97 protein-coding genes and 3 pseudogenes (2 of these 100 running past the window's edge) are annotated in these 115,343 nt (G+C 37.3%); 17 read left to right on the forward strand and 83 right to left on the reverse strand.

Features of this window, described 5'->3' with window-relative positions; genetic code table 11:
* Window positions 1-94: the 5' end (the start) of a DUF1538 domain-containing protein gene (locus BR50_RS01645; protein WP_034545542.1), read on the reverse strand. Its footprint begins 1,397 nt before the window's first position; 94 of the gene's 1,491 nt are visible here — the first part of the coding sequence; its start codon is at window positions 92-94; its stop codon lies beyond the left edge, outside the window.
* Window positions 95-1,287: 1,193 nt separating this feature from the next.
* Window positions 1,288-2,553, reverse strand: a complete 1,266-nt coding sequence (locus BR50_RS01650) for a mechanosensitive ion channel (protein WP_034545544.1) — start codon at window positions 2,551-2,553, stop codon at window positions 1,288-1,290.
* A 263-nt stretch (window positions 2,554-2,816) separates the two neighbouring features.
* Between BR50_RS01650 and BR50_RS01655 the strand changes: the two genes are divergently transcribed.
* A complete protein-coding gene (locus BR50_RS01655) occupies window positions 2,817-4,130 on the forward strand; it encodes an MATE family efflux transporter (protein WP_281247052.1) in 1,314 nt (437 codons plus the stop codon).
* Window positions 4,131-4,374: 244 nt separating this feature from the next.
* Here BR50_RS01655 and BR50_RS01660 read toward each other — a convergent pair whose 3' ends face one another.
* From BR50_RS01660 to BR50_RS01675, 4 genes are all read right to left on the reverse strand, one after another.
* Window positions 4,375-5,244 (reverse strand): DegV family protein, encoded by an 870-nt coding sequence (locus BR50_RS01660; protein WP_034545549.1) that lies wholly within the window; start codon window positions 5,242-5,244, stop codon window positions 4,375-4,377.
* 56 nt (window positions 5,245-5,300) lie between these two features.
* Window positions 5,301-5,735 carry a DUF1801 domain-containing protein gene (locus BR50_RS01665; protein WP_034545552.1) on the reverse strand — a complete coding sequence of 145 codons (435 nt, stop codon included), beginning with the start codon at window positions 5,733-5,735 and terminating at the stop codon, window positions 5,301-5,303.
* A gap of 38 nt (window positions 5,736-5,773) precedes the next feature.
* A complete protein-coding gene (locus BR50_RS01670) occupies window positions 5,774-6,322 on the reverse strand; it encodes a hypothetical protein (RefSeq protein WP_034545555.1) in 549 nt (182 codons plus the stop codon).
* Between the two features lie 122 nt (window positions 6,323-6,444).
* The gene (locus BR50_RS01675; protein ID WP_034545557.1) at window positions 6,445-6,867 is read right to left on the reverse strand and encodes a VOC family protein; all 423 of its coding nucleotides are present in this window, start codon (window positions 6,865-6,867) and stop codon (window positions 6,445-6,447) included.
* 236 nt (window positions 6,868-7,103) lie between these two features.
* On the opposite strand from BR50_RS01675, the gene BR50_RS01680 reads away from it, so the two are divergent.
* Window positions 7,104-7,943, forward strand: coding sequence for a glycosyltransferase family 8 protein (locus BR50_RS01680; RefSeq protein ID WP_034545559.1), 840 nt, complete (start codon window positions 7,104-7,106; stop codon window positions 7,941-7,943).
* Between the two features lie 53 nt (window positions 7,944-7,996).
* Here BR50_RS01680 and BR50_RS01685 read toward each other — a convergent pair whose 3' ends face one another.
* From BR50_RS01685 to BR50_RS01715, 7 genes are all read right to left on the reverse strand, one after another.
* Entirely contained in the window at window positions 7,997-8,278 is a 282-nt protein-coding gene (locus BR50_RS01685; protein WP_034545561.1) for a DUF503 domain-containing protein, read from the reverse strand.
* A 318-nt stretch (window positions 8,279-8,596) separates the two neighbouring features.
* Window positions 8,597-9,316, reverse strand: coding sequence for a pseudouridine synthase (locus BR50_RS01690; RefSeq protein WP_034545563.1), 720 nt, complete (start codon window positions 9,314-9,316; stop codon window positions 8,597-8,599).
* A gap of 43 nt (window positions 9,317-9,359) precedes the next feature.
* Complete coding sequence (locus tag BR50_RS01695; protein ID WP_034545565.1) at window positions 9,360-10,439, reverse strand: S66 family peptidase; 1,080 nt, start codon at window positions 10,437-10,439, stop codon at window positions 9,360-9,362.
* 89 nt (window positions 10,440-10,528) lie between these two features.
* Window positions 10,529-10,819 (reverse strand): hypothetical protein, encoded by a 291-nt coding sequence (locus BR50_RS01700; protein ID WP_034545567.1) that lies wholly within the window; start codon window positions 10,817-10,819, stop codon window positions 10,529-10,531.
* A 259-nt stretch (window positions 10,820-11,078) separates the two neighbouring features.
* A complete protein-coding gene (locus BR50_RS01705; protein ID WP_034545569.1) occupies window positions 11,079-11,699 on the reverse strand; it encodes a YdhK family protein in 621 nt (206 codons plus the stop codon).
* 183 nt (window positions 11,700-11,882) lie between these two features.
* Complete coding sequence (locus BR50_RS01710; RefSeq protein WP_074200272.1) at window positions 11,883-13,142, reverse strand: PQQ-dependent sugar dehydrogenase; 1,260 nt, start codon at window positions 13,140-13,142, stop codon at window positions 11,883-11,885.
* Window positions 13,143-13,732: 590 nt separating this feature from the next.
* Window positions 13,733-14,992 carry an APC family permease gene (locus BR50_RS01715; RefSeq protein ID WP_034545571.1) on the reverse strand — a complete coding sequence of 420 codons (1,260 nt, stop codon included), beginning with the start codon at window positions 14,990-14,992 and terminating at the stop codon, window positions 13,733-13,735.
* A 360-nt stretch (window positions 14,993-15,352) separates the two neighbouring features.
* On the opposite strand from BR50_RS01715, the pseudogene BR50_RS12525 reads away from it, so the two are divergent.
* Window positions 15,353-15,749, forward strand: a pseudogene (locus tag BR50_RS12525) (IS30 family transposase); the annotation flags it as partial.
* A gap of 4 nt (window positions 15,750-15,753) precedes the next feature.
* On the opposite strand, the gene BR50_RS01720 reads toward BR50_RS12525, so the two are convergent.
* The gene (locus BR50_RS01720; protein WP_034545575.1) at window positions 15,754-15,978 is read right to left on the reverse strand and encodes a MerR family transcriptional regulator; all 225 of its coding nucleotides are present in this window, start codon (window positions 15,976-15,978) and stop codon (window positions 15,754-15,756) included.
* A 314-nt stretch (window positions 15,979-16,292) separates the two neighbouring features.
* Here BR50_RS01720 and BR50_RS01725 point away from each other — a divergent pair, with 314 nt between their 5' ends.
* Window positions 16,293-17,612, forward strand: coding sequence for an ISL3 family transposase (locus BR50_RS01725; protein ID WP_034545577.1), 1,320 nt, complete (start codon window positions 16,293-16,295; stop codon window positions 17,610-17,612).
* A 108-nt stretch (window positions 17,613-17,720) separates the two neighbouring features.
* Here BR50_RS01725 and rlmD read toward each other — a convergent pair whose 3' ends face one another.
* The 5 genes from rlmD to gatC all read right to left on the reverse strand — a co-directional run bounded on the left by rlmD (window position 17,721) and on the right by gatC (window position 23,814).
* Window positions 17,721-19,097, reverse strand: a complete 1,377-nt coding sequence (gene rlmD, locus BR50_RS01730; RefSeq protein WP_034545579.1) for a 23S rRNA (uracil(1939)-C(5))-methyltransferase RlmD — start codon at window positions 19,095-19,097, stop codon at window positions 17,721-17,723.
* Window positions 19,098-19,521: 424 nt separating this feature from the next.
* Window positions 19,522-20,577, reverse strand: a complete 1,056-nt coding sequence (locus BR50_RS01735; RefSeq protein ID WP_034545583.1) for a diacylglycerol kinase — start codon at window positions 20,575-20,577, stop codon at window positions 19,522-19,524.
* Between the two features lie 29 nt (window positions 20,578-20,606).
* Window positions 20,607-22,037: an Asp-tRNA(Asn)/Glu-tRNA(Gln) amidotransferase subunit GatB gene (gene gatB / locus BR50_RS01740; protein WP_034545586.1), complete on the reverse strand. Its 1,431-nt coding sequence runs from the start codon at window positions 22,035-22,037 to the stop codon at window positions 20,607-20,609.
* A 15-nt stretch (window positions 22,038-22,052) separates the two neighbouring features.
* Complete coding sequence (gatA, locus tag BR50_RS01745) at window positions 22,053-23,507, reverse strand: Asp-tRNA(Asn)/Glu-tRNA(Gln) amidotransferase subunit GatA (RefSeq protein ID WP_034545589.1); 1,455 nt, start codon at window positions 23,505-23,507, stop codon at window positions 22,053-22,055.
* A 1-nt stretch (window position 23,508) separates the two neighbouring features.
* Entirely contained in the window at window positions 23,509-23,814 is a 306-nt protein-coding gene (gatC, locus tag BR50_RS01750) for an Asp-tRNA(Asn)/Glu-tRNA(Gln) amidotransferase subunit GatC (RefSeq protein WP_034545592.1), read from the reverse strand.
* A 298-nt stretch (window positions 23,815-24,112) separates the two neighbouring features.
* On the opposite strand from gatC, the gene BR50_RS01755 reads away from it, so the two are divergent.
* Complete coding sequence (locus tag BR50_RS01755) at window positions 24,113-24,766, forward strand: alpha/beta fold hydrolase (protein ID WP_425429670.1); 654 nt, start codon at window positions 24,113-24,115, stop codon at window positions 24,764-24,766.
* Window positions 24,767-25,176: 410 nt separating this feature from the next.
* Here BR50_RS01755 and BR50_RS01760 read toward each other — a convergent pair whose 3' ends face one another.
* From BR50_RS01760 to BR50_RS01845, 17 genes are all read right to left on the reverse strand, one after another.
* Window positions 25,177-25,602, reverse strand: coding sequence for a PaaI family thioesterase (locus BR50_RS01760; protein ID WP_034545598.1), 426 nt, complete (start codon window positions 25,600-25,602; stop codon window positions 25,177-25,179).
* Between the two features lie 15 nt (window positions 25,603-25,617).
* On the reverse strand, window positions 25,618-26,748 hold the full coding sequence (locus BR50_RS01765) for an acyl-CoA dehydrogenase family protein (RefSeq protein ID WP_245792806.1): 1,131 nt from the start codon (window positions 26,746-26,748) through the stop codon (window positions 25,618-25,620).
* 7 nt (window positions 26,749-26,755) lie between these two features.
* The gene (locus BR50_RS01770) at window positions 26,756-27,667 is read right to left on the reverse strand and encodes a LysR family transcriptional regulator (RefSeq protein WP_034545601.1); all 912 of its coding nucleotides are present in this window, start codon (window positions 27,665-27,667) and stop codon (window positions 26,756-26,758) included.
* Window positions 27,668-27,811: 144 nt separating this feature from the next.
* Window positions 27,812-28,999: a thiolase family protein gene (locus tag BR50_RS01775; RefSeq protein ID WP_034545603.1), complete on the reverse strand. Its 1,188-nt coding sequence runs from the start codon at window positions 28,997-28,999 to the stop codon at window positions 27,812-27,814.
* A gap of 64 nt (window positions 29,000-29,063) precedes the next feature.
* On the reverse strand, window positions 29,064-31,322 hold the full coding sequence (gene fadB, locus BR50_RS01780) for a 3-hydroxyacyl-CoA dehydrogenase/crotonase FadB (RefSeq protein ID WP_034545605.1): 2,259 nt from the start codon (window positions 31,320-31,322) through the stop codon (window positions 29,064-29,066).
* 38 nt (window positions 31,323-31,360) lie between these two features.
* Entirely contained in the window at window positions 31,361-32,656 is a 1,296-nt protein-coding gene (locus BR50_RS01785; RefSeq protein ID WP_034545607.1) for an acetyl-CoA hydrolase/transferase family protein, read from the reverse strand.
* A 36-nt stretch (window positions 32,657-32,692) separates the two neighbouring features.
* Window positions 32,693-33,898, reverse strand: coding sequence for an acyl-CoA dehydrogenase FadE (gene fadE / locus BR50_RS01790; RefSeq protein ID WP_143298390.1), 1,206 nt, complete (start codon window positions 33,896-33,898; stop codon window positions 32,693-32,695).
* Between the two features lie 338 nt (window positions 33,899-34,236).
* Window positions 34,237-35,748, reverse strand: coding sequence for a long-chain-fatty-acid--CoA ligase FadD (gene fadD / locus BR50_RS01795; RefSeq protein WP_034545610.1), 1,512 nt, complete (start codon window positions 35,746-35,748; stop codon window positions 34,237-34,239).
* 988 nt (window positions 35,749-36,736) lie between these two features.
* Window positions 36,737-37,846 carry a CamS family sex pheromone protein gene (locus BR50_RS01805; RefSeq protein ID WP_034545614.1) on the reverse strand — a complete coding sequence of 370 codons (1,110 nt, stop codon included), beginning with the start codon at window positions 37,844-37,846 and terminating at the stop codon, window positions 36,737-36,739.
* Between the two features lie 5 nt (window positions 37,847-37,851).
* Window positions 37,852-39,873, reverse strand: a complete 2,022-nt coding sequence (gene ligA, locus BR50_RS01810; protein ID WP_034545616.1) for an NAD-dependent DNA ligase LigA — start codon at window positions 39,871-39,873, stop codon at window positions 37,852-37,854.
* 222 nt (window positions 39,874-40,095) lie between these two features.
* Complete coding sequence (pcrA, locus tag BR50_RS01815) at window positions 40,096-42,312, reverse strand: DNA helicase PcrA (protein WP_425429677.1); 2,217 nt, start codon at window positions 42,310-42,312, stop codon at window positions 40,096-40,098.
* Window positions 42,313-42,579: 267 nt separating this feature from the next.
* Window positions 42,580-43,230 (reverse strand): GntR family transcriptional regulator, encoded by a 651-nt coding sequence (locus tag BR50_RS01820; RefSeq protein ID WP_034545622.1) that lies wholly within the window; start codon window positions 43,228-43,230, stop codon window positions 42,580-42,582.
* Between the two features lie 263 nt (window positions 43,231-43,493).
* Window positions 43,494-44,393, reverse strand: a complete 900-nt coding sequence (locus BR50_RS01825; RefSeq protein ID WP_034545625.1) for a DMT family transporter — start codon at window positions 44,391-44,393, stop codon at window positions 43,494-43,496.
* Window positions 44,394-44,606: 213 nt separating this feature from the next.
* Complete coding sequence (gene purB, locus BR50_RS01830; protein WP_034545627.1) at window positions 44,607-45,905, reverse strand: adenylosuccinate lyase; 1,299 nt, start codon at window positions 45,903-45,905, stop codon at window positions 44,607-44,609.
* 15 nt (window positions 45,906-45,920) lie between these two features.
* The gene (purK, locus tag BR50_RS01835) at window positions 45,921-47,051 is read right to left on the reverse strand and encodes a 5-(carboxyamino)imidazole ribonucleotide synthase (RefSeq protein ID WP_178377452.1); all 1,131 of its coding nucleotides are present in this window, start codon (window positions 47,049-47,051) and stop codon (window positions 45,921-45,923) included.
* A 123-nt stretch (window positions 47,052-47,174) separates the two neighbouring features.
* Window positions 47,175-47,732, reverse strand: a complete 558-nt coding sequence (locus BR50_RS01840) for a DUF2179 domain-containing protein (RefSeq protein WP_034545631.1) — start codon at window positions 47,730-47,732, stop codon at window positions 47,175-47,177.
* Between the two features lie 160 nt (window positions 47,733-47,892).
* The gene (locus BR50_RS01845) at window positions 47,893-48,477 is read right to left on the reverse strand and encodes a xanthine phosphoribosyltransferase (protein WP_034545633.1); all 585 of its coding nucleotides are present in this window, start codon (window positions 48,475-48,477) and stop codon (window positions 47,893-47,895) included.
* Between the two features lie 383 nt (window positions 48,478-48,860).
* Here BR50_RS01845 and BR50_RS01850 point away from each other — a divergent pair, with 383 nt between their 5' ends.
* Window positions 48,861-49,577: a hypothetical protein gene (locus BR50_RS01850; RefSeq protein ID WP_034545635.1), complete on the forward strand. Its 717-nt coding sequence runs from the start codon at window positions 48,861-48,863 to the stop codon at window positions 49,575-49,577.
* Between the two features lie 379 nt (window positions 49,578-49,956).
* On the opposite strand, the gene BR50_RS01855 is transcribed toward BR50_RS01850, so the two are convergent.
* The 5 genes from BR50_RS01855 to BR50_RS01875 all read right to left on the reverse strand — a co-directional run bounded on the left by BR50_RS01855 (window position 49,957) and on the right by BR50_RS01875 (window position 55,872).
* Window positions 49,957-51,276: a hemolysin family protein gene (locus BR50_RS01855; RefSeq protein WP_034545638.1), complete on the reverse strand. Its 1,320-nt coding sequence runs from the start codon at window positions 51,274-51,276 to the stop codon at window positions 49,957-49,959.
* A gap of 101 nt (window positions 51,277-51,377) precedes the next feature.
* Window positions 51,378-53,429, reverse strand: coding sequence for a penicillin-binding protein PBP4(5) (pbp4, locus tag BR50_RS01860; RefSeq protein WP_034545641.1), 2,052 nt, complete (start codon window positions 53,427-53,429; stop codon window positions 51,378-51,380).
* A 16-nt stretch (window positions 53,430-53,445) separates the two neighbouring features.
* The gene (locus BR50_RS01865; protein ID WP_034545644.1) at window positions 53,446-54,165 is read right to left on the reverse strand and encodes a beta/alpha barrel domain-containing protein; all 720 of its coding nucleotides are present in this window, start codon (window positions 54,163-54,165) and stop codon (window positions 53,446-53,448) included.
* A 208-nt stretch (window positions 54,166-54,373) separates the two neighbouring features.
* Window positions 54,374-55,024, reverse strand: a complete 651-nt coding sequence (locus tag BR50_RS01870) for a glycoside hydrolase family 73 protein (protein WP_034545647.1) — start codon at window positions 55,022-55,024, stop codon at window positions 54,374-54,376.
* Window positions 55,025-55,068: 44 nt separating this feature from the next.
* Window positions 55,069-55,872 carry a M15 family metallopeptidase gene (locus BR50_RS01875; protein WP_034545650.1) on the reverse strand — a complete coding sequence of 268 codons (804 nt, stop codon included), beginning with the start codon at window positions 55,870-55,872 and terminating at the stop codon, window positions 55,069-55,071.
* Between the two features lie 292 nt (window positions 55,873-56,164).
* Here BR50_RS01875 and BR50_RS01880 point away from each other — a divergent pair, with 292 nt between their 5' ends.
* On the forward strand, window positions 56,165-57,178 hold the full coding sequence (locus BR50_RS01880) for a PTS sugar transporter subunit IIC (RefSeq protein ID WP_034545652.1): 1,014 nt from the start codon (window positions 56,165-56,167) through the stop codon (window positions 57,176-57,178).
* A gap of 317 nt (window positions 57,179-57,495) precedes the next feature.
* On the opposite strand, the gene BR50_RS01885 is transcribed toward BR50_RS01880, so the two are convergent.
* Both BR50_RS01885 and BR50_RS01890 read right to left on the reverse strand, forming a co-directional pair.
* Window positions 57,496-58,821, reverse strand: coding sequence for an IS3 family transposase (locus BR50_RS01885; RefSeq protein WP_034545653.1), 1,326 nt, complete (start codon window positions 58,819-58,821; stop codon window positions 57,496-57,498).
* Between the two features lie 146 nt (window positions 58,822-58,967).
* A complete protein-coding gene (locus BR50_RS01890) occupies window positions 58,968-59,504 on the reverse strand; it encodes a hypothetical protein (RefSeq protein ID WP_034545655.1) in 537 nt (178 codons plus the stop codon).
* A 208-nt stretch (window positions 59,505-59,712) separates the two neighbouring features.
* Between BR50_RS01890 and BR50_RS01895 the strand changes: the two genes are divergently transcribed.
* Window positions 59,713-60,201 (forward strand): Gfo/Idh/MocA family protein, encoded by a 489-nt coding sequence (locus BR50_RS01895; RefSeq protein WP_245792808.1) that lies wholly within the window; start codon window positions 59,713-59,715, stop codon window positions 60,199-60,201.
* 150 nt (window positions 60,202-60,351) lie between these two features.
* Here BR50_RS01895 and BR50_RS01900 read toward each other — a convergent pair whose 3' ends face one another.
* A complete protein-coding gene (locus tag BR50_RS01900; protein WP_034545658.1) occupies window positions 60,352-61,431 on the reverse strand; it encodes an IS30 family transposase in 1,080 nt (359 codons plus the stop codon).
* 138 nt (window positions 61,432-61,569) lie between these two features.
* Between BR50_RS01900 and BR50_RS01905 the strand changes: the two are divergent.
* A pseudogene (locus BR50_RS01905) lies at window positions 61,570-62,052 on the forward strand (Gfo/Idh/MocA family protein); the annotation flags it as partial.
* Window positions 62,053-62,391: 339 nt separating this feature from the next.
* On the opposite strand, the gene BR50_RS01910 reads toward BR50_RS01905, so the two are convergent.
* The gene (locus tag BR50_RS01910; protein ID WP_051905708.1) at window positions 62,392-63,405 is read right to left on the reverse strand and encodes a GGDEF domain-containing protein; all 1,014 of its coding nucleotides are present in this window, start codon (window positions 63,403-63,405) and stop codon (window positions 62,392-62,394) included.
* 736 nt (window positions 63,406-64,141) lie between these two features.
* On the opposite strand from BR50_RS01910, the gene BR50_RS01915 reads away from it, so the two are divergent.
* Window positions 64,142-65,461, forward strand: a complete 1,320-nt coding sequence (locus tag BR50_RS01915; RefSeq protein WP_034545665.1) for an ISL3 family transposase — start codon at window positions 64,142-64,144, stop codon at window positions 65,459-65,461.
* A 113-nt stretch (window positions 65,462-65,574) separates the two neighbouring features.
* Here the strand turns inward: BR50_RS01915 and BR50_RS01920 are convergent, their stop codons facing one another.
* From BR50_RS01920 to BR50_RS12955, 14 genes and pseudogenes are all read right to left on the reverse strand, one after another.
* Entirely contained in the window at window positions 65,575-66,552 is a 978-nt protein-coding gene (locus BR50_RS01920; RefSeq protein WP_034545667.1) for a DUF1002 domain-containing protein, read from the reverse strand.
* A 562-nt stretch (window positions 66,553-67,114) separates the two neighbouring features.
* Window positions 67,115-68,524: a glycosyltransferase family 2 protein gene (locus BR50_RS01925; RefSeq protein ID WP_051905710.1), complete on the reverse strand. Its 1,410-nt coding sequence runs from the start codon at window positions 68,522-68,524 to the stop codon at window positions 67,115-67,117.
* Window positions 68,521-69,561, reverse strand: coding sequence for a HEAT repeat domain-containing protein (locus BR50_RS01930; protein WP_034545670.1), 1,041 nt, complete (start codon window positions 69,559-69,561; stop codon window positions 68,521-68,523). The genes BR50_RS01925 and BR50_RS01930 overlap by 4 nt, the downstream gene beginning before the upstream one ends.
* A gap of 46 nt (window positions 69,562-69,607) precedes the next feature.
* Window positions 69,608-71,428 (reverse strand): bifunctional diguanylate cyclase/phosphohydrolase, encoded by a 1,821-nt coding sequence (locus tag BR50_RS01935; protein WP_170206175.1) that lies wholly within the window; start codon window positions 71,426-71,428, stop codon window positions 69,608-69,610.
* A gap of 70 nt (window positions 71,429-71,498) precedes the next feature.
* On the reverse strand, window positions 71,499-73,646 hold the full coding sequence (locus BR50_RS01940; protein WP_034545676.1) for a family 2 glycosyl transferase: 2,148 nt from the start codon (window positions 73,644-73,646) through the stop codon (window positions 71,499-71,501).
* 273 nt (window positions 73,647-73,919) lie between these two features.
* Window positions 73,920-74,573, reverse strand: a complete 654-nt coding sequence (locus BR50_RS01945) for a CBS and ACT domain-containing protein (RefSeq protein ID WP_034545679.1) — start codon at window positions 74,571-74,573, stop codon at window positions 73,920-73,922.
* A 3-nt stretch (window positions 74,574-74,576) separates the two neighbouring features.
* Complete coding sequence (locus tag BR50_RS01950) at window positions 74,577-75,287, reverse strand: ABC transporter ATP-binding protein (RefSeq protein WP_178377464.1); 711 nt, start codon at window positions 75,285-75,287, stop codon at window positions 74,577-74,579.
* Window positions 75,284-76,057, reverse strand: coding sequence for an ABC transporter ATP-binding protein (locus tag BR50_RS01955; protein WP_034545683.1), 774 nt, complete (start codon window positions 76,055-76,057; stop codon window positions 75,284-75,286). Before BR50_RS01955 ends, BR50_RS01950 begins: the two co-directional genes overlap by 4 nt.
* Window positions 76,054-77,028, reverse strand: a complete 975-nt coding sequence (locus BR50_RS01960) for a branched-chain amino acid ABC transporter permease (protein WP_034548882.1) — start codon at window positions 77,026-77,028, stop codon at window positions 76,054-76,056. Before BR50_RS01960 ends, BR50_RS01955 begins: the two co-directional genes overlap by 4 nt.
* Window positions 77,029-77,037: 9 nt before the next feature.
* Window positions 77,038-77,916 carry a branched-chain amino acid ABC transporter permease gene (locus BR50_RS01965; RefSeq protein ID WP_034545685.1) on the reverse strand — a complete coding sequence of 293 codons (879 nt, stop codon included), beginning with the start codon at window positions 77,914-77,916 and terminating at the stop codon, window positions 77,038-77,040.
* Between the two features lie 82 nt (window positions 77,917-77,998).
* Complete coding sequence (locus tag BR50_RS01970) at window positions 77,999-79,144, reverse strand: ABC transporter substrate-binding protein (RefSeq protein WP_034545687.1); 1,146 nt, start codon at window positions 79,142-79,144, stop codon at window positions 77,999-78,001.
* A gap of 212 nt (window positions 79,145-79,356) precedes the next feature.
* Window positions 79,357-80,331 carry an aromatic acid exporter family protein gene (locus BR50_RS01975; RefSeq protein WP_034545690.1) on the reverse strand — a complete coding sequence of 325 codons (975 nt, stop codon included), beginning with the start codon at window positions 80,329-80,331 and terminating at the stop codon, window positions 79,357-79,359.
* 190 nt (window positions 80,332-80,521) lie between these two features.
* Complete coding sequence (locus tag BR50_RS01980; protein ID WP_034545692.1) at window positions 80,522-81,712, reverse strand: RNA-guided endonuclease InsQ/TnpB family protein; 1,191 nt, start codon at window positions 81,710-81,712, stop codon at window positions 80,522-80,524.
* Window positions 81,654-81,875 (reverse strand): annotated as a pseudogene (locus BR50_RS12955) (IS607 family transposase); the annotation flags it as partial. The pseudogene BR50_RS12955 and the gene BR50_RS01980, both read right to left, overlap by 59 nt.
* Window positions 81,876-82,138: 263 nt before the next feature.
* On the opposite strand from BR50_RS12955, the gene BR50_RS01990 reads away from it, so the two are divergent.
* The gene (locus BR50_RS01990) at window positions 82,139-82,642 is read left to right on the forward strand and encodes an FUSC family protein (protein ID WP_034545696.1); all 504 of its coding nucleotides are present in this window, start codon (window positions 82,139-82,141) and stop codon (window positions 82,640-82,642) included.
* A 533-nt stretch (window positions 82,643-83,175) separates the two neighbouring features.
* On the opposite strand, the gene BR50_RS01995 is transcribed toward BR50_RS01990, so the two are convergent.
* The gene (locus BR50_RS01995; protein ID WP_034545698.1) at window positions 83,176-86,487 is read right to left on the reverse strand and encodes an ABC transporter permease; all 3,312 of its coding nucleotides are present in this window, start codon (window positions 86,485-86,487) and stop codon (window positions 83,176-83,178) included.
* 13 nt (window positions 86,488-86,500) lie between these two features.
* Window positions 86,501-87,202, reverse strand: a complete 702-nt coding sequence (locus BR50_RS02000; RefSeq protein ID WP_034545700.1) for an ABC transporter ATP-binding protein — start codon at window positions 87,200-87,202, stop codon at window positions 86,501-86,503.
* Between the two features lie 515 nt (window positions 87,203-87,717).
* Between BR50_RS02000 and BR50_RS02005 the strand changes: the two genes are divergently transcribed.
* On the forward strand, window positions 87,718-87,882 hold the full coding sequence (locus BR50_RS02005) for a hypothetical protein (RefSeq protein WP_156097497.1): 165 nt from the start codon (window positions 87,718-87,720) through the stop codon (window positions 87,880-87,882).
* Between the two features lie 378 nt (window positions 87,883-88,260).
* Here the strand turns inward: BR50_RS02005 and BR50_RS02010 are convergent, their stop codons facing one another.
* On the reverse strand, window positions 88,261-89,640 hold the full coding sequence (locus BR50_RS02010; protein WP_034545704.1) for an amino acid permease: 1,380 nt from the start codon (window positions 89,638-89,640) through the stop codon (window positions 88,261-88,263).
* Window positions 89,641-89,668: 28 nt separating this feature from the next.
* Entirely contained in the window at window positions 89,669-90,526 is an 858-nt protein-coding gene (locus tag BR50_RS02015; protein ID WP_034545706.1) for a GRP family sugar transporter, read from the reverse strand.
* Between the two features lie 193 nt (window positions 90,527-90,719).
* Here BR50_RS02015 and BR50_RS02020 point away from each other — a divergent pair, with 193 nt between their 5' ends.
* A complete protein-coding gene (locus BR50_RS02020) occupies window positions 90,720-91,991 on the forward strand; it encodes a BaiN/RdsA family NAD(P)/FAD-dependent oxidoreductase (protein WP_034545708.1) in 1,272 nt (423 codons plus the stop codon).
* Between the two features lie 28 nt (window positions 91,992-92,019).
* Entirely contained in the window at window positions 92,020-92,559 is a 540-nt protein-coding gene (locus BR50_RS02025; RefSeq protein ID WP_034545710.1) for a 5' nucleotidase, NT5C type, read from the forward strand.
* 147 nt (window positions 92,560-92,706) lie between these two features.
* On the opposite strand, the gene ybaK is transcribed toward BR50_RS02025, so the two are convergent.
* The 3 genes from ybaK to BR50_RS02040 all read right to left on the reverse strand — a co-directional run bounded on the left by ybaK (window position 92,707) and on the right by BR50_RS02040 (window position 95,159).
* Window positions 92,707-93,195, reverse strand: a complete 489-nt coding sequence (gene ybaK, locus BR50_RS02030) for a Cys-tRNA(Pro) deacylase (RefSeq protein WP_034545711.1) — start codon at window positions 93,193-93,195, stop codon at window positions 92,707-92,709.
* A gap of 38 nt (window positions 93,196-93,233) precedes the next feature.
* Window positions 93,234-94,415, reverse strand: a complete 1,182-nt coding sequence (locus BR50_RS02035) for a class I SAM-dependent rRNA methyltransferase (protein WP_034545712.1) — start codon at window positions 94,413-94,415, stop codon at window positions 93,234-93,236.
* Between the two features lie 105 nt (window positions 94,416-94,520).
* On the reverse strand, window positions 94,521-95,159 hold the full coding sequence (locus tag BR50_RS02040; protein WP_034545713.1) for a VanZ family protein: 639 nt from the start codon (window positions 95,157-95,159) through the stop codon (window positions 94,521-94,523).
* Between the two features lie 288 nt (window positions 95,160-95,447).
* On the opposite strand from BR50_RS02040, the gene BR50_RS02045 reads away from it, so the two are divergent.
* From BR50_RS02045 to BR50_RS02055, 3 genes are all read left to right on the forward strand, one after another.
* The gene (locus BR50_RS02045; protein WP_034545715.1) at window positions 95,448-97,601 is read left to right on the forward strand and encodes an LTA synthase family protein; all 2,154 of its coding nucleotides are present in this window, start codon (window positions 95,448-95,450) and stop codon (window positions 97,599-97,601) included.
* Between the two features lie 173 nt (window positions 97,602-97,774).
* Window positions 97,775-98,533, forward strand: coding sequence for a hypothetical protein (locus BR50_RS02050; RefSeq protein WP_034545716.1), 759 nt, complete (start codon window positions 97,775-97,777; stop codon window positions 98,531-98,533).
* Between the two features lie 27 nt (window positions 98,534-98,560).
* Window positions 98,561-99,130 (forward strand): P-loop NTPase family protein, encoded by a 570-nt coding sequence (locus BR50_RS02055; protein ID WP_245792812.1) that lies wholly within the window; start codon window positions 98,561-98,563, stop codon window positions 99,128-99,130.
* Window positions 99,131-99,151: 21 nt separating this feature from the next.
* Here BR50_RS02055 and BR50_RS02060 read toward each other — a convergent pair whose 3' ends face one another.
* From BR50_RS02060 to glyA, 17 genes are all read right to left on the reverse strand, one after another.
* On the reverse strand, window positions 99,152-100,573 hold the full coding sequence (locus BR50_RS02060; RefSeq protein ID WP_178377453.1) for a sensor histidine kinase: 1,422 nt from the start codon (window positions 100,571-100,573) through the stop codon (window positions 99,152-99,154).
* Window positions 100,570-101,286, reverse strand: a complete 717-nt coding sequence (locus BR50_RS02065) for a response regulator transcription factor (RefSeq protein WP_034545720.1) — start codon at window positions 101,284-101,286, stop codon at window positions 100,570-100,572. Before BR50_RS02065 ends, BR50_RS02060 begins: the two co-directional genes overlap by 4 nt.
* 181 nt (window positions 101,287-101,467) lie before the next feature.
* The gene (locus tag BR50_RS02070) at window positions 101,468-101,809 is read right to left on the reverse strand and encodes a single-stranded DNA-binding protein (protein ID WP_034545722.1); all 342 of its coding nucleotides are present in this window, start codon (window positions 101,807-101,809) and stop codon (window positions 101,468-101,470) included.
* A gap of 392 nt (window positions 101,810-102,201) precedes the next feature.
* Window positions 102,202-102,405 (reverse strand): DNA-directed RNA polymerase subunit beta, encoded by a 204-nt coding sequence (locus BR50_RS02075; RefSeq protein WP_034545725.1) that lies wholly within the window; start codon window positions 102,403-102,405, stop codon window positions 102,202-102,204.
* Between the two features lie 29 nt (window positions 102,406-102,434).
* Window positions 102,435-103,427, reverse strand: a complete 993-nt coding sequence (gene mreB / locus BR50_RS02080; protein WP_034545727.1) for a rod shape-determining protein MreB — start codon at window positions 103,425-103,427, stop codon at window positions 102,435-102,437.
* A gap of 260 nt (window positions 103,428-103,687) precedes the next feature.
* Complete coding sequence (murA, locus tag BR50_RS02085; RefSeq protein ID WP_034545730.1) at window positions 103,688-104,998, reverse strand: UDP-N-acetylglucosamine 1-carboxyvinyltransferase; 1,311 nt, start codon at window positions 104,996-104,998, stop codon at window positions 103,688-103,690.
* A 142-nt stretch (window positions 104,999-105,140) separates the two neighbouring features.
* On the reverse strand, window positions 105,141-105,374 hold the full coding sequence (locus tag BR50_RS02090) for a DUF1146 family protein (RefSeq protein ID WP_034545733.1): 234 nt from the start codon (window positions 105,372-105,374) through the stop codon (window positions 105,141-105,143).
* Between the two features lie 172 nt (window positions 105,375-105,546).
* A complete protein-coding gene (locus BR50_RS02095; RefSeq protein ID WP_034545736.1) occupies window positions 105,547-105,969 on the reverse strand; it encodes a F0F1 ATP synthase subunit epsilon in 423 nt (140 codons plus the stop codon).
* Between the two features lie 13 nt (window positions 105,970-105,982).
* Window positions 105,983-107,389 (reverse strand): F0F1 ATP synthase subunit beta, encoded by a 1,407-nt coding sequence (gene atpD, locus BR50_RS02100; protein WP_034545738.1) that lies wholly within the window; start codon window positions 107,387-107,389, stop codon window positions 105,983-105,985.
* 18 nt (window positions 107,390-107,407) lie between these two features.
* Window positions 107,408-108,322, reverse strand: a complete 915-nt coding sequence (locus tag BR50_RS02105) for a F0F1 ATP synthase subunit gamma (protein WP_034545741.1) — start codon at window positions 108,320-108,322, stop codon at window positions 107,408-107,410.
* 15 nt (window positions 108,323-108,337) lie between these two features.
* Complete coding sequence (atpA, locus tag BR50_RS02110) at window positions 108,338-109,885, reverse strand: F0F1 ATP synthase subunit alpha (protein WP_034545743.1); 1,548 nt, start codon at window positions 109,883-109,885, stop codon at window positions 108,338-108,340.
* A gap of 24 nt (window positions 109,886-109,909) precedes the next feature.
* On the reverse strand, window positions 109,910-110,452 hold the full coding sequence (gene atpH / locus BR50_RS02115; RefSeq protein WP_034545745.1) for an ATP synthase F1 subunit delta: 543 nt from the start codon (window positions 110,450-110,452) through the stop codon (window positions 109,910-109,912).
* Complete coding sequence (gene atpF, locus BR50_RS02120) at window positions 110,439-110,954, reverse strand: F0F1 ATP synthase subunit B (RefSeq protein WP_034545747.1); 516 nt, start codon at window positions 110,952-110,954, stop codon at window positions 110,439-110,441. The genes atpH and atpF overlap by 14 nt, the downstream gene beginning before the upstream one ends.
* Before the next feature lie 97 nt (window positions 110,955-111,051).
* Entirely contained in the window at window positions 111,052-111,264 is a 213-nt protein-coding gene (gene atpE, locus BR50_RS02125; protein ID WP_034545749.1) for a F0F1 ATP synthase subunit C, read from the reverse strand.
* 73 nt (window positions 111,265-111,337) lie between these two features.
* Complete coding sequence (gene atpB / locus BR50_RS02130; protein WP_034545752.1) at window positions 111,338-112,081, reverse strand: F0F1 ATP synthase subunit A; 744 nt, start codon at window positions 112,079-112,081, stop codon at window positions 111,338-111,340.
* Window positions 112,082-113,718: 1,637 nt separating this feature from the next.
* Window positions 113,719-114,348, reverse strand: a complete 630-nt coding sequence (upp, locus tag BR50_RS02135) for a uracil phosphoribosyltransferase (protein ID WP_034545755.1) — start codon at window positions 114,346-114,348, stop codon at window positions 113,719-113,721.
* 123 nt (window positions 114,349-114,471) lie between these two features.
* Window positions 114,472-115,343 carry the 3' portion of a serine hydroxymethyltransferase gene (gene glyA / locus BR50_RS02140; protein WP_178377454.1) on the reverse strand. 373 nt of this gene lie beyond the right edge of the window, so the window shows 872 of its 1,245 coding nt (coding positions 374-1,245); the start codon falls outside the window, past its right edge — the gene reads right to left on this strand; it ends in the stop codon at window positions 114,472-114,474.

Here is a 115,343-nt window from a genome sequence, read left to right on the forward strand (position 1 = left end):
GTGGCGCTATGGTAAAATGTAAGATCAAAACGATCACAACGATCGGTAAAACAGAGAGCGAAACTTCTTTTAATTTTTCCGTAAGTATATTCAAATATACGACACATCCCTTATATTTTCAGTAACCTAAGTATTTACTTGATTGAGAATTGCTGAAGAAAACAAAAAGATAATTGCTTTAGAACAAACGACTTTACTGTTTGAGCATTCACTGATCAATCAATTTGACAGGAAATTTTTTTGCTTTCATCAACTATCCATGCAAGTACCCACTTTACTACTCATATTAAGTCTACCATAAAATTGACTAAAGATAAAATCTGTCTTGGTACACGTCTATCTTTATTAGTGTGATAAATTAATTAAATTTCTTATTCAAAATTTCTATTGGAATAGGAATTGCTTGTAGCCCTATCAAGAATTCAAATAAAATGGTCCACTATTTTAAGTTACTCGAACTAACGCTCGTTCAGGCTACTCAATTGCAAATCGGCTTCTCAGTTACTCGAACTAGCGCTCATTTAGGCTACTCAATTGCAAATCGGCTTCTCAGTTACTCGAACTAGCGCTCATTTAGGCTACTCAAATACAAATCAGCTTCTCAGTTACTCGAACTAGCGCTCGTTCAGGCTACTCAAATACAAATCAGCTTCTCAGTTACTCGAACTAACGCTCGTTCAGGCTACTCAATTGCAAATCAGGTTCTCAGTTACTCGAACCAACACTAATTTTGGTGGTAATAGATTAGTTTAGTCACTCGCTCGAAATTTCAGGCGGAATAGGGTTGCTTGTAGCCATGTAAAGAATTCAATGCGAATTATAGAGCTTTAACGCTTTAGCGATTAAGCTCTATTTGAGGCTTGAAAGCCTGGAAGACTTCCTTTTAGGCTTCAGGCGTTTCCATGGCTCTCCACAAGCAAACCGTTATTCCAGAAGAAATTTCTTTTAACACATTATAAGTCGCCATTTTTAGGATTGATAGATCAGTTGGAGCACTCACTCGCAATTTCAGGCGGAATAGGGTTGCTTGTAGCCATGTAAAGAATTCAATGCGAATTATAGAGCTTTAACGCTTTAGCGATTAAGCTCTATTTGAGGCTTGAAAGCCTGAAGACTTCCTTTTAGGCTTCAGACGTTTCCATGGCTCTCCACAAGCAAAACCGTTATTCCAGAGGAAATTTATTTTGGAACACTAACACCCTTTGATATATAGACTTTTTTCTGTTAAAAAAAAAAATAAAGCCGAACTACTTTATTAGAAGTTCAACTTTATGAAAAGTATGTCTGTTATAACGTTGGACCTTGGTCGTTTGGTGATTTGCTTTCTTTGTCCATCTTCTTGTCTAATTCAGCTAACTGACTCTTAGCGAAGTCACGTCCGCCAATACCAAACGCAATTGCGAAGGCAACAGACAATGCACCTAAGATCAAGATAAAGGCCAAATTAACAATACTTGTAGCGAATTTCAATTGATCTAAAGCCATGAAGACAGATAGAACGATCAGAATATATTTCAAACTTTCACCGGCAAATTTATTCCCAGTTGATTTTGTAACAAATCCTCCTAAGACTGATCCGCCTACAACACCGACTCCTAAAATGATCAATGCACTAATAACAAGCGGCAAGTATGCGATCATTGCTGAACCGATCGTATTCAAAACTTCTAAGTTTAAGACGTTCAATGCTTCAACTGTGAAGAAAACACCGATAACAACAGCTACGATTTGCCCAATAATTTTAGCGATATCAAAATTCATATTTCCTGAATTTTTAATCAATTTAGTTAAATTATTGATGCCTGTACTTGATAGTAAATCAGTTAAAAGTTCACCCACAAATTTAGCAATAGCGACACCAACTGCTAATAAAATGACTGCTACGATAACATTTGGAATAGCAGCTAACACTTGATTTAGTACGCCAACGATCGGACGAGAGATCGTTTGGATATTTAATGTTTCTAAAGCAATCGTAACGATTGGGATCAAGATAATAATATATACAATGTTTCCTAATACTTTAGCCATCGTACTCTTTTGACCAGCAGAAGGTGCTGCTTCTACTGCTGATTTAGAAGTTGTAAGTTTAGAGACCCATTTGTCAACATCTAACGTCAATGCCAAGTTGTAAACAAGATTTTTAACAAAACGAGCCACAATTATTCCAATAGCCATGATAACGACAGCTGCGAACATATTAGGGAAGAAGTTCAGAGCTGTATCAAACATATTAGAAATTGGTCTAGCAACCGCATCTAATCCCAACATACCCAAGATACCTGGTAAGAATAATAACCAAACTAAGAAATATAGGACTTGTGATAGAGAATCGATGGTCGTTTCAGCTTGTTCTTGCGAATTCGTTACACTCCACTTTGTTAAAAGTTTGCCAAATCCGGCTACTTTAAGCCCTTTTTGAACAGCTTTTTTAACTACTGTAGCAACGACCCATGCTAGTATTAATAGTAGGATAGCTCCTAATAGTGTCGGCAGAAAATCAACGAATGAATTTAACCCTGAACTAACTGAATTTGTTACAGTATCGGTCATAATCAACATCTCCTTTTCTTTATAATGAGTATCTTTACATTAACTAGTATAGCTGATGTAATTTTTTTAACAAAATAATACGCATTATTAAATAACTGATTTTTATAAAAAATTTTTTCTGGAAATCTTGTTTTAACAGTACTTATAGGGCTCTTATCATTGACTTAAAATACTATCATTGTTATATTTTAACGAGGCTTTAAACATATTATTGAAAAAGAAGGTGCATCATTATCAAGAAAAATCGACTCGAGACCGACTCTATTCCAAAACTATTAGTCGAATTCTCGATACCGGCAATTATCGGGATGCTGGTCAATGCGATCTACAACGTTGTCGACCGGATATTTATTGGGAATGATCCGGTATTAGGTTCTCTAGGCTTAGCAGCCGTGTCCATTACATTCCCTGTAACATTGGTCTTGCTGGCATTTGCCTTAATGGTAGGTATTGGAGGATCTACACGTTTTTCCATTAGTTTAGGTAAGAAGGAAACAGAAAAAGCTAAGTTCTTTTTAGGAAACGGTGTAATGTTAGCTATTATTGCTGGACTGCTTTTTATGATATTAGGAAATATTTTTATCGAACCGATCCTGCAAGCTCTTGGTGCCAGCAGTGATGTTCTTCCATTCGCTACTGATTATCTGAGTGTCATTTTATATGGAGCTGTTTTTCAAAGTGTCGCCATGTCATTGAATAATTTTTCAAGAGCAGACGGAAATCCGCGTAATTCCATGATCAGTATGATGATCGGTGCCGGATTCAATATCATTTTTGATTACATCTTTATTATTCAAATGGGCTTGGGAATGAAAGGTGCTGCTTACGCTACGATTGGCGGTCAATTTCTGTCTATGGTCTGGCAACTTGCCTATTTCTTAGGGCCTAGAGCAAATGTCCAGTTAGCTATTCAAAATATGAAACTACGAGCAGCATACGTAAAAGATATTTTAACGACTGGAATACCAGCATTTTTACTACAAATTGCAAATAGTGTTCTAAATATCGTGATCAATGCAAGTTTAGTTATTTATGGCGGAGACATCGCCATATCAGTTGCGGGTATCATAACGAGTGCGACCACCCTTATTATCATGATGGTTGCTGGATTGATCCAGGGTCTCCAGCCGATCATCAGTTACAATACTGGAGCAGATCGACCCGATCGTGTAAAACAAGCTTTGAAAATAGCCACCGTCATTGGCGGGATCATTAGTACAACTGGTTTCTTGATCTTTCAGTTCTTCCCTGAATTTGTTATAACCTTATTTAACCAAGAACCAGCTGTTGTTTCTTTAGGGGTAGAAGCCATTCGCATATGGACCGCAGCTTTCCCGCTAGTCGGCATCCAAATCGTTTGGGCCAGCTACTTTCAAGCCGTTGGAAAAGTACGCTTGGCCAGTTTTTTAAACTTAGCTCGCCAAATCATCTTTTTGATTCCATTAATTCTGATACTGTCGCCTATTTTTGAACTCACTGGCATCTATGCAGCTGTCCCAATTGCTGAAGCATTAGCCTTTGTCGTGACATTCGTCTTTTTGAAGAGTCAGTTCAAAACTTCGCAACACCCGCTTTAATCACTAATTTATAACATCAAAAAGGAAGAGATCGAGACTTTTGTCTCAACCTCTTCTTTTTTTGTAGTTGAATAGCATGACTATCTAGTCGCCACTCATTCATGAAACGCCATTCTACCGAAGAGCAGCACCAAAAACTGGTCTCACTCTTCGCTTAAGACAAGGTGCACGAATGTGTTGAGCGACTATTTGGCGTTACTCCGTCGTGAAACGCCCTTACACCGAAGAGCGGCATTTTTTCTATCTAGTTTTGATACCATTCTGGGCGTTCGTCAAAGTAAAAGACTCCAACACCGCCAATTCCGATGTGTGTTCCTAGTACTGAACCTAATCTAAACAGTTGCGTTTGGCATTCTGGCAACTCTTCTTTTATCATGGCTTCAATTTTTCTGGCTGTTTCTTCATCATCGCCATGGCTAATGCCGATAGTTTGGTCCTTAAAGTTCTCTGCACCTTTTTTTACATCGTCGATCAATTTTTTATAAAGTTTCTTCTGTCCGCGAACGAGTTTGCTCAATTGGATAAAACCATCTTCGACCGTTAAGTAAGGTTTGATATTCAAAGCTGTCCCTACGTATCCCGTCGTTTTATTCACACGCCCGCCTTTAACAAGCCATTTCAAATCTCTTAAGGTAAATTTATAATAAACATGCTCAATGTTCCACTCCATTTGGTGAACGATCTCCTCAAATGACTTTCCTGCTTCAATCATCTTCAATGCTTGCAAAGCAATAAGTGCTGCGCCGCCAGATCCACCTCTTGAATCGACCAGGGCGATCTTTCGCTCAGGATATTTTTCTTTGTACTCTTCAATAACTTGGTGAGCAAATTGATAAGTTCCAGACATCTCTGATGAAAAAGACATGTAGATCATATCTTCATTTTCTTGGATGGATTTATCCAAGGCTTTTGTCAAAGATCCATAAGAAATTTGAGAAGTCGTTGGCACGACGCCTGAACGCATCGCTTCGTAAACAGCGTCTACTGTAATTTCTTCGCCATCCAAATACGTTTTATTATCCAAAGTTATGCTGAGCGGGATCACCTCGAAATCATACTGCTGCTCCATTTCTAAGTTCCGATCACAAGTTGTATCAATAATTAATTTTGTCAATTTATTCTCACCTTACCTACGTGTATTTACCAAATCAAACCTTCTCAACTTTGCGATCAGCCCTTTTTTGACTCAGTATAAGTTTCTTTCACAAAATTCATGCTGTCTTGCGTTAATTCTTTTAATACAGCTGGATCGATATCAGAAACTTTTTTGATATATAAACAGCCTTTCCCCATTTTATGCTTGCCAAGTCGGCTTAACTTTTCTGCTCTTTTTTCATTGTCCGGTTGAGAAAGATAAATGCTGAATTGCGCTTTTCTTGGAGAAAATCCAATTAGAGCTGCATCTCCCTCATGCCCGCTTGCGTATTTGTAGTGGTAACTCCCGAAACCAATAATATCCGTGCCCCACATCTTAGGTTCATGGCCCGTCGTTTGACTGAATAATTGGATCAATTGATGTGTATCTTGCCGTTTATTCTCGTCTTCGATTTCTTCTACAAACTTTGCGACATTTTCGGTTGTTTCTTGTGTTTTATTTTTAACCATCCCTAGATCCTCCTCTGCCAAATCCGTTCCATTAACGATTAGCGTCTCATTCCAATCAATGCAGTCGCTTCTTCCATGGTCAACGATTGAGGAAAATACTTATTCCATACCGAAACCAATTGTTTTAAATCATATGTACCATAAATTTTTCGAGCATTTTCCAACTGTCTTAAGAAAAGAGCAGGATTTTCTAGTTTTTTATTTTTATTAATAGCAGAGAGAAGTTCATTTGGAATGACAAGTGTCACTTCGTCATTCACTTGAAAAGCGAACAGGTAGCCTGATTCAATACTTGACTGAACAACGGCAAGTGTTTCAGCAGATGTTTCTAACAATACACCACTGGCTAAATCAGAAAGAACTTGTGCTGCCTTTGGATCTAATTGCGCAAAAAAATGCGTTGCCTTTTCGATGATGACTGGTTTTAACTGGTCAACAATTTCAGCTTTTTTAGCACTCTTTCGAATCGGTGTATGCTGGTTTTCAGCAATTTGAAACAACTGATTTTTCTTGTAAGCTAAAAGTCCTTTTTCTAAATCACTGTACGGTGTCCCTTTGATCAGTGGCACATTATGTATTTCTATCATTTATCTAACCTCCTATCTTTTCACTATCATTTTATTTCATTCTACCGTATTTTATCTCATTCGTAAAATCAGTAAAAAAGACATAAAAATAAGCAGCTCTTTTTATGTCTTTGGATCAGCCATTAATTTGCCATTGCACTCATATCCATGTACATGATCTCCCACAGATGTCCGTCTAGATCACTGATTCGGCGGTAATACATCATCGCTTCCTCTTCTTCACTCAATGCCGTCGTCTTGTCTTGGGCACCATGTTCGATGGCTTTATTTACGAGTTCGTCTACTTCCTCTTTTGACTCAACTTGTAAAGCAAGAATTACTTCATTTTCCTTTGAAGTATCTGCTATCTGCTGGTGGGTAAAACTAGCAAAGAATTCTTCCGTTAACAACATGACAAAAATCGACTCATTAATGACCAAACTTGCGCCCTTATTATCCGTGAACTCTTCATTAAATTCGAAACCAAGTGCTTTAAAGAATACGATTGACCGGCTCAAATCCTTTACTGGCAAATTTACATAAATTGAACTTACTTTGACCGTCATTTCCTACACCTCCTTTTCAGGCAATTTTTCTTATTCAAAATCATTATACTCGCAATCCTGCTTTTTAACTAAATAGTTGGCTTGCCTATTTTTTAGCATTTCACGGGGTTCTTTTATGATAAGGTAGGCGTTTTGTTTGATTATTTGATAGTAAAAGATTATGCTTAACTCGCCTATTACACATCAATAAGCACGACAGAATATTCACGTTCGGTGCTTAAAAGGAGATAAATCATATGAATGATTCAGATATTACAATCGTTTTAGCTGCAAATGATGGCTTTGTCCCACATTTAGCTACATTAATTTTATCGATTTTAAAAACAAAAAAAGACGAAACGAAAATAAACTTTTATGTGATCGATGACGACATTTCCTTGCTCTCTAAGGATGCTTTGAATCGAATGGTAAATGAATACAATGCTTCAATCAGTTATTTGCAAATTGATACACTCAAATTTGAAGGCATGGTAGAAAGTGATCGGATCCCTAAAACGGCCTACTTCAGAATTGCGATCCCTAATTACCTTAAGCATACGGATATCAAGCGGGCGATCTACTTAGACTGTGACATTATTGCTAAAGAGGATATTGAAACGATTTGGAACCTCGACTTGGGCGATAAATTGTTGGCAGCCGTTGAAGACGCTGGTTTCCATCAACGTCTGGATGCTATGGAAATTGAAGCTGATTCCGATATTTACTTTAATTCTGGTATGATGGTCATCGATATTGAAAAATGGCGCGCTGAAAGAATATCCGAACAAGTGTTAAAATTCGCTACTGAAAATTCAGATGAGTTGAAATTTCACGATCAAGATGCCCTAAATGCTATCTTGCATGATCGTTGGTTGATGATCCATCCGCGTTGGAATGCACAAGCTTACATCATTACCAAAGAAAAAAAACATCCGACAAAAATTGGGAACTTAGAGTACACTGAGGCTTGCAATGAACCCGCTTTGATCCACTTCAGCGGTCATGTTAAACCGTGGCATAGTGAATCAAATCACCCTTTTCGCGATGACTACTTAACTATCCGAGCAGGAACGCCCTTTCCAATGGAAGAAGCATGAAACTAAATAAGAAGGACCATAGGAAGCTAAACTCCTCTGGGCCTTCTTTTTAGTTACAGTTCTAGTCGTTCAATAGAGTGGATCTCGACTTCTCCATTATCTTCGATTTCTTGGATCACTTGATCTAAAATTTGCTGACTTAATTTGCGATCATTGCTTACTACAGCTATTCCCAGTACACCCTGGTTCAGTGTATCATGTGCTTCAACCTCAGCAATACTGACGTTGAACTTATTTTGTGTTTTTTTAATAATGCTTTTCACCACACTGCGCTTATCTTTCAAAGAATAAGCATTATAAATGAGAAACGATACTTTCATACCTAAAATAATCATATTCAATCTCCTCCAAACGCATTTTCATTCCGATATCAAGTGATACTAGTCAAACGGCAGCAGTTGTTCGAGCTCGTTCGGCTAATAGAATTGGCTGCATTAGTCAAACGGTTACCGCTATGTGAGCTCATTTGACTAATAAACTGGCTGCATTAGTCAATCTACCGCCACTATTCAGGCCCGTTTGACTAATAAACTGTTTGTTCTGATCAAATGAGAGCTAGTTTACGAGCCCATTTGACTAATAAAGCTGCCTAGCACGCTCAAACAGCGGCTAAGGCTAAATTCAAGCTCGTTTATTCGATTCCAGCAAAAAAATCATTTGAAATAAGGTTTCAATGCCGTTAGCTCATCTATATGCAATGCACGGTAGGAGCCAATTGGCAACGTTTCGTCTAGCTGCAATGGTCCCATTGAAAGACGTTTAAGATAAACGACTTTTTTCCCAACTGATAAGAACATCTTTTTCACTTGATGAAATTTACCTTCACTGATTTCCAGTAATACTCTGCTTTCAGTAGCGCTATGGCTAAGAATCGTCAACTTAGCTGGTTTGCATTTGATGCCTCCGTCAAAGACGATACCCGCTGCAAATGCTGCTCGGTCTTCGCTCGTGACTCTTTCATTGACTACAGCTTCATAACACTTCGTCACTTCTTTTTTAGGGATCAACAATTGATAGCCTAGCTGTCCGTTGTTTGTCAGCAAGAGCAGTCCTTCTGTATCTTTGTCCAGACGGCCTACCGGAAATAACCCCGGCACCCGTTGCGATGGATCAATCAAATCGATCACCGTCTGATTCGACGCGTCGGATACAGCACTGACCACGCCGGCTGGTTTATGCAGCATAAAATAGACATGCGGCTGGTAGTGGATCCGCGTACCTGAGACGGTAACTTCCTGCAAATCTGGATCCACATTAAGATTATCCACTGCTATCGTCTGGCCATTCACTTTTATTTGCTTGCTCTTTATCAACCGTTTGACCGTACGACGCGAGCCGAATCCTGTCTCAAACAATAACTTATCTAACCGCATTCGCTTGCTCCTTCATTTAATAATTATTTGTCTATCCCTGTCTTCATGACTTTTCAAAACAAGATTCCTCTAGCACAATTGTTTTTCCATCAAGATTCACTGTTGCCTTTATTCCATATGGTAAAGCACATCTTGGATAAGCATGGCCAAAATTAACATTATACAAAATTGGCACTGTACTATCTTCTATCACTTTTAAATAAATCTCTTTATACTCTTCATAGTAAACCTCATCTTGTGGTTTTCCAATTATTAATCCGTTGATTACTGAAAAAATCCCCATTTTTTTTAGCGCAATCAGTTCTTCTTTTAGTACATCGGGCGTTGGTTTCTCTTCACAGGTTTCTAAAAATAAGATTTTACCTTCCCATTCGCTTAATGAAGGAAAGAGTTGGTATTTTTCACAAATCTCTGTTTGATCTGAATACTGCCCTCCAGTTAATATGTCGTAGAAACTTTCTAAACAACCACCAAGTAACGGACCTGAAACTACTCCAGTTCCTTGCAAAACTTCATAACCATATTTTTCATCATGATACTTTCGATTTTCCCCTAAAGCCCCTTCGGAAAAATCACTGCGTTCTTCATACCATAAAGGACTCGAACGAATTTCTTGTTGCTCGTAACCTTCAAAATAGCCTTGTAGTGTCTCCTTTGTATAAGGCAATAATTCTTCAGCCAGTTCGGAGATATCTGTAATGAAACTGGGTCCATAAAAGGAAACCATGCCTAATTTGTAGAACATCAAATGATTGATCGTCGTATCAGAAAACCCTGTAAACAACTTAGGATTTTCTTTTACATTATGTATGAATTCTTCATCTTCTAGTAAATAAGGCAGTAACAGATAAGTATCGTCACCCCCAATTGCTGTTATTATTCCTTTAATCGTTGTATCTTGAAAAGCCTCTTTTAGATCCTGTGCTCTTGCCTCAGGATGATTTTCCAGATATTCAGTCCCTTTAAGTGTATTTGTCATAAATACGGGTTCTAACCCCAATTCTCTTAATCTCTTTTTGCCCAAATTAAGTTGATGCAGACATGATTCTTCACCTAATATTCCACTTGAAAGACTCACTATAGCTACTTTATCTCCAGTTTTTAATGCCTGTGGTTTTCTCATGATTTCCCTCCTGTTTTGAACAACCTATAAATGATTTTTTTAATAGATCCAATTAACATACCAAGTTATAACTTCAATAATACCGAATATCACCGAACCTTTAAGCCCTCTATATGTATAGAAGAAAAAATAGATTTACCCATCATAGATAAATGCAGCTCGTTCTTCATCAAAGGCAATGCTTTATCAAGATAAATAAAAAGGCCATTGTGTTGAATCAACATATAGTTGTTATTTTGAGGGTTTTTATATGAAATATCTACATCTTCTATACCCACGCAACAGGTGCGAGTTGCTTTAAGTGAAACAGTTATTATCGTCCGACTTTTCTTCTTCATCCATTCCTGTACTGCATCATCCACTTTAATAGATATCGCCATCTTTATATCACTTTCCTTTTTTAGAATAATCGTTATTTTATCTAATTATATCACAACTAATTTGGGCGTTAAAACACATCACTATGAGTAGGAAGAAAGGAATCTTACATTTACCAAATAAAAACACGTCTCTGGATCCGTTAAGGTACTATATTTGTTTTATCTCACAAGTAAAAAGCTCTAGCTAATAAAATATCAGTCAGAGCTTTTGGGACTAGAACAGTCTTAAATAATTGTGCAGATAATCTTTAACTATCCTCTATTCTGGTGATAATTCATCTTCTGTAACCCATTTATGATTTTTGACCATTTCCCCACCATCTGTTGGTTGAAAATCCAGCATATAAACGGTTGTCTCTTCAGCAGAATCTATGGTGGCAGTCACACCTTCCATACCTTCCATGTGGCTTGCCTCTAGAGTCACTTCTGTTCCTTCACTCAAAGGTTCTTCTTGATTGCGCGCCTCTGGTATTTCTTCTTTCAAGACCCATTTATGGTTTTCTACTATGGAATCTCCGTCCGTTGGTTTGTAAGTCACTTCATAAGCAACTGTATCAAATGCACCTACGACTGTTCCGGTAGCACCTTCCATACCTTCCATGTGATTGGTTTGGATAGTCACCTTATCTCCAACTGAATAAGTTGGGTTTTCTGCCTCTTGCAAGCCTTCTGGTATCTCCCCTTCATCATCATGCATCATGTCGTCCATATCATTATACATATCTTCTGATTCACTAATCATTTGAGAATCGGAGCTATTTTCAGATGACAACTGATTTTCACTTTCTTGAGGTGATTCACTTTCTTGAGGTGAGCAAGCCGCTAGCAAAACTAAAGAGGATAAGGTTATTACCCCGCTAATGATTCTCTTCTTATTCATAATCTACCTAACTTCCTTTCTTCTCTTATTCACATCCGTTTACATTTGTAAACTCACATTTATAGTCTAACTTTTTTATACAGAAACATCAAATGATACACCTTTTTAGAAAGGATCTACTCAAACCAATTTTATTTTTTGAAAAAGTATGAATTATTCAGGTCAAAAAGTTTTATCATTTACTTATTCTTGTTCGGTCAGTTTATACAATTTGCCATTAAAGTCTACTATGATCAGTTCGCCTTGTTCATCCACACCAAAAGACGAGATCATCAATTCGGTATCCGCTAATTCGACATTTTCTACTTGCTGGTCTTCGTCGAGCCACAAGCCCCAAATCTTCCCAGTAATAAAGTCGCCATAAAGATAGACGCCGTCTAAACTTGGATTTTCTTCACCATAATAGGTATAGCCACCCGTTATGGACTGGCCTAAAGAATGGTCATATTCCCAAATAGGTGCCTCGAGTTCAGTCATATCGGCTTCATCTGAGGCTCGATGCTCTAGCGTCCCTTCCATGATATTCCACCCGTAGTTGCCGCCTTTTTCGATCAAATTGATTTCTTCCATCGCATTCTGTCCCACATCAGCTGCAATAAGCAAATCACGTTTTTCATCAAAATTAAATTTCCATGGATTCCTGAGACCATAGGCAAAGATTTCTTCGACATATCCCGTTGTGTTGTCGCTATAAGGATTGTCATCAGGAATGCCGTAATTTTTATCTCCATCAGCCGCGTTAATATCGATCCTTAACAATTTACCATAGATTTTAGTCAGGTCTTGTGCATTCCTTTGCGGATCACCGCCTGATCCTCCATCACCGGTCGCGATGTACAAATAACCATCTGGACCAAATGCAAGATGGCCCCCATTATGATTCGCATACGGCTGAGGAAATTCCAGCAAAATCACTTCACTCGTTAGATCTACCTCAGCTACATTCGTCGGATCTGTTGTGAACCGTGAGATTACTGTCGTTTCCTTCGTTGTGTAGTTGACATAAAAGTAGCCGTTTTCTTCAAATTCCGGATCAAAAGCTAATCCCAGTAAGCCTTTTTCTTGCCCGTTAAAATCGATTTTTGTGCTTAGATCAACAACTACCTTGGCTTCAGTTGCTTCCTCTTCATTTTCAAAAACTTTGATTTTACCAGTTCGCTCAACGACAAAAACCTGATTTGTGCCATCATCGGCGGTCGTATAATGCAACGGTTGATCAAAAGTAAGATTCGGGTATGCTTCAACTAGTTCATGATCAAGGGGCTCGAAAGATTTTGTTTCAGTTGTTTGGCTGCTTTGTTTGCTGGAATCGGAGGACTCTTCGGTTGAGGTGGTTTCGGATGAGCTTGTTTCAGATGAAGTAACTTTACTAGTTTCTTCTGCTGGAGCACAAGCACCTAAAAGGACGACGGCACTTAACAAATAAACGCTCAAGTATTTCATACTAAGCAACTCCTTTCAATTTTAAAGCAAGGTGCATAATTTTCTTCAGTTTACCAAGCTTATCCTTCTATCTGCAACTAACAAGTCTTAGGAAAAGCATCCAATTTTCCTTTCACGAATGAGTGGCATCTTTTTTAGGCTTTACTTCTACGTGAAACCACTTTTGACGAATGAGTGACAACTTTTTTCGTCGCCACTCATTCGTCTAAAGCTGCTTCACGAAACAGTGATGCAGCTTTTCTACTCTACTTCGTCGTGTAAGGCACTTTCACGAAGGAGTGGCTCCCCACAATCTAACCCGTCGATTCCAGAAGCAATTTTTTAATCATCTATACCAAAAGTCACATAGCCAAAAAAAAAGCAACCCATTCAATTAATGGGTTGCTTCTATTTTCTCTATGACTAGTCGCGGACTAATAAGGTAACACTTTCCACGTAGGCTATCACATTAGTCTTATGCAATTCAACAAATTGAACGAGGTAATTTTTATTTAGTACCCTTGCTGAAGAACCCTAGTGACATTACTTCAATACTGCTTTTCAATCGGCACCGCTTAAAATATCCCCGTAGATATGATTCAGGATCATGTTTAACCATTTATTTTCTTCATAAGATAAGGTCTGCCAATCAGAACTAGAAGTATTAATGATACCATGACAATCAGTGGTATTGGATTGCTTTTTAACTGTTCATAAGACGAAAGAACTATCGCAATTAAACAAGCAATAGCACCTAAAAAAGATAGTACTCTGTATTTGATTTTTTGTAAAAATCCAATATAATTGACTATGCCGAAAGTGACTAAGAAAATAAGACTAGCAGCACTTACGAGTACATCTAATGATCCAAGAGTCGCTAATATTGCAGCCAGTGCCGCAATAATGAGGATGGCATAAAAAGGTATATTAGCTTGATTTTCTTTTACAAACAATTGTGGTAGATCTTTCTTTTTAGCAACGGTTTCCATTAACCTTCCCGTAGAAAACAATGTCGCATTAATGGCTGAAGCAGTTGAAAATGTAGCAGCAATGGTAACTAGAATCAATCCGGCAATTCCAAAAGCTTGTTTTCCTGCAATTGCTAAGGCAACTTCTTTTTCTTGAATCAATGTTTCAGCACCAACCAACATTGTGGCACCCAATGCAACTAATATATATATCCCAATAACGGCAATAACGGCTGAAATAGTTGCTCTGGGTAATGTCTTTTCAGGCTCTTTAATATCTTCATAATCGTATGACAGAAGTTGAAATCCTTCATATGCCATAAATATGGTTGCTGCTCCAACAATTGCATTACTCGCACTTTTCATTTCGATTCCAGAAGTAAGTTGTTCTGGATTCCAATCTAATATTCCAAATATTGAAAGCCCTAGTAAAATAAATAATTTTCCCCATACTGTTATTATTTCAACTCGTGATAAATCACCGACACCCCTTAAATTTACCAATGCCAGTACAGCGATAATAGAGAATGCAAGTATCCTTGGAAACCAACTGCCCAAATCAAAAATATAACTAACATAATGACCAAACGTAAATGCATAAACAGACATGGTTAAAATATACCCCAAAATGAGTAACCATGATAAACTGCCAGCTATACCTTCATGATCAATTTCATTTAAAAAAGTAAATGCCCCGCCGCTCTTCTTGTACTTAATCGATAATTGGCTATAGCTATGCGCTGATATAAGGGCTGTAAATCCAGCTAATACAAAGCTTAACCAAGCCCATTGACCAGCTATACCTATAATGACACCCAATACTGAAAATATCCCACCACCTACCATACCACCCACAGCCATCGACCAAGTGGCATTAAAACTCATTTTTTTATCTTTAGCCATTTTTATTCATCTCCATCATGTTGAATTTACTAGATTTTTAACATATTAACCATTGACATCAAGACTACCATCTCCATATGTATTGCGAGTTCAAAAGTAATATATTTATATTATTTACACATATAGTATTTTTTAGTGGTTAGATGAATTGTTCCCTCTAAATTGTCATTTAAATATTGCTTTTTACTTTGACTTAATTAAAGCTACTATTAAAATCGCCGATTGTAAATTTAGGCTAGACAAATTAAAAAGCCATTCGTGGTAAACTCAACATGCAATTCCGACAAAAGAATACATAGGAGTGATCATGAATGACCTTCACCCACCTTACCACTGATGAGCTAGTGATGCTAGAATTTTATTACCTTGAAACCCAATGGACGAAAGGCCAGTGACATTGAAATAGCTATGGATCAATCGTTTTAAGTTATTCCAAGAAACTTATTCCACCTCCATCACGTTTGATTGTGGAAAGGAATTTTCTAACTGGAAATCATTAAACAATCGACATGATGTTGCCATCTATTTCGCGGATCCTGGAACACCTTCACCACGCTCTTTGAACGAAAATTCTAATGGTTTGCTTCGAAAAGATGGATTGCCAAAAGAAATAGACTTTAATCAAGTCGACCAATCCTTTGTTTCATCCGTTCCAGACAAGAGAAATCATATTCCAAGAAAACCATTGAAGTATCAGACACAATTGGTAGTATTCTTGGGTTACATGGATGAAGATATTTTGTCTAACTTAATTTGACAAATCAGAGTTGTATAAGATATTTCTTTTGACTCTCATTTAACACAGTACCCTCCATGCACTTATTTTTTCTGTCGATTATCTTCAGTTTTTTTGAATCTTTAGGAATCGCACATACCCCAGCTAAGCGTACAACTCCTTCAATTTTACCTTGACGACATAGAAATTGAATCCTTCTTTTAGTTATGCCCCACTTTTCAGCAGCTTCTTTAGTTGTGATGTAATTCATACACTCACCTTCTTGCTTCAAGTTACGATACTAATTTAACTACAATCGTAGAAACGAATAATATCAATGAAGATCCGGAAATTATTGATGCTGCTTCCAGACATGTGAGAACAACTAACCATTTATTTCGCTTCCCCTTAAAATATACCTAAAATCCAGCAATTTTCTCGCTCTCTAAAATCAAAAAAAGGCTGTATAATTTTTGGTGTGGATGAAGAAATTCATTCGCACCTATTTTTTTATAAAAAAATAGAAACAAATGAATTTTCCAGTTAGAATAAAGTCACGACAACCCACTAGAAAGGAAAATTCATATGTCTCATAATAATTGTATCCGAACTGCACTTGATTTAAAAGATAAAAATATCTTTTTTGATGAAAAATTTTGCGAGGAGAAACGAATCAAAGGGTTCAGATCAAAAGTTTTCTATGCCACTTTAACGTACAAACCCACTCACTGTGAGTGTTGTGGGATGAAGAACCACGCCTACTCTATTGTAAAGAATGGGTATTTAACCTCTAGGGTTAAATGGGTCAGTTCGACTCATTATGCAACGTCTATTCGATTAAAGAAGCAGCGGTTTCTTTGTAGAGCATGCGGTGTTACCTTTGTTGCACGTTCTCCTGAAATTGAAGAAGGTTGCTTCATCGCTAAACGGGTCAAACAGTCTATCGCGGTTGAATTAGCCGACACTATTTCTATAAAAGACCTGTCTAAACGGCATTTTGTTTCTCCTACCACTGTAGACAGAGTCTTGAAACAACTCAATCAGTCTGTTAAAAATACCTTCAAATCCTTGCCGCAACACCTCTCTTTCGATGAATTTCAATCCGTTAAAAACGTCGAAGGAAAAATGAGCTTTATTTATTCGAATGCAGACACACATGAACCAATCGATATCTTGCCAACTCGGCTGCTACTAGCTTTACGCCGTCACTTTCTTCGCTATCCCTATAAGACGAGGATGAACGTAAAAACGATTGTCGTAGACATGAACGCGGCCTACTTTACATTAGTTAAAGATCTCTTTCCTAATGCTAAAGTGATCATTGACCGTTTCCATATCGTTCAGTTGATATCACGCTCGTTGAATCAAACCAGAGTTCAAACAATGAAACAATTCCATACCTCTAATTCAGAAGATTTAAAGAATTACAGAAAATTTAAAAGGTACTGGCAACTCCTGTTAAAGGATTCAGACGACTTAAATTTTAAGGATTACCGCTATCAACGACTCTTTAAAAAACCTTTACCGAATACAGAAATCATCGACTACCTACTTACGCTCGACGAGACTCTTAAAGCGACGTATGATTTGTATCAAAATCTTCTTTATTATTCTAAAAAAAATGACTATAAAGGGTTTAAAGACCTTGTACTTAAGGCTTCTCCTAAAGAGTTATCTCCTTTTATGCAGACTGCCCTTAAAACCCTGCGTAAACACTTGCCTAGGATAAAACATACTTTTATGTATCCCTATTCTAACGGTGCTTTAGAAGGGTCAATCAATAAAATAAAAGTCATCAAACGGGTTGCTTATGGTTATCGGAATTTTCAGAACTTTAGATGTCGTATTTTGATTAGTTTTAAAGCAAAAAAAAGCAGCGTGAGAGAATCTTCTCGCGCTGCTTAAACAAGACGTTATTTCCAACTAAATTTAGCTCATCCACACCATTTGACGTAGAGCCCAAAAAAAACCCTGAAAACACCGCAATCACGGCATTCTCAAGGGTTCATAGATTTAATTTCTAGTCAATAAAGTAACACTTTCCACGTGTGTTGTTTGAGGGAAAAGATCTACTGGTTGAACTTTCTTAACCGTATATCCGCCTTCAGTTAACAATGCTAAGTCACGAGATAACGTAGCTGGGTTACAGCTTACGTAAATCATTTTAGTAGGTTTCATTGCAATAACGGCATCTGTAAATTCTTTTTCAAGTCCTTTACGAGGAGGGTCAACAACTAATAAATCAGCTGTACGGCCTTCTTCAGCCCAGGCAACCATAACTTCTTCAGCAGCGCCTGCTTCAAATGTTACGTTATCAATGTTGTTCAATTCAGCATTTGCTTTAGCGTTTTCGACTGCTGGTTCGATTACTTCGATACCATAAACGTGTTTAGCATTTTTAGCTAATGTCAACGTGATCGTTCCGATCCCACTGTATGCATCAATAACGGTTTCTTCGCCTGTTAATTCAGCAAAGTCTAAAACAGTTTGATACAATTTTTCAGTTTGAAGCGGATTAACTTGATAGAATGAGCGATGAGAGATTTCAAATGTGTTGCCTAACAATGTGTCTTTAAATTTGTCTTCACCATATAAAACAATTGAGTCTTCACCTAAAATAACGTTCGTGTGTTTAGGATTGACATTTTGCACAATGCTGACAACTTCTGGAATAGCTTCAAGAATATCTGGAATGATTTTACTTGTTGGGAATAATTTAGCTGTTCTTGTCACTAAAACAATCATGATTTCCCCAGTGTAATACCCACGGCGAACGATGATGTGACGCAAGTTCCCAATGTTTTCATTTTCATTATACGGTTTAACGCCGTAAACACGCATAATATCGCGGACCGCAATGATTGCTTCGTCGATTTTAGGATCTTGAATGTAGAAGTTTTCCATTGGGATCACTTCATGACTGTTTTTACGGAAAAAGCCAGTCGTTAATTTGTCATCGATTTTACGTACCGGAATTTGAGCTTTGTTACGGTATCCTGATGGATTAGCCATTCCAATCGTATCGTATACGGGTACATCTGGTAATTTTGCGATACGTTGCAAGCTATTGATAACTTGTTGTTTTTTAAAGTCTAATTGTGCTGGGTATCTCATGTGTTGCAAAGGCGTGATGCCTACGCGTGTGTAATTTTCATCTTGGATCACGACACGGTCTTCACTTGAGTTCAAACGGTTCATAACTTTTGCATAACCAAAAGATTTCCCAGTTTTGTGGATCTTGACTTCTACTTGTTCGCCTGGTAAGGCATTTTCAATAAAGAGCGAATAGCCTTTGATTCTTGCTACTCCAAAACCCTCATGTGTTAAATCTTCAATTTTAACGGTGTGTTTTTCATTTTTTTGTACTGGTACTACTTTATCTGCTTTCATAAAAAAGCTCCCTTCGATGACCTTATTTCATGTCTATTGTTTATCCGATTGTGTTTATTCTAGAACGTGTTCCAAAAAGAAGAGGCCATTTCGCTGCACAAATCAAGCTCGCTAGTCTATGACCAGATTGCGTGATCCCATCAACTCATGCGGTTCTATACTCTTTTTGTCACACTCCCTTTGTCAGTTAGTACGCCAGATATTTGATACTTTCTATCATCCACTTAACTGGGAGTGTTCCTGACTCGACCGGCTAAACGGGATGGGATTAAAAATACGTTGTTATCTAATGATTCTAATCTACACTATTCGTGATGACCTTTTTGGTTAACTGAAATTATTTCTTCCAATTCTCAAAAATATGAAAATGGAGTACTGACTCGTAATTATACAAGAAAACTTGTCTTAATTCAAAGTTTTTTCATTATTTCTCATAAGCTTCTTTTGTTGAAGAGTGAATTTCGCCATCTCCGTTGATATCGCTGTTAGTCAAGCCTTCAACTTCCTTGATAAAGGCATCTTCTAACACTTCAGAGGTTTCATCTTTATGGTCAACAGCTTTTTGAAGATCGTCTGTAGAGGCAATGATTTCAATGTGTTGATGTAAGTTTGTGAATACCACCGGTGCGTTACCGCCATATTCGCCATCCAAGTTGATCATCATTTTTGATTCATTGCCTGGACGCGCGATAATTTTACTTGTTTTCTTATATAAAATATTTGGATTGGTAATGTGCCTTCCGCCATTTAAGACTTGTGCCACTAAACGCAACACATCAGGCAAGTTAGATGTTTTCACGATGATCAGTGTGAATTTGCCATCATCTAATAACGCATCTGGAGCGATTTGTTCGAAACCACCAATTGAATTGGTAAGAGCCACTAAAAACATCGTTGCTTCGCCTTCAAAGGTCCCATCATCGTATTCGATGTGCATAGGGATCGGTTTGATCCGCGGCAATATTTCGGCCCCTTTAACAAAGTAAGCTAAATAACCAAAAATCGTTTTCAGTTGTGATGGAACATCGTAGGTTAATTCTGTCATCATCCCACCGCCGCCAATATTGATGAAATAAGACAAGTCTTTCCCCATAATGGCTTCTCCAACATCCATAAAGAACGATTGTTTTTTATGGATGATTTTTGCTGCTTCTACTAAGTTATTTCGCGGAATGTGTAAAGCTCTAGCGTAATCATTCGTTGTTCCAGCAGGGATGATAGCCAGTTTTGGTCTTTTTTTCAAACCGGCCATCCCATTTACGACTTCATTGATCGTGCCATCTCCGCCCGCTGCTACAATCAAATCAAAGCCTGCTCTTGCTGCTCTTTCAGCTTCGTTTTGTGCAGATTTGGGTTCAGGTGTTGTCGCATAAGCACTTGTTTCGTATCCTGCTTCTTCGTAAACTTGAAAGATCTCGACTAGATGTTTTTTTACTATTTCACGACCCGAAGTAGGATTAAAGATTACTCTTGCTCGCATAAAACTTCTCCTTTGCTTTCACTCCGATATCAGCGTTTGCTTAATTCATCATTTAATAGTTTATTTACAACTCCTGGATTAGCTTGTCCCTTTGTCGCTTTCATAATTTGCCCGACTAAGAAGCCAACTGCACGGTCTTTTCCATTTTTAAAGTCTTCGATCGATTGTGCATTTTTATCTAATATCTCATTGATGATCGGCAATAATTTTGCTGGATCGCTTAGTTGGATCCACCCATTTGCTTCAACGACTTCTTGCGCGTCTCCGCCAGTTATGATCAATTCGCGGAATACTTTTTTAGCTATTTTAGAACTGATCGTTCCATCGGCGATCAAATTGATCATACCAGCTAAGTTTCCAGTTGTTAATTTGGTTTCATGCAGCTCTAATTTTTCACTGTTCAAGTACGCTGAAACTTCACCCATTAACCAGTTTGAAGCTTGTTTTGCATCTGCTCCGTTTGCTAAAGTACCTTCAAAGAAATCAGACATTTCTTTTGTCGCTGTTAAGACCATTGCATCGTATTCTGGCAGATCCAGCTCACTGATGTAGCGAATGCGACGATCTTTTGGCATTTCTGGGATCGTTGCTTTTACACGTTCGACCCATTTTTCATCAATGACGATATTTGGCAGATCAGGTTCTGGAAAATAACGGTAATCGCTTGATCCTTCTTTGACACGCATCAAAACAGTATCGCCCGTTGCTTCATCGTAACGTCTTGTTTCTTGTTGAATGACTCCGCCAGACAACAGGATCATTTCTTGACGTTTTTCTTCAAAAGCTAGACCACGGCGGACAAAGTTAAAGGAATTCAAGTTTTTCAATTCCGTTTTAGTCCCAAATTGTTCTTGCCCGATTGGACGGATAGAGATATTGGCATCACAACGCATTGAGCCTTCTTCCATTTTTACATCACTTACGCCTGTGTACTGGATGATTTGCTTGATGGCTTCTAAATACGCATACGCTTCTTCTGGCGAGCGCATATCAGCTTCAGATACGATCTCGACTAGTGGTGTTCCTTGACGGTTTAAATCGACATATGAATAGCCATCTGTTCCATGGATATTTTTCCCAGCATCTTCTTCTAAATGCAAACGTTCGATGCGGATCTTCTTTTTCTTGCCTTCTACTTCGATCTCGATCCAGCCATTATAGCCAATTGGTTGGTCAAATTGTGAGATTTGATACGCCTTTGGATTGTCTGGGTAAAAATAGTTTTTTCGATCGAATTTGGTATCTTCTGCGATCTCACAATTCAAGGCTAAAGCCGCTTTCATGCCAAACTCGATTGCCCCTTTATTGATAACGGGTAGAACACCTGGGTATCCCCAGTCAATGACATTTGTATTTGTGTTCGGTTCTGCACCAAAATGAGCTGGAGCAGGTGAGAACATTTTTGAGTCGGTTTTTAATTCTACGTGGACTTCTAGTCCGATTACTGTTTCAAAGTTCATATCGATTCTCTCCTCCTACACATTTGGTTTTTCTTTATGAAATTCAGTAGCTTGTTCAAAAGCATAAGCTGCTTGATAAATCGTTTGTTCGTCGAAATGGTTTCCAATCAATTGCAGACCGACTGGTAGCTCATTTGAAAAACCACATGGGATAGAGATAGCTGGTACACCTGCTAAATTAACCGGTACAGTCAAGATATCGCTTAGGTACATTGCGATTGGATCATCGATTTGTTCACCGATGCCAAATGCAGTCGTTGGTGTTGTTGGCCCTAAGATCAAATCAAATTCTTTGAATACTTTGTCGAAGTCTAGTCTGATCAATGTTCTTGTTTGGCCAGCTTTTTTAAAGTGAGCATCATAAAAACCTGAACTCAACGAGAATGTCCCAAGCATGATCCGGCGTTTCACTTCCATACCAAAGCCTTCTGTACGTGATTTTATGAAAACTTCATCAAGCGTTTTTGCTTCTGTTGAACGGTAACCATAACGGACCCCGTCAAAGCGTTGTAAGTTTGAAGAAGCTTCAGATGAAGCAATGATATAGTAAGCCGGCACACCAAATTTTGAGTGTGGCAAGCTGACTTCCTCAACGATAGCCCCTAATGATTTGAATGTATCGATTGCTTTAAGAACAGCTTCTTTCACGCCTGGTTCTAAGCCTTTCTCATTCAAATATTCTGTTGGGACACCGATTTTCATTCCCTTAACACCTGCTTCAATACCAGCAGTGAAATCTGGAACGTCGCCTTCATAACTCATAGAGTCATTCGCATCATGTCCGCTGATAGCATTTAAAACTAAAGCATTATCTTTAACGGTGCGTGTCAATGGTCCAATTTGGTCTAAGCTTGATCCAAAAGCAATCAAACCGAAACGCGATACGCGGCCATAAGTCGGTTTCATACCAACGATTCCGTTAAAAGCTGCCGGTTGACGGATCGATCCGCCCGTGTCCGTGCCTAAAGATACTGGGATTTGACCGGCTGCCACTGCTGCTGCAGATCCACCTGAAGAACCACCAGGAACTTTATCCAGATTCCATGGGTTGTGTGTTTTATGATAATAAGACGTTTCAGTACTTCCGCCCATAGCAAATTCATCCATGTTTAGTTTCCCAACAGTGATCATGTTTGCTTCTTTTAATTTTTTCGTAACTGTTGCATCATAAACAGGAACAAAGTCTTCTAATATTTTACTAGCCGCTGTTGTACGCGTGCCATTTGTTATGATGTTATCTTTGATCCCAATCGGTATACCTGACAGAATATTCGTTGGGTCAATACCTGCTGCATCAATTTCACGCGCTTGTTCAAGAGCTTCTGCTTCAGTCAATGTAATAAAAGCGCCAATTTTTTCTTCTGTCTCGTTGATGCGAGCAAATACGGCTTTTACTACTTCTTGAGCCGTTACTTCTTTTTTGACAAGCAAATCATGCAACTCTTCTATTGTGTAGTTTGTTATATTCATACTATGCTCCTGCCTCCCCGTTGTCCATTATTGCAGGAACTTTGATAAAGCCATCTTTTTCTGTTTTTACATTTGTAAACAGCAATGCACGATCTGTTCCTGGAACTGCTTTGTCCTCGCGCATAACGTTGTATGTACGCAAGCCGTGGATCATTACCGGTACATTTTCAGTATCTAATTCTTCTAATTGTTCCACCATGTGGATGATCGCATCCATTTGTTCTGTGAAATGAGCAATGCCTTCATCACTAATTTCTAGTTTTGCTAATTTGGCGACGTGTTTTACGTCCTCTTCAGTAATAGCCATCAGTTTGTTCACTCGCTTTCTTGGATAAATTATCTTAGTTCAAACTCCCTTACTATGATACCATAAACCACTTATATGCAGTATCTTAATTCTATCTTAAATTTGCTTTTGCTTGTCTTGAGATTTTTCGCTCATCAAAAAACACTGCTAAATCTGTTAATTCTTTCACTTAGTGACCCCTTTTTGATATGATAGTATTGAGGTGGAAAAAGTGAAAATAATCATTCGAAAAAGAACATTAGGAACCATACCGTTACTAGAGGTGGTATCGAGCGAGCAGCGCAATGTTCTGCTGCCATTGATAATTTATTACCATGGCTGGCAGTCATCGAAAGAACTGAATTTGACTCAGGCTCGTTATCTAGCACAAAAAGGATTTCGGGTATTATTACCTGATGCCATGAATCATGGCGAGCGCAAGCAACCTGTTTCAAGAATTCCTGCTTTAACCTTTTGGCAAAGCATTCAAACAAATCTGTTCGAATTTTCGTTTATCATCGATCATTTTCAAAAAATCGGGCTCGTTGGTGACGTGATTGGAGTCGGCGGAACGTCTATGGGCGGGATCACGACCTGCGCTTTGATGACCCATCATCCGGAAATCAAAGCAGCAGCCTGCTTGATGGGTTCACCCAAATTAGTAGCTTATCAAGAACGCCTTGTGCAATATGCCCGCAAATCAAACCGTTACTTACCTCAGGTGCAGGATGAACTGTTGAATTGGATCCCAAATTATGATTTGTCGCTGCATCCAGAAACATTGGACGGCCGGTCACTATTCATTTGGCATGGGAAACAAGACGAAGTTGTCCCTTATCAAGACGTTGCTGATTTTGCAGAAGAACACAAAGAACTGCCGAATATTTTCTTCACCGACGAAAATGAAGGTCATTTGGTAAAAACAATTACAATGCGACAAGTAACAGCCTTTTTTGTGAACGAAGTGCTGTAAAAAAGGGCTTGACGAAGTCTGATGAAGGAGTAACACTCAAAAATGGCGCCACTCATTCGTCAAACTACCCAGCTCGTAGCAGTTAAGTTCAAAAATGACGCTACTCATTCATGAAACTACCCAGCTCGTAGCAGTTAAGTTCAAAAACGACGCTACTCATTCATGAAACTACCCAGCTCGTAGCAGTTCAGGCCAAAAAAGACGCCACTCATTCGTGAAACCACCGTTGACGAAGGAGTAGCTCAAAATAATTCTTATTTTTTCGTCAAATCAGGTTTTACCTAAAATTTTTGGTAACTGTTTTAGCTGCTCCACTACCACTAGAAATTGTAAATCAAAAAGAAGGAGCTAGAACAGTTTAACTGTCCCAGCTCCTTCTTTATTTTCGAATAAATATATAACTCGCGGATTCATCCTTTGAACATGGCATCTTCTATTTTAACGGGGATCCAGGTACCAATTGCTTTAGCAATCAGTTTCCCAGTTTCTTTGTCTGTTACGGAACATTCAACGATGATCAATTGTTTTCCTGGTTTGATCACTTCAGCTGTGGCGATGACCTCATCTGCAACAGCTGGACGAAGAAAATGCATCGTTAATTCTGAAGTCACGACTTGGTAATTTTCAGGTACCATAGTAACAGCAGCTGCTCCCCCCGCCGAATCTGCCAATGACGTGATGACTCCTCCATGGAAGTAGCCTAGATGTTGCGTCAACCAATCTTCTTTCTTCAAAGAGAGGACGGCTTTACCTGATTCTATCTTTTCCAACTTCCCACCAAGTGCGGTTAAAAAGGATTGCTTTTCATTTTTTCGTTCTTCATAAAATTGATTCATAAAAGCACTCCTCCTTTAGTTTTTTATTTTTTTCCATTGTTTACTGATTTTTTTCAAATGAAAATCAGGTGTTTCACCTATATTTTTTACCGACTCGGAAATACTCTTGAAATTTCTTAACACATGATCAGGCGCAAGTGTGGCGGACCCAAAAATACCGAGAACACCATCAATGATCTCATGGGACACCTCCATCGCTTTATACTTTAATTGAGTCACTTGGATCGTCGAAGGCTGAGTCTGAAGGTTGATGGCTGAAAAGTATTGCTCAGTGACCTCTAATTCGATTTTGTATTGAGCAAATTGCTGTTGGATATATGGTGCATCCATGAAGCGTTGCCCGAAGCGATTTATTTCTAACGCATGATTGAGCCCTTGATCAAAAACACTCCGGGTAATGCCCAATAATTGTGCGGCTACTAAGAGGTTCCACAAGTCGAGGACTTGTTTGAACACCTCATGATTGTTTTGCAAACTACCCAAAAATTGTTCTTCCCCTACAGCTAAGTTGTCGATCGTCAGAGTGGCCGTGCGTAGGGAACTTGCACTTTTTTTATTTTCACTATAATGGACTGTGATACCTGGCGTATTTTTTTCTAATAAAAAAAGGCCAAATTGATTTTTTTCTTGCGATGGGAGTGAGATTTTTGCCAACAAAAGGAAAAGATCAGATTCTTTGGTGCAGGCAACACCTTCTTTTCCTCCGCTGATTACCCATCCGTTTTTCGTTTCACGCGCAACCGTTTGCATTTTCCTTAATTCAAAACCCGCTTCTAGTTCTTTGCTTGCAAATGTTGCGAATAGATCTTCCTCTACTAATTTATCTAGATATTTTTCTTTTTGTTCTTCGGTGGCAGAGAATTTCAAAGCCAAGATCCCAAACAAAATTTTACTTAAAAAATAATAGGATAAAGAAGGAAAATATTGCGAAAGCGTGTAGATAAATTCGCACAATGCTGGAATATTTTGTTCGGTTATCTTTTTTTCGGCAATTTCTTTGTATAACCCTTTTTCTTTAAAATAATTTTCCCACTTTTTAAAATCCTCATAAGTATACGGACGGTCGATCGTATTTTTCCGTATTTCCTGCCCCAAGTCTCCTTGAAGAGCTTGCGTGAATGATTCAATGATATCTATGTTCCTCACTCCTGTCCTAATCTGGGAATTCTTTGGTAAAAGAATCGTAGACAAACTTTTCGATGCTGTTGTATTTCTTTTTTACCGGAAAACACAAGACAGTCGTATAGATGATGGGATCATTGAAGTGCTTTTCAACCACTCCTATGTTATCTAAGTAATTGTAATACTTTTTAAAATTGGCTGAGGGCAGTAACGCAATCAGATTGGTACGCGTTGTAGATTCGACCATGTAGTCCCAAGAATCGGACGTGATCAATACTTTTGTTTGAGATTTCATTTTTTTCAGCTTATCCATCACCAATGTATTGGTCGCAAAACCTTTATTGAATGTGGCTACGTATTGGTTGTCTAGCATTTTCCAATTCAATTTTTCTTCTTTGGTCAATGGATGATTTGGGTGCATGAAAGCTGTTACTTCAGTCAACGCTAATATGTGTTTTTCAAACTTGTCTTTATGCAATTTAGTCGGATCGTCCAACACAGCTGCATGAATGCGATTCTCGTTCAGCATGTTTACTAGTTCTTCGTTATTTGCTTCGACGATATCGATCTTGATCCCTGGGTTTTTCATCATAAAAGTCGGAATAAACTTGGTGAAAAAAAGCCGCAGAATAATCGTCGAGATCCCAACTCTGATCGTTCCTTGTTGGATTTGCGCTTCTTGCTTTAACATTTCATGCAGATCTTGATGTTTGTCAACTATTTCTAGCGCCTTCTCGTACAATTTTTCCCCACTTGGTGTCAAACCGGTCAAACGACCATTCTTGCGATGAAAAAGTTGTAAGTTCTCCTCTTTTTCAAAATTGATGATGAACTGGCTTAGTGCTGATTGGGTCACATGGATATTTTGTGCGGCCAATGTCAGATTTAAATTTGCATCGACTATGGCAATAAAATAATTAAGTTGAGCAATGTCTAACTTCATGTTTTCCTCCTCACAAAAATTAAGATAAAAGTGAGTACACTAGTCACTTGTACAACTCAATTATACACCAAATCAAATACTCCCACATTATTAATTCCTAATTAATGTGGGAGTAAGGCTTTCAAATTCTTTTCTATACCAGTTTTATCTTAAATATTCAAAAACGCCTGCTGCTCCCATACCCATTCCGATACACATGGTGACCATACCGTATTTGGTTTCAGGACGCTTCGCCATTTCGCCCAGCAGTTTAGCTGTCAAGATGGCTCCAGTTGCTCCTAGTGGATGACCTAAAGCAATACCTCCTCCGTTGACATTCACGATGTCACGGTTCATGCCCAGTTCATTCATAGAAGCGATAGCTTGCGCCGCAAATGCTTCATTGAATTCGATCAAGTCCATGTCATCTAGTTTCAATCCAGCCAATTTTAATGCCTTAGGAACGGCATATACTGGTCCGATACCCATGAATTTAGGATCGACACCGGCAACATTAAAGGAAACGAAACGAGCAATCGGTTTGATTCCCAATTCTTTCACCTTATCACCAGACATTAGGATGACAAATCCAGCTCCATCACTAACTTGAGAAGAAGTCCCAGCTGTTACGCTGCCGTCTGCTTTAAAGACGGTACGCAATTTTCCTAAAACATCTAGCGTTGTGTTCGGACGGATCCCTTCATCTTGATCAAACATTTCTGTCGTAACTTCCACTTTGTCACCTGTCGTTTTCACACGATGGATCTCTACTGGAATGATTTCGTCTTTAAAACGGCCTTCTGTTTGGGCAATATGTGCTTTTTGGTGACTTTCAACACCAAATTGGTCTTGCTCTTTTCTTGAGACATTGTATTTTTCAGCTACATTTTCTGCCGTCATTCCCATTGGAACAGCGATTTTAGGCCCATTTTCTTGTAGGTATGGGCTATTTGACGGTTCGCTTCCACCCATTTGAGTAGAACTCATGAACTCGATACCACCTGCTGCCAGTACTTCTGCTTGGCCTGCTATAATAGCGTTGGCGGCAGTAGCAATCGTTTGAAGTCCTGAAGAACAGAAGCGGTTTACCGTTTGGCCAGCCACTGTTTCAGGAAGTCCGCTTCTAAGAGCGATAGCACGTGCAATATTGTTTCCTTGGAGACCTTCTGGAGTTGAACACCCTACGATGACATCTTCAATAAGAGTAGGGTCAAAATCGCCTTCAACTCTGTTAATAACACCTTTTAACACTTGAGCAGCGATGTCTTCGGGTCTATCATAAAAATAGGCTCCGTCTTTCTTTCCTTTCGCTACAGCTGACCTTCCATATGCTACGATGTAAGCTTCTTGCATTATATCCAAATCCTTTCTGCTTACTGTGGAGAAATCCTGATTTGGCTTTCCCCGCAGTATCATATTAATTTCTCAATGGTTTCTTTTTCTCTAACATGTGTACAATGCGTTCATATGTTTTTTCATTCTTACTCAATTTGACGAAATTATCTTCTGAAAGTTTTTGCAGCCATTTTTGATTGACTTTGGTGCCCAGAGGAACATTTCCGCCTGCCAACACATCTGCAATAGCACTGGTAACGACACCATCATATTTAGAAGCAAAGTGTCCATCGACCATTGCATCGACTTGAGCTGCTGCGATTGCTTTGAAGTTTGTTCCAAGCACTTCGTATTCAACTAAGTTATTTGGAATGTAATTATAGGCAGCTTTCAATCGCAAAGTTTGCAATGCTGCTTCAAATACAAGTTCTTCATTTTGAATGATCATGTCTGTTTCTTTCAAGAATCCAATTTGTTGTGCTTCATAAGCACTCATCGTCACGTGACCTGTTGAGACTTGCGTTAAAATATCGGCCAATTGACGTATCTTATCAGCTCTTGATACATCTTGACGGTACACACGATCAGCCAGTTCAGCTAGACCGCCGCCCCCAGGGATCAATCCAACGCCCGCTTCTACTAGACCGATATACGTTTCAGCCGCAGCTACTACATAAGGTGAGGCCATCACTAATTCTGCACCGCCACCAAGCGCTCTGCCTTTTGCAGCTGTCACGATCGGTTTAGAAGCAAACTTCATCCGTCTGACGGCTTCGTGGAACAATTCTGACCCTTTACGTGTTTCTGTGTCGACCAGTTCCTGATCGATAGCCATCTTCATGTAGTAAAGATTGGCCCCAACACTGAAGTTTGGTCCATCTGAGTAAAGCAATAATCCTTTATAATCTTCTTTTTCCAGTACATCGACTGCTTTGACGATATCTGCTTCAAATCCAACAGTGATCGTATTATTTGGCGTTCTCATCGCTAACATCAAGAAGTTGTCTTGAGTTGCAAATAATTCTGAGTCTTCTTTTTTCCAGACTTGTTTGTGTGCGAAATCTTCTGGTTTAGATGCTGGACTAATGCTCTGGCCTTCTTGATAGAATGGTTCGCTACGTTCCTTGATCCATTCAGGCAATTCACCCAATTCTTTTTCCATTCTTGCTTTAACTTTATCTAAGCCCATCATATCCCATAGTTGGAATGGTCCAACAGACCAGTTGTAACCCCAAACCATAGCTCGATCTATATTGATGTACTCATTTGTTGCTTTAGGTACATTGATAGCTGAGTAATACATTAGATTGCGCAGCGTTTCCCATAAGAAAATACCCACTTCATCTTCAGATTCAAAGATAGTCGTTAAGTTTTTCGTCAAATCACGACTAAATTCTTTTAAAATAGCCAATTCGACGGGTTTAGGTTCAACATACGTTTCAGTTTTTACATCAAATACTAAGCGTTTTCTGCCGTCTTTTTTGTAAAATCCCTGCTTTGTTTTGTCTCCCAGATTGCCCAAAGCAACCATTTTTTCAACCAGTTTCGGCATTTTGAAATACTCGGTTTCTTCTGGATTGGACATCATTGTTTTTGTCACAAAGTAGCCAATATCGATCCCAACCATATCCAGTAATCTGAATGTCCCTGTCTTCGGCCGTCCAATGATTTTACCGGTAATAGCATCTACTTCAGTGATCGATAAACCAAGTTGTTCTGCACGGTATGCAGTATCAGAAGCTGAATACGTTCCGATTCGATTCGCAACGAACCCGCTGACATCATTGGCGTCAACAGCACCTTTGCCTAATACGGTCGAAACAAATGTTTTCAAATCCTCGGTCACAACTGGATTAGTTGCTTCATGAGGGATGATTTCCACTAGTTTCATGTAGCGTGGCGGATTAAAGAAATGCACGCCTACAAATCTTGCCTTTGCTTCTTCCGGAAGTGGTTTAGCAATAGCACCGATTGGGATACTAGAAGTATTGGAAGCAAGAATTGCATCTTTCCTCGCAATAGCAGCCACTTTTAGCCACAAATCATGTTTGATCGCTAATTTTTCGGTGACGGCCTCAATAAAGATATCGGAATCGTCGCCTGCTTTTAAATCGTCTTCAAAGTTGCCGTACGTCAAATTTTTATTCCAATCGGCATTATACAGCATGCTCTTTTTGGGATGTGTAATTCTGTCGTATGCACCTTTACTCAGTTTATTTTTATCCTCTTTATCTAAAACGATATCTAATAGTTTTACTTTTAGACCTGCATTGACCAACAAGGCAGCAATTTGAGCTCCCATTGTTCCTGCACCTAATACTGTTGCTTTTTTTATATTCATTTCTATACCTCCAAAAACTAAAGTTAATGACATTGGCATTATTTTTTGATGTAGCCTGCCTTGATTGCTTGTTCTCTCAATTCTTCTCTGAAAGCTGGATCTGCGATTGAAATCATTTCTTCTACACGGTCTTCGATGCTTCTGTTAAACATATCAGCTATTCCATGCTCAGTCACAAGGTACTGAACGTCAGCCCGTGGAACCGTTATTGGAGTTGCTTTAGGGAAGGAGAACACAATATTAGAAGTCACTTCACCTGTTTTTTCATTTTTGTTTGTAGAAGATAAGCAGATGAAACTTTGACCGCCTTTAGCTTTAGTTGCTCCGCGTACAAAGTCATTGGCTCCTCCAACAGAACTGATAAATCGTGTACCTGCTCCTTCTGAAACCACTTGTCCAGTCAAATCAGCCATCAAACAGCCATTAACGGAAACAAAGTTATCAATTTGAGCGATTCTCGATGGATCATTTACAAGGTGCAACGGTTCGATACTGATCTGACCATTCTGACCACTGAAGTCGTATAATTTACGTGTTCCCATTGCGAAACCGCCTCGTATCGGTCCAGAGATCACACCTTTTTCAGTCAAGTACACCATCGATTCTGTGATCATTTCGGTATGCACAGCTAAGTCTTTTTTACTATCTAGTCCATAACTGACAGCATTTGCCAAGCCTCCGAAACCGATTTGGATAGTAGATCCGTCTCTTACATGAGGAACGATCCACTCAGCAATTTTTTTATCGATATTGCTGGAGGGTATCTCTGGAACTTCAAGCAGTTGCTCATCCTGTTCAACAATAATATCCACATCATCGATATGAATTTTATTGTGAGTCCCATTAACCTCTGGCACATTTTTATTGACTTGAACAATGACTTTTCCGGCTACTCTGCTACCGACCTCTCCGATAGTGACACCCATAGGTCCGAAGTTGAAGTATCCATCTGCATCCATTTCAGAAACAGTCGAAACAAACGTCGTCGGTTTTACTCGTTGTTCAATCATCAGTTTCAAATTAGAAAAGTTGACGGGATCGATTGAAAATGTCCCGTATGAAACCAATTGACGTTCCAGTGGTCCCATGAAGAAAGAATGATATCTGATCCTCTCTGCAACTTCTGGATTAGTGAAGAAATCAAACGGGTGGATAACAAATGCTGAAAATAATTTGACATTTTCATACTCTTCATACCGTTTAGTTATAGCAGTAATCAATGAGATCGGCATAGCAGCAACTGGGTTAGACAAAATCACTTCATTACTTTGAATTTGCGAAGCAGCTTCAGTCAAGCTTTTTAATTTAGATTGATATTGATCTTTAAAAGTCATCCTTTACACCTTCCAATCTATTTTATGTTGTTTCGATCAAACGAAAGCAGATATACCAGTCAATTTACGTCCGATGATCAACGCGTTCATTTCATGAGTACCTTCATAAGAATAAATAGCTTCTGCATCGCAAAAGAATCGTGCAACATTTCTTTCAAGCGTGATCCCATTTCCACCACATACTTCACGTCCAAGTGCAGCTGTTTCTCTTAAGCGTAAAGAGTTGTTCATCTTAGCAAGAGAAGCATTGATCTCACTGAATTCGCCTCTTTCTTGTAATTCAGCTAAACGAGCACTTAAAGCTAAAGCATTGACCGCATTTGCTTGCATTCTTGCTAATTTTTCTTGAACCAGTTGGAAACTTGCAATCGGTTTGCCAAATTGAACTCGATTTGTTGTATACTCAAGAGCTGCCTCTAAAGAGCCTGCCATCATTCCTGCCCCAGCATAAGCTACTCCAGCACGTGTTGCGTACAATACTTTCGCGACATCCTTAAATCCGTTGATATTTTGTAGACGATTGCTTTCAGATACTTCGACATTGTCCAAATGAATGTTTCCATTTTGAACGATTCTTAAAGCGATTTTGTCATCGATATCATCTACACTTAAGCCTTTTTGTCCTTTTTCTACGATGAAACATTTTACTTTGTTATCTTCCAAATCTCTCGCATATACTGGAATCAAATCAGCTGAACTAGCTCCACCGATCCAACGTTTTTCACCATTTATGATCCATTTGTCTCCTTCACGACGTGCAGTAGTTGATAATCCTGCAGCTGTATCGGATCCATGTTCTGGTTCAGTTAAGGCAAAACACGTTTGCAATTCAAAATTTTGCAATTTTGGCAGCCATCTCATTTGTTGTTCTGGGCTGCCACCTAATAAGAAGGAGAAGTAACCAAGTCCTGCATGTACTCCAAAGAATGTTGCGATCGAAGCATCGAACTTGTACAAATCATATGCCAAGAATAAGAAGTAAGTATTTCGCCACGTAAACTGGTTCGGTTGATTTTCAAACAATGCAGGATCACTTATTAATCCTGTTTTTGCTACATGTTTGAATTCTTCAAACGGAAATTCTCCTCTTTTCCAGTAATCATTGATGACTGGTTTCAGATGTTTGTTTACTGCTTTACGTACACGTTGCAATACAACAATTTCTCCATCTGTTAGATTTTCTGAAAATTTCAAGATATCTTCTGGATACATTTCCTTCAATACTTGTTCTCTATTTTCCAATGTTGATCCTTGTTTTTTATCTTCCATGCTTAATACTTGCTCTCTATTTTCCATCCCTGACACTCCTTATTTTTTATTGTATAAGCGCTTACATTCTTATTATAGAAGTCATCCCACCATTTTTCTAATTACAATTTGTAATACTAAACATTACCTTTTTTAATGCATCATTGAAAAGGCACTCCTATCAAGTCTTTGAGCCATCAACTCAAGAGAATTTGATCAAAACATCTGTTAAAAAATGAACAAAATTTTGCAAAAAAAGAAGCATCCAAAGATTCTGGATCATCCTTTAACGATTGGATGATCCTCTTCTTTGACGCTTAAGATTTTTTTGTTTAGTGGTTTATTTCTACAAACGATAGTTCATTCAAAAGTCGACTGATCTCTCTCTTGTCGATTTTACCCACCGAATTAACTGGAAATGCGTCCAAAAACAGGTACTGCTTAGGTGTTTTATACCCAGCTAAGTTGTTGTATGCATGCTGCTCTAACGCTGTTATATTTGATCTGTCGCCATCATAGATAAGGGCCGCCCCTACAGATTGCCCATATCTTGGGTGTTCGTAACCAACTACTACAGCGTTTTTCACACAAGGATCGTCATTCAAAACTTTTTCTACTTCAGATGGGAAAACATTTTCTCCACCAGTGATGATCATTTCTTTTTTTCGGTCAACGATATAGAAAAGTCCGTTTTCATCCTTTTTAGCCAAGTCGCCTGTCCTGACATACGCACCCAAGAAGGCTTTTTTTGTTTCTTCTGGATTGTTCCAATATCCATCAAACGTATGCTGTCCAGCTATCAGCAACTCGCCTACTTGCCCCTGTTCAACTTCCTTATCATTCTCGTCCACTATTTTTGCCTCAACAAAGAAGCTTGGATAGCCGATACTGAATGGATGCTGCAAAGCGATATCACCCGTTAGTTTAAAATTATTGGGACCTGCTTCTGTCAGCCCGTATGAATTGATCAGTGGAATGTTTTCTTTCACAAAATAATTTACCACCTCTTTGAGAGGCGGAGATCCTCCCGCGACGAATGTATGCACACTCTCTAAGTTGTTTTTGCTGAATTTTTCCGTGCTGATCAACCCATAATACATAGTCGGCACCATGAAAAGCATCGTAGGTTTATATTGTTTGATCAGCTCATTCGTATGAGCTCCATCAAAAAAGCGATCGATGATGACTTTTCCGCCAATCAGCAATAATGGGATAATGATACCGGAAAGACCTGCTATATGAAACATCGGAGCACTGGCAATCGTGACATCATCATGTGTAATATTCCAACTCATGATCGTATTCATAGAATTGTTGACCATACCATTATGGGTAATGATAGCCCCTTTTGGATCGCCAGTCGTTCCAGTAGTATAAATCAGCATGACCGGTGTATCCAACTCTAAGGATTCGGATTGAAATTCCACATGATTCGGACTTTCACATATCTCATTGTACGCTTCACTATCGACATCCAGTGACAGCAATGAAGCATCTACAAAGGATAGACGTTCGCTGATTTGACTGGAATGCAAAATAAGTTTGGGTTCTGCATCTTCTATGACTCTTTTGATTTCAATTGGTTTCAGTCGCCAATTCAACGGAATAAAAATGGCTCCTAACTTTATACTTGCAAGCAAAACATCAAAGTAACTAAGATCATTTGGCGCATAAAGTGCGACTCTATCCCCTTTCACCACACCTTGTTGTTTAAGATAATGGGCTAAGTTCTCAGCACGGGCATTGATCTCTTTGTAAGTCCACTCTATTTTTTTTAACGGATCTACCAAGCCTACTCTTTCAGGTGTCAATAACGAACGTACTTTTATCCAATCTAATTTCACTTTTATCCCTCCACAAAACATCCAATTTTGTGTAAGCGCTTATATACATATTTATCATAACAGTATTTTTTTTATTTGTCTAACAGTATTTATTTTTTCATCACTATCTTAAGATTTCTAAAGGAATAGGGTTGCTTGTAGCTTGAAATGAAGCACTGTGGGCAAATAATGCCCAAGTGTATCATGTTTGTAAGCTGCTAAAGCAGCAACAACCATGACAACTTTCTTTTAGGCTTCAAGTGGTTCCACGGTTCCACAAGCAAACCCGTTGTTCCGGAAGAAATTTCATTTTGAACAGCAACACTATTTAGCGAGCAGTCTAACCTTTTCAATCAATTTTAACTAGGCCATGTTTTAAAACGATCTTGTTAAGATCAAGTAGCAGGAACTAGGGCTAGTTTGAGTAACTGAGAATCTGATTTGCATTTGAGTAGCAGGAACTAGGGCTAGTTTGAGTAACTGAGAACCTGATTTGCATTCGAGTAACTCAAAATAGTGGACTATTTTATTTTGCTTCTTGACTCATTAGGTCGTTCTTGTTGTTCGATTCTGATTTTAATCACCTCATATCTTTCTCAATTAGCCCAAAAATCAGAAGAGTCATTAATTTTAAAACACATCCTAATTATTCCATTATACAAAAAAAAGGCATTAGGACAATTGCCCCAATACCTTTGTTAAACAAACTTTTATTTCAAATTCATTCTGGCTTATCTTGTCGAGGATAAACGAGACACTCCGCATCCTTTAGTTGAGCTGCGTGTCTCATCCTCTCGAGAAAAAGATAAAACTTCTTCGCGGGCACAAGGCCCTCTACGAATTTTTCCTGTTTTCTTGTCGAGGATAAACGAGACACTCCGCATCCTTTTTTTAGTTGAGCTTCACTTCCCAGACACTGGGCTATTATTAAGATTTGACGCAATGCGCGGTATGCTCTTGCTTTCAATTCTTAATAATCGCTGTGTGTCTAAACGGGAAGTTCAGCATCCTAATCAAATATGTGTGTGTAGAATTTTGTTTCTCCTGCTTCGCGGGCTAGGAAGGCTTCAGTTCCGTTTATTGAGTCTATCGTGATCTCAATTGGAACATTTGGCACTAGAAATGATGCAGCTTTTTCAGCAACGTGTTGCGTAAAAGCAATTATTTCACTTTCACCATAAAATTGCGTGCTGACTGATATTTTCATATTCACGATTTGATCATCTGTGTAGAGTGCTTCTGCGGTTACGCCGCTTAAATTTGGAAAGAATTTCTCGATCTCAGCCTTGAAATTTTGAAAACTGGATAGTTCATTGCTTTCTTCTCCACTCGTTGGAAAAATAACTTTCTTCTGATTGATTGATTTCCAATTTTGGAAACTAGTTGAACCTTTTTCACTGACCGCTTCTGAAATATAGGTACCACCAGCCAAGTTATCTTCTGTCGACTGCTCGAAGATACCAATTACGATTGGGATGTCTCCAACACCTTCAGTTTCACGTAACTGTTGCACGATCTTATCAGCCATTTTTTTACCTTCTGCTAATAATTCTTCTTGTGAGATTTTTGTTTCATATTTTGATCCATATTCTTTTTTTGTGTAATAATCTACACTATTCATTGCTAAACCGATCGATATCCCACCTAGTTCAAATCCATCACCCTTTTGGACCATATAATCTTGCTCCAATAATGAATCTAAATAAATCGGATTCCGCTCATCTGGTTCAAGCTTTCCGTTGTCTTCTGGATTTAAACCTGTTGGATTTTCCTCACTTACACGGCCTAACCATTTACTTGTTGTTGCATTATCAACATATTGGCCTTCTTGAAAGAAATAAGAATCCGTTGAAAAGTGTCCTTGCGATAGATCCATTAAACCTGTCTCGAAAGCCTTCAAATTAACGTTTGAGTTCAATCCTAAGGTTATCCCTCTATTCAAACTTGTTTGATAAGCACCATCGGTAATGATCGCACTATAATAATCATTTGATAATTGGCTTGTAGTTTCAGTTTCTTTGTTAACTGTTTCGGTTTTTTTTGTATCCGGATTTCCTGTTTGACAAGCACTTAGCAGAAATACACAAGCAATCATCAAGGGAATTATGTTTTTGTTCATTGTACTTATTCCTCTCCTTCTAATGTTTCCAACAACTGGTCTTCATCCCAAACAGAAATATTTAACGCTTCAGCTTTTACTAATTTGCTGCCAGCTTCTTCACCCGCAACCACGAAATCTGTTTTCTTAGAAACGCTCCCGGTAACATTCCCCCCAAGGTTTTCAATACGTTCCTTTGCTTCTTCACGGGTAAAGTGTGTCAGTTTCCCAGTCAATACAATGGTTTTACCATTAAAATAAGAATTGCCAGTCGCGACTTCTTCCTTTTTCTTTCCTAAATAAGTCATGTTGACTTGACTGTTTTTCAATTCCTGGATCAACTCACTTACTTCTGGCAAACTGAAATAGGCGACCACACTTTCAGCAATGATTTCTCCGATACCTTCAATCGAAATGATCGTTTCTTTTTCAGCTTGTTGCACAGCTTCCATCGTTTCAAAGCGTTCTGCGATCAATTTGGCCGCTTTAGCTCCGACATGACGGATACCCAGACCAAATAATAATCTCTCAAGTGAATTGGTGCGACTTGCATCAATCGCTGTCAATAAATTAGTAGCTGATTTTTCTTTGATTTTATCTAACGTGACAAGTTGGTCAAACGTTAATGTATAAAGATCCGCAACATCATGGACCATGTCTTTCTCAAACATTTGCTGCAAGACTTTGATCCCTAACCCATCAATATTCATCGCATTTCGAGAAACAAAATGGGATAGACCTTCAGTGATTTGAGCCGGACATTTTGGGTTCATGCAGCGTAAAGCCACTTCTTCTTCTAAATGGATCAGCTCGCTGTCACAAGCTGGGCAATTCGTAGGAATCTCATAAGGCTGACTTTCTTGTGGTCTTTCATCTAAAACGACACGAGTGACCTCTGGAATGATGTCTCCTGCTTTATGAACGACAACCGTATCAAGCAGACGGATATCACGCTCATGGATCAAATCTTCATTATGGAGACTTGCTCGTTGGACCGTGGTACCTGCTAATTGGACCGGATCCATGATAGCCGTTGGTGTCACAACTCCCGTTCGGCCAACTGACCATTCTATGTCACGTATAACTGTATGAGCTTCTTCTGCCGGGAATTTATAGGCTATAGCCCATCTAGGAGCTTTAACCGTAAACCCAACTTCTTCTTGGACCTCAAATTCATTTACTTTAATCACGATCCCATCGATCTCGTACGGTAAATCAGTTCTTTTTTCTTGAAATTCTTGTGTATAAGCCCAAACTTCTTCGATCGTTTGGAACACTCTGCGGTCATGATTAGTGCGAATACCTAATTCATCCAATTGGCGGAGTGCATCTTCCTGACTGACGGCAGTCATTTCACCAAAATCACCGATCGTATATAAAAAGGTATTTAAATTTCGTTTAGCTGTTTCTTTTGGATCTAAATTACGCAATCCGCCAGCTGCCGCATTACGCGGATTGGCAAAGATAGCTTCTCCATTTTCTTCTCGTTCTTGATTCAATTTGATGAATGAAGCTTTAGGCATGTAACATTCGCCACGTACCTCAATAGAATAGGGCTTTTTCAAGCGCAAAGGAACTGATTTAACAGTACGAATATTTTGCGTTACATTTTCGCCAACAGTCCCATCTCCACGTGTTGCTGCACGAACAAGTTTTCCATCCTCATACTTTAATGACACTGCCAGACCATCTATTTTTAGTTCACAGATATAACTGAACGGCTTGTCCGTCAGTTTTTTGATGCGTCGGTCAAAATCAATTAAGTCACTTTCGTCAAATGCATTACCTAAACTGAGCATAGGTGCTTCATGAATTACTTTTTCAAATCCAGGCAAAATCGTTCCACCAATACGTTGTGTCGGAGAATCGCTACTGACTAAGTTAGGAAATTTTTCTTCCAGAGCTGCTAATTCATGGTACAGCTTATCGTATTCTGCGTCGGCGACAGATGGTGCATCCTTCACATAATATTCATAACTGTATTGATCTAATAATGTTCGCAAGTCGAAAACCCGCTGTTTCGCAGATTCAAAATCTTGTGTAGACATGCCCTTAATTCCTTTCGTACTTTAGATTTTATAGGAAAACTACTAGTTACTATTTTAATAAAATTGCGAACGGGACAAACTACCCCTTTATTGCCTGTTCTTTGTCTCATATCCCCGCGATTGGGACAAACTAGCCCTTTATTGCCAGTTCTTTGTCCAATATCCCCGCGATTGGGACAAACTACCCTTTATTGCCTGTTCTTTGTCCAAGAAGTGTCGAGCCTAAGCGTCGTTTTCCGCATCCTGTTTTTTAATTGGGGCAAATGCTGCTAATAGGCGTTTGATGCCTTGTTCTTTAAAGGCTACATCGAGTTGGAGGTCGTTTGCTGTACCGGTAACCTTGACCACTGTACCAACACCCCATTTTTTATGAATGGCTTTGTCGCCAACTTCCCAACCTAATTTATCCGCACCGCTTGATATCTTGTCTACTACTGGTGCTTTATAAGCTTGACTAGTTGCTCGAGTTGCTTGATTGCGCTGCATAGAGCTAGTTGCTGAACGGCTAAATGGCGTATTCATTGTTTGTTGATTGCCTGATTCTATGACCTCATCGTCGATCTCATTTATAAAACGTGAAGCCGAATTGCTTTGAGTACGGCCATATAAAACGCGTGAGTAAGCATTTGTGATGTACAATTTTTTCTCAGCTCGCGTGATCCCAACATATGCTAGACGGCGTTCTTCTTCTAGTTGATCTTCTTCCATCATCGCACGGGACAACGGGAAGATCCCTTCTTCTAATCCAATCAGGAAAACGATTGGGAATTCTAGTCCTTTAGCTGCGTGAAGCGTCATTAAAGTTACTTCACTTTGAGGTTCTTCTTCTAGATTATCTAAATCCGAGACCAATGCCAAATCAGTTAAGAACGTCAAGAGTGTTTTATCTTCAGTATTTTCTTTTTCAAATTGTTGTGTCACGGTCAAAAATTCTTGAATATTTTCTAAGCGCGTTTCAGATTCAAGTGTCCGTTCTAATTCTAGAGCTTTTTGATAACCGCTGCGTTTCAACACTTCTTCGACTAACTCTGTTACGGGAAGATATTCTTGCATTTGGCGTAAGTCTTTCATCATGAAGCCAAAAGCTTCGAGTTCACTCGCAGCTTTACCGGAAATCGGTGTAATAGAGACATTTAAGGCTGTTTCTAAAAGAGACCATTCATATTGGTTGGATGACGTTCTCAGTTTTTCAATCGTCCCAGGACCAATTCCTCGTTTAGGTACATTGACTACTCGTTCAAAACTCATATTGTCATCAGGATTGGCAATTAAACGCAGATACGCTAGCACATCTCTGATTTCTTTACGGTCATAGAACTTATGTCCGCCAACCATTTTATAAGGAATATTTGATTTCAACAGACTTTCCTCAATGATCCGCGATTGAGCATTAGTCCGGTAAAGAACTGCAAAATCACCATAATTATAGTTCTTTTCTTTCATTTCTTCTTGGATCTTAGAGATGACATAACGCGATTCATCGCCTTCAGACTGCCCACGATAATACGTGATTTTTTCGCCATCCTGATTATCCGTCCAAAGCTTTTTAACTTTTCGTTTAGTGTTATTGCCAATTACATCATTCGCTGCTTGTAAAATCAGTTTAGTGGAACGGTAATTTTGTTCTAGCAAAACGGTGGTCGTATCTGGATAATCTTTTTCAAAATTCAAGATATTTTCCATGTTTGCCCCGCGCCAACCGTAGATGCTTTGGTCAGCATCTCCAACAACACACAAGTTTTTAAACCGTTCAGCCAGCATGTTGACTAAGGTATATTGTGCTTCATTCGTATCTTGGTATTCATCCACGTGAATGTAATGGAATTTATTTTGGTAATAATCTAATATTTCAGGATTTTCTTTGAACAAGCGAATAGCCAACATGATCAAATCATCAAAATCGACTGCTTGGTTGCGGCGCAATTCCTTTTGGTAATCATCGTAACAATCGGCAACGATTTTTTCAAAAAAACTTCCTGCTCTTTTACGGTAATCAACTGGTGTATCCAATTCGTTTTTTGCGTTGCTGATTTCACCTAAGATAGCTCTAGGATTGTATTTTTTAGGATCGATATTTCGTTCTTTTAAAATTCGTTTCATCAAGGTTTGTTGTTCACTAGGATCGCTGATGGTAAATGCCCGTGTGTAGCCGATACGGTCGATGTCACGACGTAAAATACGGACACACATTGAGTGAAAAGTAGAGACCCAGACATCATTTCCGCCTTCTTTTAACAGACGAACGACCCGTTCTTTCATTTCTTTAGCCGCTTTATTCGTAAATGTGATGGCTAAAATATTCCATGGGTTAACATTTTTTTCTTCGATCAAATAGGCAATACGGTGTGTTAAAACGCGTGTCTTACCACTTCCCGCACCCGCCATGATTAAAAGCGGCCCTTGTGTGCAGACAACTGCCTCTTGTTGTTTTGGATTCATTCCATTTAATAAATCATCTCGTAATACCAAATTTTACATCCTCTCTCTTATAGCACCCTATATTTTTACTCTAAAAATAGGATGTGGACTTCACTAGTCTAGCAAAACTTCTTTAAATTTTGCATAATTTCTCAATGATAATATTACCACAAATAAAGCCTCTTCGAGCAGTAAATGAACAGTTTTAAATGAAGTTTGGCAAAAAGAAAAAAAGATCCTCAAAAAAAGAATCTTTTTTCTTGATATCCTATTCAGGTCACCGTTATTTTAAATGCCTTGGATCGCGATCAGACTAAGCTGATTGATTAAAATACGCACTTCTTTTCTGGCTAAGGCGTAATCATTGCTTTTCAAAAAAAGGACTATTTGGTTAAAATGCTTTATTTTCGTTGCTTGACTAAGTTTCAGATACTCTTTGATTTCTTCATTTGTTTGTTCTCTTATACTCCTAAATGTATCCAAAAATAAAGATGTCGTGTAGCTATTTTTTGTGTAACGAAAAAGGCCTTTCAAGTAGTCGAATTCAATGGTTAAAAAAGCTTCTATCTCTTTTGGATCTGTCATCTGGTTGATTTGATCGATCGTATCTTCTAAACGATCCGTATTAAATTGAATTTCTCTGATCTGTAAAAAATGCAAATGATCGATCATGACTAACTCCATAAACTCTAACTGTTCCTGAAATCCTTGTAGTGAGATCTGTTTTTCTTGAATTCTTATGCCCTTATTTGGTTCAATTACTATATACCCTTCTTCTTCTAATCGCAAAAAAGCTTGTCGAATCGGTGTTCGGCTGATACCTAGTTTCTCAGATAAACCAATTTCTGTAATATGTGTTTGTGGCAACCATTGTTTAGTTGAAATTTGATTTATACTGTATTGGTAAACTTTATCTTCTAATTTTTTTGGTTTAGACAATCACACTCACCTGCCTAATTAATTATTTTCTGTCTATACCAAAAGAACAAAACAAGTTTATTATAGTTAACATACATATGTTGATTATAGTTTTTATTTTACTTTACTTCAAGTCTAATGATTTGACTTCGGGTTGAATCGAGTTTGTGATTTTCAGTACCAATAGATCATTTAGAACACCTAAATAATTTTTTTTGCGGTATCAATGGGATCTACCTGACCTTACTAACCTATTTTATTGCTTTTATACCAGATTCGTCTTCTCATTTTGTTTTCTCTCTTATAGCTAAAGATTCTTTTCTTGGCCATTTTAGCCCTCCAATAAATGTTGAACTTAAAATCAATAAACCGCCAAACATTTGCATGCTGCTCATTCCTTCACCTAAGAAAAGGGCAGACATTACTACTGCAGCAACTGGATCAATGTAACTCAAGAGGACGACTGTTTGACTTTTTAATTTTTGCATTGCTGAGAAATACAATACATAAGCTAAACCGGTATGAATGATCCCTAAAATGATCAGATAAGGAATCGACGTAACAGCAATCGCCACTAAATCGAATCCTTGAGTAAAGAAGACATAAGGAGCCAACGTTACAGAGGCTACCATCAGCTGGATCATCGTACTCTCTAGACTGGTTAAATTTTTTACAAATTTATTTAACATCATCACACTTGCATACAAGACAGCTGCGCCTAAGCCATATAAGATCCCTACCAAATGGGTATAATTTCCGCTTATTTGTGTTCCTGTGCCAACAATCAAAAACATCCCCAGCATAGCAACTAGGATACTGATCGCTTTATTTGGCATCAGCTTTTCATTTAATAAAAAAGGTGAAACGATCATGACGATTACGGGAGCAAAATAATAGCTTAATGTAGCATTTGCAATGGTTGTATAATGATAAGCCTCAAACAATAAAATCCAATTCAAGCCGATTGCTGCTCCAGAAAATAGCAGCACTCCTGCATTACTTTTTAAGGCTGTCCGTGAGATCTTTTTTTTCTTTAGCAGTAAAAAAAGCAATAGAAATAAACTCCCTAAAACGCCACGATAAAGTGCAATTTCACTTGAAGTCAACGCAATATTTTTTACCATCAGGCCAATTGACCCAAACAACAGCATAGCTGTTACAACTTTCATCTTTTCTATTCCCATCTTTTCCCTCCTGATCTTCTTATGTATGGTGTGACACATTTAAAATTTTCCAGTTACTAGAATCAGAAAAAAGGTACTGGTTCTTTTTACCGCTGATTGCCCCAAAAATTGTGTTGAAAAAAGCATAGGAAAATAAAGATTCCTATGCTTTTGCTATTATTCTTACTTAATCGGCTATTTGAAATTAGAGTATATTAATTTTGGTACGAAACCTTAGTCCCCTAGGCCAACTCTTTGAAAAATTTCGTCTACGTTTCTCAAGTGGTAGTGATAATCAAATGCATCGTCTAAATCTTTTGATGTCAAAATAGACATGACCTCTTCGTCTTCTTCCAACAACGGACGGAACAATACTTGTTCATCCCAGGCAACCGCTGTTTTTGGTTGAATCAGATCATAAGCAGCTTCACGGCTCATTCCTTTATCGATGAGTTTAAGCAATACACGTTGGCTATAAATCAATCCAAATGTTGCATCCATATTGCGTTTCATGTTTTCAGGGAAAACTGTCAGATTTTTAACGATCGTTCCAAAACGATTTAGCATATAATCCAATAAAATAGTTGAATCGGGTAAAATGATTCGTTCTGCGGATGAATGCGAAATATCTCGTTCATGCCATAGTCCAACGTTCTCGTAAGCCGTCACCATGTGGCCTCTGATAACACGAGCTAAGCCTGTTACGTTTTCAGAACCGATAGGATTGCGTTTATGCGGCATAGCTGATGATCCTTTTTGCCCTTTTGCAAAAAACTCTTCAACTTCACGTGTCTCAGATTTTTGCAGCCCACGAATCTCTGTAGCGAATTTTTCGATACTCGTTGCGATCAATGACATTGTGGCAACATATTCAGCATGTAGATCACGAGGAAGGACTTGCGTTGAAATTTCTTGCGCTCTTGTTCCTAAATGTTCACAAACATATTTTTCAACAAAAGTTGGTACATTCGCAAATGTTCCGACTGCTCCACTGATTTTCCCAGCTTCGACGCCTTTTGCTGCATGTTCAAAACGTTCGATGTTGCGTTTCATCTCAGAGTACCAAAGAGCTAATTTCAACCCAAAAGTTGTCGGTTCAGCATGTACTCCATGAGTCCGACCCATCATTACAGTGTACTTATGTTCTTTAGCTTTTTCACCAATTATCGCTAAAAAGGTTTGTAGATCTTGACGCAACACATCATTCACTTGTTTTAATTGGTAGCCATAAGCTGTATCCACAACGTCTGTACTTGTTAATCCATAATGGACCCACTTGCGTTCTTCCCCTAATGATTCAGAAACTGCGCGAGTGAACGCTACGACATCATGTCTTGTTTCTTTTTCTATTTCTAAAATACGTTCGACTTCAAACGACGCATTTGCACGGATTTTTTCCACATCTTCTTTAGGTATTTCACCTAATTCAACCCAAGCTTCGACAGCCAATATTTCAACCTCTAACCAAGTGTTGTAACGATTTTTATCAGACCAAATGGCCGCCATTTCAGGTCTTGTATAACGTTCTATCATAGCTGTATAAACCCCTTATTTCCAGATTCCTGTATCTGCGATTGTAGCTAGTGTTTTTTCAATATCTTTAGTTAATACTGTAATATGACCAATTCTCTGGCCTTTTGTTGCCTTCTCTTTGCCATAGTAATGAAAGTTCCAATTTGGCTTTAACTGAATTTGAACTTTTATTGCTTCATCTTGTTCAGCCAACATTGTTGCCATGACAGCTGGAGAAAGCAATTCGATTTCAGGCAGAGGCCAACCACAGATTGCACGAATATGGGCATCATATTGTGACAAAGAACAGGCTTCAATACTATAATTCCCTGTATGATGAGGTCTTGGAATAATTTCATTCACATAAAGTGTCCCACTAGAAGTAATGAACATTCCAATTCCTAAGATTCCTATCACTTCAAGATTCTCAGCCACAGTCCGGGCAATCCGTTCAATTTCTTCTTCTACATAGTGGTCGATACGTGCAGGAACAATACTTTCAAGTGAGATCGCATTGCGATGAATATTTTCTGCAACTGGAAAAACGACTATTTGATTTGCTTGATTTCGTGCAACCGTTACAGACAGTTCGCGTTCAAATGGGATCCAAGCTTCCAATACACACGTTCCTCTTTTTAATAAAAAAGCCGCTTTAAAAATATCTTCTTCACTTTGAAGAACACATCGATCTTTTCCGTTGTGCCGTTCACTAATTGTTTTCAAAACACAAGGAAATCCAATTTCGTTGATTGCCCATTTTATATCTTCAACGGTAACAATAGTGACATAAGGAGCTAAATTGATGTTACTAGCTTCTAAATACGCTTTTTCTAATAATCGATCTTGGATGATAGAAAGTAAATCAGCCCCTTGTGGAACAGGAACCGTTTTTTTCATTCTTATGATTGCATCTGCATCAATGTTGTCGTATTCGTACGTTACCACATCACATTTCATAGCAAAATCCATCAATGCTTCTTGATCGTCATATTGAGCAATTATTTGCCAATCTGCAATTTGAGCTGCTGGACAGTCTTTTTCAGGATCCATTACGCCTATATGATAGCCCATCTTTTTGGCAGATAAAGCCATCATTCGTGCGATTTCTCCGCCGCCAATGATTCCAATCAATTTTCCTGGACTAATTAGATTAGACAAACTTATCACTACCTTCTAAAACGATTTGTATTATTGCTCATCTGTTCATTCTAATTTTAGCAGTTATCTTGTCATCTGTCATTGACAATATTCAAATTTTAGTCCTAAATTGATTATAAAAAATAACAGTTGTTATCTTTGTTCTTCTGCTTCGATTTCTTTACGGCGTTTTTTTAATTTTCTTGTCCAAAAACCGCCATTAATGTATTTAGGCTCATAAGAGATGATAAAACTTTTAGGTTCAATTTGACTAATTTGTTTGTATAGTTTGCGTTCTGTTTTTCTAGGTGTCAAGATTTCTAAGACCATCCGATCTCCCTCTCGGCCGAATGCCAAACTCGTTGTCACTCCGTATCCTAAATCACGCAAATCTTCGGGCATTTTAGTTTCTATATCTGGAACAATAGCTGTGACCATGATGTATCCAAGTGCCAAAAATTCTTCGATTTTTATCCCCAGAGCGATTCCAAATCCATATCCTAAGGCATAAACAGCAAGATTGATGTAATTATCTAAACTATCTAGAACCAATCCTAAACCGACAACATAGATCGTTACCTCAACCATCGAAACGAGCGACGCAGCTAAGCGATAACTCTTCATGGTCAACATAAAACGGATCGTATTCAAAGAAATATAAGCGACATTGATGACGAAAATTAATAGTAAAAAAGGTAAATCGACTTCCACTTTTCTCTCCCCTAACTGATAAGTAAATTTTTATACTCTACTTAACATTATCAAAATTTATTTAAATAGCAAGTAAAATAGCTAATAGATCTGCCACTGTAACAAATAAGCGGATCAAAAAGTAATTGTTCTACTTTTAGATCCGCTTAGCATGAGTCATTTATTCCATTTCTTTCTCTACGAATTTCACTTGTCCTTCTTCAAATGCTCGAATACGTGCTAAAGAATAAACATCATAGTTTTCTTCTTCAAGCAATTGACGACCAATTTGAAAAGATTTTTCAATAACGATCCCAACACCCATTACTTGAGCATTCGCTGCTTTGCATAATCTTATCAAGCCTTTTGCAGCTTGACCGTTAGCCAGAAAATCATCGATCAGTAATATACGATCTGTTTTGTCTAGAAATTTTTTGGAAATCACAATCGTACTCGTCGCATTTTTAGTAAAGGAATACACCTCTGTAGAATAAAGTTCATCCGTCAAGGTCAAACTTTTTTGCTTGCGCGCGAATACTACTGGAACACCTAAAGCCAATCCTGCGAAAACAGCTGGTGCTATGCCGGATGATTCGATCGTCACGATTCTCGTAATGCCCTTATCGGAAAAATAATCAGCAAATTCATTTCCGATAGACTGCATGAGTTTAGGATCGATTTGGTGATTCAAAAAGTTATCTACTTTTAAAACCTCTCCTCCTAAAACAACGCCGTCCTTTAAAATTCGATCTTCTAATTCTTTCATGAAGTCCAACCTTTCTTTCTATAACTCATTTAAGTACCGGATAAATAACTTTTTCATTCCTAATTGATTTATAAGCAGCAAAAAAACTTGAAAATGGTTATCCAACCACATCAATATACGTTTTTTCACTTAAAAAGTCAATATTTTTAACATGCTTGTCGTTATCACACTGATAAACACCATAAAACACGAACTATACTACTAAAAAGTAATATATAAGTCGCTTTTTTAACCTTATTTTAAAAAAACAGGGTCCAGAAATTTTAGTTTATTGTATTGATCCTATTTATTAAACCATTAGAAACCATCTCCTAAAATAAACTAGAAATTCTATAAAGAATGTTATATTATTAAGCTAAAGTCTTCATAGAGAGGAGTTTAGCATGCGCAACAGAAGTTTACTAGGACTCATTAAGCACTATTGGTATCTGGGTATATTATTTGTCATTCTTATTGTGGTGCTTGTTATTGGTACACAACAAGAAAAACCATGGTCAACTGATTTTGATGCAACTGAAACAAAATCATCTGTTATAAAAGATAAGTCTGCCAGCGTTGAATCAGAGGCTAGTTCTGCTGAATCAGAAGATAGCGATGATGCTTCCCGAATAGATTCAGAATTATTTTTCTTAAGCGATGACCAAAAAGAAAGTGAAGAATCAGAGCTTGATGAACCAGAAAACGAGGAAACGGAAGATTTAGCTGAAATCAAGTCCGAAGAAATACTCGATGATGACGACCCTATCAATGATTATGATAGTAATCAAACGAATAGAACCAGCAGCTACACACCTACCTATTCTAATGATAACTATAGCCAACCTAAAAGTTCAACTTCATCCACACAAAAAAATCCGACTACATCAACGCCTTCTAAGCAACCTGCTAAAACACCAGCAGCTGAGCCAGAAGAACTAAAAGAATCGATATCGGTTGTGGAATCGGAACCAAAACCAATCGAGATACCAACAGTTGAAGTCGAAGTTGAGGAATCAGCCAAACCAGAAAAAACGGAGGAATCTGCTGCTCCAGAACTCATCGAATCAGAAAAAAACATAGTGGAGGATTCTTCAATTGATACTCCCTCTATCGAAGAATAGAAACTAGTCGATTATTTAAACATTAGTGTCAATACAAAAAAAGTGCATTGTCATTGGACAGCGCACTTTTTTTGGGTTCTATAATTTTTAGTGTTGCTAGATTTAATCTAATTGCATTACTTACCCAAATTTCTGAAGGAATAGGGTTGCTTGTAGCCATGTATAAGATTCAATGAGAATTACAAAACGTTGGCGCTTCAGCGATTAGGTTTTGTTTGAAGCTTGAAAGTCTGTAAGACTACAGGCTTACAGACGGTCCAATGGCTCCACAAGCAAACCCGTCCATTCCAGAAGAAATTTCTTTTTGAAATATCCACACCATTTGACATAGAACTTTTTTTTGTACTAATGTTTAATCTTTTATTGTTTCAGTATCTTCTTAGTTTTCCTCCGTATTTAAACGTTCGACATAGAGACTGACTAGACGTGAACCTTCTACTTTGTTGGACTTAAGTAAGTAGTTTTCATACTCTATACTAACATTCTCATCTGGTCGAGGTATATTTCCATGTTGTGTAATGAAATAACCGGCGATTGAATCTACATCACTGGACTCAATGTTAGTTCCAAAAAATTCATTGAATTTTGATAATTGAGTTGAACCATCTACTAAATAAATACTTTCAGATACTTTTTCGATCATGTTAGATGTTTCATCATATTCATCATCAATATCCCCTACTATTTCTTCAAGCAGATCTTCTAATGTTACAATTCCGACTACTCCGCCATATTCGTCATTTAGTACGGCTAATTGATTGCGCGTGCGTCTTAACTCAAACAGCAAGTCATCCACATGGATCGTTTCAGGAACAAACAATGGTTGATTTAAGATATCTTTTAAATCGATATCATCCAGTTTTGTTGTACGAGAAGCTTTCAACAAATTTTTAACATGGATGATCCCAATAATACTATCTTTATCCTCAATATAAACTGGCACACGAGAATAGGGAATATCTAGTAATTGAGGAATATTCACTTCACTTCCATCTTTATAATCGATCATGAAGGTATCGGTACGCGGAACCATGATTTCTCTAGCCATTTTAGTATCCATTGATAAGATACCTTTTAACATAGTAAATTCATCTGGATCGATTGCTCCAGCTAGTTGACTATTTTCTAGATAAACACGAAATTCATCACGTGTCATTTTTTCTTTTTCTTCCGTAAAATCTATTGGCGTCATTCTCTTTAAAATATCGGTCGAAAATGAGAGCAATTTCACAAATGGTTTAGCTATTTTTTGTACAATAAGAATGACACCAGAAGTCGCGCGAGCAACCTCTTCAGCTTTTTGCAAAGCGACTTGTTTTGGATATAATTCCCCAAACACAAGGGTTATATAAGATAGTACGATCGTCACAACAAATGTTGCTATCTGCGTTCCCCCAGGAATATTTGATAAATAGGGTTCTAGGCGAATGGCAAAACTGGTTGCTGCTGATGCACTTGCAAAGAAACCTGCTAAGGTGATAGCTACTTGAATTGTAGCTAAGAAGTTATCTGAATTACTTAGCAGCTTCAAGATATTTAACGACTTCTTATCGCCTTTAGCTGCTCTTTCTCTTATTTTCCCTTGATTTAGTGATACAAATGCCATTTCTGCTGATGCGAAAAATGCATTAACAGCTGTCAATATAACGATAATTAATATCTGTCCTATCATCGACTGACTATCGGGGTCTGAGTTCATTTATCATTGTCTCCTTTAAATTTTTCTAATTTTTTACAAAGTAGCAATACTATACCACTTTTTGAGCCTATTTTCAACTACTCATCTTTACTGTGTTCTCGCTATTGTTGTTGGAATGTATCCATTTTTTCAAGCATTGGCAACATAGTATCGATTACTGAACCACTTGATTTCCCTTCGATCATAGCCAACATCAAATATTCGCTGTTTTCAGCATCAAAAGCTAACAAGAAACCGTTTGTTTCAGCGTCTTCGCCTTCTGTTTCGGCTTCTGTTGTTTCAGCTGTACCCGTTTTAGCTGCTATTTTTTGGTCAATAACAGCTAATTTGTGAGAAGAACCGTATTCTTTTTCTACAGCCTGAACTAAGTCCTCTTTGATTATTGCTGCTGATTCTGGTGTGACGGCTTGTTTGGATTCTGCTGTTTCTTGATCCGCAGTCAATTTAGGGTAAACAAGTTTGCCTCCATTTGCAAATGGTGTATAGGATACCGCTTGTTGAATGGGATTAAGTAACAATTCACCTTGCCCAAATGCGGTATCTGCCAAGTGCCCTTCTGAATCTAATGTGCCGCTGTTTGATATTTGAGCTGGGTTCATCGCAATTGGCAATTTCAAGTCCTCACCAAATATATATTTGCTTAAACCTGTTTCATAAACTTCTTGTCCCATTTCTAATGCTTCTCGTGCAAAATAAATATTATCTGAATACGCAAATGCATCTGCTAGATTCACACTAGGAACATCTTTCACCCGGGTAACTTTATAATCTCCCCAAGAGGCATCTTTTTGCCAAGATAACCCGTCAATTTCCTGCGTTTCTGCTGGAATGATCGTTCCCGCATCTAGACCTATGCCCGCTGTAATAACTTTAAACGTTGACCCTGGTGCATATCCAGAAGCATATCGCGCTAAAAATGGGCTCATAGGATCGTCAACGTATGCTTGGTAATCTTCAGAACTGATGCCGCTTGACATTAAGTTTGCATCATAAGAAGGCGTACTGACTAATGCTAACAAGCTTCCGTCCGTTGGATCCATGAAAACGGCTGAACCGCTCTCTCCCGTTAATTCATCATAAGCAGCTTGCTGTATCTCAGCATCAATGGTCAAAGTAATATCCTCACCATTCTCAACTTCAGATTCTTGTAATACCATTTTTAGTTCGCTGTCACTTGTTTGGATCTCGATGCGCCCGCCTTTTTGACCTCTTAACCTTTCGTCATAAGTTGCTTCCAAACCAGACTTGCCAATAAGGTCTCCGGCACTCAATGTTGGATTTTTCTCAATGTCATCTGCTGAAGCATCTCCAACGTATCCAATCAAATGGGCAGCTGCTTCATTTAAAGGATATGTACGAGCCGTTGTTTCTTGATAAAGTACTCCAGTAGCTTGTGGTAATTCTGCATCTTGAGCCAATATTTTAAACGGTACAAAGCTTTCTGGCGTTACCCAGCCTTGCTCTAACAAATTTTCTAATTCTTCTACTGCAACGTCATACGTATCAGCAATTTTTTCTAAATTGGTTGTCTTTTGGTCCCCTTCACCTAATGCTGAAGGCTGCAGACCTGCTTGCATAGAGGTCCCAATAGTTGCTAATGGCGAGCCGTCTTTATCTAAAATCTCGCCTCGTTCACCTGCCGTTTTTATGATTGAGATTTTATCCGTTGGTTCCATATCTGGAAAAATAAGTTGTGTATCCCAATCGACTTGATATTCGCTATCTACCTTAGACAACGTTGTTTCGTATGACTTTTTGTCTAATTCACCTAATGCTGTTTCCATGTTTACCGAATAGGAGATCCTATATTCATCCGTTTCCTCATTTTGTGTAAGCGAAAAATCAGACACTTTCAGCTCCGCAGCTCCTATACCGCCATATACTATTACGTAGCGCTCTGCCATCGATTCTCTTGTGTAATCGATAGCAGCCAATGATTCTTCAGAAACGATTTGGCTCATAGCAGTATAATCTTGTTTTTCTACTGCTGCGATAAACGTATCTGCCGTTTTTTGAGCGGCTTTTTCATCTCTGGCTGCCGACCAAGCATTATATCCGATAACTCCTCCAACAATCAATGCAATCGCCGCTATACTGGTACTGATTATTGCCCATAAGGGAAACTTTTTTCCTTTTGTGTTGCTGTTTCGCATCTCACTACACCTGCTTTTAGTTTTTATTTTCTTCTTCTAACGCCTTTTGTTCATCATAAAAAGTTTCTTCTTCTTGACGGTATCTTTTCATTAGATCACTAAATAATTTTCCATTACTAGGTGGTGTGTACGTAATGGCATTCGCACCGGCAGCGATGGTTGCTTTAATGCTCTCTTCTGTTGGACCGCCTGTTGCAATAATCGGTACTTTTGGAAATTTCTTGCGTATTTCACGCACGATATGAGCCGTTTTAGCTGCTCCGCTGACATTCAATATGTCAACACCAGCATCTAATTTTTCTTGGATATCTGTAAATTCTGATACTACCGTTGATATAATAGGAATATCAATTAGTTTATCTATTGCACGATAAGTCTCTTTTGGTGTAGGTGCGTTTAATACGACACCCATACAGCCGTGTGCTTCGGCAAATAAAGCAATATTAGCCGAACGGTGTCCATTTGTAATACCTCCGCCTACTCCAGCTAGGACAGGCATATTTGCTACATTTGTGATCCCTTGGATGATAGCTGGATGCGGTGAGAAAGGATAAACGGCAATGACCGCATCTGCATCATTGTTCATAATAATGGCGATGTCCGTTGTGAAAATAAGCGAACGAAATCGCTTTCCGTTTATGATGATGCCACTTGCTGTGTCAATTATTTCTGGAACTGCTACATAATGCTTTCTCAAATCAGTCGTTATACTTGGAGAATCTTTTTTAGCTACCATTTCCCCACTCCTTTTTAGTTGTCTTTATACCGTTTATTTTAACGAATATCTGATCTAATTGCTATCATTCTGCAATAAATAAAGCGATTACTTATTGTCATTAATAAGAAGTTGAAATAAAAATTCCAACTTCTTACTGGACATTCTGACTGTCTATTCTAAAAGATATCCCAAAAAGAGAGCTCAAAGGCATAATACACTTAGATGCTTAGTCTTGATCATATTGATTTAAGTCGTATTGTTCGATTAAGCGAATCAGTTTATTAGGATAATCAGGATCGGTGGCATAGCCGCTTTTTTGTAATGCGTAAGCCGCTTCTTTGTAGTCCTTTGATGCTAAGACTTTAGCATATTGATCTGTATTCCAGGTCGTTCCTTTAGTGAATAATTTTGAATGATCTTCCATCGATTCTTGCCAAGTAGTGTATTTTCTGAATTCTGCATTAACTTCGATCCATTCTCCGTCAACAAATTCTCTAGTAGTCATCGTAACAGTTGGGTCAGCACTATCCCCTTTGATTCCATAAAAATTATTATTTTTTACAGAGAGTTCACTAGTACCCCAATCTGATTCAAGTATGGCTTGAGCGATGCTGATACTCGGTAAAACACCGTATTCTTCTTGCAACACTTTGGCGTAACCAACAATTTGGACGATAAAATGATGCTGGTCTTCTTCTTCTTGCTTGTCTTGATATACTTTTATTTCAGGTGTCTCTTGTGCTAAAAAATAAAGGGTCCCAAGAAAAATGAATACAAAAATAAAGAGTGTTACCAAGAAATAGCTAGGCTTTATTTTTTCATTTCCCTTACGCTTCACCTTTTTATAGGTACTTTTTTTTTGCTTTTTAAGTGGCATAACTTTCTTCCTTTCAATGAAAAAACAAATTACCTTAAACGAGTTTACTTACCAGCTTCTTCTAATAAAGCAACGTACTCTTCTAAAGCTAACTCATGTTTCTTCATATAACTTGCATTTTCTTTTCCAACGTAACGAAAATGCCATGATTCATATTCGATGCCAGTTTCATCTTTTTTACCTTCAGGGAACCGCAAGACAAATCCGTACTCAGCTGCATGCTCAACTAACCATTGTTGTGATGCTTGAGTATCAAATTCAGCAACAAGCCCTTTGCCTGTATTCACCCATTCTGTATCCATCACATCAATGGCAAGTCCGGTATGGTGTTCACTTCCTCCAGGAATAGCAATATAATCTTCCGTTAATTTAACGGCTTCTTCTTGAGAAAGGCCTTCATCTAAATATTGTTGGATCTTATTGTTGTAATTTGTGGTTTGCAACTCAACTGAACGATAAGTTGAAACGGCTAGTATCTCATGACCCGCTTCTTTTCCAGCATCAGCCATAGCGACATAGTCTTCAATGATCCTTTCATCAACCAAATAACCATTCGGTAATTCACTTAAGGGTATTTCTACCGATTCATCTATTTTTGTCCAATTATTAACGAGTATTAAATTCCAATCATCTGATGAAACAGCTGGTAAAGTATCCAGCATTGCCTGATGTTCAGCTTCTTTTGCTCGTTTTTGTTCTTCTTCTGGTGTTAATTTTTCAATAGAAGAACTGGTTTCAGAAGCTTGATTAGAAGCTTGATTAGATTCAGAACCGGATTCTTGATTAAATTGTTCGCACCCTCCTAAGATACCAGTTGTTATCAGTAGCAAGGCTAATTTTTTTTTCATTATTTTAAAGACTCCATTCTAATTTTTTATTTCATCTAAAAGGATCATCCAATAAATAGTGTTGGTATATTGAAATGAGATTTCTGCTAGAATAAGATCCATTGCGTCGCTAAAAGCAACCTCTATTCCTTCATAAATTTTGGGTGATTGATTTACGTTGTCCACCAACACTAAAGATTATAGATCCCTTATAAGCATCTTTATGCTTAAGATAGTGTACTTTTGAGTTCACTCCTTTATAATAACATTAATATAGAATAAGGTTAACAGGAAATCTTTTGGAGGTTTACTCATGAAAAAAGAAACGTTCACAGATCAACTTTACAAAGCATCCCAGGGTATTGCTGCAGCAGTTGTAGTAACTTTAGGTATTGGACTGTTGATTCAAAGTATTGGAGAACTATTAGGTCTTACAACACTTGTCACTATTGGTGCTGTTACGAAAACATTATTGATTCCTGGATTGGGGATTGGGATCAGTTATTATTTGAAAACAGATATTTTAACTATGTTAAGTGCCTCGGCAGCAGGAGTGATCGGCGGCCGCGCATACATTTTTGCAAATGGTGTGCTGTCTTTAAAAAGCGGTGAACCTGTTGGAGCGCTAGTGGCTATTGCCATAGCGATCGTCGTCGGCACCTTTTTGTTCAATAAAACACGGTTCAACATGATTTTAGTACCTTTTGTCAGCGTATTGATCAGCGGATCAGTAGGCTACGCTTTGTCCTCACCCATAGCCTACATACTAAACTCGGTCTCATCATTGATCACTTCTTCTGTAGCTGGTTTTCCTCTTTTATCATCAATGGTTTTAGGATTAGTTTTCGGTATGCTGATTTTATCACCGGCTTCATCAGCCGCTGTTGCTCTAGCTTTACAATTAGACGGTGCTGCCGGAGCAGCTGCTCTAATTGGATGCAGCGTTCAGTTTACGGTTTTTGCCTTTCTCAGTCTGAAGGATAATGATGCTGGAACATTCTTAGGTCAATTGATCATTACTCCAAAACTGCAAACTGGCAATATTATTAAACATCCTAAAGTGGCTTTATTTCCATTGCTTTTGGGAACGATCTTAGCTCCTGTCGGGGTTCTAGTTTTTAATTTAGAAGCCTCCGCTGAAATTGCAGGCATGGGTTTATGTGCTTTAGTTTCTGTTTTCGGGATCGCCTCTTCTCAAGGGATGGCTGCTACCTTTTCATACCTTTTTGTGGTGATTTTCTTACCAGGTTTATTGAGTATCGTATTCAAGCCTTTCTTGCTTAAATCAAATCTGCTAAAACCCAACGAATTAAAAATTACTATCTAAACGAAAAAAGAGTTACCAGGGATAGATCCTGGCAACTCTTTTTTTGATCTACTATCGTTGCGTGTCTAAACGGGAAGTTCCACATCCTTTTTTAGTTGAGCTGCACTTCTCAGATACTGGGCTATTTTAAAAATTGACGCAATGCGCGGGATGCTCTTGCTTTCAATTTATGAAAATCGCTGCGTGTCTAAACGGGAAGTTTCGCATCCTTTTTTAGTTGAGCTGCGTTCGACAGGCTCTCGGAAAAAACAGAATCTCTTCAAGGATGGAACATCCTGAAATGGACCCTGTGTCAAGGACATTTTAAAAAAGAGACCTCATGAAACACTCAATAAAAGCTGCTCCCTGTAATGAACAGGGGGCAGTTTTTTCAGATTCCATTGTCCACGTTCATTGTTGTAATAGTCCATATAATCAGTCACAATTGCTCGAAGTTCTTCCAAATTCCCACAATCTTTATACTCTATTTCATCTTTCAAATGTCCAAAGAACGACTCTTGTGGAGCGTTATCCCAACAGTTCCCTCTTCTGGACATGGATTGCCCTAACTGATTATCAGCCAATTTCTTATGGAATTTAGGGCTGGTGTAATGGACTCCCTGATCTGAATGGATAAAGGCATCTTTATGTAGCGTTGTGCTATGGGCACTCATTAATAAATCAACCGTTGTTAATGAAAGATCAAGTTTTAAACTGTCAGACACATAGTGAGCTAGAATTTCTTTCGTTGTTCCATCTTTTACAGTTGATAAATAACCTATAAACCCGCCGGTTCCAGGTAAATAAGTGATATCTGTTAATAAAACTTTATGGGCTATTCCTTGATCAAACTGACGTTTCAACTTGTTCTCAACAGTGCTGTGTTCTTTGGTGGCTTTTGCCATTCTTTTATAGGGGTTTGCTTTACGAATAGGACAGAAGATATTAAATTTCCTCATCAGGCGCTGTACTTTTTTACGATTGACGGTAATGCCCAGAACGTTTAGGAAGTACATTACGATACTTCGAGAACCTTTCTCGTAACCACGGTAGTTATAAGCTTCTTCAATTTGAGTTCTCCAGACTTGATCTTCCTCATCACGTGCATTTCTACTGTCTAAACTTTTAACATAATTGTAGTAACCTGAACGAGAAACACCCAACGCTTTACAGGCATCTATGAGGGTTCCTGTATAGGAACCCTTGGTTTTCATTTCATGGATCCTTGAAAAGATTCTGCTAATCTTTTCGCTGTTTTCTGGCCTCCTTTCGCTCCATTCTGATTTTTTTAACAAGTCATTTTCTTGTCCTAATAATAGGATTTTGGCCTGTAACTTTTCAATTTGTTGTTCAAGTGTTAATGGTGTTTTTCGAGGTCTGCCTGAACAATCTTGTCGTGTATCTTTCAATGCCAAAACACCATTATCACGGTATCTTTTTCGCCATTTACCAGCGAATGATCTTATCCTACTTTTACCAATCATTTCCGGATCAAATCCAGCTTCAATAAATAGTTGCTTAGCCGTTTTTGAACCCAATGATTCTGAAACAAAGTAGCGTTTAAACTCATCGGAATAAGTAATACTTTTCTCCGATACATTTTTAACGTATGGGTTTGCTTTTAAAATTTGAATTTGTTCTGGTGTAAATGTTAATTTTGACATTTATCCGCTCCTTTCTGCACGAAGTGCAAGTATTAACCTATTCTTCTTTATATCAGTATACAAAAATAGACCCTATAGAGAGCACCTTTTTTTGGTGTCCATTCTATAGGGTCCATTTTATCCTCTGCGAGTTTCTTTTTTTTCTATCAAGTCTTAACGTCGAACTCCGCATCCTGAATATTTTTGTTGAACCATTCCAATAAATTGGGTTTGTCGGTTTTTATTTGTTGCTGGATAATTCCAGGTAAACGCAATTCAATGATGTCCTTGTAGCTCCAAAAATCATACCCGTTCTTAATGATAAGGATCGTTGTATTCTGTTTGCGGTGATGCTCCATTATTTGCTCTTCGGTTTCTTTTTTAAATTCTAGCTCGGCTGTACCGCTGTTCACCCATTTTTGTGCTACATGAAATTTGATAGCTAGATATTCATTAACGGGATTGGCTTTAACTTCTGGAAAAAAGGTAGCGTTTCGGCAAACTTTTTGTACTAGCATCCATTCGTATTCGGTAAACAACCGAGAAATCTTTTCCATATTTTCAGGTTTCAGTCCTTGGTTGCCTTTTTTCCATCGATCCCAACTTTGTGGTGTGATACCTAATTGTGAGGTGTAAAAAGCTTTTTCGCTAATATACTGCTCCTTTATAGCTCTTAAAACAATTTCTACTAATGCGTCATGCATGTCCATCATTCCCCTTCCAATTGATAAATACTATTCAATAAGTGCTACCTTTATTTTACACCTATTACGTTAACTTTCAAATTGTATGCCCTTACTTTTATCCGTTTTTTTGAAACATAAAGCTTTTGTTGCCTTCCTCTTTCCATCTAGTGTTTTTCAATGGTAGAATATATTTGATAACGGATAACTAAATTTTGGGAGGCTTTCTATGAAAAAGTTAAATTGGGGAATTTTAGGTTTAGGTCAAATTGCAAATGAATTTGCAGAAACGTTTAATGTCGAAAATGCAGTCCTCTATGCTGCGGGTTCACGAAACGATGAAAAAGCAGCTGCATTTGCTGAAAAATACGGAATTGAAAAATCCTATGGTTCGTACGATGCATTACTAGCAGACCCATCTATTGATGTAGTTTATATTGCTACACCGCATAGCCATCACGCTGAGTTGATTTTAAAAAGTTTAGAATATGGCAAACACGTGTTGTCGGAAAAAGCTATTACGATGAATAATAACCAATTATCTCAAGCAATGAAATTAGCTGAAGAAAAAAAGCTCGTTTTAGCTGAAGCAATGGTCATTTACCATATGCCGCTTTATCATAAGTTGAAAGAAATCGCCCAAGAAGGTTCTCTCGGCAAACTAAAAATGATCCAAGTCTCTTTTGGAAGTTTAAAAGAATGTAAATTTCAAGTTTAAGTTAGCCACTTGTTAAAGAATTATTTCATGTGAAAATTAAAGAGCTTAATTCATTTTGTAAGGCTTGGTGCTACACTGAGATATCACAAGTTTATCGACGAACTGTCTACGGTCATCTTCCCAGCTTTCAAGTTATGCCGAAAAAGGCTTTTAAGCTGTTTGTCGTTCTAGGCGAAGTGCGTTCACAAAGCAGTCATGTGGGGTCCTATAATCTAATATTTTTCTGGGATAATCATTCATCCATTGTTGAATTCGCAGGCATTGTGTCTCAGTGAATTGGCTGATAGGCTTCCCTTTAGGAATGAATCGACGAATAAATTTATGTTGATTCTCACTCGTTCCTCGTTCAAAAGAAGCATAAGGGTGGCTGAAATAAACATCTAAAGTGTCTTTCAAAGCCTCATCTAGTCCCGCGAATTCAGAACCATTATCTGAGGTAATCGTTTTGAAAAAAGTTGGAAAGTCCTCTCTGGATCGTGCTTGAAGAGTACGAATCGCTTGATTTACAGATTCTTGATCTTTACCATTTATTTTCATAATAACTTCAAGGCGTGTTTGGCGTTCAACCAAAGTGAGTAATACGGCATCTGTCTTTATTTTGTTGCCAATCACAGTATCGATTTCCCAGTGACCAAAGGTTTTACGATTATCAATTTCTTTTGGACGGTTGTCAATTGATTGTCCAAGTATACGCTTATTTGGACGCTTCTTCAGAGATAATACCTTCGGTTTCCGAGACAGCTTTTCTAGAAGGTCGAGGTTTTTCGTTCTCATAATCTCTCTATCTATCCAGTAATAAAGTGTCGTGGTACAAGGGATAATTGTGGGATCAAACAGCTCATGCTTTAAAGCAAAGCCAACCACTACATCAGGTGACCATTTATCAGTCAACATTTTATCATCGGCCCACTCTATAAAGGCATCTGTATCCGCCCATTTTGGTCGACGGCCACAGTTTAAACGATGCTTGTCATAAACAGCCTGACCGGTACCAGCATCATAAATTCTAATAAAATAATCATAAATCTTACTCTTTTGCTTTTGACGTTTAAGTTGAGTAATTGTTCCACGCTTTATCTCATTATTGATTGTTTGAGGTACTCGATTCAGGACAATAGCAATAGGACGATTCGAATAATCTTCCTGTTTCAAAATAGCAATTTGAGATCGTTCTGAATAAGATAAGTGTTTCCCCTTACGTGCTGGTGTGTTATCGTTAGAGTGCGTCATGTGAATTCATCCTGTCTATTGAGAGTTAGTGGTAACTTCAATATAACATGAAATTCACATGGCGTTTTTATATTTTAGCCTTAGTGGCTAACTTCATTATATAATCCAGCAAGTTTAAAAGAAGAAGATTCAACTAATCGTTTCTTTAACAAGAGTCTTGCTGGTGGGGCATTACTAGATATCGGCATTTATGCTCTATCTTTTACTCGTTATTTCTTGACCAGCCAACCGCATGAGATCCATACGACCATGAATTTTTACGAAACCGGTGTGGATGAGCAATCAGGGATCATACTGAAAAATGATCACGATGAGCTAGCTACTATTTCGCTTACTTTTAGAGCTAAGATGCCCAAATTAGGAATCGTGGCCTTTGAAAATGGTTTTTTCACGGTCAATGATTTCCCGCGTGCAGAAAAAGCTACCTTAACACACCCGGATGGATCAGTTGAAACAATTGAAGCTGGTGATACGAAACAAGCTATGAATTACGAAATAGCTGATATCACAAACTTGATTTTATCGAATCGTCCAGATCCTTCACTTGCTCTTACCCATGACGTAATGGAAATTATGGACACGCTAAGAACTAAATGGGATCTTCATTACGATTCTGAATAATACTTTATTTTAATCTTGATAAAAAAGCTACAGCTGCTGAAACAAAACTTGCTAATAACTAAAAAAACGTTAATTGCAAAATGCAATTAACGTTTTTTAGTTATTTCAACTAGTTAAGTAAATTCTTTAGGCTAAATCACTTTTTTTCTATATTTTTTGAAGCTATTAGCCCTAAAAGCCAAACCTATATCAATTTTTCGTTTTGCAAAAATCCTGAATCCTTCAAGTGATAAAAGCTTGTTCGATTCTATTTCTTTTAATTTTTTATAGTGCCAATTATAATAGATAACTTGTTTGATTCGTGGTATATTTTTAGCTAGATTTTATCCTAGCCCTTTTTTAATTAGAGACTGGATCAACAACTTGTGAATAAGAACAAACTTTATTTCTGCCGCTTTTTTTCGCTGCATAAAGGGCTTGATCAGCATGGTCATAAAGCTGATTTATTTCTATTGTCGTATCATTATAGGTTGTAATACCTATGGAAATTGTAACATGAATGGATGTGGTCCCATTCTTGATAACAAAAAAAGAATTTTCCACTATTTTTCTTAGTGCATCTGCTTTTTCATATGCTTCTTCATGGCTACAGTCTTTGAGCAATACTGAAAATTCTTCTCCACCATTTCTAGATATAATATCGTTAGGACCTTGACTCATTTTTAAAATTGCTGCTAATTTTTTTAGTACCACATCACCTTCTAAATGGCCATAAGTATCGTTCACTTGTTTAAAATGATCAACATCTACGATCATAATAGAAATACTCTCATTTTCTTTTTCCAGTCTACTTTTTGCTTTATTAAACGCCAATTCAAAACTACGAACATTATTTAAGCCTGTCAATGGATCCGTAAAGGCATACTTGTTATTTCTTTTGAATATAATCTCAGTTTCATTCAAGTAGTCCATCATATAAACAGCGATGACTCCTCCTAAAATACAAATGATCCAGTAGGTTACTATTAAAAATAAATTAAAACTCTTACCTAGTGTAAAGATAACGTTCAATACTGTATAAACAATATTGCTAAAAGTAAGCATAACTACAATGGAAACCCACCGATTTTCAATTCTTTTAAAACAATAATAAAAAATCACCCATGAAACAAGCACAAAAATAACATTAACAAATGAATAAATGCTCACACCCATCATAAACCTAACAAAAATAATTAGAGCAGCAGTTAGTAGGCTTGATAACCAATTTTCATAAAGAACAACCAACATAAAAGGGATAATTCGAAGATCAATCATAGAATTTGTGCCAGTTTTAATACTAAAGCGCATTAAAACAGCAGCCAGAAGTCCTCCAAATAAGCCCTTTATAATAGCTGTACTTACAGTTTGCATTGCGAAAGAACTCTTTTTCACGAGTTCTTTATACACAAATAGTGACGTAATCATCACACATAGATTCAGAAAAAAACCATCATAAAACGATAACATATTGCTTCTCTTCTTTCCGTTCTTTTATTTTCTTTTTGCAAATAAGAATTTATATGTGACATAATTATACTACAGTTATTTAACTATAGTGATTAATTCGATAAAATGTAAAAAAATATACCTATTTGCTTGAACACCTTAATTGTTTAAATAACTAATTTAATAAAAGTTATCCTATTAATTTTTCAGATAACTTTAAACAACAAAAAAATGAGTCTGTTCATCAGTTTTCTGATAAACAGACCCTTTTTCTTATTCTCAACTAGTTATACCCCAGCCGCTCTCTTTCCTAGCCAAATAGTTACGCTAAAGCGTACTTTAAAAGAATATCAAGCGTTTTTTAGTTTCAGTTCTTCGTGAAACAGCTTTATACGAAGAACTTGACTGGCTATTTGTTATCACTCTAACGTGAAACGACTCTTCACGAATAAGTGACACATCAAACTGGTCGTCACTTATACGTCAAAGTGGGTTTCATAAGGAAGTGAAGCAAAAAAAACTCACTTCCCTTTTTAGGCTGTATAATTTTTGGTGTGGATGAAGAAATTCATTCGCACCTATTTTTTTATAAAAAAATAGAAACAAATGAATTTTCCAGTTAGAATAAAGTCACGACAACCCACTAGAAAGGAAAATTCATATGTCTCATAATAATTGTATCCGAACTGCACTTGATTTAAAAGATAAAAATATCTTTTTTGATGAAAAATTTTGCGAGGAGAAACGAATCAAAGGGTTCAGATCAAAAGTTTTCTATGCCACTTTAACGTACAAACCCACTCACTGTGAGTGTTGTGGGATGAAGAACCACGCCTACTCTATTGTAAAGAATGGGTATTTAACCTCTAGGGTTAAATGGGTCAGTTCGACTCATTATGCAACGTCTATTCGATTAAAGAAGCAGCGGTTTCTTTGTAGAGCATGCGGTGTTACCTTTGTTGCACGTTCTCCTGAAATTGAAGAAGGTTGCTTCATCGCTAAACGGGTCAAACAGTCTATCGCGGTTGAATTAGCCGACACTATTTCTATAAAAGACCTGTCTAAACGGCATTTTGTTTCTCCTACCACTGTAGACAGAGTCTTGAAACAACTCAATCAGTCTGTTAAAAATACCTTCAAATCCTTGCCGCAACACCTCTCTTTCGATGAATTTCAATCCGTTAAAAACGTCGAAGGAAAAATGAGCTTTATTTATTCGAATGCAGACACACATGAACCAATCGATATCTTGCCAACTCGGCTGCTACTAGCTTTACGCCGTCACTTTCTTCGCTATCCCTATAAGACGAGGATGAACGTAAAAACGATTGTCGTAGACATGAACGCGGCCTACTTTACATTAGTTAAAGATCTCTTTCCTAATGCTAAAGTGATCATTGACCGTTTCCATATCGTTCAGTTGATATCACGCTCGTTGAATCAAACCAGAGTTCAAACAATGAAACAATTCCATACCTCTAATTCAGAAGATTTAAAGAATTACAGAAAATTTAAAAGGTACTGGCAACTCCTGTTAAAGGATTCAGACGACTTAAATTTTAAGGATTACCGCTATCAACGACTCTTTAAAAAACCTTTACCGAATACAGAAATCATCGACTACCTACTTACGCTCGACGAGACTCTTAAAGCGACGTATGATTTGTATCAAAATCTTCTTTATTATTCTAAAAAAAATGACTATAAAGGGTTTAAAGACCTTGTACTTAAGGCTTCTCCTAAAGAGTTATCTCCTTTTATGCAGACTGCCCTTAAAACCCTGCGTAAACACTTGCCTAGGATAAAACATACTTTTATGTATCCCTATTCTAACGGTGCTTTAGAAGGGTCAATCAATAAAATAAAAGTCATCAAACGGGTTGCTTATGGTTATCGGAATTTTCAGAACTTTAGATGTCGTATTTTGATTAGTTTTAAAGCAAAAAAAAGCAGCGCGAGAAGATTCTCTCACGCTGCTTAAACAAGACGTTATTTCCAACTAAATTTAGCTCATCCACACCATTTGACGTAGAGCCCCTTTTTATCCATAAGGAAGTGAGTTTTTTTCGATAACCTTTTTGATTTTTTTATTTATTACTCAAACAATCCTTTTATAGCAGCCCAAATTTGACTAAAGAAGTTGCCGATTTTATCTAATAAACCACTATCTTCAGCTTGCTGTAAGGCATCACCAAATTTGTCTTGAACGGTATTAGACAAGTTACTTAGTTGTTCTTTTACTTGGTCAGAATCGATTGCACTCGTTTGTTGGTATTTTTCAAATAAGGCCATCAAACGATCGATTTGTTCTTGTGTAACGGCATCTTGTAAATTATTTTTTTCTAACGCTTCATTAATGATTCGTTGTACATCTTCTTTTGTAGCCAATTCACCTTGCTGCTCTTTTAAATCAGCTAAGCTTTGTTTTATATCAATGATCGCTTGGTCAAATTTAGCTGTATCAAATGCTTCATCTTCAACGTTTTCTTGTGCGATTTCATTTGTTGTTTCTAATTCATCTTGTGCTACTGCCATACGTTCTTGGTCTAATTCTTCTCCGTTAACATCGAAAGCTTTATAAATCCCAGTTAAAGCACTCTCTCCGGTAACCTTTCTGACACTTGCTACTTCGATTTTTACGTCATTGACCCCTGCAGTAATAGCTGCATTTGCATATTGGTCTTGTGTTATTTGACTGATATTTTCTGGAGTAACGATTTCTACATCGACACCATCGCCAACATCTTGTTTTTGTACCAATACGGATGAGATCATACTAGCTGTATTTCCTGAACCTTCACCTAAATAATCCACCAAATCTTGCCCTGAAACACTATCGATAGCTACATTTTCAGGATCATTAATTTCCAATAATGCCTCTGTTTCAGTTATTTGACTTTCAGATAATCCACCACCGTAGATAAAAGTAGGTTTCCCCCATTTTTCATCGACAACGGTTGTATCGATTCCATCAGTTGTCGCACCCGCAGATTGCGGCAAGACAACTAGCGTCGCTCCTAACAAACTCATTGCAGTTAAAGCCGTTAAACTCATTTTTTTTAATTGATTCATTTTCAAGTCCTCCATTACACGTTTTTTCCACCTATTTTACTCGTTCTTATTACCAGTATACCCAATTCTTATTAAGAAATAACTAAGCTTTTTAATAAATATTTATATAAAAAAATGATTTAGGATAAATTCATCCTAAATCATTTACCATAAATTATGTGCTAGCATTACCGCTCCAAAGCAACCTTATGAAGTACACTAAATGGTTTAAATTAATAATTGCTATTCAAAAAATTGTCGGGTTGTATGCTCAACAAGATTACTATGTATCTTTAGAATAACAAACATTTCTAACGTTGTCCAAACAAACTTTAATGTTTTCTTAACAAACCCTGAAAAGTTGTATGGATAATCTTTAGAAAAGACCTATTCTTAAGAAAAATTATTGATAAATAGCTCTTTGATAGCATCTCAACACCTATTTTGATTTTAATTTGCTTAATTATTTTTTGAAACTTTTTATAATTTATTTAAAGTAAACGATATCAATCACTTGATTTCACATCAAATGAAAACTAATTCTAATTATTTTTTCAGAATCAACATGGCCGTCGGTTTCATTTTATATTTCATTGTTTTTCGGTTTTGGATCGAAATTTTTCCGTTCAATTGTTCCCCATTGTTTACTACCTTTACGATAATTAAAAAATGCTTTCACTCTCCACCATACTGTTAATGGACGGTAATAGAACTGCTCTAAAATACTAACCATGAATAGCAATAAGATATCTTTCAAATTGCTGTAACGTTTATAAGAAATTTCTTCGAACAGAATAGCCGAAAAAGAAAATAAAATCCCCATCAAACAGGTTAACAAAAAGATAATACCAACATAAGAAGAGAGGATGTCTAAATAAATAGCTACTCCCATTACAATATATCCTATCATTTCAATCACTGGTCCTAATAACTCTACTAAAAAGAAGTAGGGCATTGAAGCTAGACCAACAGACCCATATTTAGGATTGAGCATCATTTTTTGATGTCTGTTTAAAGAATCAAATAATCCTCTATGCCACCTTACCCGTTGCCCTTTCAAATCTTTATAGCTGTCAGGTGCTTGTGTCCAGCAAACGGCATCTGAAGCAAAATCAATGCGGTAAGGTTCACCATTTTGACGGAACTTTTCATGTAATCTTAGAACAAGTTCCATATCTTCCCCAATCGTACGCTCAAATCCGCCAACTTCTAATACAGCGGATTTTTTAAATAGGCCAAATGCTCCTGAAATAATCATCAGTGCATTGAATCGTTGCCAGCCGACACGACTCGTTAAGAAAGCTCGAAAATATTCAATAACTTGAAACCGTTCAATCATTTTCTTAGGAACTTTGGTTTGAACAATTTCCCCATTTTTTATAGTACTGCCATTTGCGATTCGAACCATCCCGCCTACTGCAATCGTTTCTTCATATTTAAGAAATGGTGAAACAATCCGTAATAAAGCGTCTTTTTCAATGATACAATCAGCATCGATCGCACAAAAAAAAGGATAAACGGAGACATTTATGCCGGCGTTCAATGCATCTGCTTTACCGCCATTTTCTTTATCTAATAAAATCAGATCTGAATTTTCATGAGATTTATATGCTTGTTTGATAAGGTTTGTTTCGATTTTTATATCACTATCTAGTTCTACAGGATATAAATCAAAAAATTGAATCAGTTTAACCATTGTCTCATCTGTTGATCCATCGTTAACGACGATCACTTCAAATTCTGGGTAATCTAACTGCAAAAAAGAACGGACACTTTCCACAATTGTTTGTTCTTCATTATAAGCCGGTACAATAATAGAAATTGGTTTAGTGTAATGACTGACACTTGTAATATTTGTTTGAATGATTTCAATAAATTCCCTTAGTCGTTTCCAAGAAACTAGGATAAGGATAAGATACAAGACTGTGACCGTGATAGCATACACTAAAATAAACATACTAAAGTAGTAAATGAAATTTTCTATCAGCATCATTCAGTCCCACTTCCTTTCATTTTTAATTGTGTAAATTGATCAGCAGTTTCAAACTTCTCATATTTCTGATCAAGCATGACATTATCTGGATAACGTTTTTTTAAATTGTTTATGGCATTATGGCGTACCCACCAATTTTCATCCTTTAGCATGTCCATTAGTAATCCTTGTTCACTAGGTGCGTTTAACAACGGAAGATCTTTTGCTAGTACTGCCCGCACTTGCCAATCGATTTCTTTTTTATATAGTTCTTGAAAAAAAGAAAAGTAAAAGTCATTTTCACTTGTAGCCAGTGCACGAATAGTAGCTATCCGAACTTCTCTTGATTCTTCTAAGTAAGGTAAAAGCTGGTTTACCAATAAAGGGTCCTCTTTTTTTAAACGGTTTCTTAAAACTAATAATAAGATGATTTTATTTTTATCTAGTGTAGCTTCACGTAAAAAATGAAGGATTTTTTCAACATCCATATGGAGATGATTCAACATATCAATAATACGATCACTCATAATAGATGACTCTAACAAAGCTTCGATATAAATTGGTAATTCCTTTTCTGATAAAGGCAAGGATGAAATAGCATAAAAAGAATTGTACTTGATTTCGAAATTTTTACTTGTTGTTCCTTTGATTAATAGAGGAAATGCTTTATGGAAGCGTAGTTGACTAAAAAATTGAATATGCTGTAAAGTTAGCTTTTTCGAAGCATCTGCAATCAATTCATCATAAAAACCTAGCTGCCCTATTACCCACAGACTATTTTCAACTGTCTCAGGCTTCTGGGCATATTTCATAAGTGTATCAAAGACAACTTTTCGTTCTTTTTTAGTTTTAAAAAAATTTAATCTTTCGACAAGCTGACTCGGATCATTGATTTTTTCTTCCATGATCGGTTGGATCAGTTTGCATGCCCTTTGATAACTTTTTTCACTTAATCGATACTTCTGATTAATGATGACTGTAAAAATAACAATGCCTAAATTCGTAATAAATAAACTGATAACTCCTAACAAAGCAACATCAAGTAATAAATAGTTCATTGTATCTCTCCTGTCTTCTGAGGTTTGGTACAACTGTCATAAGAACTTATTCCTTTAAAATTTCTTCTATACTTTCTAAAAAAAACCTGACAACTTCAGGATCAAATTGTGTCCCTGAATTTTTTTTGATTTCAACAATAGCTTCTTCTTGAGTCATAGCTTTACGATATGGTCGATCTTGTGTCATCGCATCATAAGCATCCACCACTGAAATAATACGAGATAATAAAGGGATATCGTGTCTCGTTAATCCATCTGGGTATCCCTTCCCATCTGAGCGCTCATGATGGTGCAAGATAGGCAGTGCAATATCAGCTAAACCTTCGATAGACTTAATGATTTGATAGCCAATAAACGAATGTTTTTTCATTTCGGCCATTTCTCCATCCGTCAATTTGCCTGGTTTATTTAAAATGGCATCATCGATCCCAATCTTACCTACATCATGCAGCTCTGCCAATAAAGCTAACTCATCCATTTGACAAGGTGACAATTTCATCTTTTTTCCAACACTTTTTGACAAAGTCACCAGTCTTTCTGCATGTTCTTCAGTAAACTTACTTCGTACTAATAAAGTTGTTTTGATAGAAGTTAAAAGAATATTACGCATACTATCGCGGTTGAGCATCTTTTGCTTATCCATATAATCTTGAGCCTTGTTGATCATTTTTTGGATATCATAATCCATCGTGCACTTTGTTTCAGACCCTAATGCAAGATTGATTGCTGCTTGGTCTTTACTAATTTGGTCATTGTACTCCCTGATCGCATCCTGAATTTTTTCAATGTGCCAAGAGACTTGTGAGCTGTCAGTATTAGGCAATAAAATACTGAATTCGTCTTCTCCGTAACGAGCAATATATCCATTTTTGGGAATACTTTCTCTTAAAATAGTTGTTATTGCTTTTAAGAGCTGATCTCCTTCGTAATGTCCATAGTGCTGATTGATTCTTCTTAATCCATTAACATCTCCCATAATGATTGACAGTGGTAAGTTCTTTTCATTGTCACAAGCAACTTTTAATTTCTCAAATTTGATGTGATTGAACGAACCTGTTAAAGGATCATGGAACATCAAATGATTGATTTCTGCTTGTTCTGCTTTTCTTTTTGTCATATCAGCAAAAGTTAATATTCCTCCAAGTAAGGTTCCGTTACTCGTTTTTGGTTTAACAAAATATTCCACTGGATAGAGGGTTCCATCCATTCGTATGAAATAAATCTCATTTGATTGACACGGCTGTTTTCCAATCAATTTATTGAGGATGTCCTGCTTAACGGTCGTTTCTTCTGTTGACAACGAATCCTTAATTAAATGATTAAAAATTGGTTGTCCTACCATTTCTGACTCTTCTTTTATCCCCAATAATTTCATACAATTGAGGTTCAAAAAAGTACATCTCCCATTCAAATCGATCCCGCAAATTGCTTCTTCTGTTGAATCTAATATCAAACTCAATTGATTTTCGGTTTGTTTTAAATCTTCTTGTGCAATATTTTTTTGTAATAGTTCAGTTGTTGATTCTGTATAGGATATAGCCGTATATTCCTTCTCAAACGAAAAAATTTGGATTCGGTAAAACTGTTTTTTTAATTCAAAATAGTAGTCTGTTTTATCATTTTTTTTTGCTTTTTCACTTGCTTTTAAAAACTGTATTGTTTTTAAATTTATTGATTCGGAAATTTCTGTTACTTTCTTTCCGAGCAATGCATCTTTGTTCATTCCTATCAAACATTCGTAAGCAGGATTTAAATCTTTATAGATCCCATCTATAACCTTGTTATTGTTATCCTTAACCAGTTCAAAGCAAACAAAGGGATTTAGACTTGCCTGAATTATTTCTGCATAAAAAGATGGCTCCATCATTCTTCCCTCCTTATACTTCACTCGCCTCTTTTGTGAAGTTTCGTAAAATATCTCCTTGTTCTTTAATGCTTTATTTATCATATTCTAAAAAAGCTTCTTTTAATAAGTAATAGGATGGTTTCAATCGTTCGTGGTATGTGGGCAATTCCCACGGTTCCCATAAATAAGGTTCTAACATTATTTTATTGGGCTCAGTGGATCCCTTTTTCACTAAAGCTGCCCCTAGATAAATATTTTCTACACTAACTGCTTCAATACCTTTATTTTGATACAGATCTCCTATAATTTGTTTCGTTGAAGGATCCATGACATTCAATAACTGCCATGGCAAAGCAATTTCAACAATACCATCTTTCACTGCAAAATCAGTCAATGAATTGTACTCTTCATGTTCCGGATTCCCATTTCCTAATACTAAAGCTCCTGTTTCATACTTTGAAAAAGGGATAACTTCATTTGTTTGAGGCAACGTTAATTCAGCTGACAAAGCATGATTCATTGGGTTAAACAACCCTGAATTTTTTTTCGTGTAAGCTGGTTGCTTCTCGATTGCTTCTAATTTTTCTGCATATTGGTAATAATAAGAGTCGTAATAAGCATCTACCATAATGGAGGATCCCGTCGCTCCGTTTATTTTTACTAGAAAATCAGTTGGTCGAGAAAAAATTAATGAACCATCAGCTGTTTGACTATTTCCTTGCTCATCTTTTACATCAATAGCAATAACTAATTGATCTTTTTCAAAATCAAAATCTTTCGCTTCTAATTTCACATAAAGGTATTTTTCATCTGATTTTACTGAAAGAGTATTTTCTTCATTTTTTGACAACTGGTCTTTTTCACTCCACTCAGAATCATTTCCATCAACGTAGACTACGCTTTTTTCTTTCCCAGGATCAAAAGCCAGCAACCCGAAATGTTGCTCATTGGTTTGAGGATTAGACCAGTATGGTCGACGGTCAGACAAATCAAAATCTAGTGTGTTCCAAGTTCGTTTAAACCATTCATCTTGCCACGTAAACACGAGTCCTCCTAAATAACCTTCGTCGTGTATATCCTGCATCATATCGATCAACATTTCGCCTTGTTCGGTCTCCTCAATGCCTCCTTGGTTAAACCCTGAATACAAACTTTCATGAGCTTTCCCTCTAGAAGCCGGTATTCCAAATTCAGCTACCATAACTGGCACAGTATGTTCTTTGATCAGATCTCTTAAATAAGCTTTATAAGTATTGATACTGCCGTCTTCATTTTTCACTTCAGCATACTCAGGCTGATGATTTAGAAATTCTGGATAATAAGGATAGACGTGATAAGAAGCAAATAATCCAGTTTCTAATTGATCTGTGCCTTTTATATGTTCTGTGTTTACGACTGCCATATCCTCAGTCCCATCCGGTTCATTTGGATGATCTAGCATATCTGTCGTTAGCCAGTTGGTATAGCTCAGTGGACGCATAGTTTGATACTCTTGAACTTCATAGGATAAAGTAGCATCCCCTACTTCCGCTAAGAATACCTCAAACGGCGAAGCTCCATCTGTATACAAGTAGTCCCCTTCAAATGCAGTCATTTCTGGGTTCGCTTCATTTGTTTGATTGACAAAATAAGGATCCCATTCGACACCTAATATCCAGCCTATAACGTACTTAGAAATATCTTTTGTGTATTTCCCATCCGCGAAGCCGGCTTTTTCGGGTAAGTTTGCTTGACCGTGTAACACATCTACTAAATTTGTAGCATCTTTTATGAAGTCTTTTTTTATTTTTTCATCTTCAGCATAGGCATCGCTCAATTCAGCAATTCCCTCTTCATTCAAATATACACCGTGCATTAAGTATAGCGGATCGTCATTTTGCAAGTTAAATTCATACAGAGCATCATAAAAATCCGGTTTTAAAATAGTATATACCCGAATAACATCTGCATTCATCTCTTTGATTTGTTTAAACCAACGCAAATATTCATCTTTTGTAATAGCTAGTTCGCCTGGAAAAGTTCCTGGCTTTGCAGCTCCCATATTCACACCAGCTAAAAATGTAGTGGTCCATTCACCATCTTTATAAATATAGAATTCTTTTCCTTCAACTTTTGCTACGTAAGAAAGATCGTTTTCAGATTGGTAAACTGTTTCTTCAGTTTGATCCATAAAAAAAAGGCCTCCTCCGATAACTAATAAACTAAGTGCTATTCCAATGATCATCCCTTTTTTTCCCATTTCCCCACTCCTTTTAGTCAATGTACTAGCTACCTCAACAATGAACTTTTATTTTCAATAAATCGGTTCCAATTATCTTTCTATGTATTAAAAATCCGACTATATTAATTACTATAACCGAACGCCGTCTTTAAGGATAGCGGATTTTAATTTTTTTTTGATCTTGGCTCTGAATCATTGTTTTATTCTTGTTCTAACAACAATAAATCAGCCTGCAGCAAAGAAAATCAGTGCTGATTTTCTTTGCTGCAGGCTGCTTTTCTCTAGATTTTTTTATCTTTTTCCTGCTTTATAGATTGCTGAACTAACAGTATAACCACTTGTCGTTAAAATCTCTTTTATCGTCTTTGTATCTGGACTATCCATTTGAATGATCACTTCCGTAAAATCATCTTTTCGGTAGACCGCGATTTGATTAATACTAATCTGAGCTTCGGCTAAAATATTAGTGATATCTTCAAGGATCCCTGGCTGGTCTTCTGGAATATCAATCACAATACGGCTCCCTTTATTGTTATATCCCATAATATCGATAAAGGCGCTAAAAATATCCTTATCGGTGATGATTCCTACAATTTTATTTTGGTCTTCTACTACAGGCAAAACCCCTACTTTTTGGTCGCGCATCCGAGACGCAGCTTCTTCTAGCAGGTCATCTGCCTGGATCGTAACGACTTTTTTATGCATGATATCGCCAACTTTAGTTTTGGTCAACAAATAATTCATTTCATGGATACTCAAACTTGTCGCGGTGGAAGGAGAATTTTCTTGGATGATCTCTTGTGTAACTAATCCGACCATTCGCCCATCTTTTACTACTGGCAAACGATGAAAATCATTTTCTTTCATGATATCTAGTGCTTCTAAAATTTTTGTATCCTCTGAAACGGTCACAACATTTGTCGTCATATAACTTTTTACATCCATCTCTTAACCTCCCAAATAAGCTTTTTGAACTTCGTCACTTGCCAGCAATTCTTTGCCTGTACCGGTTTGAACGACTTTTCCGGTTTCCAGAACATACCCCCGATGGGCCACTTCTAGAGCTACTTTTGCATTTTGTTCAATCAATAATACGGTCGTTCCTTGTTTATTGATCATTTGAATGATGTTAAAAATTTCTTTGATAAATAGCGGTGCTAATCCCATTGAAGGTTCATCTAACAACAGTAGTTTCGGTCTGGACATCAGCGCTCGTCCCATAGCGACCATTTGTTGTTCCCCACCAGATAGGGTTGCTGTATCTTGTTTTTTCCGTTCTCCCAAAACCGGAAAACGGTCAAAAACCATCTTCAAATCTTTTTGGATATCATTTTTATCTTTTCTAAGAAACGCTCCCATTTCTAAATTCTCCATAACGGTCATTCCTTTAAAGACATGCCGTCCTTCTGGAACTTGAGAAATACCCAACTGAACGATTTTTCGTGTCGATTCTTTTTGTATCGGTTGACCTTTGAAAATGATTTCGCCAGATTTTGGACGATGCAAACCAGAAATGGCCTTTAAAACGGTTGACTTCCCCGCCCCATTAGCACCAATCAGTGAAACGATCTCCCCTTCATTAACTTCAAAGTTGATTTCTTTAGTAGCTTGGATAACGCCGTAATAAACGGATAGATCTTTTACTTTTAACATCTCTATTCACCACCTAAATATGCTTTGATGACCGCTTCGTTGTTCTTGATTTCCATAGGTGTTCCGTGAGCGATCATTCTGCCGTATTCTAATACGTAAATGCGTTCACATACATCCATGACTAAGGACATATCGTGTTCAATCAATAAAATTGTGATTTTAAATTCTTTTTGGATCTGGCGGATCAAAGAAGTCAAATTAGCTGTTTCTTGCGGATTCATTCCTGCTGCTGGCTCATCTAAAAATAATATTTTAGGTTTTGTGGCCAATGCGCGAACGATTTCTAGGCGTCTTTGTTCTCCGTAGGGTAAATTTTTTGCTAACTCTTTTACTTTGCTTTCTAAGTTGAACAGCGCTAACAGTTTGAGCGCTTCATGACGCATTTTTTCTTCTGATGCGTAATATGCTGGCGTCCTAAAAATACTGGCCACGGTACCGACTTTATTTTTTTCATGCATGCCAATCAAAACATTTTCTAATACGGTTAAATCTTTAAACAATCGAATATTTTGAAAAGTTCTTCCTAAACCCATAGCTGTAATATTATATGTTTTTTGTTTGATCAAAGAGGTTTTTTTACCCTCTACTTCTAGATCGATACTCCCTTCAGAAGGCTCATAAACACCTGTTAACAGATTGAATAACGTCGTTTTTCCTGCACCGTTTGGGCCGATCAATCCGACTAATTCATTGTCTTCCAATTGCATATTTACCATGGAGACAGCTGAAAGTCCACCAAAGTTTTTTGTCAGCTGTTTAACTTCTAATAAACTCATTCTGCTCCCCCCTCTTTCATCGAAGCTTTTTTATTTTTGCGGTCTAATAAGCCAGAAATAGTAAATTCTTTTGTTCCCAATAAGCCAGAAGGTTTGAACACCATGATCGCGACCAGCGCAATTGAATAGATGATCATTCTCAACTGTCCAAAAGGCTGCAAATAAATATTTAAAATACCTAATACGATCGCTGCAACGACACTCCCAGTCATGCTTCCTAATCCACCAAAAACCACAATGATCAAAATATCAACAGATTTCATAAAAGTAAAATCGGCTGGACGGATAACACTGAAATAAGAGGCGTGCAATCCACCTGCAGTCGCTGCAGAAGCTGCTCCTAAAACAAACGCGATGATTTTATATTTTGTCGTATTGATCCCCATCGACTCTGCTGCAATCTCATCTTCACGAATGGAGATCGTTGCTCGTCCTGGACTGCTTTTGATATAATTCATCGTAATGATCAAAGAAATCACGATAAAGGCAAACGTGATTTGCCAATTAGCAATAAAAGGGATCCCGCTTAAGCCAGCAGCTCCGTTTGTAATACTGTTCATGTTCAAAATCACGATCCGAATGATCTCAGCTACCCCTAAAGTAGCAATTGCTAAATAATCCCCTTTTAATCGTAAAGTAGGAATCCCTACTAACAAAGCCACCAGACTGGCGATGGCGATCCCTAAAAGCATTCCACCAAGCAGACCCGCCATAGTAGGATATTTGATGCTGATAATGCCGGTACAATAGGCACCAATAGCCATGAATCCTGCGTGACCTAAGGAAAATTGGCCTGAAAATCCAATGATCAAGTTTAATCCAGTTGCTAAGATCACATTGATCAGAATGGTCATCAACGTTATTTCATAGAAAGCATTGATTATGCCTGTCATTGTGCCTATTTGAATGATCGCATAAACGGCTGCAATAAAAATGAGCCAACCGAGATTTTTCTTATTGAATTGTTTCATTCTTATCACCTACACTTTCTCTTTTACATTTTTACCAAGCAAGCCTGATGGTTTAAAGATAAGAATAATGATCAAAATCAAGTAAACGACCGCATCTTTGATCATTGATCCGCCATATCCACTGACCAATGTTTCAATGATTCCGATTGTAAACCCACCAAACATAGCTCCTGGGATGATCCCAATTCCGCCTAATACAGCCGCAATGAAGGCTTTCAATCCCGGGGCGTATCCCATCATAGGTTCAATCGAGTTGTAATACAATCCGACTAAAACTCCTGCTGCGCCTGCTAATGAGGAGCCAAGTGCAAAGGTAAATGAAATCACGTTATCGACATTGATCCCCATCAAGCGAGCGGCGTCTGCATCTGTACTAACAGCTCGCATAGCTTTTCCCATTTTCGTTTTTTGAACAATAAGTTGTAAAGCTAACATCAAAATAATCGTTGTGCCAAAAATCAAAATTTGAGTTTGACTGACTTGTAATCCAGCAAATTCATAAATGTTATTCTCAATCACTTGTGGAAAGGCTCTCGTTTCTGAACCTACCAAGTAGATCATGCCATTTTGCAATAAATAAGACATTCCGATAGCTGTGATCAAAGCGGCAACACGAGTAGCATTGCGCAGTGGCTTGTAAGCAATTCGTTCAATAGCAACTCCCAAAACAGCACAGAAAACCATGGATAGGATCATTGCCGGCAAGAAGCTTAGCTTAAGAGAGTTGATAGCTGTGTAACCAACAAATGCCCCCACCATATAAATATCGCCATGAGCAAAGTTAATCAATTTAATAATGCCATATACCATGGTATATCCTAATGCTATCAAGGCATAGATACTTCCTAAAGAGAGTCCGTTGATCAGTTGTTGTAAAAATGCTTCCATAGTATGGCACCTCTTTCCATTTTTAAAATATGAAAGGGTGCTAAGCAAAAACCCGCTTTGCACCCTTTCGTTTGATTTTTCATTAAGGAGTAACTTCTGTATTACCGGCCTCAACACCATCTTGCAATTCAATAACTAAAGTTGATTTTACGGGATTATGATTTTCATCAAATGAGAATGTCCCTGTTACGCCATCAAATTCAGTGATTTCTTCAAGTGCTGCTGTTATCGCTTCTGGTGTTGCTTCACCAGCTTCTTCGATTGCTTGAGCTACAAGGTAAGCTGTATCATATGCAAGAGCTGCAAACATATCTGGTTCCACATCATATTCGGCTTTATAAGCTGCAATAAATTCTTGCACTTGGGCATCCTCACTATTTGGTGAGTAATGAGCTGAGTAATAAACATCATCCACATTATCTACTCCAGCCAATTCAAGTAATGCTTGGTTTCCAAAACCATCAGCACCCAATATAGGTTGGGTGATCCCCATTTCACGCGCTTGTTTGATGATCAATCCTGCTTGGTTGTAGTAGCCTGGCAAGAAAATAAAATCAAAATCAAGATCTTTTATACGAGTTAAGATAGCGCTGAAATCAGTATCATCAGCAGTGAAGTTCTCCTCTGCTATGATCTCTCCCTCAAACGTTCCTTCAAATGCATCTGTTAAGCCTAGTGCGTAATCACTTGAACTATCGCCAATTATCACGGCTTTTTCAGCACCTAATTCATTAGCAGCAAATTCGGCTAATGCGATTCCTTGAAACGAATCTTGGAATGATGTGCGGAAAATATTTGGTTGAACCTTGCCACTTTCATCAAGTGTCAAACTATCATCTGTGCCAGAAGGAGTAACTAATGTAACGCCTGCTCTTGTAACAGCTGGCGTAGAAGCTTTGACCGCTCCTGTTGTTGCTGGTCCTACAATAACGGGTACTTCATCTTGAGTCGCTAATTTCGTTGCGATACTAGCCGCTTCAGTATTGTCTGATTTTGTATCGTATTCGATTAAATCAATTTTTTTGTCCAGAATTCCGCCATCCTCATTGATTTCTTTAAAGGCTAAATTCACTGCATTTGCTTCAGCCGTTCCGTATGCTGAGACTTCTCCAGTTTTTTCAAACATCGATCCTATTTTGATTTCATCTTCATTACTCCCGTTTCCAGTGCCACATGCCGTAGCTGCTAACGATAGAGCTGCTATTCCCATTACCAATCTTTTTTTCATTTTCTTTTCCCCCATTTTACGCTCTTGCGTTAGTTGATCACTCTAATACGGATCAGTCAATTATTAAAATAGCCTGATAAAATGATTTGTTAAGGATTAGTATAGAATATTCTGAATATTTAATCAATAGTAATTTACCTTATTTTTAAAAATAAAAATCTCATTGTTTAGAGGAAACAAAAAAAGTGAGGAAAATCCCCACTTTTTTCTCGCTATATTGTTGTTTCACCCATTTCTTGCTGTTCATAGAAATCTTTTTTTATTTGAATGAACCGCGAAAAATCATTTAAAAGCACAAATAATGCCGCACGATTTTCAAACTCACTTCGTGTTTTAGGCAGATCGCTATTTCTGAAGTCAGTTAACATGGACTCAAGATCTTTCATCAAGTCTATTGCGGGGTTGCTTTCGTGCAATTGATTTGCCGTTTGCTGAAATAGTCGTGCTAATGTATTATTTTGCTTTGTTGGCAATGAACATACACTTATATCGATCGACATTTCTGCCAGTATTTTTGCCTGCTGTTGCCGCATATCAATATATTGAATCATATAATCATCATTTTGGCTTAGTAATTGATTATTAAATTCTAAATAAGCCATCTTTTCTGCGGTTTTCAAGTTTACAGAAAGCTCTTTTATAAAAATTTCTACTTGATCATTTGGATAACCTGTTTCCAATACAACAGCAAAGTTCATTAGAACGTGTTTCATTTTTTCTTCAATCTCATCTCTTAGTTGCATTAATTGATTCTCTTTTGAAGGCATATATAAATTAAATAAAATAGCCATTCCTACACCTATCACCATCAATGACATTTCATTTGCAAGCCAAGTGATTGAAGTACTTTGTTCTAATAATAAATGAGAAACAAGCACAGAACATGGTGCTATTCCCACCTCTAAATTTAATTTATACGCTAAAGGAATATAGATCAGAAGATAAATTCCAAATACGATCGTATTAAATCCAACTAGTTGAAACAGGATCGTTGCCACACCCAAAGCTAAAATCGTTGACCCTACTCGTTGTAAAGCGATTATAACGGATGACTTTTTGGTATCTAGTACACTTAGGATAGCCACAACTCCTGCTGATACACTGTATTCCAATTGAAATGCTTGGGCTATCAAGATTGCAATGGTTGTTGCTAAAGCTATTTTTATTGCTCGTAAAGAAACGGTCATTCTTACACTGCTACTCAAAATATGGAAAAACGTCCATATCGAGATTTTTCTGGTACTCGCGTAACCAAAATTACTGCGTCACCGTGTCCCAGCTCGCCGCGTTCTCGCTACTATGGTTTATGTAACACTCAACAGTCTTAAATTCCCGAATAAGCCTTCGGTACATGCTATGAGTTGCGTATGTGTTATATTATGCAATTACCTCATAGATCGATGCGTCTCTCAAATTATAAGCGGCATTCAAGTCACGGTCGGCAGAATACCCACAAGGACAGAGAAAGACTCGATCGTTCAATTTCAAATCTTTCTTGATGGCCTTACAGGTATGGCACGTTTTAGAACTTGGATACCAACGACTAACCAAACGAAGTTCAATCTGGTGTTGCGTTGCTTTCGTTTGCAACTTGGTTCTAAATGTGTAAAAACCTTGCTTGCTGATGGCTTTTGAGAGGTGTCGATTCTTCATCATTCCCCGTATATTCAAGTCTTCGATCGTGATATAAGCTGGTTTGGTTCTTACCAGTGACGCCACGATTTTGTTTTGATAATCTTGTCTTATATCCGCTAGGGTTTGATGAAGTTTTTGTACTTTCAGCAGTTGTTTACAGACGTTTTTTCGAGTAGACTCTCCTTTTTTCAGTTGTTTTTGGGTGATACGTGTTTTTTCTGCTTCGTATTTCCTCGATAGCACACGTTGTTCACGCTTAAGTTTCCGCTCAAGTTTTTTGATCCGTACTGATTTATTGTTGTTCTTATAAATCATACCGTCTGAAAAGACAGCAAAGTCTTTTAAGCCTAGATCAACCCCAATCCCAGCAGACGGTGTTTGTTTTAGTGACGCTGTTGAGATGGATTGTTCAACTAAAACCGAAACATAATAGCGATCCGCTTGTTTACTGATTGTACCGCTTTTAATCATGTGTTGGTCATCGTGCGTTGGAATATACCCTTTTTCTTTGAGTTTCACCCAACCTAACGTCGGTACTTTGATTCGATGACGTTCTGATTGAATGACGTGCTTAGCGTCATTCTTAACAAAATACAGTTTGGTTTTTTGTTGGGCTTTTTTCTTAAATTTTGGGTAACTTGATAAGCCTTTGAAAAAAGATTTAAAGGCTTTTTCCGTATTCATGATGGCTTGTTTGGTTGATTTAGACGATACTTCTTTGATCCAAGCATAATCTGGATTGTTTGGAATAAACTCATTGTTCAACCATTTTGAGAAAGTCCTACCTGAAATAAACGATTGATCTTTTTTATATTGTTCTTGATTTTTAGCGATGTATTCGTTTGAGACCCATCGAGCTACACCAATGGTTTGGTCAATCTTTTGTTGTTGGTTCAGTGTCGGTTGGATCTCCGTTTTGTACGCGGTTAACATCACCATCACCTTCAATCTTACGTTTGTATTTTCGCAAGCCGTAAACGCGACTGCTGAAGACATGAATGATCGAGATTAGATCCTCGACTAATTCTTCTTGTGGGAATAGATCAACAGTTTTTAATACAATGATTTCTGTATCAAATTTCAAACACACTCGTTCGGCCATTTTTTTGGGTTTTACCATCAATAAAACCTCCTCTATATATAAATTACATCACGTATGTCTATTTCTGTTTATATTTTTACATATTATTGTCAACTATTTTCGTACTCCTTTGATATGAATCCTAGTTCAATATTACCTTACTTTTAGCAAAACTAAAAATTTTTATTTGCATTACATTTATTTTCCCTTATCATTGAAACTATGTGCACCAAAAACAGAATGCTATAATGCTTCTTAATAGAAAGTGATGGATACAAATGACTATTGGTAATTATCGTATCGGCATGCGCACACTCAAAACAGGATTAGCTGTTGGGTTGTGTCTTCTTTTATTTCATTTTCTCGATAGAGAACCTCCTATGATTGCTGCATTGTCAGCTGTCTTTGGTTTAAGGGAAGATTGGCAGAAAAGTTTAAAGTTTGGGAAAACAAGAATCTTTGGAAATTCTATTGGAGCTATTTTTGCTGCTTTTTTAGTGCTATTGCAACAATTTTCGGGTCAATTCTTTTTAGTCGAAATGATTGGTGTTCCTCTTAGTGTCATTCTGATCATTGTTTTTTGTGATCTAACTAATTATAACAACGGTATTATTGGAGCAAGTGCTGCTTTTTTAATCATCTATTTTAGTATACCGACTGATGAAACAGTGCTTTATGCTTTTGCCAGAATTGTGGATACTTTTATAGGAACTTTTATTGCTATTTCAGTTAACCGCCTGATTCCTGGTGGGCCAAAACCATCTGATAAGTTTCAAACCTGATGGCAAATCGGTTGATCAATAAAATAAGCCTTCAGCTCTTAACTTAAAGAGCTGGAGGCTTATTTCTTTAGTTTCTCAATAAACTGCGTTGGTCTCCTAAAGAAATTTCTTTTGGAATAACGGGTTTGCTTGTATAGAGCCATGATACCGCCTTGACGTCGAACTCCGCATCCTGTAGTTGAGCTGTACTTCCCAGACACTGGGCTATTTCCAATATTTGACGCAATGCGCAGGATGCTCTTGCTTTCAAATCTTGGAAATCGCTGTGTGTCTAGACGGGAAGTTCAGCATCCTGTTTAGTTGAGCTGTGTTCGACAGGCTCTCGGAAAAAACAGAATCTCTACAAGGATGGAACATCCTCTGCGAGATTCTTTGTTTTTCTGTCAAGCCTTGACGTCGAACTCCGCATCCTGTAGTTGAGCTGTGAGACCCAGACACTTTGTAAAAAAGATAAATCCCGCCGAAGATGAAACATCTTCTCTGTGATTTCCTGTTTTTACTGTGTGTCTTTCGGGGTCTCTTCGCATCCTATATTAATCTACTGATTTTAGGGCTTCGATCATGTCGACTTTTTTGAGTTTGTGATGCATGGCGATCATAACGATTCCGGAGAATACGAGGGTTATGATTGCTGAGTAAAGATAGCTCAATGGTTGAATCGTTGGGCTAAACATGAGTTGATCGATTTCTGATGTGTCTAATACGAAACTGTGCAGCATGATACCTAATACTGAACCAACGACAATACCCATTACAGTAAGAATAATATTTTCACGATAAATATACATAGTCACTTCTTTATCGAAAAAGCCTAACACTTTGATAGTGGACAATTCGCGTTCACGTTCAGAAACGTTGATATTGGTCAAATTGTATAACACCACAAAAGCCAGTAAACCCGCTGAGGCGATCAATACCAATGTAACGACTCCTAAACTTCCCATTGTTTCTTCAAATGCTCCACTGACATCACTTACAAAGTTGATCGATAAAACACTTGGTTGTTCTATCAAAGTGGATCCTAGGGCTTCTTCGTCTACTTTGCCTTTGCCATAGTTTAATAATTCCGTTGTATATTCAGGTGCTTTTCCGAATCTTGTTTCATAATAGTCTTTATTCATATACACATAGTGACCAGTGTAGTTTTCAACGATCTCATTTATGACTACTTCTACTTCTTTATTATCTGTGTCGGTCAAAATCAATTGATCGCCCTTTTCAACATCGATCAGTTCAGCTAATTTTTCACTGATGATCGCACCTTCTTCGGGTAACGAATAGGTTTGACCAGAAGAACGGTCGTTTAAGAGAACGTAATGATCAAAGTTTTCAGTTGTTTCAGGAACAAAAACGGTAACGGTTTGTGTATTGACCCCTTCAACATCTACTGTGTAACTTTCTTGACTAACTTTTAATGACTCTTCAATAGCCGTTTGTTTAGCTATTTCTTCATCATAATCCGATTTATCAGTTTCGCTTGCATCTGTATTGAGAGCCACAATGGCATCATATTTCATAACCTTGCCATACTGTAGATCTGCCACATCTGAAATAGAATCCGATATACCAAACCCCGTTAAAATCAATGCTGTACAGCCTGCGACACCTAAAACCGTCATCAACATACGTTGTTTGTACCGGAAAAGGTTCCGTGCTGTTACTTTTTGAATAAAACCAAGCTTATTCCAGATAAATGGAATACGTTCTAATAAAATACGTTTTCCTATTTTAGGTGCTTTTGGACGCATCAATGTAGCTGCCGAACTTTTCAAAGCTACACGTGTAGCTAGATAAGCTGCTGCGACGGTACCAAGAATTGCCACTATAAAGGAAATAACTGCATAACTGATGTAATAGGTTATCCGAACGTCTGGCAGATTATACATTGAACCATATGCGTCAAAGATAACTTGAGGGAATAATTGATATCCGACAACTAAGCCTATGATCGTTCCTAAAACACTTGCTACTGAGGCATATACTAGGAACTTTTTAGAAATATCCCAATTTGAATACCCTAAAGCTTTTAAGGTTCCAATTTGCAATCGTTCTTCTTCTACCATCCGAGTCATCGTGGTCAAACAAACCAATGCGGCGATCAAGAAAAAGAAGACGGGGAATACTTGCGCAATAGCCGATATTCTGTCTGCATTATCACTGAATTCACCATATCCAGGATTTGTTGAGCGGTCGAGCACATAATATTCGGGCAATTCTAGCGCTTCGATGTCTTTTTTAGCTTCTGCAAGTTCTGCTTCGCCATCTTTAATTTCTTTTTCAGCATCTGCCGATTCTTTTTTAAATTCAGCCAGTGCTGTTTCATAATCTGTTTTTCCTGTTGTTAGTTTTTCAAGGGCTGTAGCTAGTTCAGCTTCACCTTTGGCTTTTTCTTGGTTCAACTGTTCTTGAGCATCAGCTAATTGAGCTTCGCCGTTAGCAAGAGTTGTTTTGGCAGCTTCAAGATCAGCCAATCCTTGTGTAATATTTTTTTCATTGGCTATCAGATCTGCTTCGGCTGCATTTAATTGAGCGCGTGTTTCGTCAAAATTTGCAGCGACTCCATCTACTGCAGCTGAAACTGTGCTCTTTGGAACAACTCCAGCAAAGTAACCTGTAAAGGATTCTCCCAGCGAAGGGTCAACAGCAGTAGCAGCTTGAGTAATGCTTTTTTGTGTTTCAACTGGCACAGTTTCAATTGGCATGGCTAACACTGCTCTGGCATTTTCAACAAATGTTTCTCCATCAGCTAAGGGTTGCTCTGCAGCTGCTTTTTCTGTTTCAAAATTAGCACGGGCATCAATAAGCTGCTTTTGGGCTACTTGTAAATCAGCTTCATTTGCGGCTAATTCGGCTTTCCCATCCTCTAATTCTTGACGTTTTTGATCGATCGTAGCTTGAGCATTAGCTATTTGCGTTTCTAAAGCAGCCGATCCTTCATCGTAGTCTGCTTGGCCTTGATCCAGAGTTGCTTTAGCATCGTCCAACTGTTTTTGACCATCGGCTAATTGCTGCTTGGCATCGTCAATTTCAGCTTGTCCATCATCGATCTCTTTTTGAGCTTCGGCACGAATTTCAGCTAAGCGTTCTTCTGGTCTTTGTTCAACTGCCTTTTCAATTTGATCCATCTGTTCCTCGATATTGTCCTCATACTCTGACGAATAGGACACAAGTGACTGATTCTGTTCAAAAGATAGATAAGCCTCTGTATAAACTTCTAAATTGAAGTCTTCTTCAAGAATAACAGCAAATCCGTCTAATGTTCCTTTTCCGACCGTACTAGCACCTCTTGCAGATTTTTCAATGTATTTCGAGCTGTTCACAAAACCGACTACTTCGAAAGTTGTTGTGGCAAACGAATCCTCTAATATTGTTTCTTCGTCTTCTGAAGAAAGAGTGACCGTATCTCCGATTTTGTAAGCACTGGTCATCTTATCATTGTTATCTAAAGCAATTTCACCCGTTTTTTCTGGCAAACGTCCAGATTCGATGGCAAATTTGTTTTGTGCTGTTTCCTCATTTAAAGAGTGACCCATTAATTTAGCAACTAAACTGCTCTTCTCAAAAATGACATCTTGACTATAACTCATGGTTACAGCTGCACCTTCGATACTTTCTAATATTGTTTGGTCGTCCTCGTTAAGTCCGTACGTGGATACTACTTTTGTATCCATTAGGTTTGTCTCTTTATAATAATGATCAGCTGTATCGATCATATCTGGCCCGGTTGCTTTGATTCCGGCAAAAAAGGCCACTCCTAATGTAATAATGGCAAAAATGGATAGAAATCGTGTTTTTGATTTCCCCATCTCTTTGAAAATATCTTTCCATAGTGCTTTCTTTTTCACGCTCGCTCACCCCTTACCATTCGATATCTTCTACGGACATAGGGTTATCATTGATCGTCACACTACGTACTTTTGCATTGTTTATTTCAATCATCCGGTCAGCCATTGGAGCGATTGCTTTGTTGTGTGTAATGACAATAACAGTTGTGCCTGTATTTTTGCAGGTGTCTTGCAATAATTTTAATACTTGTTTTCCAGTTTCATAATCTAATGCTCCAGTTGGTTCATCGCATAACAGTAGTTTGGGCTGTTTAGCTAAAGCTCTAGCAATTGCCACTCGCTGTTGTTCCCCACCAGATAATTGAGCTGGAAAATTGTCTAAGCGATTGCCTAGTCCTACATCTTCTAAAACTTTTTTAGCATCCAACGATTTAGTTGAGATTTCTGATGCCAGTTCCACATTTTCGATAGCAGTCAAATTGGGAACTAAATTATAAAATTGAAAAACAAACCCAACATCATCGCGTCGGTATTGCGTGAGCCGTTTTGTGTTGAAGTTGGCAACGTCTATTCCATCAACAAGTATCTGCCCTTCATCTGCTGAGTCCATCCCACCTAGAATATTGAGTACTGTTGATTTCCCAGCACCACTTGGTCCAACGATTACTGCAAACTCCCCTTTTTCGATTTCAAATGAGATACCATCATTTGCGGCGATAACTGAATCACCCATTTTGTATCGTTTAAACTCATTTTTTATTTCTACAAAAGACATTCTTGCACCTTCATTTCTTTAAACTAATTTTTTATAAGTGTACCATAAATTTTATTGAAACTCCCTCTAGTCCAAACTTAATCCAACTATTTTTTTAGTATTCGCCTAAAAATCACTAAAAAAATAAGTTGAGTAAATTTGCAGAATAGCCTGTGAAAAATCAGCTCGATGCTATTTCAAATTATTTGAGATAATAGTTTTCAAAGAAATGAGTAAAACAAGCTAAAAATGATCCTATTTCCTTTTCAATAGGGTCATTTGGGCATCAATACTTAGATTCAGCCAACTCAAGATTCTATAATTTTTAGTATCGATAGATTTTATCCAATTACTTACCCAACATTTCTGGAGGAATAGGGTTGCTTGTAGCCATGTAGAGGATTCAATGCGAATTACAGAGCGTTACCGCTTCAGCGATTACAATCTGTTTAAGGGGGAGTGTGGTTAAAAGCGTTTAGACCCGAATCACTGGAGCAAATAAGCGCAGGATGGTCAACGACCATCGAGCATTATTTGTGAAGTGGATGTCGGGTCTGCTTTTTGGAACACGTTCTAGAACAGTACTTCAAGGCGGTACCATGGCTCTCCACAAGCAAACCCGTCCATTCCAGAAGAAATTTTATTTTGAAGCAGCCACACCATTTGACGTAGAAGCCAACTCAATTGGCATTTTATTTTGAGTTCATCGAACTAGCCCCAGTTAGCCCTTCTCAAATGGAAATCTTGCTTTGAGTTCATCGAACTAAGCCTAGATAGCCCTTCTCAAATGGTAAAACTGCTTTGAGTTCATCGAACCAGCCCCAGTTAGCCCTTCTCAAATAAGATTTTAATTTAATTAGTCATTATTCCCCTTTTTTTCTGTCAAAACCTTAAATAGGATCATTCTCGAAATCTGCTTCGAAAATGATCCTATAAAAAAAGAAACATCTCACGAATGAAATGTTTCTTTTTTAATTTAATGTTGTTTAATACGAAAGGGCAATTTCCCAGCCCTTTTCGCTTGCTCCAGATAATTTCAATACTAAAATATTCTTATTTTCTAGTGGGATCATGATCTGTTACTCGCCATTTAATTCACTGTGTTGGTACCCATAAATGAGATAGAAAACTACGCCTAAAGCTAACCAAATAATGAAGGCGATCCAAACTGATAACGATAATTGGATCATAAGGTACACGCAGACAAGAACCGAAATAATTGGGAAAATTGGTACAAATGGTACTCTAAATTCTCCTTCTTTTGGTTCACCGTGGTCTTTACGCAATTTAATGATTCCGATAGCAAGAATAACAAATATCATCAATGTTACAATATTTGTTAATTCTGCTAACTTACCAAGCGGAACAATACCCGCAAGTACAGCTGAAACTGATCCCGCTAACTGAGTCGCATTTTTAGGACTTTTTGTTTTTGGGTCTACTTCACTGAGTTTCTTTGGAAGCAATCCATCTCGTCCAATAGCATAGATCAAACGACCTAATCCATAAGTCATTGAAATAAGTACCGTTAAAAGGGTTGCTATTGCTCCTACAGAAATAATACCTGCAATAAAATCTTGTCCAATAAAGCGTATGGCAAATGCAACCGGATCTTTAATGTCTAACTGTTCGTAAGGGACGATTCCCGTCAGCACTAAAGTCACAGCAATATACAACACAGTAGCGATACCAAGTGAACCGATGATCCCTCTTGGAATATCTCTGCGTGGATTTTTGGTTTCTTCTGCAGCCGTACTAACAGCGTCAAAACCTAAGAAAGCAAAGAACACGACAGCTGCTCCTGTCGCTACTCCTTCAAAGCCAAAGGGAGCAAATGGTGTCCAATTTTCTGGTTTAACATAAAATGCGCCTACAACAATAAATAATATGATCAAGCCGAATTTAACAAATACCATGATATTGTTTAGACGTAAGGCCTTTTTAGCACCTTGGATCACGATATAGGTAACTAAGAATGTAATCAATACCGCAATTACATCTACATAAGATCCAGTCTCAACATCAAAAGAAGAACGTAATGCGATGGGCAATCCCAGACCGATCCCATCTAAAAACCCGTTCATATAGCCTGACCAACCGGAGGCTACTGATGCATTTGCCAATAAATATTCACAAATCATCAGCCAACCGACCAACCAGCCAATCAATTCTCCAAAAACAGTGTAGCCATAAGAATAAGCTCCGCCTGCTACAGGAATTCGAGAAGCAAATTCTGCGTAACATAAAGCTGATAGGACACACGAAAAAGCCGCTATAACGAATGATACGATCAATGCCGGTCCAGCTGTTAATGCAGCGGCTGTTCCCGTGATCACAAAAATTCCAGTTCCGACGATTGCACCTAAACCGAGTAAAATTAAATCCATCGTTTTTAGCTCTCTTTTTAAATTTGACGGCCTTTCAGTTGCCTCTAAAGGTTTCTTTCTAAAATAACTCATCCTATCTCATTCCCATCTATTAATTAAGTTATGCTTTAATATAGCCTAATAAAACGCCACCTAAAATGACTAAAATACAACCCATCAAGATATAACGAAATTCCCGTTTGGTTTTTGTTTCGCCTAAGAACCAGATACTACCTAATGTAGAAATAATGATCCCTGTTTGTGATAGCGAGAAACTGATTGCTAATCCGATTTTTGCCATTGAGATCAGCATAAAGATATTTCCTGTTGCCCATAATAAACCGGTCAACAAGTTGCGCACTGTGTATTTGCTTTTGATTTCTTGCTTAGCTGAAAAGAGCAATGAACCGATCAACATCCCGATAGCCTGCGGTAAAATAACGGCCATCGCATCTACTCCAGATGCATTTATCGTGATCGTATACAACCCGTAGCCTATTGTAGAATAGATCAAGGCTTTTGCTCCAGCTTTCTTTTGCCCTTTAGAATCAACAGTCGTTTCTTTCGTATCTGTTACAGTCGTAAATGTAACCCCAAAAATTAAAATAATAATAGCAATGATCCCAAGAATAATATCTCTAGAACTTGTCCATTCTCTAAACAAAAGGACTCCTGCAAGTGTATTTACAATCAATTGTAATCCTGTTGAGATCGGCAATGTATTCGATACGCCGATGAATCTCATACTTTGGAACTGCTGCATTTGGCCTAATGACCATAGTGCACCTGAAAATAATCCAACTAAAATAATTTTTATATCGATTATTGGTTGGTAAACAAAGTAAACACCGATTGCGAAAAAGGCTGCTCCAGCTGCCATCCCTACTGTTTGCTGGTAAGAGTTCCCCCCTAATTTATTACTCACTAAACCAATACTGCCCCAAGCTATGGCCGGTATAAGTGCTATTAAAATCTCCATAAAAATCTCATCTTCCTCTTCAGTTTATTTTAGCGCCTTGTATATGATAACAGTTTAACCATATTCTTAACGATAAAAGTTATTGTACCACAAATCGGTTTACAGGTTTATGGTACAAACTGCTAAAATATGATAAAGTAAGAGAAGAAAATTCGGACGCATGTGATCAGTAGAAATGAGGTCAATAAAAGAAATGACAAAGTATGATGTATTAGTAGTTGGCGGAGGAACCAGCGGTATGATGGCTGCTATCTCGGCGGCAGAACATGGCGCAAAAGTAGCCGTAATTGAAAAAAACACGACCCTTGGACGTAAATTACTCGTAACTGGCGGTGGTAGATGTAATGTTACCAATAATCGGGATAAAGAAGAGATCATCGCCCATATTCCTGGAAACGGACGCTTTTTATACAGCGCGTTTTATCAATACGATAATTACGATATTATGGAATTTTTCAAATCAAATGGTGTTGTGCTAAAAGAAGAAGATCACGGAAGAATGTTCCCTGTGACCGATAAATCGCGAACGATTTTAGAAGCCTTGATCGGGATCATGGATCGTTTAGAAATTGCGATTTATGCAGAAGCTCCCGTTGAGAATTTATTGTTTGATGAAGGAAAGGCAACTGGCGTGCAGTTGCAAGATGGACGAAGCATCCACGCAAGTTGTGTGATCGTTTCAACAGGCGGCCGAGCTATGCCTCGAACAGGTTCGACCGGTGATGGGTACAAATGGGCAAAAAAAGCTGGTCATACGATCGAACCACTTTATCCCACAGAAGCTCCTATTACTTCTGATGAAACTTTTATACAAGATAAGACGTTACAAGGTCTTTCTTTAAGGGATATCGCTTTAAGTGTTTTGAATAAAAAAAGTAAAAAGGTCGTAACCCATCAAATGGATATGATTTTTACCCACTTTGGCATTTCTGGACCAGCCGTATTGCGCTGTTCTATGTTTGTTCACCAGACTATGAAACGCGATAAAACCGAAGAAGTCGTGATGAGTTTAGATGCTCTCCCAAATGTATCTAAAGGCGAATTAACTCAACAACTGCAACAATTAATAAAAAATGATGGCGATAAAAGCACCAAAAATGCTTTGAAAGGTCTTGTTCCTGAACGGTATTTATTATTTGCACTGACTAGATCTGGTTTGGATGAAAATGCTCCCTTGAAGCAAGCTGCTCCAGAAAAAGTGACCCACTTGATTGAATTTATCAAAGATTTTCAATTCACAGCTAATGGCACCTTGCCGATTGAAAAAGCCTTTGTTACGGGTGGCGGAATCAATACAAAAGAAGTGAACCCAAAAACGATGGAAAGTAAATTTACTAGCAAACTCTTCTTTACCGGTGAAATTTTAGATTACAATGGCTACACGGGCGGATATAATATCACAGGCGCTTTTATTACTGGCCGTATTGCAGGTATGCACGCTGCTGAGGCTGCTCTTAAAAGTTAACAATTTTGAAAAGTGAAAGGGTCTTTTTATGAAAAAGAAAATTGCAATCGATATGGATCAAGTTATTGCGGATATGGAAATTAGTTTTATTGAATTATTCAAAAAGGAATACCATCTTTCCTTTGAAACAGTTGACGAATATCTAAAGGCAAATCCAAATTTTGATTTAGTCTCGACGATCAAAGAACTTTATCCTTTGATCAATACTCATGCCTTTTTCAGGAATATCCCAGTGATGAAGGACAGCCAAACTGTTTTGCGTGAATTAGCAGATGAGTATGATTTGTACATTGCAACTGCTGCTATGGATGTTCCTAAAACATTTACTGCAAAATATGAATGGCTGCAAGAGCATTTTGCTTTCATCGATTCTCAGCACTATATTTTTTGCGGCGATAAAAGTATCATTCACACGGACTACTTGATTGATGATTCCATACGTCAATTAGAACGCTTTTCTGGAACCGGTATTCTCTTTGTGAATTCATTGAATGAAACCGAGGACCGCTACATTCGTGCGAATAATTGGAAAGACATCCGCGATTATTTCTTATCGATCAAAGAGTAACCATCAATCTTATTTGATCGACGGTGTTGCTTTTTCAAATCAGGTCCACTTAATCTATCGGCACTAAAAATTATAGAAACAAAATAAAGAGAACTCTAAACCAAGATTTTCAGCTTGGATTTAGAGTTCTCTTTTATTATTCTATTTTTATTCAGCTTCAATGGATACAAATTCAGCTTTAGTCAACTTTTTCAACTCTAGTGGATCTAGTTCAATTTGCATCCCTCTTTTTCCTGCTGAAACAATGACTTTATCCATTGTTTCAGCTTGAATAGAAATAAAGGTTGGAAATTTCTTCTTCATTCCAATAGGTGAACAGCCTCCACGGATGTAACCTGTTGTTTTTTCTAAATCCGTTAGAGGCAATAATTCAACCTTTTTATTTCCACTGACTTTAGCTAACGCTTTTAGATCAAGCTCGCTAGCACCTGGTATACAAGCTACTATCACACCTGACTTATCGCCGTTGATCACCAAAGTTTTATAGATTCGTTCTTTAGGTACCTTTAACTGTTCAAAAACTGCTTCAGCACCCAAATGATCATCACTCCATGGAAATTCATAGGTTTGATACGAAATAGCATTGCTTTCTAATTGTCTAATAGCGTTTGTTTTTTGCATTTTATTTTTTTTCATTAATATCCTACTTTCTTTCCAAAGTAGTCTAGTTCAGATCAGTTTCCTTTGCGGATCACGTATACTTTCAAATAATCACTTTGCGGATAGTGAGGATTGATTTTGAAATCTTCAGGAAGAGCAAATTTTTCTAAAATTTGGTAAGATAGGCCTTTATGATCGAACGCCGTCTCAATGAATTGCTCAAATCTTTCAGTTGAAATATTTGCAGCATTGGTCGAAGCTATGATCACGCCATCTTCATTCGTAATGTCGATGATATCTTCTAATAGTGCTGTATAATCTTTAGCAACACTGAACGTTCTTTTTTTCGAACGGGCAAAACTTGGCGGATCAACAACGACCGTATCAAATTTCAATTGTTTTCGAATGGCATATCTGAAGTAATCAAATACATCCATTACTCGAATCGTTTGCAATTCTGGATCTAATCCATTCACTTCAAATTGTTCTTTTGTTTTTTCTAGACTACGGTTGGCTAAATCTACACTTGTTGTGTGACTGGCTCCACCTATTGCTGCAGCAACTGAGAACGCTCCAGTATAACTGAAAGTATTTAAGACTGCTTTATCCATTGAATAATTTTCAAGAATGCTATTGCGAACATTGCGTTGATCCAAGAATATCCCAGTCATTAATCCATCATTTAAATAAGTAGCATAAGTTATGCCATTTTCTTTGATCAACAAAGGCTCAGGTGCTTCTTCGCCATAAATGTGATCTGTTTCTGGTTTTGTTTTAGTTTGATATCTCATTTTTTCATATATACCTTTAACACCCGGGACGGTTGAAAGAAAAGCTTTCAAAATCGTTTCTTGGTGCTTGTAGATCCCTGCACTGTACCATGAAAAGACATAATAATCGGCATAAACATCGATCGTCAATCCTCCAAGACCGTCTCCTTCACCGTTGAAGAAACGGTAAGCATTTGTCTTCTCCTCTGATTTAAGACCAGCTCGTTCAGCTAAAGCTTGACTAAATAAATGTTCAAAAAAAGTTTGATCAATTTTTTCATTTTCATTTAATGTTAGGATCCAACCGTCACCTTTATTTTGCTTAGCAAGATAAGCTCGTGCAAGAAATTTTTTGTTGTCGTCCAATAATTCAACGATCGTTCCTTCAGATTCGATAGGTTCTTTCACAAAATCTTCTTTCAGCAAAACTGGGTAACCATCTCTAACCATTTGTGTTGCTCGTCTTTTTAATTTATATTTTTCCACTAGTTTATAAACCCCTTTTTTCGTCTTTATCTTATGTAGTATAACATAAGTACAACCTAATTAGGTTGTGAGTGCACTAAAAAAACTACTTGAAAAGTCATAAAATCAAGTAGTTTTCTTCTTTTGCCATTTTTTGTACAACCATTGACTGATTTCAAATAAACCAATCCCGATTATCGTTCCAATTGTATTGAAGATCAAGTCATCGATATCCGAAATGCCGGTATAAAAAAGAAATTGCATCGCTTCAATTAAAAATGAAACAGCTATTCCAATCGATAGCGAGCGTAAAAAAAAATGCTTTTTCTTCATTAAATAAGCTGCGCTAAATCCCATTGGAATAAACCAAAGAATATTTCCATATAGATTATAGTAATAATCAAATAAGGATGTTCCTTTAGTTAATTTAGTTGTTTCTACAAATGGGATCCAATTGATTTCACTTAGAGGACGCAAAACGATCGATACGTTATTAATTGAATTTTCTTCACGAAAGACGGTTAGATGAATTAAAAGAATAACATAAAAAACAAATGCATTTAAAATTAATTCTCTACGCCATTTTATTGGTTTCTTTTTCTTTTTTTTAACCGCAAGAAAGATGACCCGTCCGATGAACCAGAAGATAAAATAAAAAAGAGCATGGTCGATACTGTAAATAATCAATTCGACTAATGGGAAATGGTTGATTGTTTCACCAAATCTCGGTTCGATCCAGTCAAAGAGGGGCTGCAAAAATACCATTAAATAATCCTCCTCATTTATCATTGCAATTTATTATACCTTATTCTTAATAAATAGTTTGTTTGAAGTATCTAAATTTTACTTAAACTTTACTTTTGATGAACTATCATTGATACAATAGGTTTTAGTATTAGAAGCAACGGCAGCTTTGAGTAGGTAAAATTGACTATAATGTAAATTAATTGTAAAATGTACTGTGATGTAGAATTAATGTAGACTTTCATTTAACTTGGAATTTTTCAAATTAAACTATACAAACTGTGGCCATTATTTAAGGAGGATTCAACAATGAACAATATAAAAAAATACCTACAAACGAGGTTGGGCTTTTTCTCTCTAGCCGTTATCCTATTTTGGATCAAGACGTATATAGGATACCAAGCGGAATTTTCCCTTGGCGTAGAAGGAATCATACAACAGTTTATCTTGTTGATCAATCCGATTGCTACAACTGTTATCCTATTCTCGATTGCTCTTTACTTCAAGAGCTCTAAAAAAGCGTATATTGCTTTACTGTTTGTTTATGCTGTGATGTCAATTCTATTCTTTTCAAATGTTCTCTATTATAGAGAGTTTTCAGATTTCATATCCGTCAGTACGATTTTAGGAGTCGGAAATGTTGCTGGTGGATTAGGAGCAAGTACGTTTGCTTTATTGCATGCAACTGATTTCTTCTATCTTATCGATGTTGTTTTCTTAATTATTTTGTTAGCTTCAAAAAAGGTAACAATGGATCAGCGTCCTTTCAAAAAACGTTATGCTTTTGCAGCTACAATTGTTGGTTTCACCCTTTTTGCTGCCAACTTAGCATTAGCTGAAAGTAATCGTCCGCAGCTGCTAGCTCGTACATTCGATCGTAATTACATTGTTAAATATCTTGGTTTAAACTTTTTTACAGCTTATGATGGTTATAAAGCAGCTCAAGCGAATCAAGTTAAAGCTAGTGCTGATGAATCAGATATCGAAGGTGTGTTAACATACGTTGATGAACACTTTGCTGAAGCTGATGCTGAAATGTTCGGTATTGCTGAAGATCGCAATGTCATCTTCTTGCATTTAGAAAGTTTCCAACAATTTTTGATCGACTATGAATTAGAAACTGAAACGGGTGAATCCCTTGAAGTAGCGCCATTTATCAACAGTATTTACCATGATGAAGATACACAAAGTTTCAGCAACTTCTTCCATCAAATCGGTCAAGGAAAAACAGCTGATTCTGAAATGCTGCTTGAAAATTCACTCTTTGGTTTACCTCAAGGTGGAGCATTTACACAAGTTGGAGAAAGCAATACTTTTCAATCTGCTTCACAAATCTTAGGTTCAGAAAAAGATTATACGAGCGCCATGTTCCATGGTAACGTTGGTTCTTTCTGGAATAGGGATAATACGTATAAATCAATGGGAATCGATTATTTCTTCGATGATGAGTCTTATTCTTTCACTGAAGAAAACATGTTAGAATACGGTATGAAAGATAAAATATTCTTTAAAGAATCGATTCAATATTTAGAACAATTGCCGCAACCATTCTATTCTAAATTTATTACTGTGTCTAATCATTTCCCTTATCCGTTGGATGAAGCAAATGTGGACTTCCCAACTGCTACTACTGAAGACAATACAATCAATAATTACTTTGTGACAGCTCATTATTTAGATCAAGCTATTGAAGAATTCTTTAGTTATTTAAAAGAGTCTGATTTGTATGATAATTCAATTATCGTTCTTTACGGCGATCATTATGGTATCTCCAATTCAAGAAATGAATCACTCGCTCCTTTACTAGGTAAAGACCCTGAAACTTGGTCAAGTTATGACAATGCTATGATGCAAAAGGTTCCTTATATGATCCACATGCCCGGAACTGGTAACGGAAAAATAAATACACAATACGGGGCACAAATAGACAGTCTCCCTACTCTTCTACACTTATTAGGTGTAGAAACAAAAGAGAACATTTTGCTTGGAACAGATTTATTCTCTGAAGATCATGATGAAACTGTTGCTTTCCGTGATGGAAACTTTGTAAGTCCTAAATATACCGTTGAAGGTTCAAGTATTTATGATACAGAAACCGGTGAATTGCTTTTGGACCCTTCTGAAGAAGTCCTTGCGGAAGTTGACCGATTAAGAGAAAATGTCAGTACTCAATTGAGTTTATCTGATAGTATTCTAACAAGTGATCTATTGCGTTTTTATACTCCTGATGGACTTGCTGCAACTGATCCAGCTGATTATGATTACCGTGATCAATTAGAACGGATGAAAACTGTAAACGAAGGTTTAGGAACAGCTGCGACAAGCATCTTCAATCAAAACGACAATCAATCTACTGTTGATTTATATAAAACTAATGCTCCTGAGTTACTAGATACTCCTGAAATGGTTGACGAAACACAACCAGCTGAAACGGAAAATCCAGATATTAAGATCACAGAATAAAGATAAGAATGCAACAAATAGCAAAAGGAGGTCAAGACGAACACGTCTTGACCTCCTTTTTTTTGAGTATTTTCAAACTAACATATCCTCTTATTATTTGCTTCACAGTTTTTTCATATTTACTCATTACAATAAGGAGATAATCAATCCTCATTTCGAAAGGAGAGATCGTTTTGTCAATTGCTAAACGTGCTTATCGTCATTTACAAAATCATCCTTATTTCTTGATTTTTACGCTTAGTTTTTATCTGGTCTATTTTTCCCTTACTTTTGCAATTGCTTTATTAGCTAAGCAATTTTCTGATTCTTCTATCCAGCTAAACAGAATTATAGTCTCTTTAGATGCTCAACAATCCTCATTAAACAGTCAACCTTTTAAGATCTTAGAAGCTATTGCAACACAATATAATGCGAAATACAATTCCATTCTTTTAATAATAGGTATTGCAGGTACGCTTATTTTGTTGACGATTCAGCTATGGTTGAGTCAAACTAGAAAACAAGAATATCAGACCTATCTTTTAATGGGAGAACGCGTTTATAAGTTAACGGCCCAATTGATCTTTGAACAATTGCTTTTAATAAATAGTATCCTCTTGCTCATTCTTGTTTCCTATAGTATCTTCACAGCTCCCGTAATGGATCAGATCACTAAAATAGAAGCTGCTGCTTTGCAATCAGAACTAGAGGTTAATTTAGAACCCCTTCTATCAGATTCTCAAGCAGCCGCTCCTCCTGACTTTGGAAATGAGGGTTTTACACGTTTTACTATTGCTCCCTTTTTAAAAGGTGCTTTTGCGAACAACAATTTTTATCAAAATAATACCCTACAGGCCTTTTTGATTATAAGCATAATCAACTTATATAGCGCTATTGTCATCGGAATACCAAATGCAATTATTTTATCACTAAGAAGAAGCAACCTTTTTTGATCCATCTGCTAGTACTAAGGAGGATACATGATGTTCACCCATTCTTATAAAAAGGCCATCGGTAATGATTTATTTTTAATCAGACCCAAAACGATTTATACTTTTTTATCTGTGCAAATGGATCTAGCTTCTTTGATGAAACAATTAAATAGACAGTTAGATTCTTTTCCGGGTTTGATCAGTAAAGATGCTGTTTTTATTGACTATTTGACGATCAGAGAGAATATGCTCGTTATTTTATCTTTAACTCCTGACCATCCTAAAAGAGCACTTGATCTGGTAGTAACTGAAGTCTTAGAAGAACTGCAGATTTCTGATTCTTTAGCTGACCAACATTTTAATGTCTTGCCGCTGAATCTCTTCCTTAAATTGCAATTGCGGTTAGCTTCATTATGCAACAAAAAAGTTATTTTAGTAGACGATTGGCTCGATCATGAATCAGCTTCTGCTAAGCAAGACTGGTTGCTTTTGTTTCGTGGATTTGTAAGAAATACTGACTGCTCGATTATTTTTTTCACTTCTGATGAACAGCTCTTATCTGTTGAAAATCCACTTAGATTGGATCCAGGATCTTATCTCTCAAAAAAAATTAGTTAAAAAAGCTAGAAGCAGCAGCTTCTAGCTTTTTTTAGTTTCTTCAATTGGAAAAATCAAAGTGAAAGTCGTTCCTTCGCCAGGTACACTTTCTACTGTGACACTTGCATCGTGTAGATTGACCAATTGTTGAACGATTGCCAAACCTAAACCTGATTCTCCATATTTGGTGTTTTTTCTTGAACTATCAGCCTTATAGTATCGTTCCCATATGCTCTCGACTTCTTCGGCAGACATGCCGATCCCAGAATCTTTGATCTTCAGGATAGTTTCATTTTCACTGGCATAACCGATAATGCTGATTTCACCATTGTCTGTAAACTGGATCGCATTTTGAATAATGTTTACGATGATTTGAGAAAAACGATCATAATCAGCAAATAGCATTAAACCGGTTGGACACTCTAGTACCAATTCATTACCCGAATCATTCGCTTTTCCTTTCAATTGTTCCACAATCATTTCTAATGCTTCGTACGCATTAAACAGTTGCTTTTGTAAAACGATTTGATTGGAACGAATTTTTTCATAATCTAGATTTTCATTTACTAACCGAATCAAACGACGTGTTTCATTTTGCATCAATTGGATACTCCGCTGTTTTTGATTTTCCGGAATCATATCATGCTCAATACCTTCTAGCAATCCGTTGATCGTTGTCAAAGGTGTACGCATTTCATGAGCTGCATCAGCCATAAATTGTCTCCTACGATTCTCTTGACGTTCGATCTCTTCTTGAGCAGATTTCAAGGAATCGACCATACTGTTGAAATCGGCAGCTAAATCATCAAATTCATCCATTTCTTTGTTTTCTAATTGGATAGTGAAGTCACCCTTCGCTACTTTATGCGTTGCGCTTCTAATGCGGTTGATTCGATTCACTTGAAATTTAGCAAAAAGATAACTAGCAATCGTGGCTCCAATAAGTGAAAAGATAAAGGCGCTAAATAGATTATTCCGAATATCCTCTATACTAGATTCAATTGTACTTATAGGTGCACTTACTGCAATAAACCCATAAAAATCACCCGTACTTTGAGTGAAAAAGGGCTGATAAACGATAGCGGTATCAACTTGATTACCAAAAAAATCAGTATTTCTCTGGGTCAATGATAATGGCTCGCCGTTTTTCAACTTATCTAAATCAGTGTCTGAAATACCGCTTACGTAGTCCTCAGTTGTAATAGGATACGTCATGTTGTCAGTATGATCAAATACAAAAATCGATACCCCTTGATTTTTTAAAATAATTTGTCCACTTTCTATCTTATCCGTCTGTAGGTCCTCATCTATTAATGCTTCAGCATAGCCAAATAACTGTGTTTCAGTATTCCGATAAGCTGTACTGCGTGCAAATTGTAAAAAAGAGAAGCCTAATATAATCAAGACGGTCATAACTACCGCAAAAAAGGCCAGCATTTGCTGGTAGAAGTAGTTTATTCTCATGGAGTAACTCCGGAATCATCGTACTTGTATCCTACTCCCCAAACCGTTTGAACCACTTGCGGACCTGTTTTGTCTATTTTTTGACGTAATTTTTTGATGTGGGCATCGACTGTCCGTTCATCACCAAAATATTCATAATCCCAAACGATCGTTAGCAGTTGTTCTCTGGAAAAAACTTGTTTTGGACTTTTTGCTAATGTGTAAAGTAATTCAAATTCTTTTGGCGTTAAGCCTTCAATTGGTTTATCATACAAAATTGCCTCTCGTGTCCTCTTATCCATTTTAAGATACCTTGTTTCAACTTCATATGCTTTGCCTTCTAATTCATCAGCTCCATCATTAATGAGATCTGCGCGACGGTATAATGCCTTTATACGTGCAATTAATGTCAGCGGACTAAAAGGCTTTGTGACATAGTCATCTGCTCCCATTTCTAATCCAATAACTTGATCACTTTCAGAATCTTTAGCCGTCAACATAATAATGGGAATTGTTTTTGAAACTTTACGCATTTCGCGACAAATTTGCATACCATCCATACTTGGTAAATTTAAATCCAATGTAACTAGATCCCATTTTTCTGGATCATTTTTAAAAGTATCTAGCCCTACTTTACCATCTTGGATGAAAGTTGCTTTCCATTCTTCTTTCATGAAAAACATTTCCATCATCTCACATACGGATTGATTGTCTTCAATCATTAATATATTCATGGAATAACCTCTTTCTTTAAAAAAAATCTCTAGTTTATTATACTCTTTTTACGACTGCAACTAAAGAAACTTCCAAAATCATCTTATAAACTTCTCAGTTTAGACATAAAAACACACCCTGAAAATTAGCCTTTTTCGCTAACTTTTAGAGTGCGTTCTAATTTCATTTGCTTTTATCTGTTCATTTTGAAACTGCAGCTGCTTCAATTTTTTTATTTTGTAAAAAATGAACTTCATCTACTACCATTTCAACAATAAAAACCGTTTCTTCCTCTTTATTGACGTACGATCTTGATTGGATCCTTCCTGTAAGACCGACCATATGTCCTTTCTCACAATAAAGCTGCATCAACTTGGCTACTTGGCCCCACGCAACTATAGGGATAAAGTCTGCTTGTGATCCATTCTCTTTTTTTCCTCTTTTTGCTACTGCTAACGTATTATTTAGTACCACTTTGTCTTCTCCGACCTCTTTTAACTCTATTTCTCTCACTAAACGCCCAACTAATCCGATTTGATTCATTTTTTCTTCCTCCTTTTATTTGACTCTTACTTACTATATGCAAATTCAAGGCATTTTCTTTTTTATATTGCAAAAGAGCACGTTTTTTTTTTGACAAATCGTGTGGATACTTAAAAATAAAATTCCTTCTGAAATGGTCGGGTTTGCTTTTGGAGCCATGGAATCGTCTGCAAGCTTGTATATCACATTTGTTGCTACTTTAGTGGCGTGTAAACATCATTGCCCACAACGCTTCCTTTCAAAATACAAGCAACCCTGTTTACCCCAAAATAAATTTCAGCGTGTTGTATCGATACCATTTGACACAGAACAAAAAAAGCCAAAGAATCAAAACAAAAAATTGTTTTGAGTCTTTGACTTTTTATTTTTTTATAGCCGCCTAAAATATCAGATCAATTGACAATAGTAGGTTTTGTAAAGTAACTGAAAATGTGTACCCAAGTATCTTTTTCAAAAACAGTAAATGGATCCCCATCACCTAATACTCCATAACCAATCATCGCTCCAATAATAAAAGCTAGAGCAACCAAAAAGAATACAAGTACAATTTTCAATATGAATGTGGTGATTTGAAGTCCTATTTTTTCTTTAGTCATGGGTTTACCTCACTTTGATTAACCGATTTTTAAAATTTACGCTTTTTCTTAGTCATATTTTCTAATAAAATGCCTGTTCCTAAAGCAACAGAGTCTAATGGTTGTTCAGCAGCAAATACAGGTACTTTCAATTGTTCAGAGAAAAGTTGATCAATACCATCTAATAATGCACCACCACCGGTTAAAATTATACCACGATCAATAATATCTGCAGATAATTCAGGAGGAGTTTGTTCTAAAACATCTTTAGCCTGTTGAACGATCATCATCATTGATTCAGCAGTAGCTTTTTGAACTTCATCAGAAGTGATCGTGATCGTTCTTGGTAAACCAGTTACCATATCACGTCCTCTTACTTCCATTGAATCATCTCTTTTGCCTGGGAAAACTGTTCCAATCTCTTTTTTGATTGTTTCAGCTGTGCGTTCACCGATTAAAAGTTTATGTGTTTTTTTCACATATTGAGTAATTTCATTATCCAATTGATCACCTGCAACTTTTAACGAGCGGCTCGTTACAATGCCTCCCATTGAAAGAACGGCAATATCACTTGTACCGCCACCAATATCGATGACCATGTTTCCACTTGGTTGAAAAATATCCATTCCGGCTCCAATTGCCGCTACTTTAGGTTCTTCTTCAAGATAGATATTTTTACCGCCACTTTTTTCAGCAGCTTCAATGATCGCTTTTTGTTCAATTGTTGTTATATTTGTAGGGCAACAAATCAAAATATTTGGTTTTGATAAAAAGCCTTTTACGTTTAATTTATTAATAAAGTGAGTCAGCATTGCTTCTGTTATATCGAAATCAGCAATAACTCCTCCTTGTAATGGACGAATTGCACGGATGTTACCGGGTGTACGTCCAACCATTAAGTATGCTTCTTCTCCAACTGCTAAAACACGTTTTGTTGTAGTATCAATTGCAACGACTGAAGGCTCATTTAAAACAATGCCTTTTCCTTTTACATGAATCAATACATTGGCTGTACCTAAATCTATCCCTATATCTCTAGCCATTACTTGTTTCTCCTCTCAAGCTCTTGTTCGTTTACCTTTGATTGCTCTCTTTTAAGTAAAGCAACCATCTAATTTATTATTATAGCATAACTCGTTTCAATCTTAAACGCAGAATTAAGACATTTAACTAAATTTAATGTTTTCAAAAAAAGTATCAACCTAATAACATTGGAATACAAAAAAAAAAGCCTTATAAAGCGTCACTTTTTAAGTGTCAACTCTATAAGACTTGGTTACTATACCTTCATTAGAAACACTTTTTAAGAAAACAAACCTTCAAGTTCTGCTTCTTTCAACGTGCTTTGTACTGATTCTTCAATTCGTTCAATATCTGCGCCTAACGCTTGTAATTTTTTATGGAATTCATAATAGCCGCGATCCAAGTTTTCTAAATGGGTCACTCTTGTGTACCCTTTTGAAACTAAACCAGCTATAATCAAAGCTGCTGCTGCTCTAAGATCTGTTGCTGCAACTTCAGCACCTTGTAATTCTGTTGGTCCATAAACAACTAGCGTTTGTCCTTCAACTTTAAACTTAGCATTCATGCGACTCAATTCTTCCATGTGCATATAACGATTTTCAAATACGGTTTCTTTCATTGTACTTGTACCTTCAGCAAAAACTTGAGCTATCGTCATTTGAGATTGCATATCTGTTGGAAAACCAGGATGAGGCATTGTTTTTACATGCGTTGCCTTTAATTTTTTAGGCCCAATGACACGCATTCCATTACCTTTATCTTCGAATTCAACACCCATTTCTTTCAATTTCGAAATTAAAGGTTTATTGTGTTCAAAAACAGCATCTTCAATAAAAATATCACCTTGAGTCACTGCTGCTGCGACCATAAATGTACCGGCTTCAATACGATCCGGTATAATACTATGTTCTACACCTATTAACTCGGTTACACCCTCAATGCGGATACTTTCTGTACCAGCACCAATAACTTTAGCTCCCATACGATTTAAAAAGTTTGCTAAGTCAACGATTTCAGGTTCACGAGCAACGTTTTCAATTGTAGTTGTTCCTTTAGCTAGTGTGGCAGCCATCATGATGTTTTGTGTCGCTCCAACACTTGGAAAATCTAAGTAGATATGAGCTCCTTTTAGCTGGTCGGCAAATGCTTCAATATATCCATTTTCGATATGGATTTCCGCACCCATCGCTTCAAATCCTTTTAAATGTAGATCTATCGGACGTGTTCCAATTGCACAACCCCCTGGAAGAGCAACTTTTGCATGTCCCAAACGAGCCAATAGTGGTCCCAATACGACAATAGATGCCCGCATTTTACTTACATATTCAAAAGGAGCTTCAAAGTGGAGTCCTTTAGTAGCATCTAGGTTGATTTCTTTTTTAGATTGATCAAAGTCAACAGTTAAATTCAAGTGGCTTAAAACTTCATTGATAGAGAACACATCGGACAATATTGGGACATTAGTTAATTTAGTTTGTCCCTTACTTGCTAATATTGTGGCTGCTAAAATAGGCAATACGGCATTTTTTGCCCCTTCTACTTTAACTGTTCCAGTTAGGTGTTTTCCACCTCGAACGATAATTTTTTCCATATGGTAGTATCCCTCCAAAATTTTCATTGTCTTTATCACAACGGTGTGAAGCAAACGACGCAAGACAACATTTAATATTATAGCACGAAGCCAGGATAACGTACAAATTTAATGAATGTTTTGTAACAAACTTATTCAATTCTTAATAAAACAAAAAGATAAGATTTTGAGAATTTAGGATCAAGTCGATAAAAAAAGTACTCACCGTATAGCCTACAGTGATGGATATAAACAAATACAAGACACGCGCTTGACCGATATTATTTTTTTTAATAAATTTTTCTATTCTTATTCCTTTTAATGCCCAAAAAGAGAGTAAAATAAAAAACATATGAGAAACGATTGTAATTAAAGATTGCATACCTAGAAAGTTCATATTTTTTATTTCTCTTCCCTTCTAATTTACTATAATTTTAACATAAAAAAGGTTGAATAACCTTCATCTTGTCTTCAATTTGTAATATAACTTTAATTATAGTACTAATTTTTATTTTGCATAAAAAAAAGTTGGAATAAAACAGACTCGCTGTTTTATTCCAACTTATAGATCAAACTCTTTTATGTTTAGATACTGAAATTCGATTCACAGCTTTTCTCAAAGAGATTTCTGCACGTTTCGAATGATTTTTATTTTCAATTGCTTCTGATTTTCGTAATTCTTCTTCTGCTCGTTGTTTAGCAATCATAGCTCGTTCGATATCGATATCTCTTGCTCTTTCAGCACTATCTGCAATGATAGAACAAACGTTATCTCTAACTTCCATAACTCCTCCGTTTACAGCGATCCAATCTTCTGTATCGATTGAAACACGTTGTACTCGAACGGAATGGATCGTTAAAGGAACGATGATGGGAATATGTTCTGGCAAAATACCTATTTCTCCATCTACTGCTTTAGCAATCACTCTTTTCGCTTGGTGATTGTAGACGATTCCAGCAGGCGTAACAATATTCACTTGCATTTCACTCATCTATTTTCACCTCCTAGTATCCCATTGATTGAGCTTTAGCAACGACTTCATCAATTCTTCCTACGTTACGGAAAGCATCTTCAGGTAAATGGTCGTAACGGCCATCAATGATTTCCTTAAAGCCACGTACAGTTTCTTCTACAGGTACATAAGATCCTGGCAGACCCGTGAAGGCCTCAGCTACATGAAAGTTTTGCGATAAGAAGAATTGAATACGTCTAGCTCTAGATACAGCGATTTTTTCATCCGATGACAATTCATCCATTCCTAGGATAGCAATAATATCTTGCAATTCACGGTAACGTTGTAACATTTGTTGTACTTCTATCGCAACTTTATAATGTTCTTCTCCAACAATTTCAGGAGACAACGCACTAGATGTTGATGCTAAAGGATCAACAGCAGGATAAATACCTTGTTCCGTTAATTTACGTTCCAAGTTGGTTGTTGCATCCAAATGGGCGAAAACAGCTGCTGGCGCTGGGTCAGTATAGTCATCCGCTGGTACGTAAATCGCTTGGATAGAAGTAATAGATCCTTTGCTGGTTGAAGTGATTCGTTCTTGTAATTGTCCCATTTCAGTTGCTAAAGTTGGTTGATACCCAACAGCTGATGGCATACGGCCAAGCAATGCTGATACTTCTGATCCTGCTTGTGTAAATCGGAAAATATTGTCTATAAATAGCAACACATCTTTCCCTACATCATCTCTGAAGTATTCTGCAATCGTTAATCCCGTTAATGCCACACGCATTCTAGCACCAGGCGGCTCATTCATTTGACCAAAGACCATCGCAGTCCGTTTGATTACTCCTGATTCTTGCATTTCGAAGTACAAATCATTACCCTCACGAGTCCGTTCACCTACACCAGTAAAGACAGAGATCCCACCATGTTCTTCAGCAATATTATGGATCAATTCTTGGATCAAAACGGTTTTCCCTACACCGGCTCCGCCAAATAATCCGATTTTACCACCTTTTAAATAAGGGGCTAATAGGTCAATAACTTTTATTCCGGTTTCAAGAATCGCTGTATTGCTGCTTAATTCATCAAATGCAGGAGCAATACGGTGAATCGGATGCCGTTTTGCGTCCGCTGGGAATGGTTCTTTCTCATCAATCGTTTCTCCTAAAACATTAAACATACGTCCTAATGTTTCTTCACCAACTGGAACAGAAATCGATTTTTCAGTATCGACAACATTCATACCACGTTGTAATCCATCTGTTGACTGCATTGCAATCGTTCTGATGACGCCATTTCCTAACAATAATGCTGTCTCTAAGACAACTGTTTCATTCTTACTCTTATTTTTTTCAACAATGAGAGCATTATTGATTTCAGGCATAGTATCGTTTATGGGAAATTCTACATCCACAACAGGTCCTATAATTTGAACAATATGACCAATACTCATTCATTTTCCTCCATTCACTTACTTAGCCGCTGAAGCACCACAAATGATTTCTGTGATTTCTTCTGTTATAGCAGCTTGACGAGCTCGATTATATACCATCGTTAAATCATCAATAATATTTTTAGCGTTATCTGTTGCGCCCTTCATAGCGGTCATACGTGCTGCATGTTCAGCAGCCTTAGCATCTAAGATAGCCCCGTATATTAAACTTTCGGCATATTGAGGCAATATAATATCTAAGATTTTCTCTTTAGAGGGTTCATAGATGTAATCTTGTTCATAAGTTTTTATTTCAGTTACATCTAAATCAGATAACGGCAACATTTTTTCTGCGCGATATTGGAACATGATCGTATTCACATGATGATTGTAGCAAACATACAATTCATCAAAAACTTCATTTTTATACATTTCAGTAGCTGTTCTGGCGATTGTCCGTACTTCCTCGAAAGAAGGCTGATCACTGATATCATTCAACTCATAAGCAACGTTCATCCCTCTGGCTTTAAAAAAGTCAGCCGCTGTTGAACCAACAGTCATAAAGACATATTCATCTGGCGAAAGATGATCTTTGGTGATCATATCTACCGTTGATTTGATTACTGAACTGTTGTATCCGCCAGCCAATCCTTTATCAGAACTAATAACGATATACCCAGTTTTTTTGATTGGACGTTCTATCAACATATCATGAAAGTCGATATTTGAAGGCGAATTCGTTCCAAACATTTCATTTTCAATCAGGGAAAGCTGATTGTGTGCTAAATGAGTAACGATTTCTCTTACTTTTTGCGAATAAATTTGAAATCCAGCAGCTGTATCTTCAGCTTTAGATAGTTTCGCGCCTGACACCATTTGCATGGCATTCGTGATCTGACTAGTCTTTTTTGTTGAATTTATTTTCTTTGTAATTTCATTTAAAGAGGCTGCCATTCTTATTCACCGCCTTTAATTAGTTTGTGTACTGTTTGTATCAGTTGAAGACTCAATATAATTAGTGAAAAAATTAGTAATGAATTCATTGATAACAGCATCCAATTTTTCTGTTCTTGGCAAATCTTTAGTTTCAACGATTTCAGCTAGAATTTCAGCATGTTGATTATCTAAGAAATCATATAATTCATCTTCAAATCGACCCAATTCACTGACTGGTATTGAATCTAGGAGACCGTGCGTTAGAGCATAAAAAATAATAACCTGTTTCTCTACACTTATGGTTTGGTGTAATCCTTGTTTTAAAATTTCTACTGTTCGATGGCCACGATTCAATTTTGCTTGAGTAGCTTCATCTAAATCTGATCCAAATTGAGTAAAGGCTTCTAATTCACGGAAACTAGCTAAATTTAAACGCAATGTTCCGGAAACTTTTTTCATTGCTTTAATTTGAGCTGCTCCACCTACACGGGAAACAGATAATCCAGCTGCAATAGCTGGTCGAACACCTGAATAAAACAAATCGCTTTCCAAGAAAATTTGTCCATCTGTGATTGAAATAACATTCGTAGGAATATAAGCAGAGATATCTCCTGCTTGAGTTTCAACAAACGGAATAGCTGTCATTGAACCGCCGCCCAGTTTATCGCTAAGTTTTGCAGCCCGTTCTAATAGACGTGAATGCAAGTAAAAAACATCCCCAGGGTACGCTTCACGACCTGGTGGACGACGCAACAAGAGCGACAGTTCACGGTAAGCTGCGGCTTGTTTGGTTAAATCATCAAAAATGATCAACACGTGTTTGCCATCGTACATAAATTCTTCCCCAATAGCAGAACCAGCATATGGAGCAATATAAAGCAATGGAGCAGGTTGAGAAGCACTTGCTGTCATCACTATCGTATAATCCATTGCACCATATTTTTTTAATATTTCTACTTGATTACGTACCGTTGATTCTTTTTGCCCAATAGCTACATAAATACAAATCGTATCTTGACCTTTTTGATTTAAAATCGTATCGATAGCTAAGCTAGTTTTCCCTGTTTTACGGTCACCAATAATCAACTCTCGTTGTCCACGGCCGATTGGTACTAATGCATCAATGGCTTTGATTCCTGTTTGTAACGGTTCATTGACCGAATGACGGTCCATAACACCTGGAGCTTCAGCTTCTATTGGCCGAGTTTTAGTGGTCAAAATTTCTCCCAGACCATCAATTGGCTGTCCTAGAGGATTTACTACTCGTCCAATCATTGCTTCACCAACTGGTACTTGCATGATTTGACCAGTACGTTTTACAATATCGCCTTCACGAATGCCGGTAAACTCCCCTAAAATAATGATCCCTACGTCATTTACTTCTAAATTTTGTGCCATACCAAAGATACCATTCGAAAATTCTAATAGTTCTCCTGCCATTGCATTTTCTAATCCATAAGCACGCACAATTCCATCACCTACGTAACTAACCGTGCCTACTTCATCTATTACTAATTCACTTTGATAATTTGCAATCTGTTTTTTGATTAGTGAACTAATTTCTTCTGCTTTTACGCCCATGAATAACTCACCTCATAACTTCTTTTATCGAATTAATTGTTTCTTTAATGTTTCTAAGTTAGAACGAATACTTCCATCATAAACTTGACTTTCGACTTCTATAACGACCCCGCCTAGAACTTGCTCATCCACAATAGTATGCAGCAATACTTTTTTTGCATCTAATTTTATTTTCAAAACATCTATTAGACGTGTCTTCTGCACATCTGTAAGTTCGACGGCTGTAGAGACCTTAGCAACGACCGTTCTGTTCTTATAATCGTAAATTTTTTCAAATTCATTTACGATATCTCTGATATCGCTAATTCGATTATAATCATAAAGCATATGAAAGAAATTTTGAGTATTTATTGGAAATTCTTTAATTAGGTTTGCAAGAAGATGGTCTCGTTTAAACTTATCTAATCGATGGTCTACTAAAATCGTACCCAAGTTAGGGATTTCTTCTAGTACTTGACGAACATCCATTATATTGTCAAATGAAACGTCAACCAATCCTTTTTCTTTTGAATCTTGATAAAAGGCATCAGCAAGCTGGCGAGAATTCATATTTCTATTTAACTTCATTATTATTCGCCAACCTTTCGATATACTCTTCTATCAATTCAGCATGCCCTTCATTAGATAATTCTTTCCCAATCAATTTTTCAGCAATATCAAGAGACAAACGACTGATATCATTTTGCGCACTTAATAACGCTTGTTTTCTTTCTAATTCAATTGCTTTTCTTGCCTCTTCTTTTAATCGGGCGATTTCTACTTTGGCAGCTGCTAATTGTTCTCTTTCCATTTTATCAGCTGAATCTCTGGCTTTCTCGATTACTGCACTTGAGTTATTACGTGTGTCTTCTAATTGTTGTTGTTGTTCTTTAAGTAACCGTTCTGCATCTAATTTTTTTGCTTCAGCGTCATCGATGTTTCTTGCAACCAACTGTTCTCGTTTTTCCATCATTGCCATTAGAGGTTTCCAAGCGACCTTCTTCAATGCTAGCATTAATAGTAAAAATGAGACCAAGGTAACGATCGAATCTCCAGCTGTTATTTGTCCTATAACCAATGGACTACCCATTTCAAACACTCCTCCACCTATACTTCAATGTTGCTGTAAAAGAACAGGCAGAGAGACTATTTATTCTCTACCTGTTAATTCTTTTAAAAGATCATTTTTATTGGAAAACTAAGATAAAGGCGATAACAACTGCCATGATTGGAATGGCTTCTACTAAACCAACCCCAATATACATTAATGTTTGTAATTGACCCTTCATTTCTGGTTGGCGTGCGATTGATTCGATCGTTTTTGATACAACTTTACTTGAACCGAGTGCTGCCCCAATGGCTGCACCTGCTACTGCTATTGCTGCTCCTATTAAACCCATAATCTATTTCCTCCTAGTACTTATCTTTTAATATTTTTATTATTTATTAACGGTATTGTTTGGTTTATTTAACTTATGCTGCTTCTTTTATATGATCTGTGCTATCTTCATGCTCAACTTTATGAGAAAGATAGACCATCGTCAGTGTTGTAAAAACAAAAGCTTGTATACTTCCGATAAAGATAGAGAATCCTTGCCATGCCATACCTAAAGGAATACCAACTATCCATGTAAGAACTCCTTGGCTTTGAGCTAGAGAAGCTATCAATCCAAGTAAAATTTCTCCTGCATAAATATTTCCATAAAGACGCAAAGCTAAAGTTAACGTATTTGTAAATTCTTCAAAGATTTTAATTGGAAATAAGAAAGGAACCGGTCTAACAAAACTGTTCATAAAGTAGTTTTTGACTCCTTGTTCTTGTACCCCAAAATAATGTGTCATAACAATCACCATAGCTGCTAATGTTAGCGTAATAACTGGATCAGCCGTTGGACTTTTCCACATTTGGTAATCATCGATCGTCAGCATTAAAGGCAATCCCATCATGTTTGAAACAAATACAAATGTTAAAACAGTAAAACCTAACAATCTGAATTTTTCTGATTGTTGCTTAGACATCGCACTTGAAGCAATATTTCCAGTAAAATCGACTACCCATTCGATAAAATTCTGCTTACCGGTTGGCTTTATTTGTAAATTTCTTGTACAAATAAACGTAATCAAGAATACAATCACGCACGCTGATATTATTACAATCGTATTGGTGACATTGAAGCTTAAGCCAAACAATGTAACAATCGGATTTTCGTTATCCACAACGTTCACCTCTTTCCATAATTAAAATCTATAATTGCAAACAGCAAACTAGAAAACACGCCTTGCGAAAAGTATCATTCCCACTAATTTCACATGCTCATTTTAGCATATAATAGCTTTCTTTCCTATATAAATGGATTGAATGAAATTCACTTCGATTCATTTAGCAATGTAAAAAATACTGACTAATTTCTAAAATAATTCCTCTTTTTTCACTGGCATTTGTTATCATACCACCATTCGATTTAAAATACAAAAAGAAAATGAAAAACATCCCTTACTTTCAGTAAATCGTTAGTCTTAAGCGTTTTTTTCAGGTTTTTAGCTTAAACAAAATTGCGTCATTGCTACTTTCATTTCATTGATTTGTCCATATGATTTCATTTTCACCTTTTTTCTCATTTTATTAAATGACAATTTTCAGGCGCTCTTTTATGTCTTGAATAATAAATAATTTCTGTATTCGTTACTTTCTTCACTATATCCCCTTTTTCATCGGATTTTCACTATTTAAATTACTATATTTTTATCGCTATTTTAAAAAAACAAAATACAGCCGCTTCATTTTTGTCATTTTTTATTTAATCCTATTAGACACCTTAAAAAAACTTCGTGTTTTTTCATGTTGCTGGATCATTTACAGTGATTTAATAATAGTTAGGCTGAACTAACCAGATATACTTGTAAAAAATATCGAATCATTAAATCTCTGATCCTCATCGAATCCTTTACAAAGCTGGAAGCACCTATACTTATCAACAGGTTATAGATCAGTATGATCACTTGCAAAAAACTTCTGGCGGAATAGTAGTTACTTTTAGCCTAAAATGAAGCACTGTGGGCAGATAACGCCCAAGTGTATCATGTTTGTAAGCTGCTAAAGCAGCAATAACCATGACAAATTTTGGTTTTAGGCCTCGGGCGTTTCCATGGCTCTTCACAAGCAAATCCGTTTATTCCAGAAGAAATTTCTTCTAGAACACCAACACCTTTTTTCAAACGATCGCTATATTAATATAATTTTTGGTATCAATAGATTAGTCTAACCACTCACTTGAAATTTTTGATGGAATAGGAGTTGCTTGTAGCCATGTAAAGAATTCAATGCGAATTACAGAGCTTAACGCTTTAGCGATCAAGCTCTGTTTGAGGCTTGAAAGCCTGAGGACTTTTTTAGGCCTCGGGCGTTTCCATGGCTATCCACAAGCAAATCCGTTTATTCCAGAAGAAATTTCTTCTAGAACACCAACACCTTTTTTCAAACGATCGCTATATTAATATAATTTTTGGTATCAATAGATTAGTCTAACCACTCACTTGAAATTTTTGATGGAATAGGAGTTGCTTGTAGCCATGTAAAGAATTCAATGCGAATTACAGAGCTTAACGCTTTAGCGATCAAGCTCTGTTTGAGGCTTGAAAGCCTGAGGACTTTTTTAGGCCTCGGGCGTTTCCATGGCTATCCACAAGCAAATCCGTTTATTCCAGAAGAAATTTCTTCTAGAACACCAACACCTTTTTTCAAACGATCGCTATATATAGAACAAAAAAAGAGTCTGTTCATCAGTTCCCTGATAAACAAACTCTCCTATTGTTTCATGCTTATAAATCAAAAATGATACATTTTCCTTCTGTTATTACATTGTACCGAATAATCGATCGCCGGCATCTCCCAGACCAGGTAAAATATAGCCATTTTCATCTAAACGTTCATCTAATGCTGCTGTAAAAATCTCTACATCAGGATGAGCCTTTTCTAAAGCTGCTACGCCTTCTGGAGCTGCAACTAAGCAAACAAATTTTATAGTTGAAGCACCACGTTTTTTCAATGAGTCAATAGCTGCAATAGCTGATCCACCCGTAGCAAGCATCGGATCAACAACTAATAATAGACGTTCATTGATATCTGATGGTAATTTAACAAAATACTCTACCGGTTCTAAAGTTTCATGGTCACGATACATTCCTACGTGTCCAACTTTTGCTGCAGGAATTAAATCTAACATTCCATCGACCATACCCAATCCAGCTCTTAGAATTGGAATGATTGCAACTTTTTTACCAGCTAATTTTTTTTGAACAGTTTTTACTAAAGGAGTTTCGATTTCTACATCTTGTAAAGGCATATCTCTAGAGACTTCAAATGCCATTAAACGTGCAATTTCATTAACTGCTTCTCTAAAATCCTTCGTACCGGTATTCTTATCGCGAAGAATAGTTAATTTGTGTTGGATTAATGGATGCTCCATAACTTGAACTCTCGACATTGTATTCAGCCCTCATTTTTCATTATTTTTTAAACATTTCCATTGTAAAGGATATCAGCATTTAGCGCTACCTTTTTAGTATTTTTTTTTAATTCTACTTATTCCGCTATTTTTTAAGGGAATTTACATTTTTGGATCATATAAAGGGTGTTCAGCAGTTAATTGGTGAACTTGTGTTTGAATAGCTTCCATTTTTTCACTATCTCCATTAGCTATCAATGTTTCAATAATCAATTCTGCTACTTTTTTAGAATCCACTTCATCAAATCCTCTTGTTGTCATGGCAGGCGTTCCAATTCGAATGCCGCTTGTTTTAAAAGGACTTAGCGTTTCAAATGGGATCGTGTTTTTATTGACCGTGATTCCTACTTTGTCTAAAAGAACCTCGGCTTGTTTACCATTTAGACCAAAGTTTGTTACATCAAACAACAACAAATGATTGTCTGTTCCGCCACTTATCAAATGACCTTTAGATGCATGCAAAACAGCTTCCATTGCTTTAGCATTTTTTACGATTTGAGCAGCATACGTTTTAAACTCTGGAGCAGAGGCTTCCTTAAATGCAACGGCTTTAGCTGCAATAACGTGTTCCAATGGTCCACCTTGAATTCCAGGGAAAATAGCACTATTCAAAGCTTTACGATATTTTTCTTTAGCTAAGATCATTCCGCCGCGTGGTCCTCGCAAAGTTTTATGCGTAGTTGTCGTAACGATATCTGCAAAAGGAACTGGATTTTGATGCAATCCTGCTGCAACTAATCCGGCTATGTGAGCCATATCGACCATCAAGTAGGCCCCAACTTCATCTGCTATTGCTCTAAAACGTGCGAAATCTATTTTTCTAGAATAGGCACTCGCTCCAGCAATAATCAATTTTGGTTTATGTTGCTTGGCCAGATCCTGGATCACTTCGTAATCTAGTTCTTCGGTATCTTTATCCACACCATAGGAAATAAAATGGTAGGTTTTACCACTGAAGTTTACGGGAGAACCGT

The organism is Carnobacterium alterfunditum DSM 5972, from assembly GCF_000744115.1.
GTDB classification, from domain to species: Bacteria; Bacillota; Bacilli; order Lactobacillales; family Carnobacteriaceae; genus Carnobacterium_B; species Carnobacterium_B alterfunditum.

Coding starts and splice junctions, on each gene's coding strand:
- murA (WP_034545730.1), bottom strand. CDS start 104,998: ATGGAAAAAATTATCGTTCGAGGTGGAAAACACCTAACTGGAACAGTT.
- BR50_RS02095 (WP_034545736.1), bottom strand. CDS start 105,969: ATGAGTGAAATGCAAGTGAATATTGTTACGCCTGCTGGAATCGTCTAC.
- BR50_RS01920 (WP_034545667.1), bottom strand. CDS start 66,552: ATGAATCAATTAAAAAAAATGAGTTTAACGGCTTTAACTGCAATGAGT.
- BR50_RS01775 (WP_034545603.1), bottom strand. CDS start 28,999: ATGCAAGAAGCTTACATCGTAGCATATGGAAGGTCAGCTGTAGCGAAA.
- BR50_RS02090 (WP_034545733.1), bottom strand. CDS start 105,374: ATGAACTTTCTAGGTATGCAATCTTTAATTACAATCGTTTCTCATATG.
- BR50_RS01935 (WP_170206175.1), bottom strand. CDS start 71,428: ATGATGGAGCCATCTTTTTATGCAGAAATAATTCAGGCAAGTCTAAAT.
- BR50_RS02070 (WP_034545722.1), bottom strand. CDS start 101,809: ATGAATCAAATCGGATTAGTTGGGCGTTTAGTGAGAGAAATAGAGTTA.
- pbp4 (WP_034545641.1), bottom strand. CDS start 53,429: ATGCGAAACAGCAACACAAAAGGAAAAAAGTTTCCCTTATGGGCAATA.
- BR50_RS01900 (WP_034545658.1), bottom strand. CDS start 61,431: ATGACGCACTCTAACGATAACACACCAGCACGTAAGGGGAAACACTTA.
- BR50_RS01990 (WP_034545696.1), top strand. CDS start 82,139: ATGACTATTGGTAATTATCGTATCGGCATGCGCACACTCAAAACAGGA.
- gatC (WP_034545592.1), bottom strand. CDS start 23,814: ATGGCTATTACTGAAGAGGACGTAAAACACGTCGCCAAATTAGCAAAA.
- BR50_RS01700 (WP_034545567.1), bottom strand. CDS start 10,819: ATGGCGATATCTATTAAAGTGGATGATGCAGTACAGGAATGGATGAAG.
- BR50_RS02025 (WP_034545710.1), top strand. CDS start 92,020: ATGAAAAAGAAAATTGCAATCGATATGGATCAAGTTATTGCGGATATG.
- BR50_RS01705 (WP_034545569.1), bottom strand. CDS start 11,699: ATGAATAAGAAGAGAATCATTAGCGGGGTAATAACCTTATCCTCTTTA.
- BR50_RS01670 (WP_034545555.1), bottom strand. CDS start 6,322: ATGATAGAAATACATAATGTGCCACTGATCAAAGGGACACCGTACAGT.
- purB (WP_034545627.1), bottom strand. CDS start 45,905: ATGATAGAACGTTATACAAGACCTGAAATGGCGGCCATTTGGTCTGAT.
- BR50_RS02060 (WP_178377453.1), bottom strand. CDS start 100,573: ATGAGAATAAACTACTTCTACCAGCAAATGCTGGCCTTTTTTGCGGTA.
- rlmD (WP_034545579.1), bottom strand. CDS start 19,097: ATGAAAGCAGATAAAGTAGTACCAGTACAAAAAAATGAAAAACACACC.
- atpE (WP_034545749.1), bottom strand. CDS start 111,264: ATGGGTTTAATAGGAGCAGCAATAGCAGTAGCAGGTGCAGCCATTGGG.
- BR50_RS01945 (WP_034545679.1), bottom strand. CDS start 74,573: ATGGATGTAAAAAGTTATATGACGACAAATGTTGTGACCGTTTCAGAG.
- gatA (WP_034545589.1), bottom strand. CDS start 23,507: ATGAATATAACAAACTACACAATAGAAGAGTTGCATGATTTGCTTGTC.
- BR50_RS01865 (WP_034545644.1), bottom strand. CDS start 54,165: ATGGTAGCTAAAAAAGATTCTCCAAGTATAACGACTGATTTGAGAAAG.
- atpF (WP_034545747.1), bottom strand. CDS start 110,954: ATGGGTAGTCCATTGGTTATAGGACAAATAACAGCTGGAGATTCGATC.
- BR50_RS01680 (WP_034545559.1), top strand. CDS start 7,104: ATGAATGATTCAGATATTACAATCGTTTTAGCTGCAAATGATGGCTTT.
- BR50_RS02065 (WP_034545720.1), bottom strand. CDS start 101,286: ATGAATATATTAATGATTGAAGACAATCAATCCGTATGTGAGATGATG.
- ybaK (WP_034545711.1), bottom strand. CDS start 93,195: ATGAAAAAAAATAAAATGCAAAAAACAAACGCTATTAGACAATTAGAA.
- BR50_RS01720 (WP_034545575.1), bottom strand. CDS start 15,978: ATGAATTACATCACAACTAAAGAAGCTGCTGAAAAGTGGGGCATAACT.
- atpH (WP_034545745.1), bottom strand. CDS start 110,452: ATGAAGTTAAATAGAAATATGAATTCTCGCCAGCTTGCTGATGCCTTT.
- BR50_RS01785 (WP_034545607.1), bottom strand. CDS start 32,656: ATGACTTTTAAAGATCAATATCAATCTAAATTAAAAAGCTTGACTGAA.
- fadB (WP_034545605.1), bottom strand. CDS start 31,322: ATGAATATAAAAAAAGCAACAGTATTAGGTGCAGGAACAATGGGAGCT.
- BR50_RS01955 (WP_034545683.1), bottom strand. CDS start 76,057: ATGAGTTTATTAGAAGTTAAACAGCTGACAAAAAACTTTGGTGGACTT.
- BR50_RS01760 (WP_034545598.1), bottom strand. CDS start 25,602: ATGAATCAATTTTATGAAGAACGAAAAAATGAAAAGCAATCCTTTTTA.
- mreB (WP_034545727.1), bottom strand. CDS start 103,427: ATGGCTAGAGATATAGGGATAGATTTAGGTACAGCCAATGTATTGATT.
- BR50_RS01910 (WP_051905708.1), bottom strand. CDS start 63,405: ATGCAAACTGTAAGTACAGCTATTATAAAGGGCTTATTTGGAGGACTT.
- BR50_RS02105 (WP_034545741.1), bottom strand. CDS start 108,322: ATGGCAGCCTCTTTAAATGAAATTACAAAGAAAATAAATTCAACAAAA.
- BR50_RS01770 (WP_034545601.1), bottom strand. CDS start 27,667: ATGAAGTTAGACATTGCTCAACTTAATTATTTTATTGCCATAGTCGAT.
- BR50_RS01880 (WP_034545652.1), top strand. CDS start 56,165: ATGAAAAAAGAAACGTTCACAGATCAACTTTACAAAGCATCCCAGGGT.
- BR50_RS01870 (WP_034545647.1), bottom strand. CDS start 55,024: ATGCCACTTAAAAAGCAAAAAAAAAGTACCTATAAAAAGGTGAAGCGT.
- BR50_RS01925 (WP_051905710.1), bottom strand. CDS start 68,524: ATGATGCTGATAGAAAATTTCATTTACTACTTTAGTATGTTTATTTTA.
- BR50_RS01940 (WP_034545676.1), bottom strand. CDS start 73,646: ATGGGAAAAAAAGGGATGATCATTGGAATAGCACTTAGTTTATTAGTT.
- upp (WP_034545755.1), bottom strand. CDS start 114,348: ATGTCGAGAGTTCAAGTTATGGAGCATCCATTAATCCAACACAAATTA.
- BR50_RS01975 (WP_034545690.1), bottom strand. CDS start 80,331: ATGACCGTTTCTTTACGAGCAATAAAAATAGCTTTAGCAACAACCATT.
- BR50_RS01725 (WP_034545577.1), top strand. CDS start 16,293: ATGTCTCATAATAATTGTATCCGAACTGCACTTGATTTAAAAGATAAA.
- BR50_RS02075 (WP_034545725.1), bottom strand. CDS start 102,405: ATGACTAAAGAAAAAATAGGACTTCAAATCACCACATTCATATTGAAA.
- BR50_RS01890 (WP_034545655.1), bottom strand. CDS start 59,504: ATGCATGACGCATTAGTAGAAATTGTTTTAAGAGCTATAAAGGAGCAG.
- BR50_RS01885 (WP_034545653.1), bottom strand. CDS start 58,821: ATGTCAAAATTAACATTTACACCAGAACAAATTCAAATTTTAAAAGCA.
- pcrA (WP_425429677.1), bottom strand. CDS start 42,312: ATGAATCCAAAACAACAAGAGGCAGTTGTCTGCACACAAGGGCCGCTT.
- BR50_RS01665 (WP_034545552.1), bottom strand. CDS start 5,735: ATGGTTAAAAATAAAACACAAGAAACAACCGAAAATGTCGCAAAGTTT.
- BR50_RS01960 (WP_034548882.1), bottom strand. CDS start 77,028: ATGAAACAATTCAATAAGAAAAATCTCGGTTGGCTCATTTTTATTGCA.
- BR50_RS01805 (WP_034545614.1), bottom strand. CDS start 37,846: ATGAACAAAAACATAATTCCCTTGATGATTGCTTGTGTATTTCTGCTA.
- BR50_RS01915 (WP_034545665.1), top strand. CDS start 64,142: ATGTCTCATAATAATTGTATCCGAACTGCACTTGATTTAAAAGATAAA.
- ligA (WP_034545616.1), bottom strand. CDS start 39,873: ATGTCTACACAAGATTTTGAATCTGCGAAACAGCGGGTTTTCGACTTG.
- BR50_RS02055 (WP_245792812.1), top strand. CDS start 98,561: ATGATGTTCACCCATTCTTATAAAAAGGCCATCGGTAATGATTTATTT.
- BR50_RS02020 (WP_034545708.1), top strand. CDS start 90,720: ATGACAAAGTATGATGTATTAGTAGTTGGCGGAGGAACCAGCGGTATG.
- BR50_RS01685 (WP_034545561.1), bottom strand. CDS start 8,278: ATGATTATTTTAGGTATGAAAGTATCGTTTCTCATTTATAATGCTTAT.
- BR50_RS01845 (WP_034545633.1), bottom strand. CDS start 48,477: ATGAAAGAATTAGAAGATCGAATTTTAAAGGACGGCGTTGTTTTAGGA.
- gatB (WP_034545586.1), bottom strand. CDS start 22,037: ATGAACTTTGAAACAGTAATCGGACTAGAAGTCCACGTAGAATTAAAA.
- BR50_RS01965 (WP_034545685.1), bottom strand. CDS start 77,916: ATGGAAGCATTTTTACAACAACTGATCAACGGACTCTCTTTAGGAAGT.
- BR50_RS01855 (WP_034545638.1), bottom strand. CDS start 51,276: ATGAACTCAGACCCCGATAGTCAGTCGATGATAGGACAGATATTAATT.
- atpA (WP_034545743.1), bottom strand. CDS start 109,885: ATGGGCGTAAAAGCAGAAGAAATTAGTTCACTAATCAAAAAACAGATT.
- BR50_RS01875 (WP_034545650.1), bottom strand. CDS start 55,872: ATGAAAAAAAAATTAGCCTTGCTACTGATAACAACTGGTATCTTAGGA.
- BR50_RS01695 (WP_034545565.1), bottom strand. CDS start 10,439: ATGAGAAAACCACAGGCATTAAAAACTGGAGATAAAGTAGCTATAGTG.
- BR50_RS01850 (WP_034545635.1), top strand. CDS start 48,861: ATGCGCAACAGAAGTTTACTAGGACTCATTAAGCACTATTGGTATCTG.
- BR50_RS02000 (WP_034545700.1), bottom strand. CDS start 87,202: ATGTCTTTTGTAGAAATAAAAAATGAGTTTAAACGATACAAAATGGGT.
- BR50_RS01980 (WP_034545692.1), bottom strand. CDS start 81,712: ATGTTAACCGCGTACAAAACGGAGATCCAACCGACACTGAACCAACAA.
- BR50_RS01735 (WP_034545583.1), bottom strand. CDS start 20,577: ATGCGAGCAAGAGTAATCTTTAATCCTACTTCGGGTCGTGAAATAGTA.
- BR50_RS02045 (WP_034545715.1), top strand. CDS start 95,448: ATGAACAATATAAAAAAATACCTACAAACGAGGTTGGGCTTTTTCTCT.
- BR50_RS01825 (WP_034545625.1), bottom strand. CDS start 44,393: ATGGGAATAGAAAAGATGAAAGTTGTAACAGCTATGCTGTTGTTTGGG.
- BR50_RS02015 (WP_034545706.1), bottom strand. CDS start 90,526: ATGGAGATTTTAATAGCACTTATACCGGCCATAGCTTGGGGCAGTATT.
- BR50_RS02040 (WP_034545713.1), bottom strand. CDS start 95,159: ATGGTATTTTTGCAGCCCCTCTTTGACTGGATCGAACCGAGATTTGGT.
- atpD (WP_034545738.1), bottom strand. CDS start 107,389: ATGAGTATTGGTCATATTGTTCAAATTATAGGACCTGTTGTGGATGTA.
- BR50_RS01710 (WP_074200272.1), bottom strand. CDS start 13,142: ATGAAATACTTGAGCGTTTATTTGTTAAGTGCCGTCGTCCTTTTAGGT.
- BR50_RS02010 (WP_034545704.1), bottom strand. CDS start 89,640: ATGAGTTATTTTAGAAAGAAACCTTTAGAGGCAACTGAAAGGCCGTCA.
- BR50_RS01690 (WP_034545563.1), bottom strand. CDS start 9,316: ATGCGGTTAGATAAGTTATTGTTTGAGACAGGATTCGGCTCGCGTCGT.
- BR50_RS01675 (WP_034545557.1), bottom strand. CDS start 6,867: ATGACGGTCAAAGTAAGTTCAATTTATGTAAATTTGCCAGTAAAGGAT.
- BR50_RS01650 (WP_034545544.1), bottom strand. CDS start 2,553: ATGACCGATACTGTAACAAATTCAGTTAGTTCAGGGTTAAATTCATTC.
- BR50_RS01930 (WP_034545670.1), bottom strand. CDS start 69,561: ATGAACTATTTATTACTTGATGTTGCTTTGTTAGGAGTTATCAGTTTA.
- BR50_RS01970 (WP_034545687.1), bottom strand. CDS start 79,144: ATGAAAAAAAGATTGGTAATGGGAATAGCAGCTCTATCGTTAGCAGCT.
- BR50_RS01715 (WP_034545571.1), bottom strand. CDS start 14,992: ATGGCTAAAGATAAAAAAATGAGTTTTAATGCCACTTGGTCGATGGCT.
- BR50_RS01895 (WP_245792808.1), top strand. CDS start 59,713: ATGAAAAAGTTAAATTGGGGAATTTTAGGTTTAGGTCAAATTGCAAAT.